General features: G+C 67.2%; 96 protein-coding genes, 3 tRNA genes and 2 pseudogenes (1 of these 101 running past the window's edge). 69 read left to right on the plus strand and 32 right to left on the minus strand.

What is annotated here, in order from left to right; translation table 11 throughout:
- The 4 genes and pseudogenes from J8I35_RS11445 to J8I35_RS11460 all read left to right on the plus strand — a co-directional run.
- Positions 1-1,125 (plus strand): annotated as a pseudogene (locus J8I35_RS11445) (hypothetical protein); the annotation flags it as partial.
- A gap of 75 nt (positions 1,126-1,200) precedes the next feature.
- A complete protein-coding gene (locus J8I35_RS11450; protein ID WP_209925469.1) occupies positions 1,201-1,371 on the plus strand; it encodes a hypothetical protein in 171 nt (56 codons plus the stop codon).
- Positions 1,372-1,652: 281 nt separating this feature from the next.
- A complete protein-coding gene (gene bamC / locus J8I35_RS11455) occupies positions 1,653-2,861 on the plus strand; it encodes an outer membrane protein assembly factor BamC (RefSeq protein ID WP_050012474.1) in 1,209 nt (402 codons plus the stop codon).
- A 533-nt stretch (positions 2,862-3,394) separates the two neighbouring features.
- Positions 3,395-3,685: a putative quinol monooxygenase gene (locus J8I35_RS11460; RefSeq protein WP_050012475.1), complete on the plus strand. Its 291-nt coding sequence runs from the start codon at positions 3,395-3,397 to the stop codon at positions 3,683-3,685.
- A gap of 48 nt (positions 3,686-3,733) precedes the next feature.
- On the opposite strand, the gene J8I35_RS11465 is transcribed toward J8I35_RS11460, so the two are convergent.
- The 3 genes from J8I35_RS11465 to J8I35_RS11475 all read right to left on the minus strand — a co-directional run bounded on the left by J8I35_RS11465 (position 3,734) and on the right by J8I35_RS11475 (position 5,328).
- Complete coding sequence (locus tag J8I35_RS11465; RefSeq protein WP_034184019.1) at positions 3,734-3,991, minus strand: hypothetical protein; 258 nt, start codon at positions 3,989-3,991, stop codon at positions 3,734-3,736.
- 136 nt (positions 3,992-4,127) lie between these two features.
- Positions 4,128-4,391 (minus strand): hypothetical protein, encoded by a 264-nt coding sequence (locus J8I35_RS11470; RefSeq protein ID WP_050012476.1) that lies wholly within the window; start codon positions 4,389-4,391, stop codon positions 4,128-4,130.
- Between the two features lie 220 nt (positions 4,392-4,611).
- Positions 4,612-5,328, minus strand: a complete 717-nt coding sequence (locus J8I35_RS11475) for a YdcF family protein (protein ID WP_050012477.1) — start codon at positions 5,326-5,328, stop codon at positions 4,612-4,614.
- Between the two features lie 160 nt (positions 5,329-5,488).
- Between J8I35_RS11475 and J8I35_RS11480 the strand changes: the two genes are divergently transcribed.
- Positions 5,489-5,806, plus strand: coding sequence for a hypothetical protein (locus J8I35_RS11480; RefSeq protein ID WP_050012478.1), 318 nt, complete (start codon positions 5,489-5,491; stop codon positions 5,804-5,806).
- A gap of 192 nt (positions 5,807-5,998) precedes the next feature.
- Here the strand turns inward: J8I35_RS11480 and J8I35_RS11485 are convergent, their stop codons facing one another.
- Positions 5,999-6,250 (minus strand): hypothetical protein, encoded by a 252-nt coding sequence (locus tag J8I35_RS11485; protein WP_050012479.1) that lies wholly within the window; start codon positions 6,248-6,250, stop codon positions 5,999-6,001.
- Positions 6,251-6,461: 211 nt separating this feature from the next.
- Positions 6,462-6,848: pseudogene (locus J8I35_RS11490) on the minus strand (transposase); the annotation flags it as partial.
- Positions 6,849-7,278: 430 nt separating this feature from the next.
- On the opposite strand from J8I35_RS11490, the gene J8I35_RS11495 reads away from it, so the two are divergent.
- The 9 genes from J8I35_RS11495 (at position 7,279) to truB (ending at position 19,425) form a co-directional block, all read left to right on the plus strand.
- On the plus strand, positions 7,279-8,181 hold the full coding sequence (locus tag J8I35_RS11495; RefSeq protein WP_089488385.1) for a LysR family transcriptional regulator: 903 nt from the start codon (positions 7,279-7,281) through the stop codon (positions 8,179-8,181).
- Between the two features lie 74 nt (positions 8,182-8,255).
- Positions 8,256-9,458, plus strand: a complete 1,203-nt coding sequence (locus J8I35_RS11500; protein ID WP_209925471.1) for a pyridoxal phosphate-dependent aminotransferase — start codon at positions 8,256-8,258, stop codon at positions 9,456-9,458.
- A 272-nt stretch (positions 9,459-9,730) separates the two neighbouring features.
- Positions 9,731-10,762 carry an SMC-Scp complex subunit ScpB gene (scpB, locus tag J8I35_RS11505; protein WP_209925474.1) on the plus strand — a complete coding sequence of 344 codons (1,032 nt, stop codon included), beginning with the start codon at positions 9,731-9,733 and terminating at the stop codon, positions 10,760-10,762.
- A gap of 60 nt (positions 10,763-10,822) precedes the next feature.
- Complete coding sequence (gene rluB, locus J8I35_RS11510) at positions 10,823-12,577, plus strand: 23S rRNA pseudouridine(2605) synthase RluB (RefSeq protein ID WP_124556361.1); 1,755 nt, start codon at positions 10,823-10,825, stop codon at positions 12,575-12,577.
- A 445-nt stretch (positions 12,578-13,022) separates the two neighbouring features.
- On the plus strand, positions 13,023-13,481 hold the full coding sequence (gene rimP, locus J8I35_RS11515; RefSeq protein WP_006476167.1) for a ribosome maturation factor RimP: 459 nt from the start codon (positions 13,023-13,025) through the stop codon (positions 13,479-13,481).
- Positions 13,481-14,956: a transcription termination factor NusA gene (gene nusA, locus J8I35_RS11520; RefSeq protein ID WP_006476166.1), complete on the plus strand. Its 1,476-nt coding sequence runs from the start codon at positions 13,481-13,483 to the stop codon at positions 14,954-14,956. The genes rimP and nusA overlap by 1 nt, the downstream gene beginning before the upstream one ends.
- A 91-nt stretch (positions 14,957-15,047) precedes the next feature.
- Complete coding sequence (infB, locus tag J8I35_RS11525; RefSeq protein ID WP_050012483.1) at positions 15,048-17,966, plus strand: translation initiation factor IF-2; 2,919 nt, start codon at positions 15,048-15,050, stop codon at positions 17,964-17,966.
- 114 nt (positions 17,967-18,080) lie between these two features.
- Positions 18,081-18,479, plus strand: a complete 399-nt coding sequence (gene rbfA / locus J8I35_RS11530) for a 30S ribosome-binding factor RbfA (RefSeq protein ID WP_050012484.1) — start codon at positions 18,081-18,083, stop codon at positions 18,477-18,479.
- 13 nt (positions 18,480-18,492) lie between these two features.
- Positions 18,493-19,425 (plus strand): tRNA pseudouridine(55) synthase TruB, encoded by a 933-nt coding sequence (truB, locus tag J8I35_RS11535; RefSeq protein ID WP_124593174.1) that lies wholly within the window; start codon positions 18,493-18,495, stop codon positions 19,423-19,425.
- 90 nt (positions 19,426-19,515) lie between these two features.
- Here truB and J8I35_RS11540 read toward each other — a convergent pair whose 3' ends face one another.
- The 4 genes from J8I35_RS11540 to J8I35_RS11555 all read right to left on the minus strand — a co-directional run bounded on the left by J8I35_RS11540 (position 19,516) and on the right by J8I35_RS11555 (position 24,446).
- On the minus strand, positions 19,516-21,075 hold the full coding sequence (locus J8I35_RS11540; protein ID WP_050012486.1) for a DHA2 family efflux MFS transporter permease subunit: 1,560 nt from the start codon (positions 21,073-21,075) through the stop codon (positions 19,516-19,518).
- A gap of 28 nt (positions 21,076-21,103) precedes the next feature.
- Positions 21,104-22,318 (minus strand): HlyD family secretion protein, encoded by a 1,215-nt coding sequence (locus J8I35_RS11545; RefSeq protein ID WP_204494516.1) that lies wholly within the window; start codon positions 22,316-22,318, stop codon positions 21,104-21,106.
- A gap of 52 nt (positions 22,319-22,370) precedes the next feature.
- A complete protein-coding gene (locus J8I35_RS11550; protein ID WP_050012488.1) occupies positions 22,371-23,867 on the minus strand; it encodes an efflux transporter outer membrane subunit in 1,497 nt (498 codons plus the stop codon).
- Between the two features lie 87 nt (positions 23,868-23,954).
- The gene (locus tag J8I35_RS11555) at positions 23,955-24,446 is read right to left on the minus strand and encodes a MarR family transcriptional regulator (RefSeq protein ID WP_050012489.1); all 492 of its coding nucleotides are present in this window, start codon (positions 24,444-24,446) and stop codon (positions 23,955-23,957) included.
- A gap of 305 nt (positions 24,447-24,751) precedes the next feature.
- Here J8I35_RS11555 and typA point away from each other — a divergent pair, with 305 nt between their 5' ends.
- The 6 genes from typA to J8I35_RS11585 all read left to right on the plus strand — a co-directional run bounded on the left by typA (position 24,752) and on the right by J8I35_RS11585 (position 34,443).
- The gene (typA, locus tag J8I35_RS11560) at positions 24,752-26,578 is read left to right on the plus strand and encodes a translational GTPase TypA (RefSeq protein WP_006476159.1); all 1,827 of its coding nucleotides are present in this window, start codon (positions 24,752-24,754) and stop codon (positions 26,576-26,578) included.
- 317 nt (positions 26,579-26,895) lie between these two features.
- Positions 26,896-29,760: a 2-oxoglutarate dehydrogenase E1 component gene (locus J8I35_RS11565; RefSeq protein ID WP_050012490.1), complete on the plus strand. Its 2,865-nt coding sequence runs from the start codon at positions 26,896-26,898 to the stop codon at positions 29,758-29,760.
- Positions 29,761-29,895: 135 nt separating this feature from the next.
- A complete protein-coding gene (gene odhB, locus J8I35_RS11570) occupies positions 29,896-31,173 on the plus strand; it encodes a 2-oxoglutarate dehydrogenase complex dihydrolipoyllysine-residue succinyltransferase (RefSeq protein ID WP_050012491.1) in 1,278 nt (425 codons plus the stop codon).
- Positions 31,174-31,254: 81 nt separating this feature from the next.
- Positions 31,255-32,685, plus strand: coding sequence for a dihydrolipoyl dehydrogenase (lpdA, locus tag J8I35_RS11575; protein ID WP_050012492.1), 1,431 nt, complete (start codon positions 31,255-31,257; stop codon positions 32,683-32,685).
- A 100-nt stretch (positions 32,686-32,785) separates the two neighbouring features.
- Positions 32,786-33,883, plus strand: a complete 1,098-nt coding sequence (gene zapE / locus J8I35_RS11580) for a cell division protein ZapE (protein ID WP_209925476.1) — start codon at positions 32,786-32,788, stop codon at positions 33,881-33,883.
- 149 nt (positions 33,884-34,032) lie between these two features.
- Positions 34,033-34,443 carry a transposase gene (locus J8I35_RS11585; RefSeq protein WP_050012493.1) on the plus strand — a complete coding sequence of 137 codons (411 nt, stop codon included), beginning with the start codon at positions 34,033-34,035 and terminating at the stop codon, positions 34,441-34,443.
- A gap of 102 nt (positions 34,444-34,545) precedes the next feature.
- On the opposite strand, the gene J8I35_RS11590 is transcribed toward J8I35_RS11585, so the two are convergent.
- From J8I35_RS11590 to J8I35_RS11605, 4 genes are all read right to left on the minus strand, one after another.
- On the minus strand, positions 34,546-35,007 hold the full coding sequence (locus J8I35_RS11590; RefSeq protein WP_050012494.1) for a DUF2147 domain-containing protein: 462 nt from the start codon (positions 35,005-35,007) through the stop codon (positions 34,546-34,548).
- A gap of 173 nt (positions 35,008-35,180) precedes the next feature.
- Positions 35,181-36,866: a ShlB/FhaC/HecB family hemolysin secretion/activation protein gene (locus J8I35_RS11595; protein ID WP_050012495.1), complete on the minus strand. Its 1,686-nt coding sequence runs from the start codon at positions 36,864-36,866 to the stop codon at positions 35,181-35,183.
- A gap of 144 nt (positions 36,867-37,010) precedes the next feature.
- Positions 37,011-38,354: a collagen-like triple helix repeat-containing protein gene (locus tag J8I35_RS11600; RefSeq protein ID WP_124556364.1), complete on the minus strand. Its 1,344-nt coding sequence runs from the start codon at positions 38,352-38,354 to the stop codon at positions 37,011-37,013.
- Between the two features lie 37 nt (positions 38,355-38,391).
- Complete coding sequence (locus J8I35_RS11605) at positions 38,392-40,071, minus strand: collagen-like triple helix repeat-containing protein (RefSeq protein ID WP_209925478.1); 1,680 nt, start codon at positions 40,069-40,071, stop codon at positions 38,392-38,394.
- 674 nt (positions 40,072-40,745) lie between these two features.
- On the opposite strand from J8I35_RS11605, the gene J8I35_RS11610 reads away from it, so the two are divergent.
- The 14 genes from J8I35_RS11610 to J8I35_RS11675 all read left to right on the plus strand — a co-directional run bounded on the left by J8I35_RS11610 (position 40,746) and on the right by J8I35_RS11675 (position 54,175).
- Positions 40,746-40,916 (plus strand): Flp family type IVb pilin, encoded by a 171-nt coding sequence (locus J8I35_RS11610; protein WP_209925480.1) that lies wholly within the window; start codon positions 40,746-40,748, stop codon positions 40,914-40,916.
- Between the two features lie 87 nt (positions 40,917-41,003).
- Entirely contained in the window at positions 41,004-41,498 is a 495-nt protein-coding gene (locus J8I35_RS11615; protein WP_050012684.1) for an A24 family peptidase, read from the plus strand.
- Positions 41,495-41,989 carry a TadE family protein gene (locus J8I35_RS11620; protein WP_209925482.1) on the plus strand — a complete coding sequence of 165 codons (495 nt, stop codon included), beginning with the start codon at positions 41,495-41,497 and terminating at the stop codon, positions 41,987-41,989. The genes J8I35_RS11615 and J8I35_RS11620 overlap by 4 nt, the downstream gene beginning before the upstream one ends.
- Positions 41,990-42,083: 94 nt before the next feature.
- Positions 42,084-42,986, plus strand: coding sequence for a Flp pilus assembly protein CpaB (gene cpaB, locus J8I35_RS11625; protein WP_209925484.1), 903 nt, complete (start codon positions 42,084-42,086; stop codon positions 42,984-42,986).
- A 22-nt stretch (positions 42,987-43,008) separates the two neighbouring features.
- Entirely contained in the window at positions 43,009-44,340 is a 1,332-nt protein-coding gene (locus J8I35_RS11630) for a type II and III secretion system protein family protein (protein WP_124593170.1), read from the plus strand.
- Between the two features lie 75 nt (positions 44,341-44,415).
- A complete protein-coding gene (locus J8I35_RS11635; RefSeq protein ID WP_209925486.1) occupies positions 44,416-45,654 on the plus strand; it encodes a fimbrial protein in 1,239 nt (412 codons plus the stop codon).
- 3 nt (positions 45,655-45,657) lie between these two features.
- A complete protein-coding gene (locus J8I35_RS11640; protein ID WP_050012503.1) occupies positions 45,658-47,004 on the plus strand; it encodes a CpaF family protein in 1,347 nt (448 codons plus the stop codon).
- Positions 46,997-47,977, plus strand: a complete 981-nt coding sequence (locus J8I35_RS11645; protein ID WP_209925488.1) for a type II secretion system F family protein — start codon at positions 46,997-46,999, stop codon at positions 47,975-47,977. The genes J8I35_RS11640 and J8I35_RS11645 overlap by 8 nt, the downstream gene beginning before the upstream one ends.
- Positions 47,978-47,981: 4 nt before the next feature.
- Complete coding sequence (locus tag J8I35_RS11650) at positions 47,982-48,980, plus strand: type II secretion system F family protein (protein WP_050012505.1); 999 nt, start codon at positions 47,982-47,984, stop codon at positions 48,978-48,980.
- A gap of 29 nt (positions 48,981-49,009) precedes the next feature.
- On the plus strand, positions 49,010-49,837 hold the full coding sequence (locus tag J8I35_RS11655; RefSeq protein WP_209925490.1) for a pilus assembly protein: 828 nt from the start codon (positions 49,010-49,012) through the stop codon (positions 49,835-49,837).
- A 23-nt stretch (positions 49,838-49,860) separates the two neighbouring features.
- Entirely contained in the window at positions 49,861-50,184 is a 324-nt protein-coding gene (locus J8I35_RS11660) for a DUF3613 domain-containing protein (RefSeq protein WP_209925492.1), read from the plus strand.
- 12 nt (positions 50,185-50,196) lie between these two features.
- Positions 50,197-52,008 (plus strand): TadG family pilus assembly protein, encoded by a 1,812-nt coding sequence (locus J8I35_RS11665; RefSeq protein WP_209925493.1) that lies wholly within the window; start codon positions 50,197-50,199, stop codon positions 52,006-52,008.
- A gap of 13 nt (positions 52,009-52,021) precedes the next feature.
- Entirely contained in the window at positions 52,022-53,413 is a 1,392-nt protein-coding gene (locus tag J8I35_RS11670) for a sigma-54 dependent transcriptional regulator (RefSeq protein WP_050012509.1), read from the plus strand.
- A gap of 54 nt (positions 53,414-53,467) precedes the next feature.
- Positions 53,468-54,175, plus strand: coding sequence for a DUF2968 domain-containing protein (locus J8I35_RS11675; RefSeq protein WP_124556376.1), 708 nt, complete (start codon positions 53,468-53,470; stop codon positions 54,173-54,175).
- A gap of 83 nt (positions 54,176-54,258) precedes the next feature.
- Here J8I35_RS11675 and hfq read toward each other — a convergent pair whose 3' ends face one another.
- The gene (gene hfq, locus J8I35_RS11680) at positions 54,259-54,828 is read right to left on the minus strand and encodes an RNA chaperone Hfq (protein WP_124556418.1); all 570 of its coding nucleotides are present in this window, start codon (positions 54,826-54,828) and stop codon (positions 54,259-54,261) included.
- Positions 54,829-55,123: 295 nt separating this feature from the next.
- Here hfq and J8I35_RS11685 point away from each other — a divergent pair, with 295 nt between their 5' ends.
- On the plus strand, positions 55,124-55,414 hold the full coding sequence (locus J8I35_RS11685; RefSeq protein ID WP_089488641.1) for a hypothetical protein: 291 nt from the start codon (positions 55,124-55,126) through the stop codon (positions 55,412-55,414).
- A gap of 27 nt (positions 55,415-55,441) precedes the next feature.
- Here the strand turns inward: J8I35_RS11685 and J8I35_RS11690 are convergent, their stop codons facing one another.
- From J8I35_RS11690 to J8I35_RS11705, 4 genes are all read right to left on the minus strand, one after another.
- Positions 55,442-56,359, minus strand: coding sequence for a DUF1571 domain-containing protein (locus J8I35_RS11690; RefSeq protein WP_089488393.1), 918 nt, complete (start codon positions 56,357-56,359; stop codon positions 55,442-55,444).
- 29 nt (positions 56,360-56,388) lie between these two features.
- Positions 56,389-58,143 (minus strand): AMP-binding protein, encoded by a 1,755-nt coding sequence (locus J8I35_RS11695; protein ID WP_209925494.1) that lies wholly within the window; start codon positions 58,141-58,143, stop codon positions 56,389-56,391.
- 157 nt (positions 58,144-58,300) lie between these two features.
- Entirely contained in the window at positions 58,301-59,140 is an 840-nt protein-coding gene (locus J8I35_RS11700) for a TetR/AcrR family transcriptional regulator (protein ID WP_209925495.1), read from the minus strand.
- Positions 59,141-59,355: 215 nt separating this feature from the next.
- Positions 59,356-60,576 carry an MFS transporter gene (locus J8I35_RS11705; protein ID WP_089488394.1) on the minus strand — a complete coding sequence of 407 codons (1,221 nt, stop codon included), beginning with the start codon at positions 60,574-60,576 and terminating at the stop codon, positions 59,356-59,358.
- Between the two features lie 280 nt (positions 60,577-60,856).
- Between J8I35_RS11705 and J8I35_RS11710 the strand changes: the two genes are divergently transcribed.
- The 3 genes from J8I35_RS11710 to J8I35_RS11720 all read left to right on the plus strand — a co-directional run bounded on the left by J8I35_RS11710 (position 60,857) and on the right by J8I35_RS11720 (position 63,915).
- Positions 60,857-61,399, plus strand: coding sequence for a GNAT family N-acetyltransferase (locus J8I35_RS11710; RefSeq protein ID WP_124556381.1), 543 nt, complete (start codon positions 60,857-60,859; stop codon positions 61,397-61,399).
- Between the two features lie 125 nt (positions 61,400-61,524).
- Positions 61,525-62,151 (plus strand): ParB-like protein, encoded by a 627-nt coding sequence (locus J8I35_RS11715; protein ID WP_050012516.1) that lies wholly within the window; start codon positions 61,525-61,527, stop codon positions 62,149-62,151.
- Positions 62,152-62,175: 24 nt separating this feature from the next.
- Positions 62,176-63,915, plus strand: a complete 1,740-nt coding sequence (locus J8I35_RS11720) for a SulP family inorganic anion transporter (RefSeq protein WP_209925496.1) — start codon at positions 62,176-62,178, stop codon at positions 63,913-63,915.
- A 22-nt stretch (positions 63,916-63,937) separates the two neighbouring features.
- Here the strand turns inward: J8I35_RS11720 and J8I35_RS11725 are convergent, their stop codons facing one another.
- The 5 genes from J8I35_RS11725 to J8I35_RS11745 all read right to left on the minus strand — a co-directional run bounded on the left by J8I35_RS11725 (position 63,938) and on the right by J8I35_RS11745 (position 69,911).
- Positions 63,938-64,876, minus strand: a complete 939-nt coding sequence (locus J8I35_RS11725; RefSeq protein WP_175974508.1) for a carbohydrate kinase — start codon at positions 64,874-64,876, stop codon at positions 63,938-63,940.
- A gap of 142 nt (positions 64,877-65,018) precedes the next feature.
- Positions 65,019-65,960, minus strand: a complete 942-nt coding sequence (locus tag J8I35_RS11730) for an ABC transporter substrate-binding protein (RefSeq protein ID WP_209925497.1) — start codon at positions 65,958-65,960, stop codon at positions 65,019-65,021.
- 86 nt (positions 65,961-66,046) lie between these two features.
- Positions 66,047-67,084, minus strand: coding sequence for a ribose ABC transporter permease (locus J8I35_RS11735; protein ID WP_209925498.1), 1,038 nt, complete (start codon positions 67,082-67,084; stop codon positions 66,047-66,049).
- 39 nt (positions 67,085-67,123) lie between these two features.
- Positions 67,124-68,677: a sugar ABC transporter ATP-binding protein gene (locus J8I35_RS11740; protein ID WP_209925499.1), complete on the minus strand. Its 1,554-nt coding sequence runs from the start codon at positions 68,675-68,677 to the stop codon at positions 67,124-67,126.
- On the minus strand, positions 68,664-69,911 hold the full coding sequence (locus tag J8I35_RS11745; RefSeq protein ID WP_209925501.1) for an ROK family protein: 1,248 nt from the start codon (positions 69,909-69,911) through the stop codon (positions 68,664-68,666). Before J8I35_RS11745 ends, J8I35_RS11740 begins: the two co-directional genes overlap by 14 nt.
- 354 nt (positions 69,912-70,265) lie before the next feature.
- On the opposite strand from J8I35_RS11745, the gene J8I35_RS11750 reads away from it, so the two are divergent.
- Positions 70,266-70,769 (plus strand): Ohr family peroxiredoxin, encoded by a 504-nt coding sequence (locus J8I35_RS11750; RefSeq protein WP_209925503.1) that lies wholly within the window; start codon positions 70,266-70,268, stop codon positions 70,767-70,769.
- Between the two features lie 281 nt (positions 70,770-71,050).
- Here J8I35_RS11750 and J8I35_RS11755 read toward each other — a convergent pair.
- From J8I35_RS11755 to J8I35_RS11775, 5 genes are all read right to left on the minus strand, one after another.
- Positions 71,051-71,137: transfer RNA gene (locus J8I35_RS11755), tRNA-Leu, on the minus strand.
- Positions 71,138-71,219: 82 nt separating this feature from the next.
- Entirely contained in the window at positions 71,220-72,032 is an 813-nt protein-coding gene (locus tag J8I35_RS11760; protein ID WP_209925504.1) for an ABC transporter ATP-binding protein, read from the minus strand.
- On the minus strand, positions 72,025-73,089 hold the full coding sequence (locus J8I35_RS11765; RefSeq protein ID WP_209925505.1) for an iron ABC transporter permease: 1,065 nt from the start codon (positions 73,087-73,089) through the stop codon (positions 72,025-72,027). The genes J8I35_RS11760 and J8I35_RS11765 overlap by 8 nt, the downstream gene beginning before the upstream one ends.
- Positions 73,086-74,033 (minus strand): alpha/beta hydrolase-fold protein, encoded by a 948-nt coding sequence (locus J8I35_RS11770; RefSeq protein WP_209925506.1) that lies wholly within the window; start codon positions 74,031-74,033, stop codon positions 73,086-73,088. The genes J8I35_RS11765 and J8I35_RS11770 overlap by 4 nt, the downstream gene beginning before the upstream one ends.
- 1 nt (position 74,034) lies before the next feature.
- Positions 74,035-75,156: an ABC transporter substrate-binding protein gene (locus J8I35_RS11775; RefSeq protein WP_209925508.1), complete on the minus strand. Its 1,122-nt coding sequence runs from the start codon at positions 75,154-75,156 to the stop codon at positions 74,035-74,037.
- Positions 75,157-75,312: 156 nt separating this feature from the next.
- Between J8I35_RS11775 and J8I35_RS11780 the strand changes: the two genes are divergently transcribed.
- The 10 genes from J8I35_RS11780 (at position 75,313) to J8I35_RS11825 (ending at position 88,950) form a co-directional block, all read left to right on the plus strand.
- Positions 75,313-76,308 carry a helix-turn-helix transcriptional regulator gene (locus tag J8I35_RS11780; RefSeq protein WP_245170215.1) on the plus strand — a complete coding sequence of 332 codons (996 nt, stop codon included), beginning with the start codon at positions 75,313-75,315 and terminating at the stop codon, positions 76,306-76,308.
- Between the two features lie 136 nt (positions 76,309-76,444).
- Positions 76,445-78,580 (plus strand): TonB-dependent receptor, encoded by a 2,136-nt coding sequence (locus J8I35_RS11785; protein ID WP_209925510.1) that lies wholly within the window; start codon positions 76,445-76,447, stop codon positions 78,578-78,580.
- A 65-nt stretch (positions 78,581-78,645) separates the two neighbouring features.
- A complete protein-coding gene (locus J8I35_RS11790; protein WP_209925512.1) occupies positions 78,646-79,818 on the plus strand; it encodes an isochorismate synthase in 1,173 nt (390 codons plus the stop codon).
- Positions 79,815-81,431 (plus strand): (2,3-dihydroxybenzoyl)adenylate synthase, encoded by a 1,617-nt coding sequence (locus J8I35_RS11795; protein ID WP_209925514.1) that lies wholly within the window; start codon positions 79,815-79,817, stop codon positions 81,429-81,431. The genes J8I35_RS11790 and J8I35_RS11795 overlap by 4 nt, the downstream gene beginning before the upstream one ends.
- 65 nt (positions 81,432-81,496) lie before the next feature.
- Positions 81,497-82,360 (plus strand): isochorismatase family protein, encoded by an 864-nt coding sequence (locus J8I35_RS11800; RefSeq protein WP_209925517.1) that lies wholly within the window; start codon positions 81,497-81,499, stop codon positions 82,358-82,360.
- Positions 82,357-82,677 (plus strand): DUF2218 domain-containing protein, encoded by a 321-nt coding sequence (locus J8I35_RS11805; protein ID WP_209925520.1) that lies wholly within the window; start codon positions 82,357-82,359, stop codon positions 82,675-82,677. Before J8I35_RS11800 ends, J8I35_RS11805 begins: the two co-directional genes overlap by 4 nt.
- A gap of 34 nt (positions 82,678-82,711) precedes the next feature.
- The gene (locus J8I35_RS11810; RefSeq protein WP_348522258.1) at positions 82,712-86,626 is read left to right on the plus strand and encodes an amino acid adenylation domain-containing protein; all 3,915 of its coding nucleotides are present in this window, start codon (positions 82,712-82,714) and stop codon (positions 86,624-86,626) included.
- Positions 86,627-86,777: 151 nt separating this feature from the next.
- Positions 86,778-87,431, plus strand: a complete 654-nt coding sequence (locus J8I35_RS11815) for a 2,3-dihydro-2,3-dihydroxybenzoate dehydrogenase (RefSeq protein WP_245170223.1) — start codon at positions 86,778-86,780, stop codon at positions 87,429-87,431.
- Between the two features lie 34 nt (positions 87,432-87,465).
- On the plus strand, positions 87,466-87,651 hold the full coding sequence (locus J8I35_RS11820) for a hypothetical protein (RefSeq protein ID WP_209925522.1): 186 nt from the start codon (positions 87,466-87,468) through the stop codon (positions 87,649-87,651).
- Positions 87,652-87,714: 63 nt separating this feature from the next.
- The gene (locus J8I35_RS11825; RefSeq protein WP_209925524.1) at positions 87,715-88,950 is read left to right on the plus strand and encodes an MFS transporter; all 1,236 of its coding nucleotides are present in this window, start codon (positions 87,715-87,717) and stop codon (positions 88,948-88,950) included.
- A gap of 105 nt (positions 88,951-89,055) precedes the next feature.
- Here the strand turns inward: J8I35_RS11825 and J8I35_RS11830 are convergent.
- The 3 genes from J8I35_RS11830 to J8I35_RS11840 form a co-directional block, all read right to left on the minus strand.
- Positions 89,056-89,142 (minus strand) — tRNA-Leu (locus J8I35_RS11830).
- A gap of 104 nt (positions 89,143-89,246) precedes the next feature.
- A complete protein-coding gene (locus tag J8I35_RS11835; RefSeq protein ID WP_209925526.1) occupies positions 89,247-90,236 on the minus strand; it encodes an aliphatic sulfonate ABC transporter substrate-binding protein in 990 nt (329 codons plus the stop codon).
- Positions 90,237-90,422: 186 nt separating this feature from the next.
- A tRNA-Leu gene (locus J8I35_RS11840) sits at positions 90,423-90,509 on the minus strand.
- A gap of 532 nt (positions 90,510-91,041) precedes the next feature.
- Here J8I35_RS11840 and J8I35_RS11845 point away from each other — a divergent pair.
- The gene (locus J8I35_RS11845) at positions 91,042-93,357 is read left to right on the plus strand and encodes an ATP-binding protein (RefSeq protein WP_209925528.1); all 2,316 of its coding nucleotides are present in this window, start codon (positions 91,042-91,044) and stop codon (positions 93,355-93,357) included.
- 577 nt (positions 93,358-93,934) lie between these two features.
- Here J8I35_RS11845 and J8I35_RS11850 read toward each other — a convergent pair.
- Positions 93,935-96,826, minus strand: a complete 2,892-nt coding sequence (locus J8I35_RS11850; RefSeq protein ID WP_245170216.1) for a glycosyl hydrolase family 18 protein — start codon at positions 96,824-96,826, stop codon at positions 93,935-93,937.
- 285 nt (positions 96,827-97,111) lie between these two features.
- On the opposite strand from J8I35_RS11850, the gene gbpA reads away from it, so the two are divergent.
- From gbpA to J8I35_RS11945, 19 genes are all read left to right on the plus strand, one after another.
- Positions 97,112-98,569 carry an N-acetylglucosamine-binding protein GbpA gene (gene gbpA, locus J8I35_RS11855; RefSeq protein WP_176015701.1) on the plus strand — a complete coding sequence of 486 codons (1,458 nt, stop codon included), beginning with the start codon at positions 97,112-97,114 and terminating at the stop codon, positions 98,567-98,569.
- A 272-nt stretch (positions 98,570-98,841) separates the two neighbouring features.
- Entirely contained in the window at positions 98,842-99,282 is a 441-nt protein-coding gene (gspG, locus tag J8I35_RS11860; RefSeq protein ID WP_124637886.1) for a type II secretion system major pseudopilin GspG, read from the plus strand.
- Complete coding sequence (locus tag J8I35_RS11865) at positions 99,257-99,769, plus strand: lytic transglycosylase domain-containing protein (RefSeq protein WP_124637887.1); 513 nt, start codon at positions 99,257-99,259, stop codon at positions 99,767-99,769. The genes gspG and J8I35_RS11865 overlap by 26 nt, the downstream gene beginning before the upstream one ends.
- 2 nt (positions 99,770-99,771) lie before the next feature.
- Entirely contained in the window at positions 99,772-100,956 is a 1,185-nt protein-coding gene (locus J8I35_RS11870) for a type II secretion system F family protein (RefSeq protein WP_050012528.1), read from the plus strand.
- 50 nt (positions 100,957-101,006) lie between these two features.
- Positions 101,007-102,638 (plus strand): GspE/PulE family protein, encoded by a 1,632-nt coding sequence (locus J8I35_RS11875; protein ID WP_209925531.1) that lies wholly within the window; start codon positions 101,007-101,009, stop codon positions 102,636-102,638.
- Positions 102,619-103,386 (plus strand): hypothetical protein, encoded by a 768-nt coding sequence (locus J8I35_RS11880; RefSeq protein WP_235356171.1) that lies wholly within the window; start codon positions 102,619-102,621, stop codon positions 103,384-103,386. The genes J8I35_RS11875 and J8I35_RS11880 overlap by 20 nt, the downstream gene beginning before the upstream one ends.
- Positions 103,383-103,913: a hypothetical protein gene (locus tag J8I35_RS11885; RefSeq protein WP_209925534.1), complete on the plus strand. Its 531-nt coding sequence runs from the start codon at positions 103,383-103,385 to the stop codon at positions 103,911-103,913. Before J8I35_RS11880 ends, J8I35_RS11885 begins: the two co-directional genes overlap by 4 nt.
- Entirely contained in the window at positions 103,910-104,464 is a 555-nt protein-coding gene (locus J8I35_RS11890; protein WP_209925536.1) for a hypothetical protein, read from the plus strand. The genes J8I35_RS11885 and J8I35_RS11890 overlap by 4 nt, the downstream gene beginning before the upstream one ends.
- Positions 104,461-104,943, plus strand: a complete 483-nt coding sequence (locus tag J8I35_RS11895) for a hypothetical protein (RefSeq protein WP_050012532.1) — start codon at positions 104,461-104,463, stop codon at positions 104,941-104,943. The genes J8I35_RS11890 and J8I35_RS11895 overlap by 4 nt, the downstream gene beginning before the upstream one ends.
- A 31-nt stretch (positions 104,944-104,974) precedes the next feature.
- Positions 104,975-107,389, plus strand: coding sequence for a secretin N-terminal domain-containing protein (locus J8I35_RS11900; RefSeq protein WP_209925538.1), 2,415 nt, complete (start codon positions 104,975-104,977; stop codon positions 107,387-107,389).
- Positions 107,386-107,874 carry a type II secretion system protein gene (locus J8I35_RS11905; RefSeq protein WP_050012534.1) on the plus strand — a complete coding sequence of 163 codons (489 nt, stop codon included), beginning with the start codon at positions 107,386-107,388 and terminating at the stop codon, positions 107,872-107,874. The genes J8I35_RS11900 and J8I35_RS11905 overlap by 4 nt, the downstream gene beginning before the upstream one ends.
- On the plus strand, positions 107,849-108,244 hold the full coding sequence (locus J8I35_RS11910; protein WP_050012535.1) for a prepilin-type N-terminal cleavage/methylation domain-containing protein: 396 nt from the start codon (positions 107,849-107,851) through the stop codon (positions 108,242-108,244). Before J8I35_RS11905 ends, J8I35_RS11910 begins: the two co-directional genes overlap by 26 nt.
- A 13-nt stretch (positions 108,245-108,257) precedes the next feature.
- Positions 108,258-108,755: a type II secretion system protein gene (locus J8I35_RS11915; RefSeq protein WP_235356172.1), complete on the plus strand. Its 498-nt coding sequence runs from the start codon at positions 108,258-108,260 to the stop codon at positions 108,753-108,755.
- Positions 108,756-108,768: 13 nt separating this feature from the next.
- Entirely contained in the window at positions 108,769-109,452 is a 684-nt protein-coding gene (locus J8I35_RS11920) for a response regulator transcription factor (protein WP_050012537.1), read from the plus strand.
- Between the two features lie 395 nt (positions 109,453-109,847).
- Positions 109,848-110,369, plus strand: a complete 522-nt coding sequence (locus J8I35_RS11925; RefSeq protein WP_209925540.1) for a fimbrial protein — start codon at positions 109,848-109,850, stop codon at positions 110,367-110,369.
- 17 nt (positions 110,370-110,386) lie between these two features.
- On the plus strand, positions 110,387-111,115 hold the full coding sequence (locus J8I35_RS11930) for a molecular chaperone (protein ID WP_124637893.1): 729 nt from the start codon (positions 110,387-110,389) through the stop codon (positions 111,113-111,115).
- A gap of 118 nt (positions 111,116-111,233) precedes the next feature.
- Positions 111,234-113,792, plus strand: coding sequence for a fimbria/pilus outer membrane usher protein (locus tag J8I35_RS11935; RefSeq protein WP_209925542.1), 2,559 nt, complete (start codon positions 111,234-111,236; stop codon positions 113,790-113,792).
- The gene (locus tag J8I35_RS11940) at positions 113,789-114,757 is read left to right on the plus strand and encodes a fimbrial protein (RefSeq protein ID WP_050012541.1); all 969 of its coding nucleotides are present in this window, start codon (positions 113,789-113,791) and stop codon (positions 114,755-114,757) included. Before J8I35_RS11935 ends, J8I35_RS11940 begins: the two co-directional genes overlap by 4 nt.
- Before the next feature lie 149 nt (positions 114,758-114,906).
- Positions 114,907-115,343, plus strand: the 5' portion of a protein-coding gene (locus J8I35_RS11945; protein WP_050012542.1) for a cytochrome b/b6 domain-containing protein. It continues 115 nt past the right edge of the window; 437 of the gene's 552 nt are visible here — the first part of the coding sequence; the start codon lies at positions 114,907-114,909; its stop codon lies beyond the right edge, outside the window.

Below are 115,343 nucleotides of genomic sequence, written 5' to 3' on the forward strand. Positions count from 1 at the left end.
AGCTTCACCGTCGTGAACAGCGGTTCTTGCATCTCGTCCATTCCACGCATCGGCTTATCCGCTCAAGGTCATGAACACGATATCTCTAACGCACCGCCCGCAAAGCCCGTTTACACCGTTCCCAAATTCAACAGCCTGCTAGGGCGCGGTGAGTCTACTGATTTGCTTGGGTTTGGTTCGGGCATGACTCGGAATGTATCCCGAGCCGTCGAACAAGCAATGGGCACCACGGCAGATTACGCCAACAAGCTGTCCGGCCTCAAGGCGTTCTCAGACAACATCCGCCGCACTGCGGGCATCGTGCAACTCGGAAATATCCGCAAGTGGGTCGCAGACTATGGCCGCATCGGTAAGGGGAAGCAGGTTCAACTTGCCGCGCTCGGGATCGGAGAGCCCGAAGCCCGCCGCCTCAATGAATTGTTCCAGAAGTACGGGGCCGAGCAGAGGCGGGGCCTGTTTTCTCCTGGCGTGTCGAGGTGGTTGTCTGAGCCGGACGGCGATGAGATGAAGTACGTACTGGAGTCCGCCCTGGTGAAGACCCAGAAGCGAGCCTCGTACACATCCGGGTTTGGCAATCAGCCGTTACTCCTGGATAAATGGTACGGCAAGATGTTCCTGCAATTCCAAACGATGGCTTTGCAATTCTCGAATAACTTCATCCGTGCCGGCGTCCAATACGGCTTCGTCACCGGGGACCACATGCGGTTCGCGTATGCGCTTGGGACAGCGCTGGCCGCTGGCGTCCTGATGAACACGATTGCGACGTTCCGCAAGGGGCAGGACGTGGGCGACCAGGAGCCGCAGCAGTTCGCGTACAACGTGATCCAGCGCTCGGGCCTGCTTGGTATGGCGGGGTCCTACACGGACGCCGCAGTGAAGCTAATGGACCCTGTGTTGAATCAGCATCTTGGATGGACCTTGGGCGGCGGGGCCTCGAAGTTTTCCCAGAATTCGTGGCTCGCAAACCTGATTGGGCCGTGGGGCGGTAACGTCGAGACGCTCCAGCAACTCGGCGCAAACGCAGTTAATGGCGACCTAGACAAGACGGGGCGTAAGGCGCTGCTACTCGCTCCGCTCAATCAGCAAGCGCAGATTATCGCGCGGATGCTTTCCGCCACCCCCTGAGCAGTCCCCGCAATCAATACCAACCCTATACGAGCCCGCCACGGCGCGGGCCGTTCTTCATTTACGAAACTGAACATGGAAGTTACAAAGCAACGCAGCGAATATGAGCGCCTTGCCGATTCACGGGCGGCCGTCCTGGAAGCGGAGGTAAACGTGTGCGGCCCCGAGGGCCTCGGGAGGCTGCTGGACGCCTACGACGCCCACGCCCGCATGCTCCAGGAATTGGCACTAGCTGACCCCGATTGAAAGGCGCGTCCAGTGTGCGGGAGCCCGTGCTATGCTATCCGCTACTGTGTCAATTCACACGGCAAAACACGCCGACACACTGCCCGGAGAGCCTTATTCCACCGTGGGTTCGAAGAGGTTCAAATCCTCTCGCCCCGACCAGACAAGAACCCGCGTCAGTTCAAGCTGACGCGGGTTTTTTCTTGGCCGTCGCTTTTTTGCACATCGCGGCGCGGCCCCGGTAAAATGCACGGTTGATCCACGGAAAGCGCCGTGATTTAGCGGAAGAGGATTCCCCGAACATGACTGATCTTCGTCTTACCATGCGGTTCGCTGCAGTGCTCGCCACCGGCGCGCTCGTCGCCGGTTGCGGTACGTCGTCGCCCACGAAAGTGGACTACAAGAGCGATTCGAAATCGAAGGAAGCGTCGCTCGCAGTGCCGCCCAACATGCTCGACGAGACGGCCGATCAGCGTTCGCTGCCGCCCCAGGGCGGCGCGACTTCCCTGTCCGCGCTCAAGCAGGTCCAGCAAGCCGCGCCCGCGCTGGACACCGTCGCGCCGGCCGTGGCCGGCATGCATATCCAGCGCGACGGCACCGAAAGCTGGCTTGTGATCGACGGCAAGCAACCGGCCGCGATCTGGCCGCAGGTTCGCCGTTTCTGGCAGGAGCAGGGCTTCCTGCTCGTCGTCGACCAGCGCGACAAGGGCGTGATGGAAACCGACTGGAACGAAACCCATCCGCAGATCAACGACGGCCTGATCCGCAGCGTGATCTCGAAGGCGATGGGCAATTCGTACGTGACGGCCGAGCGCAACAAGTACCGTACGCGTCTCGATTCGGCGCCGAACGGCGGCACCTACGTGTTCATCAGTCAGAAGGGGATGCGCGAGGCGATCACCGGCGCGAACAACGATTCGAGCAAGTGGGAGCCGAAGCCGAACGATCCGGCGCTCGAGACGGAATACCTGAAGCGGCTGATGGCCGTGCTCGCGCAGAACGAGCAGCGCGCGAAGAACGGCGAACCGCCGATCGCGAACATCAAGGACGACGCAGTACCGAAAGACAAGAAGGCCGATGCCGACGCGTCGTCGAAGGCCGCTGCGGCAATCGCCGCGCAGAACGTGTCGCGCACGTCGGCGCAAGGCAGCGACGCGGCTGATGCGGCCGTGCCGTCCGAAGTCACGCTCGGCGAGCCGTACGACCGGTCGTGGCTGCACGTCGGTCTCGCGCTCGATCGAGCGAACTTCACGGTCGACGATCGCGATCGCTCGAAGGGGCTGTATTTCGTGCGCTATGTCGATCCGAAGGATCTGAGCTCGGCCGAGCAGGGCTTCTGGAGCCAGCTGTTCCACGGCAAGAAGGAAAAGCAGGCGAAGCAGTATCGCGTCAACGTGAAGGCGCTCACTGCCGATCAGACGCGTGTCGCGGTCGTCGACGATGCGGGCGCGATCGACACGTCGTCGCCGGCTCGGCAAATCATGGGATTGCTCGTGAATCAGCTCCGCTGATCCCGGCGTTTCCCGCACTCCTGAAAAGCCCGCCATCCGGCGGGCTTTTTTCATGGCTGCTCGCTGGCGCGTGCGATTGTTCTAGTGGTTCGGCCCGCCTCGTGACGTTACGTAACATCCGGGCGTTACGACGACAGAACACGTGTCACATTGTCGCCGATCCAAAAAATTGTCCTTACGAATCAAAGGAGTGTCGTGCATGTCGAGCTTGGCACGTAACCTGCTTTATAGGTTGGAATCGTTAGAACGGGGAGGCTGGCGTCAGCGTCCGGAGCGTGCGCCGCGTGCGCCGAACAACGGTCTCGATGCCTTCACATGCCGACGCGACAAGCGTCCGCACAACAGATGATGATCCGCACCCGCGTGCGGATCTCGATGGCCCCGTCGCCTATCCTCGTAGGGCGACGGTTTCGCCCGCGCTTCTCTGAAGCGCGGGCTATTTTTTTTGTGCCATCGTCATGCCGTATCGGCGTAGCCGATGCGCGCTGCGGGATTCGCGTATTCTCGGACTTTTTCGGACGAAGGAGGCGGGAATGGCGGAAATTGCAGTCGTGGCGCTGATCGTGGCGAAGCCGGGCGCGGAGGAAAAACTGCGCACCGTGCTCGAGGGTATCGTCGAGCCGACCCGCAACGAAGCCGGCGCATTGCAGTACGACTTGCACCGGGATCTGAAGGAGCCCGCGCGGTTCGTATTCGTCGAGCGTTGGGAGAGCGAGGAGGCGTTGGCTGCTCATGCGCGTTCCGCGCATATTCTCGCTTATCGCGAGGCGGCCGCGGACTGGATCGAGCGTTCCGAAATCCGCGTGCTGTCGAAGCTCCTCTGAACGCGAGCAGGCCAGGGCGACCGGACGTGTCCGGTCGCGGGCGGCGCGTCAGTGCGACGTGCCGGGTACGTCCAGGATCAGGATGATCGTCCAGTCGGCGTCGCCGTCATGGTGATACTGGCGCTCGGCAACGATGAACGGTTGCTGCTTGCCTTGCGGGCCGAGGAACAGCACGTCGCCCTCCATCGGCAGGCACTCGATCGGCGGCAGCGCGAGGAACGCGTCGGCCGAGCCGCGGGGCATCAGTTGCTTGATCTGGCGAGTGGCGGCTTCGGTCCACTCGATGTCGAGTTGAATGTTGCTCATGCTGTCCTCCGCACCGGGGTGCGCACGGGTGGAAAATTTCGGTGCGCGACTTTAGCACAGCGCGCAGGCGCCGCAACCAAAAAAGCCGAACCCGGCTGCCCGGGTTCGGCTTTTCGCTGAAGCGGTGCCGCCGAACTTACTGGCTGGCAGCGTCTGCAGCCTTCGCCTTCTTGGCGGCCTTCTTGTGATGCGCAGCCTTCTTGCCGTGGTGATGCTCTTCCTGCGCCGCCGGCTGAGCCGCTTCGGCCGCTTGTTGCTGTTGCAGCGCTTGTGCACGCTGCTCGATCTCGGCGATCTTGGCCGGGTCGGTGATGGTTTGAATCTGCGTGCTCTCTTGCGCGTACGCTGCGCCAGTCAGCGCCGACATCGCTACCAGGATAGCCAGGGACGTCTTCTTCATTGCTTTACCTCCGCTAAGTGGTGATGAACCCGAGTGTTGCCGTTTTGTCTGGCGACTGCCGTCGAGTGCGTGTCGAGTGTAACAAAAGTGACGGATCAATGTGCACCGGATCGTCGCACGACGCAAGACCTCGTTGAAGTCGCGCAACACTTCGCGCACTTCGTCACGCGTCTGCCATCCGGGTGGCACCGCGATTTTCGCGCCGGGTTTCCCGGTGTCGTCAAAACCAGCCGAGCCAGCGATACACGTGGAATTGCGCGATTCCCACCAGCTCGTGCAGCGCCTGCGCGGCGTTGGCCACATTGCGCCAGCGCGGCAGCCAGCCCGTCTGCGCGCGGCGGAGATTCGCATACACGGGCTGCGGATCGATGCCGAAACGGCGGAAATCGAGCAGGGCGCGGCGCATCTGATACGACGACGTGACGAGAATGCGCGCGTCGTCATACTGTGAGCGTAGTATAGACGCAGTGAATTTCGCGTTTTCGTAGGTCGTGCGGCTGTTCGGTTCGAGCACGAGGTCGGCGGGCGCCACGCCCTGCGCGACGAGCTGGCGTCCGTAGACGGCCGCCTCCGTGTCGCCGTGATGTTGCGGGTCGCCGCCCGACATCACGACGGTGCAGCGCTGGGCCTGCTGCCGGCACGTGCGATAGAGCGCCGCCACCTTGCGGATGCGCGCGACGCCGTCCGGCGGCGGCTGCAATCCGGTGTCGGTGCGGTGCGTGCCGGCGCCGATGAGGATCAGCGTGGTGCGCCCATGCATGTCGGGGCGCTCGACCGGCGTGACGCCGGCCTCGGTCCACGCGATCAGCGGCGCCGCGAGCCAGCCCGTCGCGAGCAGCCAGAACAGCGCGGCGGCGGCGATCGAAATGGTTCGACGCTGCTTGCGGCAGAGCATGAAACCGATGAAGAGAAGTACAAATGAATCGAACAGAATCAATTTGATTGGGGTATGGTGTCTTTTTATGGACGGCTGACGATACGGCCCTGACGCGACGCCGAACAACGTTGGCCTCCAGAATCGGTGGCGGTTTCGGCGGGCGGAGACCCCGCCCGGTGCGCCGCTTCGCATTGTCGCTGCACTTTAAGAAAGAATCGAGATGGCCACGTATTCCAACGAAGCGGTGCTCGACGCATTGAGACGAGTGCAGTACCGCCAGGTACCGTGGGCACGCCGCCCGGGCGTGTTCGAGTATCTCCGTTCGCTCGGGCTGATGGACACGGTCAGGCAGAAGACCGTTGCCCCCGCACCGGGCTTTCATGCACCGGTCGACATTGCCGTACTGACCGACAGCGGTCGAGCCGAATTCTCGCGCCTCGAGCGCGCCGAGAAATTACTTTCCTGGACTGATCGCCGCATGGACGACTACGCATTGAGCGAAGCGGGCGCCGTGGCGATTCTCGAAAGCCGCCTGTAGCGGGCTTCATCCCGGCCCGTGCGTCGCCGCGCAGGCCGGCGATGCAAAAAAAGCCCGTATCGCGAGGATACGGGCGTACCGGATACTTTTGCTGCTGCCACGCTGTGCTCATGGCAACGATGTGACTCGTCGCATGCGGCGCAGTTCCCGGATCCGGGCATTTTCTTTGGCGAAATCTCGAAATCGACAGGACTACGGATGACGCGACATGCCGGGCGGCTGTGAGCCGATCCGCGCCCGAGCGTTGCTGGCGATATCGCCGCGCAAGTCGCCGCGCGGCACGGTTTGCCGGCTCGACGAGTTGGCGGCCGGCGGCTGGCGGAGGCTGTTGCGGTGGTCCTGCTGGCGATGGGGCGGCTTCGCGCGATCGTCGGCATGGGCCGGAGCGGCCAGCGCCACGGAAACGACAATGCCGCATGCAACGAGCAGTGACATTGTTTTCATGGCGGGGCTCCCTCTCAAGCCGTCCGTGCGGCCTGTTGATATGACGCTAAGGTAAGCGTGGGAGTGCAGGCTTGCTGTAAATATTGGTAAATAGATGTTTCGCGGCACGACAACGGTAATCGACGGCAAAGCGTGCGACGCAACGAAGTCGCGTCGCAGAAAGACACCGGGCGGCCGCAGCCGCCCGATCGAGCATTCGTTACGCCATCTTGACGGGCGCGCGCCAGGATTCCGGATTGGTCCAGAAGGCGCCGCGCAGCCGGTCGCGGCTCGGCGGAGCGGGCGGCTTCGCCGCGCTTGCGCCGATGCGTCCGCGCAGCGAGATTTGCCGACCGCTCGTGCCGAGTCGTTTCACGATTTCGGCGAGCGTACCGTCCGCCTGCCATTCGTCGAAGCGGCGGCGGCAGGTCGGCGGGGACGGGTAGCGGCCCGGCAGTTTCGACCAGCCTTCACCCGTCGACAGCACCCACAGCACGGCGTTGACCACCGACCGGGCTTCCACGCGGGGACGGCCGCGCCGCTCGCTCCGCGCGGGCTCCGAGCAAAACAGACCCTCGACCAGCGCCCACTCGTTATCTCTCAAATCGTCGAACAGCATCATGTCCTCACCTCAGCGAAGCTAACTCCGGTGCGCTGCCCTGCGCCGCGCACTCTTCAAGCACTCGAGCGTCGAGTGCCGGGTGGGGGCGTCCGGTTGGCCGGCAGCGGCGTTTCTGCTCTTCCGTCCGACGAACCTGCACCCTGTGCGCAAGGTAATGCACGAAGCGTGCCATGTCGGAGGTGAATCCCTCGAGAGCCGCTTGGCAGCGAGCTAACGGCTAAGTCAGCTAGGGGCGTATAAGACGCCAAAATAACCCGTCAGCAAATCGGGACAATCACCAATCTTGTGCAATTCGCCCATGTCACGTGCGTTTGCGAATCTATTGCACCGCAGCGAAACATGGACGGCGGGGGCCAGATTCGCTCACCGCGGACGGCTTCGCACATTAGAATCACGCATCGATATCGGCGATTGATGAGGTCGGGACATGAACGTTACGCTGCGCCAGCTTCGCGTGTTCATCGAGGTCGCGCGGCTCAAGAGCTTCAGTCGGGCGGGTGACGAGATCGGGCTCACGCAGTCCGCGGTCAGCCGTTGCGTGCGTGAGCTCGAGGCCGAACTCGGGTTGAAGCTGATCGACCGGACGACGCGCGACGTGCAGCTGACCGACGTCGGCGGAAACCTGATCGCGAGCGTGTCGCGCCTGCTCGACGATCTCGACGACACGCTGCGCGAGATTCGCGAAATCGGCGAGCAGCGTCGCGGGCGCGTGATCGTCGCGGCAAGCCCGACGATCGCCTGCAGGCTGATGCCGCGCGTGGTGGCGTCGTGCGAGCGCCAGTTCCCGTTCGTGACGCTCGGCCTGCGCGACGACGTGCAGAGCGACGTGCTGCGCAAGGTGAAGTCGAGCGAAGTCGACTTCGGCGTCGTGATCGGGCCGCTGACGGTCGCCGATATCGTCTGCGAGCCGCTGATGACCGATTCGTTCTGCCTCGTCGCGCGCGCCGACCATCCGCTTGCGGCGCGGGCCGAGGTGCCGTGGACGGCGCTCGACGGCGAGCGCCTCGTGCTGCTCGATCATGCGTCGGGCAGTCGGCCGCTGATCGACGCGGCGCTGGCCACGCATCGCGTCAACGCGACGGTCATGCAGGAACTCGGGCATTCGGCGACCGTGTTCGGGCTGGTCGAGGCCGGTGTCGGCGTGAGCGTGCAGCCGTGGCTGTCGTTGCCGCTGCCTGCCGGCTCGACGCTGGTCGCGCGGCCGCTCACGCCGCGCACCGAACGCACCGTCGAGCTGGTGCGCCGCCGCGACCGGTCGTTGTCGCCCGCCGCGCAGGCGATCTGGGAGCTCGTGCGGCAGATGCCGGCAAGGGCCGAGGATCTCGACTGACGTGCGCCGCCGTGCGCCGGTCCGGCTTGCCGGCCGGTACACTACGCGGATCGTGTTCCTCCGCGGTGTTCTCGATGACGCATTCCGCAGGTTTTTTCCCGCCGCACAATGAGCCGGCGGCGCGCACCGCGGTGCATGCGCTGCGGCCGTCGCTGATCCGCGAGGTCGCGAACGCCGGTTTCGGCGTGCCGGACATGCTGCCGTTCTGGTTCGGCGAATCCGATCGCGTGACGCCGGACTTCATCCGCGACGCCGCGGCGGCGGCGCTGCGCGACGGCGCGACCTTCTACACGCACAATCTCGGCACGGCGCCGCTGCGCGACGCGATCGCGGCCTACGTCAGCGCGCGTCACGGTGCGACGGCGGCCGACACGGTCGCCGTGACGAGTTCGGGCGTGAGTGCGCTGATGCTGGCCGTCCAGATGCTGGTCGGGCCGGGCGAGCGTGTCGTCGCCGTCACGCCGCTGTGGCCGAATCTCGTCGAGATTCCGAAGATTCTGGGAGCGCAGGTCGATTGCGTGCCGCTCGGCTACGGCGACGCGGGCTGGCAGCTCGACGTCGGCCGGCTGCTCGCGGCGCTGACGCCCGATACGCGGATGCTGCTGATCAACTCGCCGAACAACCCGACCGGCTGGACGATGTCGCGCGACGATCAGCTGGCCGTGCTCGCCCATTGTCGTCGTCACGGCATCTGGCTGGTCGCCGACGAGGTGTACGAGCGGCTTGCCTTCGACGAGGGCGGCGCGCCGTCGTTTCTCGACATCGCGTCTCGCGACGAGCGCGTCGTGGTCGTGAATTCGTTCTCGAAGGCATGGGCGATGACGGGCTGGCGGCTCGGATGGCTGATTGCGCCGGCCTCGGTGATGGGCGACCTGTCGAAGCTCGTCGAATACAACACGTCGTGCGCGCCGGGCTTCGTGCAGGCCGCGGCCGAGGTCGCGTTGCGCGACGGCGAGCCGTTCGTGCGGTCGTTCGTCACGGCGCTGCGCGACGCGCGCGATCACCTGGTCGCCGCGCTGCGGACGCTGCCGGGCGTCGAGGTGCCGCCTCCGCCGGGCGCGATGTACCTGTTCCTGCGGCTGCCGGGGGCGGCCGACAGCCTGGCGTTCTGCAAGACGCTGGTGCGCGACGCGGGGCTCGGCCTGGCGCCCGGGCGTGCGTTCGGCCCGGAGGGGGAGGGGTTCGTGCGCTGGTGTTATGCGTGCGATCCGGCGCGGCTCGACGCGGGCGTCGAGCGGCTGCGCCGGTTCCTTGCGCATGGCGCGGGCGCCCGCTGAAGCGGGGACGGAGCGGGTGCGCCGCCCGGGCGGCGGCCTGTTCCACTCATCTTTACGCACCGGGCAATTTTGCGTAATATGGCGCTCAGTCACGCGGTTCCGTCGTTGAGCCGTGCTGTTCCGTCCGGTTTGGGCCTGGCCTGAAGTTGGTTCGCCGCCCCCGGTTCGTGCTCCCATCAATATGACCGATCAGAATCGGGCGAGCGCGTCTTCCGTTCCTTTCGTCTGTTTGTTGATCCGGTTCGTTTGACCACAGGGTCTGGCCTAGCTGCATGAATACCCAAGAGGCGAAGATCGTCCTCGAGACTGCTTTGATCTGTGCGCAGGAACCGCTGAAGCTTGGCGATTTGCGCAAGCTCTTTGCCGACGGCGTGTCGGCTGACACGGTCCGCACGTTGCTCGAAGACCTGAAACAGGATTGGTCCGGTCGCGGTGTCGAACTGGTGGCGCTGGCGACCGGGTGGCGCTTTCAGAGCAAGCCGGCGATGCGTCATTATCTGGATCGCCTGCATCCCGAGAAGCCGCCGAAATATTCGCGTGCGGTGCTCGAAACGCTCGCGATCATCGCGTACCGGCAGCCCGTCACGCGCGGCGACATTGAAGAGATTCGCGGCGTCACGGTCAATACGCAGGTGGTCAAGCAACTCGAGGACCGCGGCTGGATCGAGGTGATCGGTCATCGCGACGTGCCGGGGCGTCCGGCGCTGTATGCGACGACCAAGCAGTTCCTCGACGATCTCGGCCTGAAGGCGCTCGACGACCTGCCCGCGCTCGAAGAGCCGGCCGCGAACATCGAGGCCGCGCTGCTCGCGCAGCAGGCGATGGATTTCGACGGTGACATGCCGGCGGCCGACGCGCCGCAGGCGCTGGCGGATGAAGCAGTCGCCGGCGAGTCGACCGACGGGGCCGGCGATGCCGCGGCCGACGTCGCGTCGACGCAGGAAATTCCGGGTCGCGATACGCTCGATGCTGATCGCGGGCAAGCGGAACAGATTGAACAGACGGAACAGGTTGGCGCCGAAGCAGTGCCGACCGATGTGCAGCCCGAGCCGCAGCGTGCGGATTGGAGCGAGGAAGATCGCAAGCCGGCCGCCGAAGCGGCTGCCGGAGACGGAGCGGAAGCGGCCGGCGGCATGCCCGGCGAGGCCGATCAGGCCGACGCATCCCGCCCCCGTCCTGTGGACGACGAGACGCTGGACGACACGTCCGACAGTCTCGCGGATGCCGTGCGAAGCGCCAGTGCGCCCATCGGCGCCGACGCGCTGCCGGACGACGAAGCAGAACCCGAACAGCGTCGCGCCTGATCGCGGCCAACTTCTTGCCGCGCCCGCGCCGGGCGCGAGACCTGACATTTTGAGGTTGTTTTGACAGATATCCACGATATTGAATCGTCCGCGCCTGCCGTGCAGGCAGCGCGTGCCGACGATGCGCCGGAGCAGGATGCTTCGGCCGCGGGTGGCGACGAGCGTCCCCGCCGCGGTCTGCGGCGCGGCCCGCGCAGCCTGATCGCGCGGCGTCGCGCGGCGGCCAAGTCGAAGGGCGCCGAAGGCGAGCAGCCGGGTGCCGAGGGCGCGGATGCGCAGCCGGCCGACGCTGTCGACGCGCAGCCGGCGCGTGCGCCGCGCAAGGAAGGCGCGGCCAAGGGCGGTCGCAAGCCGGCCGCCAAGCGCGAAGGCGCACCGAAGGGTGGCCAGGGCGGCCAGGGCCGTCGTGGTGCGGCGAAGGCTGAAGGCGGCCCGGCGAAGGCGGCGGAAGGCGATGCGTCCCAGGACGAGCTGTTCGCATACGTGACGTCGCCCGCCTTCGATGCGGACAACTCCGCGGGCGGCAGCGGCGTGCGTGCGCCGATGCTGCGCCGCGGCCGCAGCCAGCCGGCGAACAAGCGCGTGCTGTCGCCGGACGACGACGCGCCGAAGCTCCACAAGGTGCTGGCGGAAGCAGGCATGGGTTCGCGCCGCGAAATGGAAGAGCTGATCGTCGCCGGCCGCGTGTCGGTGAACGGCGAGCCCGCGCACATCGGCCAGCGGATCATGCCGACCGACCAGGTGCGGATCAACGGCAAGCCGGTCAAGCGCAAGCTGCCGAACAAGCCGCCGCGCGTGCTGCTGTATCACAAGCCGACCGGCGAGATCGTCAGCCACGCGGATCCGGAAGGCCGTCCGTCGGTGTTCGACCGTCTGCCGCCGATGAAGACGGCGAAATGGCTCGCGGTGGGCCGCCTCGACTTCAATACCGAAGGTCTGCTGATGCTGACGACCTCCGGTGATCTCGCGAACCGCTTCATGCATCCGCGTTACAGCGTCGAGCGCGAGTATGCGGTACGCGTCGTCGGCGAGCTGGCCGAAGGGATGCGGCAGAAGCTGCTGCACGGCGTCGAGCTCGACGACGGTCCGGCGAATTTCCTGCGCATCCGCGATGGCGGCGGCGAAGGCACGAACCACTGGTATCACGTCGCGCTGGCCGAAGGCCGCAACCGCGAAGTGCGCCGGATGTTCGAGGCGGTCGGCCTGATGGTGAGTCGGTTGATCCGGACGCGTCACGGCCCGATTCCGCTGCCGCGCGGCCTGAAGCGCGGTCGTTGGGAAGAGCTCGACGACGCGCAGGTGCGCAAGCTGATGGCGACCGTCGGCCTGAAGGCGCCGGCCGAAGAGAAGGGCAAGCGCGGCAGTGCCGGTCCGGCCGAGCGTCGCCAGCCCGACCCGATGGAGACGTCGATGGGCTTCATCAGTCGCGAGCCGGTGCTGACGACGCACGGGCAACTCGACCAGCCGCGTCGCGGCGGTGGCCGACGCGGCGGCCCGGGTCTGCCGGGCCTGAGCGGCTACGGCAGCCTGCCGGTTGCGCCGTCGGGTTATGGCAACCGCGCGGGCGGCGGCCGTGATGGCAACCGCGCAGGCGGCGGCCGCGACGGCAATCGCACCGGCGGTGGCCGCGATGTCGACGGCAATCGCGCGTCGTATGGCGCGGGCCCGAAGCGCGATGGCGCCGGCCCGAAGCGCGGCGGCAGCAAGGGTGGCGGCAATCGCAATCCGAACGGCAATCGTGCGGACGGCGCCGGCAACGGCGGCGGCGCGCGCGGTGGCCAGCGTCCGCAGCGCAGCCGCACGCGCGGCCGCTAAGCGTCTATTGGCGCACGGCGGCGTAGAGCCGCCGGCGTGCCGGTTCGATCGGCGTCCGGCCGATTTTTCCGGCACGACGCATCGCGTCGATGATCTTCGGCTGTATCCATGCCGCGTGCCGCGGCAATGCCGATCATCGGCGCGGCGGGATGCGCCGGTCGACCGGACAAGCCCGATTTCGCATTTTTGGTCCGTAAAGGCGGCCGACGCGCTGCTTTTACCGGCTGGCTTGGCGTTTGCGCCAAAAATCGCTATAATCGCGGAGTCGCTGGGCGTACGGATTCAATGTGCGGCTCAGGTGCGACCACCAGTAAGAAGATGGGCGTTCCGCCCATTTTTTTTTGCTGAAACGGTTAGGCATCTCGGGTAGCGCTTCCTGCGCCGGCTAAGGCGCGCGCCCGCGGGTGAATCGCGAGCGGCGGGCGCGAACACCTGAGAGGACACTGTGCAACTGACGGAACTGATAGAAACCACGGTCACCGGGCTCGGCTACGAGCTGGTGGAACTCGAGCGCACCGGGCGCGGCATGCTTTGCATCTATATCGATCAGCCTGCCGGCATCTCGCTCGAAGATTGCGAAAAGGTTACGCGTCAGCTCCAGCACGTCTTGACGGTCGAAAATATCGATTACGAACGGCTCGAAGTCTCGTCCCCGGGGCTCGACCGCCCGTTGAAGAAGCTGGCCGACTTCGAGCGCTTCGCCGGCAGCGAAGTTTCCGTGACCTTGAAAAAGCCGCTGGACGGGCGCAAGACGTACCGGGGCATTCTGCACGCGCCGAATGGCGAAACGATCGGTTTGGAATTTGAGGGGAAGAAGGGCGAGGCAGCCATGCTGGATTTCACGCTGGCCGATATCGATAAAGCCCGCCTGATTCCGCAAGTTGACTTTAGGAGCCGCAAATAATGAGTCGCGAAGTGTTGATGCTGGTGGATGCGCTGGCGCGCGAGAAAAACGTCGACAAGGATGTGGTGCTGGGCGCCCTCGAGGCTGCGCTCGCGTCCGCTTCCAAGAAGCTGTTCGACGAAGGCGCCGAAATCCGCGTCCATATCGATCGCGAAAGCGGCGAGCACGAAACCTTCCGTCGCTGGCTCGTCGTGCCCGACGAGGCAGGCTTGCAGGAGCCGGATCGCGAGATCCTGCTGTTCGAAGCACGTGAGCAGAAGCCCGACGTCGAAGTCGGCGAGTATGTCGAGGAACCCGTTCCGTCGATCGAATTCGGTCGGATCGGCGCGCAGGCCGCGAAGCAGGTGATCCTGCAGAAGGTGCGCGACGCGGAGCGCGAGCAGATCCTGAACGACTACCTCGAGCGTGGCGAAAAGATCATGACGGGTACGGTGAAGCGGCTCGACAAGGGCAACTTCATCGTCGAATCGGGCCGTGTCGAGGCGCTGCTGCGCCGCGATCAGCTGATCCCGAAGGAAAACCTGCGCGTGGGCGACCGCGTGCGGGCATACATCGCGAAGGTCGACCGCACCGCGCGCGGCCCGCAGATCGAGCTGTCGCGCACGGCGCCCGAATTCCTGATGAAGCTGTTCGAGATGGAAGTGCCGGAAATCGAGCAGGGCCTGCTCGAGATCAAGGCGGCCGCCCGCGACCCGGGCGTGCGCGCGAAGATCGGCGTGATCGCGTACGACAAGCGGATCGATCCGATCGGCACCTGCGTCGGCATCCGCGGTTCGCGCGTGCAGGCCGTGCGCAACGAGCTCGGTGGCGAAAACATCGACATCGTGCTATGGTCGGAAGATCCCGCCCAGTTCGTTATCGGCGCGCTCGCGCCGGCAGCCGTCCAGTCGATCGTCGTCGATGAAGAAAAGCATTCGATGGACGTCGTCGTCGATGAGAACGAACTGGCTGTCGCGATCGGCCGCAGCGGTCAGAACGTGCGCCTTGCCGGCGAACTGACCGGCTGGCAGATCAACATCATGACGCCGGACGAATCCGCGCTGAAGCAGGGCGAAGAGCGCGACCGGCTGCGTGCGCTGTTCATGGCGCGTCTCGACGTCGACGAAGAAGTTGCCGACATCCTGATCGACGAAGGCTTCACGAGCCTCGAGGAAATCGCGTACGTGCCGCTCAACGAAATGCTCGAAATCGAGGCGTTCGACGAGGACACCGTGCACGAACTGCGCAACCGCGCACGCGACGCGCTGTTGACGATGGCCATCGCGAACGAAGAAAAGGTCGAGAACGCAGCGCTGGATCTCAAGAGCCTCGACGGCATCACGCCGGAGCTGCTCGCGAAGCTGGCCGAACACGGCGTGCAGACGCGCGACGATCTCGCCGAACTGGCTGTAGATGAACTGGTCGACATGACCGGAATGGAAGAGGATGCCGCTAAGGCGTTGATCATGAAAGCACGTGAACATTGGTTCCAGTGAGAAATGACCATGGCGCACTGATTTGATGGCGGCCGTATGGCCTGACCCGATGCTAACCGCAAGGAATCGGTCCTTGCACTAAGAGGAATGAATGGCGAGTAACAACGTAGCCCAATTTGCCGCGGAACTGAAAATGCCTGCTGGTGTGCTGCTCGAACAGCTGCAGGCAGCGGGCGTCCAGAAAGCGAGTGAAGACGATGCGCTGTCCGAAGCGGACAAGGCGCGTCTGCTCGATCATTTGCGCAAGTCGCACGGCGCAACCGACGGCGACAAGCGCAAGATCACGCTGACCCGCAAGCATACGTCGGAGATCAAGCAATCTGACGCGACGGGCAAGGCTCGCACCATTCAGGTCGAGGTCCGCAAGAAGCGTACGTTCGTCAAGCGCGACGACGTGGCCGACGGCGCGGAACAGGGTCAGGCGCAGGTCGCCGAAGCGGACGACGATGCAGAACTGAAGCGTCGCGAGGAAGAGGCGCGCCGCGAGGCCGAGCTGCTCGAGAAGCAGGCGCAGGAGCTGCGCGAGCGTCAGGAGCGCCTCGAGCGCGAGGAAGCCGAACGTCGCGCCCGCGAGGAAGCGGCCGAGGCCGAGCGCCGTCGCGCCGAGGAAGAAGCGGCGACGAAGCGTGCCGCGGCGGAAGCCGCCGCAGCCCAGCAGCAGGCGGCAGCGCAGCAGGCTGCTGCTGCCGAGCAGGAAGCGACGCCGACGCAGTCCGCGCAGGACGAAGCACGCGCAGCCGCCGAACGCGCGGCGCAGCGCGAAGCGGCGAAGAAGGCCGAGGACGCTGCCCGCGAGGCAGCCGACAAGGCGCGCGCCGAGCAGGAAGAGATCAGCAAGCGTCGCGCGGCGGCAGAAGCCGAAGCACGCGCGATCCGCGAAATGATGAACACGCCGCGCAAGGCCGTGGTCAAGGCAGTCGAGCCGCCGAAGCCGGTCGAGCCGCCGAAGCCGGCTGAAGCGAAGGGCACGCTGCACAAGCCGGCGAAGCCGGAAGGCGCACAGGCGCGTCCGGCCGTGAAGAAGCCGGCGGGTGCGGCGGCTCCGGCCACCACGCAGGCGCCGGCAGGCGCGGGCGACCGCAACAAGAAGCCGGGCGCAGGCAAGGGCGGCTGGCAGGACGACGCATCGAAGCGTCGCGGCATCAAGACGCGCGGCGACTCGAGCGGCGGCGTCGACCGCGGCTGGCGCGGCGGCCCGAAGGGTCGCGGCCGTCACCAGGACAGTTCGACGTTCCAGGCGCCGACCGAACCGATCGTTCGCGAAGTGCATGTGCCGGAAACCGTGTCGGTTGCCGATCTCGCGCACAAGATGTCGATCAAGGCCTCCGAAGTCATCAAGGTGATGATGAAGATGGGCCAGATGGTCACGATCAACCAGGTGCTGGACCAGGAAACGGCGATGATCATCGTCGAGGAACTGGGCCACCGCGCGGTTGCCGCGAAGCTGGACGATCCGGAAGCGCTGCTCGTCGAAGGCGAAACCGGTACCGATGCGGAGCAACTGCCGCGTCCGCCGGTCGTCACGGTGATGGGTCACGTCGACCACGGCAAGACGTCGCTGCTCGACCACATCCGCCGCGCGAAGGTTGCAGCGGGCGAAGCGGGCGGCATTACGCAGCACATCGGCGCTTACCACGTCGAAACGCCGCGTGGCGTCATCACGTTCCTCGATACGCCGGGTCACGAAGCGTTCACGGCAATGCGTGCACGCGGCGCGAAGGCGACCGACATCGTGGTGCTGGTGGTGGCGGCCGACGACGGCGTGATGCCGCAGACGAAGGAAGCCATCGCCCACGCGAAGGCGGGCGGCGTGCCGATCGTCGTCGCGATCAACAAGATCGACAAGCCGGATGCGAACCCCGATCGCGTCAAGCAGGAGCTGGTCGCGGAAGGCGTCGTGCCGGAAGAATACGGTGGCGATTCGCCGTTCGTGCCGGTATCGGCGAAGACCGGCGCGGGTATCGACGATCTGCTCGAGAACGTGCTGCTGCAGGCCGAAGTGCTGGAACTGAAGGCACCGGTCGAAGCGCCGGCCAAGGGCATCGTGATCGAAGCGAAGCTCGACAAGGGTAAAGGCCCGGTCGCGACGATCCTCGTGCAGTCCGGTACGCTGAACCGCGGCGACATCGTGCTGGCGGGTACGGCCTACGGCCGCGTCCGTGCGATGCTCGACGAGAACGGCAAGCCGACGAAGGAAGCCGGCCCGTCGATCCCGGTCGAAATCCAGGGTCTGTCGGAAGTGCCGGGTGCGGGCGAGGAAGTGATCGTGCTGCCGGACGAGCGCAAGGCACGTGAAATCGCGCTGTTCCGTCAGGGCAAGTTCCGCGACGTGAAGCTCGCGAAGCAGCAGGCCGCGAAGCTGGAAAGCATGCTCGAGCAGATGGGCGAGGGCGAAGTGCAGAACCTGCCGCTCATCATCAAGGCCGACGTGCAGGGTTCGCAGGAAGCGCTCGTGCAGTCGCTGCTCAAGCTGTCGACCGACGAAGTGCGCGTGCAGATCGTGCACAGCGCGGTGGGCGGCATCAGCGAAAACGACGTCAACCTCGCGACGGCATCGAAGGCGGTCATCATCGGCTTCAACACGCGTGCGGATGCTCAGGCACGCAAGCTGGCCGAGGCGAACGGCATCGATATCCGCTACTACAACATCATCTACGACGCAGTGGATGAGGTGAAGGCGGCGATGTCGGGCATGCTGGCGCCGGAGAAGCGCGAAGTCATCACCGGCATGGTCGAGGTGCGCCAGGTCTTCAAGGTACCGAAGATCGGCACGGTCGCCGGCTGTATGGTCACGGACGGTATCGTCAAGCGCTCGTCGTCGGTGCGCGTGCTGCGCAACAACGTCGTGATCTTCACGGGCGAACTCGAATCGCTGAAGCGCTTCAAGGACGACGTGAAGGAAGTGAAGCAAGGCTTCGAGTGCGGTATGTCGGTGAAGAACTTCAACGATATCGTCGAAGGCGACCAGTTCGAAGTCTTCGAAGTGACCGAAGTCGCGCGTACGCTGTAATCGTCGCGCATCGGCTCATGGGCGGGGCAGGCTTGGGCCTGTCCCGCCCATTTTCATGGTGGCGTGCCGAAAACGGCTGCCGCTTCATCCTGATAAACGGATCACGGATCGATCATGTCCAGGAAACGTACTTCCCCCAATCGCAACGTTCAGATCGCCGACCAGATTCAGCGCGATCTGTCCGAACTCATCATGCGCGAGGTCAAGGATCCGCGCGTCGGCATCGTGACCATCCAGAGCGTGGAACTCACGCCGGACTATGCGCACGCGAAGGTCTATTTCACGGCGCTCACCGGCGATCCGGACAAGACGCAGGAGGCGCTGAACCATGCGTCGGGTCACCTGCACAACCTGCTGTTCAAGCGCCTGCACATTCATACGGTGCCGACGCTGCATTTCCATTACGACCAGACGATCGAGAAGGCCGTCGAAATGTCGCGCCTGATCAAGGAAGCGAACTCGACCCGCGCGAAGGACGACGACGAGGCCGACGCGCCTGCCAAGGACGACTGAGCTCGACGGGCCTATGACGAATGCGGCACCCCAACGTCCGCGCGTGCCCCGGCGCGTGCTGGACGGCGTTCTCCTGCTGGACAAGCCGGTCGGCCTGTCCAGCAACGATGCGCTGATTCGCGCGAAGCGCCTGCTTCTCGCGAAGAAGGCCGGTCACACCGGCACGCTCGATCCGCTGGCTTCGGGCCTGCTGCCGTTGTGTTTCGGCGAAGCGACCAAGTTTTCGCAGGATTTGCTCGACGCCGACAAGACCTATGAAGCGACGATGCGTCTCGGCCAGCGCACGGCCACCGGCGACGCGGAAGGCGACGTGATCGACACGCGGCCGGTCGAATGCGATCGGGCGGCGGTGGAAGCCGCGCTCGTGCGCTTCACCGGCGACATCGTGCAGGTGCCGCCGATGTATTCGGCGCTCAAGCGCGACGGCAAGCCGCTGTATGAATATGCGCGCGCAGGTCAGACCGTCGAGCGGGAAGGCCGCAACGTGACGATCCACTTGCTCGAACTACTCGCGTGCGAGCTGCCCGACGTGACGTTTCGCGTGACCTGCAGCAAGGGCACGTATGTGCGCACGCTGGCGGAGGATATCGGCGAAGCGCTGGGTTGCGGCGCGCATTTGACGATGCTGCGTCGCACGGGCGTCGGTGCGCTGACGCTCGAGCATGCGGTGACGCTCGACGCGCTGTCGGACGCGGCCGAATCGGCGCGCGATGCATGGCTGCAGCCGGTTGATGCGCTGCTGTCGACGTTTCCGCTGGTGCGTCTCGACGAAGCTAGCGCGAAGCGGTTTCTGCACGGGCAGCGGCTACCGCTGTCGGCGCTCGAACCGATCGACGCGGGCGAGGGCGAGCGCGTGCGCGTGTACGACGCAACGCGGTTGCTCGGCGTGGCGCGCAAGGCGAATGGCGTGCTCGCGCCGGAGCGGCTGGTCGTGACGGCTGAGTGATGCGAGGCGCGCAAGCGCCATCGCCGGCACAAAAAACCCGGTCGAAATCGACCGGGGTTTTTGTTGGGTGCATTGCGTTGAACGTGGTGCTCAGTGCGCGGCCGACGCCGCCGCACCCGCATCGCCGCCGCCCGCGCGTTCGGGCTTCGTGATCCAGATCAGTCCGATCAGCAGCACGAAGATCGCCGCCGAAATGTAGAACAGATCGTTCACGCCCAGCTGCGCAGCCTGCTGCGTGGCCATGTTGTTGATCAGGCCGTGTGCCTGCTGCTGCGTAAGCCCGAGATTGCCCATCTGAGTGACGGCCTGATTGAACGTCGGGTTGTACGGATTCGTCTGCTCGACCAACTGAGCGTGGTGGAAGTTGTTGCGGTGGTCCCACGCGGTCTGGAAGATCGACGTGCCGATGCCGCCGCACATGATCCGCACGAAGTTCGACAGGCCGGACGCCGCCGGAATGCGGTGGCCGGGCAGGCCCGACAGCGTGATCGACACCAGCGGGATGAAGAAGCCCGCCATCGCGATGCCCTGCACGAGCGTCGGCAGCGTCAGCGACCATTCGTCGACGCCGGTCGTGTAGCGCGAACGCATCCAGAAGCACAGCGCGAACGTGAGGAACGCGGCGGTCGCGATGTAGCGCGGATCGGTGCGCGGCAGGAACTTGCCGGTCAGCGGCGACAGCAGGATCGCGAACAACCCCACGGGCGCCATCACGAGCCCCGCATCGGTGGCCGTATAGCCGATCTGGGTCTGCAGCCACAGCGGCAGCAGCACGAGATTGCCGAAGTAGAGCCCGTAGCCGACCGCGAGCGCGATCGTGCCGCCCGTGAAGTTGCGCATGCGGAACAGCGACAGGTCGACGACCGGATGTTCCGCGGTCAGCTCCCAGATCACGAAGAACGCGAACGAGATGACCGCGATCAACGCGAGCGCGACGATCGTGGTCGACGCGAACCAGTCGAGATCCTTGCCCTTGTCGAGCATGATCTGCAGCGAGCCGACCCACAGCACGAGCAGCGCGAGGCCGACGCCGTCGATCGGCGCGCGGCGCACCGTCGATTCGCGCGTACGGTAGATCGACCACGTGGCAAGCGCGGCGGCGATGCCGACGGGGATGTTCACGTAGAAGATCCAGGGCCACGAATAATTGTCCGAGATCCAGCCGCCGAGGATCGGCCCCGCGACCGGCGCGATCAGCGTCGTCATCGACCACAGGGCGAGCGCCATCGGCGCCTTCGCGCGTGGATAGCTCGACAGCAGCAGCGATTGCGACAGCGGAATCATCGGGCCCGCGACGGCACCCTGGAGCACGCGTGACGCGAGCAGGAATGGCAGGCTCGGCGCCAGCCCGCACATCCACGACGAGATGACGAACAGGATGATCGACGCGAGGAACAGGCGAACTTGCCCGAAACGGTCGGTCAGCCAGCCGGTCAGCGGCACCGAGATTGCGTTGGCGACCGCGAACGACGTGATGACCCACGTGCCCTGGTCGGACGACACGCCGAGGTCGCCCGAGATGGTCGGGATCGCGACGTTCGCGATGGACGTGTCGAGCACGTTCATGAACACCGCGAGCGACACCGCGATCGTGCCGAGCACGAGTTGCCCGCCCTGCAGGGGCGGGTAGGAGACAGGAGCCTGTGCCATGTCGGTTGTCTTTCCGGAGTCGGAACGGTTACATCATTTTCGCGGCGGTGTTCTGCTTCGCCGCGACCGGCGCCGACGCGTTGCCGCCTGCGTTCTCGGCGATGATGCGCGCGATTTCGGCGTCGGCTTCGTCGCCGTATTTCGCGAACACGTTGGTCTCGTAGACGGTGTTCGGCGCGTTGACGAGCTGGTCGCCGCGTTCGTCCTTGATGTCCACGTCGACCTGCATCGACAGGCCGATGCGCAGCGGATGCTTGTCGAGATCCTTCGGGTCGAGCTCGATACGCACCGGCAGGCGCTGCACGACCTTGATCCAGTTGCCGGTCGCGTTCTGCGCCGGCAGCAGCGAGAACGCCGAGCCCGTGCCGGCCGAGAAGCCGACGACCTTGCCGTGGTACGTGACCGACGAACCGTAGATGTCGGCCGTCATCTCGACCGGCTGGCCGATGCGCATGTGCTTCAACTGGACTTCCTTGAAGTTCGCGTCGACCCACACGGCATTGAGCGGCACCACCGACATCAGCGGGTTGCCGGGCGATACGCGCTGGCCGACCTGCACCGAGCGCTTTGCGACGTAGCCGGTGACCGGCGCCGGCAGCACGTTACGCGCGTTCGCGAGGTATGCGTCGCGCACCTTCGCGGCGGCGGCCATCACGTTCGGGTGCGATGCGATCGTCGTGTTCGCGGTCAATGCGCGATTCGATGCGAGCTGCTGCTGGGCGGCGTCGACCGATGCCTGCGCGGCCTTCACCGCGTCGCGGGCGTGCGAGATTTCTTCCTGCGACACGGCGCCCGTCTGCGCGACGGCGAGGCGACGACGCAGGTCGTCCTGTGCCTTCGACAGGTCGGACTGGCGCAGCGCGACTTGTGCGCGGTACTGGTCGTCGTTGACGAACAGGCCGCGCACCTGGCGCACCGTCTGCGCGAGGTTGGCTTCCGCCTGCTGCAGCGCGACCTGCGAATCGGCCGGGTCGAGCACGACGAGCGGGTCGCCGGCCTTGACCGTTTGCGTGTCGTCCGCCTTCACGGCGATCACGGTGCCGGTGACCTGCGGCGTGATCTGCACGACGTTGCCGTTCACGTACGCATCGTCGGTGTCTTCATGGAAGCGGGCGACGAGGAAGTAGTACAGGCCGTATGCGATGGCCGCGATCACGATGACCGCGACGAGCAGCGTCATCATTCGTTTGCGCTTGCCGTTGTTCTGCGGCTGCGCGCTGGCGGCGTTTTGTTGGTCGCTCATGGCGATTTTCTCCGTCCGTTATTTCGAGTGTCTGCGTAGTGGTGGCGCCGGCTCAGTTGGCGGCTTGTTTGGTCGGCGTGGCCGCATCGGGCGCGGCGAGCGGCGTGCCCGTCGCGTCGAACCCGCCGCCGAGCGCCTTGATCAGCGCGAGCTGCATGTCGCGGCGACGCATCTTCAGGTTGGTCACCGTCTGCTCCGATGCGAGGCGGTTGCTGTCCGCCGTCAGCACCTGCAGTTGCGGCGACAGGCCGGCCTTGTAGCGGATGACCGCGAGATCGTACGCGCGCGTCGATGCGTCGAGCGCACGTTGGGCGTCGCCCATCTGGCGATCGACCGCGCGGATCGACGCGACCTGCGTCGCGACGTCGTTCAGCGCGCTGATCAGCGTCTGGTTGTAGTTCGCGACCGACAGGTCGAAATCGGCGTAGCGGCCCTTGAGCTGGGCGCGCAGCGCGCCGGCATCGAAGATCGGCAGGTGGATCGCCGGGCCGAACTGCGCCTGGCGGCTCGCGAAATTCAGGAATTTGCCCCAGCCGAATGCATCGAAGCCGAAGCCGGCCGCGAGGTTCACGTCGGGGTAGAACTCGGCCTTCGCTTCCTTCACGTCGTGCATCGCGGCTTCGACCTGCCAGCGCGCGGCGACGATGTCGGGGCGGCGCGACACGAGATCGGCCGGCAGGTTGCCGGGCAGCGTGACGTCGCCGCTCGGGTTCATCACGGGCGCCGCGATCTGCAGCCCGCGATCCGGGCCCTTGCCGAGCAGCGCGGCGAGCTGGTAGCGCACCGTCGTGATCTGGCCGTCGAGGTCCGACAGCGAAGCCTGCGTCGTCGCGATGTTGCCGCGGGCCGTCTGGCGTTCGACGTTGGTGTCGAGGCCGGCCGATACGCGGCCGTCGGTGATCTTGCCGACCGTCTCGCGGTTGCTGATCTCGCGCTGCGCGATGTCGCGCAGCGCATAGAGCTGCGCGAGCGAGTTGTAGGTGCGCGCGACCGACGACGCGAGCGTGATGCGCGCCTGCTGCATGTCGGCTTCGGCGGCCTTTTCCTGCGACACGGCCGTGTGCAGGCGTTCGCGGTTCTTGCCCCACAGGTCGAGTTCCCACGACGCGCTCGCGAGCGCGTTGTTCTCGCTGTACCACTGGCCGCCGTACGGAGGCGGGAACAGTGCGTTCGACGAATACAGCTCGCGCGTCCACGAATAGCTGGCTTCGGCCTTCGGCATCAGGTTCGAGCGGGACGATTCGATGTACGACGACGCCTTCGCGATGCGTGCCTGCGCCTGCGCGATCGACGGGTTGCCCTGCAGCGCTTCGTCGATCAGCTTCGGCAGTTGCGGATCGCCGAACTGGCTCGCCCAGTCGAGCGCCGGCCACTGGCCGCCCTGGGCCGGCAGGCTCTGGGCGGATTCGAATTGCGACGCGGGGGCGATCTGCTTGTCGCTCTTGATGCCGATGTAATTCGCGCAGCCCGCCAGCGCCAGCGCGGCGACCGCGGCGGCGACGGCGGCGCGGCACGACCCGGCGCGCACGGACAACGGGGAGGTTTTCATCGCGCTAACCCCTGACTCGGAATGAATGATGGACACTGCAAGGATTTCCTTACATTAATCTGTCAAAAGTAATTGTTATGGCAACTATTACGTGACGCTGCCGCCGGCCGTCTCGCAATAGTTGCTGAGAATGCGGCGCAGCATGCTCTTCAGGAATCCGACTTCTTCCGGCGTAAACCCGTCCAGCACCTGGTCGAGCACGCTGCGAAAAATGGGCGGCAGCCGTTCGGCTAGCGCACGGCCTTCGTCGGTGAGTTCGAGGCGCACGACGCGCCGGTCCTCGATGCTGCGCACGCGCGACAGCAGGCCGCGTTTCTCGACCCGGTCGAGCAGGCGCGTGACCGCGCTCGCGTCGATCCCGTATTCGCGCGCCAGTTCGGCGGCCGTCGAGCACTTGCCGACCGCGATCATGAACAGCATGCTCGCCTGCGTGCCGGTGATGCCGAGTTCTTCCTGCGTGCGCTGCGTGACGAGGTTGGTCATCACGGACTTCACGCGCGACATCAGATAGCCGACGCTGTCGTTCATCTGATACGTGGACAACGGCGAAACGGGCGGTGGGGTAGGAGAATCCGACATAAAACCCTGAAGCTGCAATAGTTGACTAGGCAGCAGTATAGGCACAATTGCTTGCCGCGGCAAATGTTAATCGAACGGCTAAGCGCGTGCTCGGCACGGCGAGAATCCCTTGTCTCGATAAGGTTTTTCGTCCGGGCGCGGTGGGGCGAGGCGGATTGGCGCAGCCTGTTTTGCTGCGTTGCAACGCGCGGGACAGCTGTCGACACGCACACGTGCTATAATTTGAGGCTCTCCAAGCTGCAACGCGCGCGCCCCGTGAAAAACGAGCGCGCGCGTTTGCGCGTTCAAACGATTTCCAGGTTTCTATGACCCGCGCCCTTCGCAATATCGCCATCATCGCCCACGTCGACCACGGCAAGACCACGCTCGTCGACCAGCTGCTCCGCCAGTCCGGCACCTTCCGCGACAACCAGCAGATTGCGGAGCGGGTGATGGACTCGAACGACATCGAAAAAGAGCGCGGGATCACGATTCTCGCGAAGAACTGCGCGGTCGAATACGAAGGCACGCACGTCAACATCGTCGACACCCCGGGGCACGCGGACTTCGGCGGCGAAGTCGAGCGCGTGCTGTCGATGGTCGACTCGGTGCTGCTGCTCGTCGACGCGGTCGAGGGCCCGATGCCGCAGACGCGCTTCGTCACGAAGAAGGCGCTCGCGCTCGGCCTGAAGCCGATCGTCGTCGTCAACAAGATCGACCGTCCGGGCGCGCGGATCGACTGGGTGATCAACCAGACCTTCGACCTGTTCGACAAGCTCGGCGCGACCGAAGAGCAGCTCGATTTCCCGATCGTCTACGCGTCGGGCCTGAACGGCTATGCGTCGCTCGACCCGGCCGCGCGCGAAGGCGACATGCGCCCGCTGTTCGAGGCGATCCTCGAGCACGTGCCGGTTCGCCCGGCCGATCCGGAAGCGCCGCTGCAGCTCCAGATCACGTCGCTCGACTATTCGACGTACGTCGGCCGGATCGGCGTCGGCCGCATCACGCGCGGCCGGATCAAGCCGGGCCAGCCGGTCGTGATGCGCTTCGGCCCGGAAGGCGACGTGCTGAACCGCAAGATCAATCAGGTGCTGTCGTTCAAGGGCCTGGAGCGCGTGCAGGTCGAATCGGCCGAAGCGGGCGACATCGTGCTGATCAACGGGATTGAAGACGTCGGCATCGGCGCGACGATCTGCGCGGTCGACACGCCGGAAGCGCTGCCGATGATCACCGTCGACGAACCGACGCTGACGATGAACTTCCTCGTCAACTCGTCGCCGCTCGCCGGCCGCGAAGGCAAGTTCGTGACGAGCCGCCAGATCCGCGACCGTCTGATGAAGGAACTGAACCACAACGTCGCGCTGCGCGTGAAGGATACCGGCGACGAAACGGTGTTCGAAGTGTCGGGCCGCGGCGAGCTGCACCTGACGATTCTCGTCGAGAACATGCGCCGCGAAGGCTACGAGCTGGCCGTGTCGCGTCCGCGCGTCGTGATGCAGGAAATCGACGGCGTGCGTCACGAGCCGTACGAGCTGCTGACGGTCGACGTCGAGGACGAGCACCAGGGCGGCGTGATGGAAGAGCTCGGCCGCCGCAAGGGCGAAATGCTCGACATGGCGTCGGACGGCCGCGGCCGTACGCGCCTGGAATACAAGATCTCGGCACGCGGCCTGATCGGCTTCCAGAGCGAATTCCTGACGCTCACGCGCGGCACGGGCCTGATGAGCCACATCTTCGACTCGTACGCACCGGTCAAGGACGGCTCGGTGTTCGAGCGCCGCAACGGCGTGCTGATCTCGCAGGACGACGGCGCGGCCGTGGCCTACGCACTGTGGAAGCTGCAGGATCGCGGCCGCATGTTCGTGAAGCCGGGCGACGCGCTGTATGAGGGCATGATCATCGGCATCCACAGCCGCGACAACGACCTCGTCGTGAACCCGATCAAGGGCAAGCAGCTGACCAACGTGCGCGCGTCGGGTACCGACGAAGCCGTGCGTCTGGTACCGCCGGTCCAGATGTCGCTGGAATACGCGGTCGAATTCATCGACGACGACGAGCTCGTCGAAGTGACGCCGCAGTCGATCCGCCTGCGCAAGCGCTTCCTGAAGGAGCACGAGCGTCGCCGCGCGAGCCGCGAAGGCGCGGTCGACTAAGCATCGACTGTTCCCGCGCACGACGAAAGAGGCTGCCTTCGGGCAGCCTTTTTTGCATTCGCGCATCGCGCAACCGGAGTGCCTGCAAAACACTGTTCCGGCGGGTCGCGGCAATCCGGCAAAACCCCGCCACGCGGTGCTTTCGGGCACATTTCACCGTGAACTCCGGTATCGGTTCTGTGATATGCTGCGCGCACGCAAGTTTTAGGTCCTTCCAAGCAAGACTTGATTCGCAATCCGCTAAACGGTCAGGCCGTGTCGCGGAAGGTTGAGTAACCCGCTATTTCTCGAGAAGCTCGAAGAAAGGTGAGCGTAAAATGTCAGATGTAATGAAGCAGTTTCAGCTGAACTCCTATCTGTTCGGCGGCAATGCTTCGTACGTTGAAGAACTGTACGATGCATACCTCAACAATCCGGCGTCGGTGCCGGAGAACTGGCGAGAGTATTTCGACGCGCTGCAGAACGTGCCCGCGACGGACGGCTCCAACGCCAATGACGTCGCTCACTTCCCGATCGTCGAATCGTTCGCCGAGCGCGCGAAGGCCAATGCCTTCATCCCGCGCGAAAGCACCAGCAATCTGGCAACCGCGCGCAAGCAGGTGCACGTCCAGTCGCTGATCAGCGCCTACCGCTTCCTTGGCTCGCAATGGGCCAACCTCGATCCGCTGAAGCGTCGCGAACGTCCGGCCATTCCGGAACTCGAACCCGCGTTCTACGACTTCTCCGAAGGCGACCTCGACCAGACGTACAGCGCAAGCAACCTGTACTTCGGTTTCGACCAGGCTTCGCTGCGCGACATCGTCAAGGGCCTGCGCGACACGTACTGCGGCACGATCGGCGCCGAGTACATGTACATCAGCGACCCGGAACAGAAGCGCTGGTGGCAGGAGCGCCTGGAATCGACCCGCGCGACGCCGGCTTTCTCGGTCGACAAGAAGAAGCACATCCTGAATCGCCTGACGGCCGCCGAAGGCCTCGAGCGCTACCTGCACACCAAGTACGTCGGCCAGAAGCGCTTCTCGCTCGAAGGCGGCGAAAGCTTCATCGCGGCGATGGACGAAGTCGTCCAGCACGCGGGCAAGAGCGGCGTGCAGGAAATCATCATCGGCATGGCTCACCGCGGCCGTCTGAACGTGCTGGTCAACACGCTGGGCAAGATGCCGGCCGACCTGTTCGCCGAATTCGAAGGCAAGCACGTCGACGACCTGCCGGCCGGTGACGTGAAATACCACAAGGGCTTCTCGTCGGACGTGTCGACGGAAGGCGGCCCGGTCCACCTGTCGCTCGCGTTCAACCCGTCGCACCTCGAAATCGTGAACCCGGTGGTCGAAGGTTCCGCGAAGGCGCGGATGGACCGTCGCGGCGACGAAGACGGCCTGCAGGTGCTGCCGGTGCAGATCCACGGCGACGCGGCCTTCGCCGGCCAGGGCGTCGTGATGGAAACGCTGAACCTCGCGCAGACGCGCGGTTACGGCACGCACGGCACGCTGCACATCGTCATCAACAACCAGATCGGCTTCACGACGTCCGACCCGCGCGACGCGCGCTCGACGCTGTACTGCACCGACGTCGTCAAGATGATCGAAGCGCCGGTGCTGCACGTGAACGGCGACGATCCGGAAGCCGTCGTGCTCGCGATCCAGATCGCGATCGACTACCGGATGCAGTTCCACAAGGATGTCGTGATCGACATCGTCTGCTTCCGCAAGCTGGGTCACAACGAGCAGGACACGCCGGCGGTCACGCAGCCGCTGATGTACAAGAAGATCGCGCAGCACCCGGGCACCCGTGCGCTGTACGCCGAGAAGCTCGTGCAGCAGGGCGTGATCACCGCGGAAGACGCCGACAACTACGTGAAGGCGTACCGCAAGGCGATGGACGACGGTCACCACACCGTCGATCCGGTCCTGTCGAACTACAAGAGCAAGTACGCGGTCGACTGGGTTCCGTTCCTGAACCGCAAGTGGACGGATGCAGCCGACACGGCCGTGCCGCTCGCCGAACTGAAGCGCCTGGGCGAACGCATCACCACGGTCCCGGAAAACTTCAAGGTTCACCCGCTCGTCGAGCGCGTGATCAACGACCGCCGCAACATGGCGCGCGGCGACCAGCCGCTCGACTGGGGCATGGGCGAACACCTCGCGTTCGCGTCGCTCGTCGCATCGGGCTACTCGGTGCGCCTGACGGGCCAGGACTCGGGCCGCGGCACGTTCACGCACCGTCACGCGGTGCTGCACGACCAGAACCGCGAGCGCTGGAACGACGGCACGTACGTGCCGCTGCAGAACATCGCCGACGGTCAGGCGAAGTTCACGGTGATCGACTCGGTGCTGTCGGAAGAAGCGGTGCTGGGCTTCGAATACGGTTACTCGACCGCCGAGCCGAACACGCTCGTGCTGTGGGAAGCGCAGTTCGGCGACTTCGTCAACGGCGCGCAGGTCGTGATCGACCAGTTCATCTCGTCGGGCGAAGTGAAGTGGGGCCGCGTGTCGGGTCTCACGATGCTGCTGCCGCACGGCTACGAAGGCCAGGGTCCGGAACACTCGTCCACGCGTATCGAGCGTTTCCTGCAACTGTGTGCCGACCACAACATGCAGGTCGTCCAGCCGACGACGCCGGCGCAGATCTTCCACCTGCTGCGTCGTCAGATGATCCGTCTGTTCCGCAAGCCGCTGATCGTCGCCACGCCGAAGTCGCTGCTGCGCCACAAGGAAGCGGTGTCGGATCTGTCGGAACTGGCGAAGGGTTCGTTCCAGCCGGTGCTGGGCGAAACCGACGGCGGCATCGACGCGAAGAAGGTCAAGCGCGTGCTGGCATGCTCGGGCCGCGTGTACTACGACCTCGTCGCGCATCGCCGTGAAGCGAAGGCGAACGACGTCGCGATCATCCGTATCGAGCAGCTGTATCCGTTCGCGCACAAGCAGTTCGAAGCCGAAATGAAGAAGTACGAGAACGCGACTGAAGTGGTCTGGGTGCAGGACGAGCCGCAGAACCAGGGCCCCTGGTTCTACGTCGAGCACCACCTGAAGGAAGGCATGAAGGAAGGGCAGAAGCTGGCATACAGCGGCCGTCCGGCTTCGGCCTCGCCGGCGGTTGGCTACTACGCGAAGCACTACGAGCAGCAGAAGGCCCTGATCGAAGGGGCATTCGGCCGCCTGAAGAGCGCATCGATCGCGAAATAACCGACGTCAAGCGACACGGGAAGGCGCGCGGCGCTTTCCCGTCCCTTTTGGCCCCCGCGCGCGTCGCGCGCCGCACCGGCCGAAGGAATCGCACGAACCTCGTCACACCCCAGATTAAGCATCCAGGAAAATCACATGGCTATCGTAGAAGTCAAAGTCCCCCAGCTGTCGGAGTCGGTGTCGGAAGCCACCATGCTGCAGTGGAAGAAGAAGCCGGGCGAAGCAGTCGCGCAGGACGAAATCCTGATCGAACTCGAGACCGACAAGGTCGTCCTCGAAGTGCCGGCGCCGGCAGCGGGCGTGCTCGCGCAAGTGCTGCAGAACGACGGTGACACGGTGGTCGCCGACCAGATCATCGCGACGATCGACACCGAAGCGAAGGCAGGTGCTGCCGAAGCAGCGGCAGGCGCCGCCGAAGTCAAGCCGGCCGCCGCGCCTGCAGCAGCCGCGCCGGCCGCCCAGCCGGCTGCCGCGACCGCATCGAGCTCGGCCGCCGCATCGCCGGCCGCCGCGAAGCTGCTGGCCGAAAAGGGCCTGTCGACGGGCGACGTCGCAGGGTCGGGCCGCGACGGCCGCGTCACGAAGGGCGACGCGCTGGCAGCAGGCAGCGCACCGAAGGCGGCTCCGGCCGCCGCACCGGCGAAGACCGCCGCCGCGAAGCCGGCGCTGCCGGAAGTGAAGGTGCCGGCGTCGGCAGCGACCTGGCTGAACGACCGTCCGGAACAGCGCGTGCCGATGTCGCGCCTGCGTGCGCGTATCGCCGAGCGTCTGCTCGAATCGCAGCAGACCAACGCGATCCTGACGACGTTCAACGAAGTGAACATGGCGCCGGTCATGGAGCTGCGTAACAAGTACAAGGACAAGTTCGAGAAGGAACACGGCGTGAAGCTCGGCTTCATGTCGTTCTTCGTGAAGGCGGCCGTGCATGCGCTGAAGAAGTTCCCGCTCGTGAACGCGTCGATCGACGGTAACGACATCGTCTATCACGGCTACTTCGACATCGGTATCGCGGTCGGTTCGCCGCGCGGCCTGGTCGTGCCGATCCTGCGCAACGCGGATCAGCTGAGCCTCGCCGAGATCGAGAAGAAGATCGCCGAATTCGGCCAGAAGGCGAAGGACGGCAAGCTGTCGATCGAGGAAATGACGGGCGGTACGTTCTCGATCTCGAACGGCGGCGTGTTCGGCTCGATGCTGTCGACCCCGATCATCAACCCGCCGCAGTCGGCCATCCTCGGCGTGCACGCGACGAAGGAGCGTCCGGTCGTCGAAAACGGCCAGATCGTGATCCGCCCGATCAACTACCTCGCGCTGTCGTACGACCACCGCATCATCGACGGCCGCGAAGCCGTGCTGTCGCTCGTCGCGATGAAGGATGCGCTGGAAGATCCGGCACGCCTGCTGCTCGACCTGTAAGCCGAGTCTCACCGCATCGATCCGTTCCGTGGGTTCGCGCCCAAGCGCGAACCCACGGGCGTACAAGTAGAAAGGATTGTCATGTCCAAGGAATTTGACGTCGTCGTGATCGGCGCCGGCCCCGGCGGCTACATCGCCGCGATTCGCGCCGCGCAGCTCGGCAAGACCGTTGCCTGTATCGAGAAGTGGAAGAACCCGGCCGGCGCGCTGAAGCTCGGCGGCACTTGCCTGAACGTCGGCTGCATCCCGTCGAAGGCGCTGCTCGCGTCGTCGGAAGAGTTCGAGAACACGTCGCATCACCTGGCCGACCACGGCATCACGGTCGACGGCGTGAAGATCGACGTCGCGAAGATGCTCGGCCGCAAGGACGCGATCGTCGAGAAGATGACGAGCGGGATCGAGTTCCTGTTCAAGAAGAACAAGATCACCTGGCTGAAGGGCCATGGCAAGTTCACCGGCAAGACCGACGCCGGCGTGCAGATCGAAGTGAGCGGCGAGGGTGAAACCGAAGTCGTCACCGCGAAGAACGTGATCATCGCGACGGGCTCGAAGGCGCGTCACCTGCCGAACATCCCGGTCGACAACAAGATCGTGTCGGACAACGAAGGTGCGCTGACGTTCGACGCGGTGCCGAAGAAGCTCGCCGTGATCGGCGCGGGCGTGATCGGCCTCGAGCTCGGCTCGGTGTGGCGTCGCCTGGGTGCCGAAGTGACGGTGCTCGAAGCGCTGCCGGCGTTCCTCGGCGCAGCCGACGAAGCGCTCGCGAAGGAAGCGGCGAAGCTGTTCAAGAAGCAGGGCCTCGACATCCATCTCGGCGTGAAGATCGGCGACGTGAAGACGAGCGCCGACGGCGTGTCGATCGCGTACACGGACAAGGACGGTAACGCGCAGACGCTCGACGCCGACCGCCTGATCGTGTCGGTCGGCCGCGTGCCGAACACCGACAACCTCGGCCTCGAGGCCATCGGCCTGAAGGCCAACGAGCGCGGCTTCATCGACGTGGACGACCACTGCCGCACGGCGGTGCCGAACGTGTACGCGATCGGTGACGTGGTGCGCGGCCCGATGCTCGCGCACAAGGCGGAAGACGAAGGCGTGCTGGTCGCGGAAGTGATCGACGGCCAGAAGCCGCACATCGACTACAACTGCATTCCTTGGGTGATCTACACGTACCCGGAAATCGCATGGGTCGGCAAGACGGAGCAGCAGCTGAAGGCCGAAGGCCGCGAGATCAAGTCGGGCAAGTTCCCGTTCTCGATCAACGGCCGCGCGCTCGGCATGAACGCGCCGGACGGTTTCGTGAAGATGATCGCGGACGCGAAGACCGACGAACTGCTCGGCGTGCATGTGATCGCGGCGAACGCGTCGGACCTGATCGCGGAAGCCGTGGTGGCGATGGAGTTCAAGGCGGCGTCGGAAGACATCGCCCGCATCTGCCATCCGCACCCGTCGATGTCGGAAGTGATGCGCGAAGCGGCGCTCGCGGTCGACAAGCGCTCGCTGAACAGCTGAGCGCGGTATAGCGCCGGCCGGCCACCGGCTGGCGCAACCGTCTCATGACGAGGGCGGGCGGGTTTTTCCCGCTCGCCTTTGTTTTTTCCGGTTTGCCCTGATGAACGTCACCGAATACTACACGCGCGAACTGACCACGCGCGGCTATCAGTCCGATCCCGCTCAGCGCGCGGCCGTCGATCGCCTGCAGCGCTGTTTCGACGAATGGGTCGACTACAAGGCGCGCCGCTCGAACGCGTTCAAGAAGCTCATCAATCACCCGGATCTCCCGCGCGGCGTCTACATGTGGGGCGGTGTCGGCCGTGGCAAGAGCTTCCTGATGGACAGCTTCTACGCGGTGGTGCCCGTGCAGCGCAAGACGCGCCTGCATTTCCACGAATTCATGCGCGAAGTGCACCGCGAGCTCGAGGAACTGAAAGGGCAGGCCGATCCGCTCGACGAACTCGCACGACGCATCGCGAAGCGTTACCGGCTGATCTGCTTCGACGAGTTCCACGTGTCGGACATCGCCGACGCGATGATCCTGTACCGCCTGCTCGACCGCCTGTTCAACAACGGCGTGCAGTTCGTGATGACGTCCAATTACGATCCCGACGACCTGTATCCGGATGGCCTGCATCGCGACCGCATGCTGCCGGCGATCGCGCTGATCAAGGAAAAGCTCGACGTGCTCAACGTCGACGCGGGGGTCGACTATCGCCAGCGCACGCTCGCGCAGGTGAAGATGTATCACACGCCGCTCGGCGCGGAGGTCGATCGCGAACTACGCCATGCATTCGGCAAGCTCGCGGCCGTGCCCGACGAGAGCCCGATCCTGCATATCGAGAAGCGCGAGCTGAAGGCGCTGCGCAAGGCGGACGGCGTCGTGTGGTTCGATTTCGCGACGCTGTGCGGCGGCCCGCGTTCGCAGAACGATTACCTCGAGCTGGCAAGCCGCTTCCATGCGATCGTGCTGTCCGAGGTGCCGCAGATGTCGCCGCGGATGGCGTCCGAAGCGCGCCGCTTCACGTGGCTCATCGACGTGCTGTACGACCACAAGGTCAAGCTGCTGATGTCCGCGGCGGTGCCGGCCGAGGCGTTGTACGTCGAAGGGCCGATGGCCAACGAATTCGCGCGTACGGTCTCGCGCATCGTCGAGATGCAGTCGAAGGAATATATCGAGACGCCGCGCCGCATCGTCGATACGTCGTTGACCTGAGCCGATTGCCGGCTCGGGTAATTGGCGACATTTAAACGTCAATTTCGGTTAAATTCAGCGAATCTCAGGGTATTTTCGGATTTGTCTTATATTCATCGTTGAGGTGAGCCGATATTGTGGTGTCATGGTTATTAAGGCTGGAGATGTCCATGACCCCGTATCGCGATTTGACCGACCACCAATGGCGCTGCGTCGCGCCGCTTCTGCCCGAAATGCAGCCGCGCACCGAATTGCGCGGCCGGCCGTTAGCCAATACGCGCGCCGTGCTGAACGGCGTGCTCTGGGTGATCTACAGTGGCGCGACATGGTCGGCCATGCCGCGCCGTTACCCGTCGTATCAAACATGCCATCGACGCTTCAAGGCGTGGCACGAAACGGGCACGCTGATGAACGTGATGCGTGAGCTCTATGGCGACGTCGGCATGAATCTCTGCAATGAGCTGTCCGCGCGGATGCGCAAGCACACGCAATCGAAGGCGGCGGAGGCGCGTAGCCACGCGGCACCCGCATATCGTGCGCCGGGCAGCTATCCATCGGATGCGATGAAGCACGCGGCGTGAAGCCCATCGGTTTTTCGTTGTGCGTGCACCAAAAGAAATCGGCCTGGCGACGTCGTCGCAGGCCGATTTTTCATTGAGCCGCGGGTATTCGCGCGTACGGCGTTATTGCTGGCGCACCCAGGTCTGCGACCGGCCCAGCAGCGACACGCCGATGTAGCCGCGCACCACGAGCTTCTGGCCGCCGTCTTCAAGCGTCATCTTGCACTTGTAGACCTTGCCGTTCTCCGGGTCGAGAATGTTGCCGCCGTCCCAGTGGTCGCCGTCCTTCTTCATCGCCTTGATGATCGTCATGCCCTTGATGAGCTGATCCTTGCGCTCGTCCGTGCATGCGGTGCAGCGGCGATCGGGCGTATCATTCGCGCCGAGGCCCTTGACGACCTTGCCCGTCAGCGCTCCGTCGCCGTCCTCGGCGATCTGCACGAGCGCCTTCGGTTGATGGGTGTTGTCGTCGATCGTTTGCCACATGCCGATGGGGCTGTCGGCTTGTGCGAACGTGGGGGCTGCGCACGCGAGCAGGGCGCCGGCGATGGCGAGTGCACGCAACGGGCGAGTCAGTTGAATCATTGTCATCCTCCTTGTTTTGCATGTCTGTTCGATTCGCTCGCACGACCGTCTGCATGGGGCGGGCATGTTGCGAGCTTCGCCAGAATACGTGAAACCGCACGCCGCGTTTGATAGAGGGGACTCTAATCGAAACGGCCAGCATGACGCTGGCCGTTCGTGACTTTGGTGACCGATCAGTTGAGCTGATAAGAGAACGCCGCGTTGATGCGCGGGCTGCGTGACGCGCTTTCGACCGGCGCATCGCCGACCGGTTTGGCGACGTTCAGGTCGAGGCTGTAGTAGCGGCTGTCCGTGAGTCGCACGCCGATGCCGACCGACGACATGCGATTCGGCGATGGCGTGCCCGCGTGCAGATACACGCGCGCCATGTCGTATGCGATGTACGGCGTGATCGATTTCAGATACGTCCAGCCCGGCGTGAAGCCGCGGTTGACTTCGAGCGACATCCCCCAGCCCGAGTCGCCCGACGTTTCACCCGGCTGATAGCCGAGCGCATAGCGGGTCGAGCCGAACGAGATCTGCTCGGACGTCGGCAGCGAATCGGGACTGTATTGCCCGGTCAGCGACACCGACGTGCCGATGCGGAACGGCCATTCGTTCGTCTGCGTGAAGGTCGCGCCGGTTCGAACGAAGGTCAGCGAGATCGGGCTGTCCGCCGAGATCGTCGTCGTACCGATAGTCGTGTCCTGCGCTTTCGACGCGCCGAGGATGTTGAAGCCCTTCGCGACGTTGACGCTCAGCTTCTGCACCTGTTTCGGCTGGACGCTCGTGTAGTCGAGCTGCATCTGCAGCACGCGGACTTGCGAGCGCGTATCGATGCTGTTGCCGTTGATTTTGCTCTGGTAACGGTCTTCGTTGTGCGACGCATAGCCAGACACGGTACCGAGCAGGCTACGCTGATTGTTCAGCAAGATCGGATAGGAGGCCGAAAGACCGAGCTTCTCGTTCTTGACCGTGCGCTCGACCGACGACGGCAGGCCGGGGTTGTCGGTCGGCTTGCCGCGATACGTGCTGGCATCGAGGCGCGTGATGAGGCCGTTGCTGCCGATCGGCACCGCGCCGCTGAACGCGAAGTAGGTCTGCTTGTCGCGTCCCGGCGGCGCGAGCGCCGAGATGCTCAACTGCTCGCCGAACCGCGTGAGGCCGTTTTCGGTCGCGGTGATGAGGCCCTGGACGCCCGGGTGGTTGAAGTCGATCCCCGTGCTGACGTTGAACGGCTTGCGATCGACCGCGAGTTCGAGCGTCGTCGCGCCGTCGGTGGTTTGCGGCGGCGGCACGTTCGCCTTCACCGTGAGGCCCGGCAACAGCCCGAACGTGTTCACGTAACGCTCGAACGTCGCGCGGCGCAGCGGGCGATCGTCCGTGATGTGGGCAGCAATCGCGCGAATCTTCGGTTCCATCGCGCCGGGTTTGCCGGTGACCTTGACGTCCGACACATAGCCTTCCACCACCGTGATGCGCACGACGCCGTTCTCGAACGTCTGCGCGGGAACGAACGCGAACGACAGCGCGTAGCCGCGTTCCTGGTACAGCTTCGTCACGCCGTTGGCGGTTTCGATCAGCTCGCCGATCGTGATGTCCTTGCCGACGAGCGGTGTGAAGCGGCGCGTGATTTCCTCGAACGGTATCGACTTCACGCCTTCGACCTGGAACGTCTTCGGCGTCAGGTGCCGCGACAGCAGCTCCTGCAATTGCGGCGCCTGCGGCGCGACCTGAACGGTGACGTTCGGGCCCGTCTTCGGTGCGTTGATCTGGGGAAGGGAGTCGAGCGGGTTGCCGCCGACGCGCGTTTGCGCCTGTGCCGTGCCTGCTGCCGCGATGGCGAGCAGCATCATCCATCTGTCGAGTCTGGATTTCATTGTTCTTCCTCGTAGGCCTTGCTTTTCGTCTTCTTTGTAATGCCGGCGCGCGACACCCAGGTGTCGCGCGCCGCGTGCCGCCATGCCGGTTGTGTTCGTACGGCCGCGTCATTCGCTCCGGCTGCGATGACGCGACCGTCCTCCTTACTTGCCGACGCTACCCAGCGTACCCAGCAACCCCGTGACCGGTGCCAGCAGGCCCGTCGAACCGCTGCCCGACGATGCCGTACCCGACACGCTGCCGACCAGCGACGTGACCGGCGCGAGCGGGCTCGAGCCCCCGGACCCTGCTGCACCGCCCACTGCTCCGGTGACAGTATTCAGCAAACCGGTGACGGGCGCGAGAGGGTTTGCACTGCCTGCGCCGCCCGTCGCGCCGCCGAGCGCGCCGGTGACCGTCGAGACGAGGCCCGTGACCGGTGCGAGCGGGCCGCTGCCCGAGCCGCCCGTTGCGCCGGTGAGCGAGCCGAGCGGTGTCGAACCGAGACCCGACAGCAGGCCGCCGAGCGGATTCGTCGAAGCGGAACCCGACGACGAGCCGTTCTGGACGGTTGCCGTCGAGCCGCCGACGAGGCTTGTGATCAGGCCGGGGATCGGTGCTGCGCCGTTCGGGCCGTTCGGATTGACGAGGCCGCCCGCGTTGGTCACGGTATTGCCGACCGCGGTCACGAGCTGACCGACGTCGCCGACGAGCGGCTGGCTCGACGTCCCGCCGACCTGCTTGCCGGCCGAGCTGATCGCGCCGCCGATCTGGCCGAGCAGGCCCGACACGGGTTGGCCGAGACCGGTCGTCGTGCCGACCTGCTGCGTGACCTGGCCGGCCGTGATCACGAGCGGCGTGATCGCCGAGCTGATCGGTTGCGTGACCTGCTGCACGGCGCCCGACGACAGCGTCGAGCCGATCGTCGTGCCGGCGGCCGTCAGGCCGTTGGCGACCGTGTCGAGCACGGTGCCGACCGGCGTCGTGACCGGTGCGAGCGGCGCCAGCGGGCCCGCGCCCAGCGCCTTGACCGTCGAGCTCAGGCCGGACACCGTGTTGCTCGTCGCGCCGACGACGTTGCCGAGACCGGCGACCGTCGTGCCGACCGGATCTTTGATCGAGCCGGTCTGGCCGAGCCCGTTGCTCAACGCATCGGCGGCCGCGTCGATGATCGTGCCGGTGCTCGACACGGTGCTGCCGACGCCCTTCGTCACGCCGTCGCCGAGGCCCGGCAGGCTGACGTTCCCGATGGTGCTGCCAAGGTCGGTGGCGGTTTGGCCGAGCGTGCTGACGGCGCCCTTGGTACCGGTCGTCGTGCCGCTGGTGCCGCTCGTCCCGCTGGTACCGCTCGTGCCACTGGTGCCGCTCGTCCCGCTGGTGCTGCCGCTCGGCGGCGCGCTGACGCTGTTGCCGCCGCACGCGGCGAGCAGGCAGGCCGTCGCGAAAACGGTAAGGGGTACGCGCCATTGGCGCAGGGTGGTCGTCGTGTTGGAACGCTGGGACATGATGGACTCCTCGCTGTCTTGTCGATGAATGGATGTCGGATTACTTGTGCGTGCCGCCGAGCAAGCCGCCGATCAGCGACGTGACGGGTGCGAGCAGGTTCGTGCCGGAGCCGGAGCTCGTGACGGCACCCGTGCCGCCGCTCAGCGCCGGCGCGCCGACGGTGCTGGTGGCTGCGGGGACCGGCGCTGCAATCGGATTGCCGCCGCCCGTTACGCCGCCGAGCGCGCCGGTGACCGCGGAGACGAGGCCCGTCACCGGGGCGAGCGGGCTGCCGCTGCCGCCTGCCGCACCGCCGAGCGCGCCCGTCACGGTGGAGACCAAGCCGGTGACGGGTGCGAGCGGGCTGCCGCCCGCGCCGCCCGCCACACCGCCGAGCGCGCCGGTGACAGTGGAGACCAGGCCGGTGACCGGAGCCAGCGGGCCGCCACCTGCGCCGCCTGCGGCGCCGCCAAGCGCGCCGGTGACGGTGGAGACGAGGCCGGTGACCGGAGCCAGCGGGCCGCCGCCTGCGCCGCCTGCGGCGCCGCCGAGCGCGCCGGTGACGGTGGAGACGAGGCCGGTAACCGGAGCCAGCGGGCCGCCGCTCGTGCCGCCTGCTGCACCGCCCAGACCGCCGACGGTGCCGAGGAGGCCGGCGAGCGGCGCGAGCGGATTCGTCACGCCGCCCGTGCCACCCGTGAGCAGGCCGCCGACGGCCTTCACGGTGTTGCCCGTCGACGAGACGGTGCCGCCGAGGCCCGTGGTGACCGGGTTGCCGCCCGTCGATGCGATCAGCGCGCCGGCCTGGTTCAGCCCGTTGCCGATCGTGCCGAGCAGCGTGTTGACCGGTGCGCCGAGGCCGGTTGCCGCGCCGATCGTCTGCGTCGTCTGGCCGACCATCGTCGTGATCGGCGTGATGGCCGAGCTGACCGTTTGCGTGACTTGCTGGATCGGGCCGGTCGACAGCGCGTTGGTGAGCGTGGTGCCGCCGTTCGACACGGCGCCGCCGAGCGTCGATACGAGGCCGCCGACGGCGCCCGTGACCGGCGCGAGCGGCGACAGCGGGCCGCTGCCAAGGCTCGTGACCAGATTGCCGGTTTGCGTGACTGCGCCGCCGAGCTGATTGACCACGCCGCCGGTGCTGGCGACCGTGGTGCCGACCGGATCCTTCGTCGCGCCGAGCTGGCCGAGGCCGCTGCCGAGGCCATTGCCCAGCGCGGTGACCGCGCCGCCTACGCTTTGCACGATGCCGCCCGCGGCTTGCGTGGTGCCCGGATTGACGCCCGGCAGCGACTGGCCGGCGATGACGGTGCCGAGACCCGAGACGGCGCCGCCGGCATTCGTGATGATATTGCCGCTTTGTGCGAGGACAGTTCCCACTGCGTTCGACGAGACACCCGAGGTGCCTGACGTACCGCTCGTACCCGACGTACCGCTGGTGCCCGAGGTGCCGCTCGTACCCGAGGTGCCGCTCGTACCCGAGGAGCCGCTGGTGCCGGACGTGCCGCTCGTGCCCGAGCTTCCGCTGGTGCCGGAGCTGCCGCTCGTACCCGAGGTGCCGCTCGAGCCGTTGCCGCCCGACGTGGAGATCGTATCGCCGCCGCCCGAGCTGGAGCCGCCGCTGATGCCCTTGCTGATCGAACCGGAGCCGCCGCACGCGGAGAGGGAGAGCATGGCTGCAACGGTGGCCGCGATCAGAGTCGTCCGGAACACGCCATGAGGGATAACCTTAATGTCCATTTCTTCCTCGCATTAAAAATGTGTTGTGAACTGCGTTGTGTTGAGTGATGCGAGGACTACTCTGCAACTGTCGTGCCATTTCGATGGCCGATGGTTCGACAACAGGTTTTAAACGTGGCAATTCCTTGTCGGAAAAGGAAGTCGCGGGAATTGAAAGATTGTTGAATCTGTTTAAAAGCAGATGAATGAGAACGGTTTCGGCCGTTTCGTAACGTAACGTCACAACATTGGCGTTACGCGTGCGGCGTAACGTGGGCCCCACGCAGGCTTGGTGGACACGGCAATGGTTTTACTGATGGATTAGGTGTGCACATCTAACCTATCGTAAATCCTATGTGTAAGTCGTACCGAAACGCCGTACAAATACGTCGTGCTCCTGGTCTTTTTTTCCGTCAGAGCGGTTAAAAGAGGTTGGAATTTAAATAGGAACGGATATAGAATCGGGAGCAGATGTAAGGAAATGTACGGTTCGGTACACTACGTTCGAGGAGGAGCGCTATCGCGAATGTTAACTTGCATCAAATCGTGAGCAATGCCCTTCGGGGCGACCTATAAAGAAAGCGCACCCGGTTGACGTTACAGCAGATGTGACGAACGGTTGGGGCAAACGGCCAGAATGCGGGGATGTATACGTATAAAGGCCAGAAAACGTAAATACAGGCACGAGGAATAAAATGAAAGCAATCATCAAGCGTTTCCTTAAGGAAGAAGACGGGGTTACCGCAGTCGAGTATGGCCTCATCGCAGGGCTGATCGCCGTTGCTCTCGTCACTGCCGTTGGCACGTTGACGGGCGGCATTTCCGGGGCGTTCAGCTACATCGCGAGCCAGCTACCGAAGGCATAACGAACGAGCTTTTGCTCATTTCCCTGTTGTCAGGGGCGCGGATTGCTTCGGCAATCCGCGCGGTAAGTTTTGCCGTTCGGGGCGTAAATGATCCTGCTAACTGGCGTCGGGGTTTTCCTCGCGTGGGCGACGCTCGTCGCGCTTGAGGACATCCGGCATAGGCGCATACCGAATTCACTGGTGATCGGTGGGTTCGTATCCGCATTTGTGCTCGCCGGACATAATCCATTAGGCATATCCGTGAATCAGGCGCTCATTGGCGTACTGGTCGGCTTTCTCGGTCTTTTCCCGTTTTTCGTGCTGCGCGTCATGGGCGCAGCAGACGTCAAGGTATTCGCGGTGCTGGGCGCGTGGTGCGGCCCGCAAGCATTGCTGTGGCTCTGGATCGTCGCAAGCCTGCTGGCATTCGCGCATGCGGGCATGCTGGTCTTCTCCACCCGTACGCCGGTGTCGGCCCTGTGGCAGCGGCGTTCCCCGACGATGCAGATCGCCGGTTTCCGGGCCTCGCCGTATGCCGCGTTTCTCGTGATCCCCGCGGCCCTGTGGTGCCTGTACCGGATCGCGACCGGGGGAGTGCAATGACGGCGGTTCGTCCGGCATCCGGGACGCGGCGTCGCGAGCGTGGCGCGACGGCGATCGAATTTGCGCTGATGCTCCCGGTGTTTTTCCTGATCCTGTACGCGATCATCACGTACGGGATGATCTTCGCGGCCCAGCAAAATCTGACGCTTGCCGCAACGGAAGGCGCGCGCGCCGCGTTGAACTATCAGCAGGTCGGTGCGGCCGCATCGGTGCAGGCAGCGCAGCAAGCCGCGCTGGCGGCGCGGGCCCAGGCCGCATGCACGGCCGCGACGAACCTGACCACCTGGCTGAAAGGGTCGACATGCTCGCCCACGCAGCAAGGTAACTGTTCGTACGACGCGACGATGCTGTGCGTCCAGATCACGCTGACCTACCCGTACGCGCAGAGCCCGCTGATTCCGTCGTTCCCGCTGCTCGGTTCGCTGTTGCCGGTGCCGTCGACACTCACCGGAACCGCGATGGTGCAGATCAGCCCGGTCAACATCATGTAGACGGCGGCGACCGCGCCGTGCCGGTCGAGGGCGCCCGGTCGGCGACGTCGCGCGGAGAATTCAATCGTGAGTAGCGGGGAAGCATAACAACACCATGGCCAACAACCTGACGAAGATCATCGCGGGCTTGCTGATCGCGATCGCGATCCTGCTCGGCATCTATGCGTGGATGCTCGGTCGCAAGCCGGCCGACGTCGCGCCGGTTGCGTCGACGGTCGCGACGCAGAGCGTGCCGGTCGTCGTGACGACGCGGCAACTGCAAGCCGGCCAGCCGATTCCGGCCGATGCGCTGAAGGTCCAGCAGTCGAGCGCCGCTCCGCAGGGGGCGTTCGCCGATCCGCTGCAACTGGTCGGCCGCATTCCGGCAGCGGACATTCCCGCGCAGGCGGCCGTCGTCGGGAGCGCATTGTCGTCCGGCCTCGCCGAGCAGATTGCACCGGGAGAGCGCGCCGTGGCGATCAAGGTCGACGAGACCAACGCGGTTGGCAACCGCGTGCGGCCGGGCAACTATGTCGACGTGTTCGTGAATCTGAAGCGCGACGGGAGCGGCGTGGCGATCGGCGGGACGTCGACGGCCGAGATCGTGAATACTCAGGCGCGGCTGCTGATGTCGAAGGTCCGCGTGCTGTCGTTCGGCGATGCGACGACCGAGCGGGACAGCTCGAACGGCTCGGTGATCGGCACGCGGACCGCGGTGCTGGCCGTGCCCACGGCGCAGGTCGACGCGCTGACGCTCGCCGAGCAGAGCGGCCGGCTCGTGCTCGCGCTGCGTAGTCCGCGCGACAACGACGTCGCGGCGCAAACCGTCGCCGTTCGTGTCGGCGACGACAAGAGTCCGTCGGCGCTTGCCGCGGCCGGCATGGTGCTGGGCGAGTTGTCGAAGAGCGCGACGACGGCGCCGGCCCCGCGTGCGGCGCCACGGGTGGTCGCGCGGCATCCGAGCGGCGGCAGCATCGAAGTCATTCGGGGTGGGCGGACCGAAACGGTCGCTTATTGAGCGGGACGAAGACGGCAAAACAATGAAAAAGAAACTGGTTGGTTTGGCGATTGCATTGAGCGCACTGGCGATGCCGCCGCTGTCGGACGCGGCCGACACGAGTGGCACGATCAGCCTTGCGGTCGGCGCGCAGCGGCAGCTTGCGACGGGGCGCGCACTGCAGCGGGTCGCGGTCGGCGATCCGTCGGTGGCCGACGTGCTCGTCGTGAAGGGCGGGCGCGGCGGCGTGCTGCTGGTGGCGAAGAATGCCGGTGCGACGAACGTGATGATCTGGGAGCGCGGCCGCGACGAGCCGACCGTCTATAACGTGAACGTTACGAGCGGTGCGGCGCGGGCGCTGCTGGACGGCGCGTCGCCGAGCGTGAACACGTACGGCGGCGCGACGGTGATCGGCGGTGCGGCCGCAACGCTCGACGGACATCAGCGGGCAGTCCACGCAGCGAAGACGGTCGGCGGCAAGGACGGAACGACGCTCGATGCGTCGACGATCTCCGGCAAGAATGTCGTGCAGGTCGACGTACGTGTCGTCGAATTCAGCCGTTCGGTGCTGAAGCAGGCGGGCCTGAACTTCTTCAAGCAGAGCAACGGCTTTGCGTTCGGCGCCTTCGCGCCGACGGGGCTCACATCGATTACCGGTACGCCGGGCGGTTCGCTCACCTACAACACGAACGTGCCGATTTCGTCGGCGTTCAACCTCGTCGTCAATTCGGTGACGCACGGGTTGTTCGCCGACCTGTCGATTCTCGAGGCGAACAACCTGGCCCGCGTGCTCGCGCAGCCGACGCTCGTCGCGTTGTCCGGCCAGAGCGCGAACTTCCTCGCGGGCGGCGAGATTCCGGTGCCGGTGCCGCAATCGCTCGGCACGATTTCGATCGAATGGAAACCCTATGGCGTCGGGCTCACGGTCACGCCGACCGTGCTGAACCCGCGGCGGATCGCGCTGAAGGTCGCGCCCGAGTCGAGCCAGCTCGACTTCGTGCATTCGATCACGATCAACGGCGTGCAGGTACCCGCGCTGACGACGCGGCGCGCGGACACGACGGTCGAGCTCGGCGACGGCGAGAGCTTCGTGATCGGCGGCCTGATCGACCGCGAGACCACGTCCAACGTCAACAAGGTGCCGTTCCTGGGCGATCTGCCCATCATCGGTGCGTTTTTCAAGAATTTGAGCTACCAGCAGAACGACAAGGAACTCGTGATCATCGTGACGCCGCATCTCGTTGCCCCGATCGCGCAGGGTGCACCGCTGCCGGCGACGCCGGGCGAGCTGTCCGAGCAGCGCGACGGTCCGGTGTGGCGTTCGTATCTGGGCGGCATGGCATCGCCGGACGCGGGGCCGGGGTTCTCGAAATGAGCGCGCCGAATCGTTACCGGACCGCGCAGGCCGTCGCGTACGACGCGATGCCTTGCTTCATTGGGAGTATCCAAGATGAATGCGAGAACCTACTCTTTGGCTGAGCCCGCCGTCACCGACTACTTCGTCTGTGCATCCGCGCTCGCGGAGCATGTGCACTGGCTGTCGCAATCGCTCGTGTCCGCCGGCGCGGTCGAAGGGGTGCCGCTCGACGGCGCCGCGCTGTCGCAGCGTATCGGCGTGCTGAATCCGGCACTGGTGTTCATCGATTTTTCCGGTGACTGCGCGGCGGCAAGCACGGTGGTCGCCGCGGTACGCGCGGCGCATCCGGGCGTGCCGGTCGTCGCACTGGGCTCGCTCGCGCAACCGGAAGGGGCACTCGCCGCGCTGCGCGCGGGCGTGCGCGATTTCGTCGATTTTTCCGCGCCGGCCGATGAGGCGCTGCGGATCACGCGCGTATTGCTCGACAACGTCAGCGAGCCGGCCAACCGTCACGGGAAGGTCACCGCGTTGCTCGGCGCACGCGCCGGGATGGGCGTGAGCACGCTCGCCGCGAACCTGTCGGTGCTGATGCAGCGGCGGCCGGCCGACCCTGCGCGCACGGCGGCGCTGCTCGATCTCGGGCTGCCGGCCGGCGACGGCGCGTTGTTCCTGAACACGCGGTGCGAATTCCATTTCGTCGAGGCCGTGCGCAACCTGCGCCGGATCGACCGCACGTTCGTCACGACCGCGCTCGCACGTCATTCGAGCGGCGTCGCGTTGACGACGCTGCCACCGAATCTCGCGGAGTTGCGCGACGTGGCGACGGCGTCGTGCGCGGCGTTGCTGAACCGGCTGCGCGCGTTCTTCGATCACCAGATCGTCGATCTCGGCGGCTTCCCGAATCGCGAATTCATCGCGCAGGTCGTGAACCTGGCGGACGAAGCATGGCTGGTCTGCGACCAGGGCGTGGCATCGGTCGTGTCGGCGGTAGAGATGCTGGACGGGTTGCGCGAGGCAGGCGCGGCGACCGGCCGGATCCGGCTCGTCGTCAACCAGTTCGACGCCGAGCTTGGGCTGATGCCCGCGCAGATCGCCGAACGGCTCGACCTGTCGCTGGTCGCGACGCTGCCGTCGCGGCGCGTGTCGATCGGGCATGCGGCGAACCAGGGCAAGCTGATCGCCGAGGTCGCGGAACGCGATCCGTACGTCCGCGCGCTCGGGCCGCTGGTCGAGCGCCTCGCGGGCGCGCCGGCGCCCGGAGCGACACAGCGTGCGGCCGGCGGCCTCTCGGCGCTCAGGCGAATCATTCAATCCTCAACGAAGCGGTCGTAAGCGATGGCACACGACATTCAATTTGCCGACGGCGCAGCGCCGTTCTCGCAAACGCAACAGTTCCACGACATCAAGAATGCCGCGCACGAGCATCTGCTCACGCGGATCGAGGAACTGGGTGCCGAATTCGGCCGTTGGTCGCGACAGGCGATCAACCAGTTCGTCGATCTCGAAATCGACAGCTTCGTGCGGCTGCGGCGCATCCCGCTCAACGAGAGCGAGGTGCGCGCGGTGGCCGAGGCGCTGACGAAGGAGCTCGCCGGCTTCGGGCCGATCGAAGACCTGTTGGCGGACCCGCATGTCGAGGACATCCTGATCAACGGCTACAACGACATCTACGTGTCGCGCCACGGGATCCTGTCGAAGCTGCCGATCCGCTTCACCGACAACGCGCATCTGCTGCGGATCGTGCGGCGGATTCTCGCGCCGGTCGGCCGGCGGCTCGACGAATCGAACCCGATGGTCGATGCGCGGCTGCCCGACGGCGGGCGGGTCAACGTCGTGATCGAACCGCTGTCGATCGACGGCCCGGTCGTGTCGATCCGGAAGTTCCGCAAGGATCCGCTGAAGCCCGAGGACCTGCTGGGCAACGGCACCTACAACGAGGAAATCGGCCGGCTGCTCGAGGCTGCGGTCGATGCGCGCTGCAACGTCCTCGTGTCGGGCGGCACCAGCTCGGGCAAGACGTCGCTGCTGAACGCGCTGGCGTTCCACATCCCGATGGCGGAACGCGTCGTGACGATCGAGGATACGGCCGAACTGTCGTTGAATCACCCGCACGTCGTGCGGCTCGAGAGCCGTCCCGGCGGGTTCGACGGCAGCGGCATCGTGACGATTCGCGACCTGCTGCGGAACACGCTGCGGATGCGGCCGGACCGGATCATCGTCGGCGAAGTGCGCGGCGGCGAAGTGCTCGAAATGCTGCAGGCGATGAATACCGGCCACGACGGATCGATGGGCACCGTGCACGCCAGCTCGCCGCGCGAATGCCTGTACCGGCTCGAGATGCTGGCCGGTTTCGCCGGTTTTCAGGGCACCGAAGCAAGCCTGCGGCGGCAGATCGCCAACGCGATCGACTTCATCGTGCAGATCGGGCGGCTGTCCAACGGTCGCCGCCGCATCCTGTCGATCACCGAAGTCACCGGCATGTCGGACAACATCGTGTCGACGCAGGAGCTGTATCGTTACGAGGCGCGCGTCACCCCGGAGGGCGAAGAGATCGATCATTGGGAGTCGCTCGGCATTCATCCGCATTCGCCGAAGCTGGCACGTTTCCGCAGCACGCTGGTGTCGTCCGGCGGCGGCGGGTTCGGTGGCCACTTCGGGCGAGGCGGAGGCTTCAATGTCTAGCGCCACCTTGCTCGCGCTGATGTTCGCGCTGATCTGCGCGGCGGCCGGGTTGCTGCTGTGGCGTGCAAGCCAGGTGCGGGAAGGGCGTGCGCATGCGCAGCGGTTCTTCGACAGCCGGGTGGGACAGGGCGCGCGCGCCGCGGCCCCGGCCGGCGAGACGCGCACCGCACGCGCCCCGGCGGCCGGTACGGCCAACGCGCAGGAGCCCGAACAGGGGTTCGCGCGATGGCGCGCGTCGGCGTTCGGTGCATGGGCCGTGCTGTCCGACCGTGCGGGCCTCGACGAAGTGCGCACCGGCCTCGTGCTGGCGCTCGGGGTCCTTGTGATGCTCGCGCTGTGGGCCGGCATGGCTGGCGGCGTGCTCGCCGCGGCAGCGGCGGTCGTTGCCGGCAGTGTGCTCGTCGTGCTGTGGATCACGTCGCGCATCAGCCGGCGCCGCCTGAAGATCGTCCGTCAGTTGCCGTCGTTTCTCGACGGGATCGTGCGGCTCGTGACGCTCGGGAACAGCGTGCCGGCGGCGTTCCAGTCGGCGCTTCAGACGACCGAAATGCCGCTGCGCCGCTGCCTCGACGACGTGTCGCGGATGCTGCGCTCCGGTGTCGAGATCGATCGCGCGATGCTGCACATCGCGCACACCTATCGTATCCGCGAATTCGAACTGGTCGGTGCGGTGCTGCGTCTGTCGGTCCGCTACGGCGGGCGGGCGGACGTGATGCTCGACCGGATGTCGACGTTCATGCGCGATCTCGAGCAGGCGGAGCGCGAACTGTCCGCGATGTCGGCCGAAACGCGGCTGTCCGCATGGGTGCTGGCGCTGTTGCCGATCGCGGTCGGCAGCTTCGTCATCGCCACGAGCCCGCGCTATTTCACGACGATGTGGAGCGACGATAGCGGGCGTCAGATGATTTATCTGGCGTTCGTGCTGCAGGCGGTCGGCGGTTTCTGGCTGTACCGGCTCGCGCGGCTGAGGTGAATCGATGGATGCAAACCGTTTAGGCGCCCTTGCGCTGGTGCTCGGATCGGTCGGCGTGCTGCTGCTCGCCGCGCTCGCGATCGTTCGCATCGTGCTCGTGCAGCGTGCCGAGCGCGCGCTGGTGGATGCGCTCGATCGCCGGACAGCGGCGATCGAAGCGGCCGCCGCGCGCGCCGGTGCCACCGAGCCCGCGCGCGACGCGGCGGCGCCTGCCGCGCCGCGCGTCCGTTTCGCGGGGCTGCGCGAACGCTTCGAAGACGTCGGGATGCGGTGGCTCGAGACCGGCTTCAGCCGGTATCTGATCGCCGACGAAGACCGCCAGTTGCTCGAGCAGTGCGGTTTCGTCGACGTGCGCGCCAGAGCGCTGTTCGTCGGCGCGCGCATCGTCTGCGCGATCCTGCTGCCTGCGCTCGCCGTGCTGGTCCTGATCGGCCGCGGGCAGCAGACGCGCTGGCCGTTGTGGATCTCCGTCGCGCTCGTGACCGGCTACATGCTGCCGAAAATCTACGTGCGGCGGCGCGCGACCGCGCGCCGGCAGAGCATCGGGGCCGAACTGCCGCTGCTCGTCGACATGTTGCGGCTGCTGCAGGGCGTCGGCCTGTCGCTCGACCAGAGCATCCAGGTCGTCACGCACGATTTTCAGACGATGCTGCCGGTGCTGTCGTGGGAGCTCGGCGTCGCGCAGCGGCAGTTCGCGGCCGGGCGCACGCGCGAGCAATCGCTGCAACGCCTGACGAACAGTTTCGACAACGAGGATCTGCGCGCGATCGTGCGTTTGCTGATTCAGGTCGACAAGCATGGCGGCGCGGTGCAAGAGCCGCTGAAGCAATTCGGCGATCGTCTGCGCGAAGGGCGTCGCGCGACGCTGCGCGAGCAGATCGGCCGCCTGACGGTGAAGATGACCGGCGTGATGATCGTCACGCTGTTGCCGGCACTGCTGATCGTGACCGCGGGGCCCGGGATCATGACCGTGCTGTCCGCGCTCGCTGCGTTTCAGCGCTGATGCGGCATGAGGGGAAGGAGCGACACAAGATGAATCGATTGGGGTGGGTTCGCACGATTGCAGGCGCGACGGCGTGCGCGTTGCTGGCCAGCGGGTGCGCGATGTTCAAGGAGTCCGGATACGGAATCGGTGCGCAGGCCGAACGTGGCGCGCTGATGCAGGCCGCCGCCGACAAGAATGCGACGCCCGATACGCCGGGCATGTATCTGGGCCTGATCGAGCGGATGCAGGCGCAGGGGCTGTATTTTGCGTCGCTCGCGCACATCGATCAGTACGAGAAGCAATATGGCGCATCGCCGGATACGATCCTGCTGCGCGCCGACGCATTGCGCGCGACCGGCCAATACGACGCCGGCGTGGCCGCCTATACCCAATTGCTGACGACGCCGCTCGCCGCGCGCGGCTATCGCGGGCTGGGCCTGACCGCCGGCGCCCGCGGCGATTTCGCGCTGGCCGCGCAGAAGCTCGAACAGGCGACGACGCTTGCGCCGACCGATGCGGCGACGTTGTCCGACCTCGCGTATTCGAAGATGCGCGAAGGCGATCTGGCGGGCGCGCGCGTGCCGCTGCTGAAGGCGGCCGAACTCGAGCAGAAGAATCCGAAGATTCTCAGCAACTTCGTGCTTTACCTGTTCGCGACCGGTCATGCGAAGGACGCGCGGCGGCTGATGGATCAGCAGAAGCTGTCGCCCGCGGTGCGCGGCCAGATTCGAGACGACGAGACGAAGGTCGCGGCCGCGATGCGCGCGAAGCAACGCGCCACCGCCTATGCGCCGGCCAATGTGCCCGTGCCGTCGGTGGCGAGCAGCGACAATCTGGATCTTGCCGTGCCGCTGCTGCAGCGTTTCGCGCGATAACGACGATATTCACGGAGGCCATCATGTTTCACCTTTCCTCAATCCGCGTGTGGGCCGTGGGCATCGCGTTCGCCTGCTCGCTGGGGGCGGGCGTCGCGCATGCGCAAGGCGACACGCCGGCGGCCGAAATCGGTCATGCGACGAGTGCGCTGTTCGACCTGCAGCGCTCGAACCGCGCGGCCGCCACGCCGCAACCGATCGATGGCGCCGCCGGTACGTTTGCCTATCAGCGCTATATCGACTCGTTCAAGACGCCGATTCCGCAGTGGTTCGGCACGATGTCGGCGTCGGGCGGCGGTAGCGGCGGCGGCAGCGGCGGACTGTCCGGTGGCGATCTCGCGCGCTGACGGAGCACCACGGTGACTATCCGGCACAGTGGCGGCACGATCCGTCGCGCGTCACGACAGCGCGGCGCGTTCTCGGTGATGGCGATCATCGCGACGCTGATCGCCATTACGACGCTTGGCGCCATTGGCGTCGGTAATCTCTTTTACCAGCGTCGGGACGTGCAGCGGATTGCCGACATGGCCGCGCTCGCGGCCGTGCAGAGGATGGACGACGCCTGTTCGCAGCCGACTGCCACCGCGACCAGCAACGCGCAGTCGAACGGGCTCAACGCGTCGAACGGCGACACGATCAACATCGAGTGCGGCCGTTGGGATACGTCGGTCAACCCGTCACCGAGCTACTACGCTGCCGCGACATCCGGGGCCACGCAGTTGAACGCGGCCAAGGTGATCGTCAGGCGTCAGGTGCCGTTCTTCTTCGTCGGACCCCCGCAGACGATATCCGCGGTATCGACCGCGCGTTCGACGAACATCGATACCTTCTCGGTTGGTGCAACCCTGGCCGCGCTCGGCGGGGTCGGTTGCGCGGGCGGATCCGCGCCGGCGTCCGGCAATCCGGGGCTCGTCAACGGGCTGATCGGCGCGCTGCTGGGCGCCAACCTGAACCTGAACATCGCATCGTATCAAGCGCTGGCGTGCACGAACGTGACGATCGGCGATCTCGTTGTGGCGGCGGGCGTCGGCACGGTCGATCAACTGCTCGCGCTGAAGCTCACGTTGCCGCAACTGATCCAGTTGATGGTGAACGCGGCCACGAAGACGGCCGTCGCGAACGCAAGCCTGCAGGCGAGCATTGCGACGCTGCAAGCGATTCTGAACGCGAACGTTCCGGGCACGTCGATCGGTCTCGGCGGCGCGGGCGGGTTGCTGAACGTCGCGCTCGCGGATACGCAGGCGGCGCTCAACGCGCAGGTGGATCTGCTTGATCTGCTGATGGTCGGTGCGGAGATCGCGGCAACGGGCAAGCCGGCGGTCGCGGTTAACGTGCCGTCGGTGAATCTCGGCGGGCTGACGGGGACGCAGTTGCAGGTGCAGATCATCAGCCCGCCGTCGATCGGTGTCGGCGAGGGTGGGAAGGATCCGGCGACGGGAACGTGGCGGACGAAGGCGTCGACGGCGGCGGTGGGTGTGTATCTGAATGTCTATCTTGGGACGGCGCAGTTGCCGCTGCTGGGCGCTTTGCTGGCGTTGCTGAACGTGAAGGTCGATGTCAATTTGCCGATTTATCTTCAGGCCGGTACCGGCACCGCCACATTGAACTCGACGCAATGCGCTTCCACGCAGGCGGCAAGCACGGCCGTCATTACCGCCCAACCGGGCGTGGCCAATCTGTGCATCGGCAAGCCGCCGCTCGATTCATCCGGCAAGATCAGCCTGTCGTCGAATTACAGCTGTACGTCGCCTGCACAGATCATCAACTCCAATGTTCTCGGGCTGGCCCAGTTGACAGTTTCCATGTCCAACATATCGGTTCAGGTCCAAGGCGCGTCCCAATCGCATACGTTCAGTGGCGTACCGGGGATCGATGCGAATTACTGGACGGTGAACTCGAATGCGCTCGGTTCGGCGCTTAGCTCGGCTTTGACGCAACTCGCGGCTGCGAATATCACCGTCAACCTCGGCCTGTTCGGCGCCAACGTCCTGACGGTCCCGGGGAACTTCGTCTCCACATTGCTCACGTTTTTGACCGGCCTGCTCGGCCCGCTCCTGTCGAGTCTCGACGCAGTCCTCGTTCCGCTGCTGAATCTCCTCGGCGTCCAGGTCGGTGCGGCGACGGTCCATCAGATCTCGCTCAATTGCGGGGTCGCCCAAACGGTTTACTGAAGAAGCAGATCAGATGAGAAATACGCCCGCAATCGAAGAGCTCGACCTGTACGTCTGGGAAGGCAAGGCGGACATCGTCGACCGCGTCGCCCGGTGCATGGCGAGCTTCGACGTCGAAGTGATCCGCGCCGACAACGCGACGGTCTCGCCCGAGCGCGCCGCGATGCGGCGGTCGCTCGCGATCATCAGCGTGACGATGATCGAAGGCGGCGCGGCATTCCTGCGCGACTGGCAGGCCAATATCGGCATGCCGGTCGTCTGGGTCGGCGCGGCGCGCGACCACGACGCGTCGCAGTATCCGCCCGAGTACTCGCACATCCTGCCGCTCGACTTCACGTGCGCGGAACTGCGCGGCATGATCGGCAAGCTCGTCACGCAACTGCGCGCGCACGCCGCCGAAACGTTGCAGCCGTCGGAACTCGTCGCGCACTCCGAATCGATGCAGGCGCTGCTGCACGAAGTCGATACGTTCGCCGACTGCGACACCAACGTGCTGCTGCACGGCGAAACCGGCGTCGGCAAGGAGCGCATCGCGCAACTGCTGCACGAAAAGCATTCCCGCTATCGGCACGGCGAGTTCGTGCCGGTGAACTGCGGCGCGATTCCGGATGGCCTGTTCGAATCGCTGTTCTTCGGCCATGCGAAAGGGTCGTTCACGGGCGCGGTTGTTGCGCATAAAGGCTATTTCGAGCAGGCGGCCGGCGGCACGCTGTTCCTCGACGAAGTCGGCGATCTGCCGCTGTACCAGCAGGTCAAGCTGCTGCGCGTGCTCGAGGATGGCGCGGTGCTGCGCGTCGGCGCGACGGCGCCGGTCAAGGTCGATTTCCGTCTGGTCGCGGCGAGCAACAAGAAGCTGCCGCAGCTCGTGAAGGAAGGGCTGTTCCGCGCGGACCTCTATTACCGGCTCGCGGTGATCGAGCTGAGCATTCCGTCGCTGGAAGAGCGCGGTGCGGTGGACAAGATCGCGCTGTTCAAGTCGTTCGTCGCCCAGGTGGTCGGCGAGGAGCGGCTCGCCGAGTTGTCGGACCTGCCGTACTGGCTCACGGATTCGGTGGCGGACAGCTATTTCCCCGGCAACGTGCGCGAACTGCGCAACCTCGCCGAGCGCGTCGGCGTGACGGTGCGGCAGACGGGCGGCTGGGATGCCGCGCGGCTGCAGCGGCTGATCGCGCACGCACGCAGCTCGGCCCAGCCGGTGCCGGCGGAGAGTGCGGCCGAGGTGTTCGTCGATCGCAGCAAGTGGGACATGAACGAGCGTAACCGTGTGATCGCGGCGCTCGACGCCAACGGTTGGCGGCGTCAGGACACGGCCCAGCAGCTCGGCATCAGCCGCAAGGTGTTGTGGGAAAAAATGCGCAAGTACCAGATCTTCGACGAAGAGCCCGAGACCCGCGAAAGCGAGTAATTAATGAGATAAAATCGCGTGGAATGACAACGATCCGCGCGGGAATAAAACTTCATGAGCCATATGACGGGGTTGGGGCGGGTGAGCGTATTGCTCGCCCTGGTAGGAGGCATGCAAGGCGCGTTCGCGCAGGGGCTGGCAGGCAGCGATCCGTCGGCGGTGCAGCCGGCGTCGGCGCCGGTGGCCGCGATTCCGGTGATCGATTCGCAGGCACCGACGTCGGCGCAGCCGCAGGCCGGCGAGTCGACGGGGCCGAGCACGGTCGACGATTTGCAGCGCCAGATCCAGGCGCATTCGCTGACGGAAATGCGCACGAGCTACAACGGCAGCTACGGCGCGAGCCTGCTGTTCAACGTCAAGGACGGTGCGTATTTCGTCGCGCTGTTTCAGCAAAAGGCGTTCTGGCGCGTGATCAAGACTTACAACGAAGCGCGGGCGGAAGCGATCTATCGCGATTTCTCGCACCAGGCCGAGCGGCTGGCCGTCGACGAACTGCGCGCGGCGAAGCTGGAATCGCAGAAGGCGCAGATGGACAAGCAGATCGAAGTCGTGCAGGACCGCGCGCGGCGTCTGCAGGCGGACATCTCGATCGCCCGCCAGCAGCAGGCGGCGGTGGCGGATCGCCAGAAGAGCGTGCGGAGCGAAACGGCGACGCTGCAGGCGCAACAGGCTCAACTTCAGTCGCAACTGCGGGCATTGCAGCAGCAGGTGCGTTCGTTGCAGCGAGAGGCCAACGCGGGCCTGCCGACGACGGCACGCTGAACCCGGTCGCGGCGGCGGTGCGGCGACGTGCCGCGCTGGCCGTACCAGTGAAAAGGGCAAGCCGGTTGGCTTGCCCTTTTGTTTTACTGGCCGTCCGGCACGATTCGCCGGCGCCGCGTCACGATGACCGGCCCGTTGCCGCCGCGGGAATCCGACGGCGCGGCGTTGCCGGATGCGTCGCCGGTGTCGCGCGGCGCGCCGTAGCTTTCGCGGGGTTCACGCGGAGCGCCGTAGCCTTCGCGCGGCTCACGCGAGCCGTAACCCTCACGCGGTTCGCGCGAACCGTAGCCTTCACGCGGCTCGCGAGAGCTGTAGCCGCCGTCGCCGCGCGATTCGCGCGGGCCGCCGTGCGAGCCGTACGGGCTGTGACCGCCGCCTTCACGGCCGCCGGGGCGACCGCCGGTGCGCGGGCCGCGGGGGCCGCCGCCGCCGGGCCGCGAGCCGCCCGTATCGAGCTGGATCGTGGAAATCGCGCGCTTGTAGATGCCTTGCAGACCCACGGGGGTGCGCAGCATCACCAGATACTGGTCGAACGACTCGATACATCCCGTCAGACGAATGCCGTTGACGAGATAGATTTCAACACGCTTACGTTCCTTGCGCGCCGAATTGATGAAGTCGTTTTGCGGATGGGATTCTGCGGGATTGGCCATTGAGGTGCGGCAGGAGCCTGCGTCAGAGAATATGTTGTGCGTGTGTGTGGCGTGTTCGTCCACAAGGCGTTTGGCGGAATTCTACCCTGTTCGATAGGGGAGCGCGCAGTCGCGATTGTGTCGAACCGTAACCCACTATAGACGTTCCGGCGCATTTTCGCGATTAGGCCGAACGGCCGAAGCCGTTTCGTTACGCTGCGTTACGACTCTCGCAGCCCCGTATCACCTCGGTGCGCGCGCCGCGCTTACATTGGTCGCGCGAGCCGGGCGGGCCGGCTTATCAGGGATGCGGAGCATGAACAAGAGGCAAGTCGCAGTGGTGATCGGGAGCATGGCGTTGCTCGTTTCCGGCAGTGCAATGGCGGGGCGTGTGGATCTGTCGGTCGGCATCGGCGTACCGGTCGCGCCGGTAGCACCGGTCTATGTCGAGCCGGCGCCGGTCTATGTAGCGCCGCAGCCCGCCGTCGTCGCCTATCCGGGCTACGGGTATGGCTATTACGGCGATGACGACGACGACCGCTACCGCAAGTGGCGCAAGCACTATTACAAGCACTGGCATCGTCACCACGACGACGATGACGATTGAACCCGCGGTGAGCCGCGCCGACGCGCGTCAGAACGCGTAATCCGGATTTTTCGGGTCGAATGCGGTGTCGTCGAGGGGCGTCGGCGCGATTTTCTCGATGACGATCCGCTCGAAGATCCTGCCGTCGTTGTCATAGGATTCGACGGTTCGGAAATAGGGGGCGTGCAGGTCGAGCCCCAGCACTTCCTTTTTCGCATAGAACTGCGGCCGGCCGGTCGGCGTTTCGTAGGTGAGTGCGACGACGCGCACGCCGTCGATCGTCCGGGCCTCCACGTCGGTCGGCCGCTGCACGCCGGCTTCCACGTATTTCTTCCCTTCGGTCAGGTACAGGTTCGCGATGAACTCGGTGCCGAGATCCTTCACCTGATGATTCGACTGGGCGCGCGCGAGCGCGCCGTCGATCGCCGTCCACAGCGGAATCTTGCCGAGCAGGCCGCCGAGGTGGCCGTACATCTCGTCCTTGCGCTGCGTCGTGTCGTAGATCGTCTCCTGTCCGGCGTGCGCGCCGCCCGGCAGCCATTTCGCATACAGGCGCAGCGGCTCGCGGGTCGTCTTCACGAGCATGCGATCGGGCGTGTCGGGCCATTTTCCGCTGATGCGCTCCTGGCGCACCATCGTGAACTGGTAGGACGGATAGCCGTTCGGGCCGTGACGGATATAGAGCGGCACGGCGAGCGGATCGAGCGCCTTGAAGAGCGCGGTGAGCGTCGTGTCGTCGAGCTGCGCGAGCGTGCCGCGCTGGGCCGCCGTGCGCAGCCAGCGCGCCTGTTGCGCAACCGGCTCGTGCGTGACCTTCGCGAGCTCCGCCGGCAGCGCGGCCGCCTGCGCCGCGCTCGCGGCGCCGGCCGTTTCCTGCGCATGCAGCGCGGCTTGCGCGAGCGCCAGCGCGCACGCGACGGTCGCCACGGCGGCATGCCGCGCGCGGCGTTTCATTCGTTCGTTCATCGACGGCGTCTCCCGGAGCGATGGATCGTTCAGCCTTGCTTCGCGGCCTTGAGTTTGGCGAGTTCCTCGTCGCGCAGCGCGCGGCGCAGGATCTTGCCGACATTTGTCTGCGGCAGCGCGTCGCGGAACTCGACGAATTTCGGCATCTTGTAGCCGGTCAGGTTCTTGCGGCAGTGCGCGAGCACGTCCTCGGCCGTCAGCGACGGGTCGCGCCGCACGACGAACACCTTGATCCGTTCGCCCTGGACCTCGTCGGGAATGCCGATCGCCGCGGCTTCGCTGATGCCGGGATGCATCACGAGCACTTCCTCGATCTCGTTCGGATACACGTTGAAGCCCGACACGAGGATCATGTCCTTCTTGCGGTCGATCAGGCGGATGAAGCCGCGCTCGTCCATCACGCCGATGTCGCCGGTGGCGAGCCAGCCGTCGGCGTCGATCACCTTCGCCGTCTCGTCGGGGCGCTGCCAGTAGCCGCGCATCACCTGCGGGCCGTGCACGCACAGCTCGCCCGGCTCGCCGATCGCGGCCCAGGTGCCGTCCTCGCGGCGAAAGCGCACGAAGGTCGACGGCGCGGGCAGCCCGATCGAACCGCTGAACGCGGCCATGTCGTTCAGGTCCACGGGATTCATCGTGACGATCGGCGAGCACTCGGTGAGGCCGTAGCCTTCGACCACCGGCCGGCCCGTCACCTGCTGGAAGCGCTCGGCGACCGCGCGCTGCATCGCCATCCCGCCCGCCATCGCGAGCTTGAGCTTCGAGAAGTCGCGCTTGCGGAATTCCTCGTTGTCGAGGAACGCGTTGTACAGCGTGTTGATGCCGGTGATGCCCGTGAACGTCTCGTGGCGGATGATCTTCATCACCATCTTCATGTCGCGCGGGTTCGCGATCAGGATGTTGCGCCCGCCGAGCCCCATGAAGATGAACGCGTTCACCGTCAGCGAATAGATGTGATAGAGCGGCAGCGGCGTGAGCACGGTCTCGACGTCGCCCGACACCTGGTCGGCGATCCAGGCCTTCGCCTGCAGCAGGTTCGCGATCAGGTTGCCGTGCGTGAGCATCGCGCCTTTCGCGACGCCGGTCGTGCCGCCCGTGTACTGCAGGAACGCGAGATCGTCGCGCGTGATCTGCACCGGTTGCGGCTTGCCGCGCGCGCCGAGCGCGAGCGCGGAACGCAGCCGGATCGCCTGCGGCAGGTGGTAGTCCGGCACGAGCTTCTTCACGTGCTTCAGCACGAAATTGATCAGGCGGCCTTTCGCGTTGAGGCCGTCGGCGAGCAGGTCGCCGAGCGCGGTGACGACGATGTGCTTCACCTGCGTTTCCGGCAGCGCGTCCTGCAGCGTGCGCGCGAAATTCTCGAACACGACGATCGTCTGCGCGCCGCTGTCCTTCAACTGATGCGCCAGTTCGCGCGCGGTGTAGAGCGGGTTCACGTTGACGACGATCGCGCCGGCCTTCAGCGTGCCGAACAGCGCGACCGGATACTGGAACGTGTTCGGCAGCATGATCGCGACACGGTCGCCGGGCTTCACGCCGACGCTTTGCAGATACGACGCGAAGGCGTCGACCTTCCGCGCGAGCGTGCGGTAGGTCATCGACGCGCCGGCGCTCACGTAGGCGACGCGCTCGGCGAAGCGGGTCGTGCATTCGTCGAAGAACTGCACGAGCGACGCGTATTGCGTGACGTCGATCTCGTGCGGAACGCCGGGCGGGTACGACGCGTACCAGATGCCGTCGGTGTTCGGCGGAAGTTGGGCCGAGGTGGGTGCTGCGGAAGATGACATGACGTGTCTCCGGTCTTGGCTCTCGGCGAGGGCCCGCGCGTCAGCGCCTGCCCATGCCCCGTGCTTCGCGGCGGGTCGACGCGGGCGTCTCGACGCCGCGCCCGACCGCGCGTATCAATCAAATCGTGAACAGGAAGCCGCGCGTGGCCTCGCGCGCTCAGTTCGTGGAATGCAGTGTCGTAGCCTCGGCGGTCGTCGTCGGGCACGACTGCGGCAGCCCGAACGCTTCGCTTGCACCCGCGTCGTCGAGTACGGCCGCGAAGATCGACAGTTGAGCGCTGTCGGGCATCGGCGCCTTCAGCGCGGCGACGATCAGCGACGACAGCCGCGCGATCATCTGCACGTCGTTCATCGTGCGGCCTTGCGAGAATTCGTCGATCAGGCTTTCCGTTTCGGCGCCCGCGAGCGCGCCGGACAGCGCGCCGATCGCGAAGTGCAGCCGCCAGCCGAGTTCGGTGCGCGGCAGGTGCGGCAGCGCGCGCTGGAACGCGTCGAAGAAGCGGCCCGCGACGCTCGCGTAGTGCGCGGTCAGGAAGTTGCGCACGAACGGCGAAGGATCGGTGTACGCGCGGCCGATCAGCCGCAGGAACCCGGGCCCGCCGCGTTCGGGATTGCGCGATGCCTTCAGCGCCGGAATGAACATCGCGCCGAGCACGTGCTCGCAGGTGATGTGCGTGCCGAGCTGCGCATCGAAGCGGTCGAGGATGCCGAGGCGTTCCTGGTTCAGCTGGTCGAGCCGGCGCGACAGCATCGCATGGATCAGCGCTTCCTTGCTGCCGAAGTGGTAGTTGACCGCGGCGAGATTGACCGTCGCGCGCGACGTGATCTGCCGCATCGACATCGCTTCGAAGCCATGTTCGATGAACAGGTCCTCGGCCGCATCGAGAATGCGCGCCTTCGTCCCGCCGGTCTGCCGCGTGCCGGATGACCGTGCCCCCGACGGCCGTCCCGCGGATGGCCGCCCCGCGGATGGCCGCCCCTCCTGACTTACTGCCATGTTCCGCCTCCCATGCCGGTTTCCCGGCCGCGAACTGGTGATTTGATTATCTGATTCAAACAGTCGTTTTTATTAAGATAAAAAATCGCGGGTGGACCGGGCAAGCGCGGAATCTGGATCAATTCCTCTAGTTCGATGTGCGGGTGCGGAAAGCGCGGCGCCCGCGCCCGGCGGGGCGCGGCGCGCGCGATGACGCGGTGCCGCAACGTGCGGGGTCACCCGGTAGTGGTACGCGTATTGACCGATTGCGTCATGTCGATGCCGCGCCGCTCGCGGCTGAACAGGATCAGCACGGCGATCGCGACGGCGACGATGCCGGCCACGAGCGCGAGCGCGAAGCCGTAATTGTCGTGGTTCGACACGGCGAGCGACGCCTGCATCGTCGCGTTGCCCGACGCGAGCAGGTTGCCGAGCTGGTAGACGACGCCGGGGAAGGTCGCGCGGATCTCGTCGGGCGAGATCTCGTTCAGGTGAACCGGTATCACGCCCCATGCGCCCTGTACCGAGATCTGCATCAGGAACGCGCCGGCGGCGAGCGCGATCGCTCCGCTGGAGAACGCCCACAGCGGCAGCACGGGCAGCGCGATCAGCGCGGCGATGAAGATCGCGCGGCGCCGGCCGATCCGCTCCGAGATCGCGCCGAACGACAGCCCGCCGACGATCGCGCCGATGTTCAGCACGATCGTGATCCACGACACGGTATGCGGATCGAAGTGATGCTGTTCGCGCAGGAAGGTCGGATAGAGATCCTGCGTGCCGTGCGAGAAGAAGTTGAACGCGGTCATCAGCACGATCGCGTAGATCGTGAGCTTCCAGTTCTGTTTCAGCGTGGCGCCGAGGCTCGGGCGCGCGCGCTTCTCCATCTGTTTCCAGGCCGGCGATTCGGGCACGTGTGCGCGGACGTACAGCACGAGCAGCGCGGGCAGCACGCCGACCATGAACATCCCGCGCCAGCCGATGTATTGGTAGAACAGGCCGAACACGACCGACGCGAGCAGATAGCCGCTCGGGTAGCCGGCCTGCAGCAGCCCGGACACGAGGCCGCGCGCGTGGGTCGGCACGGTTTCCATCGTCAGCGCGGAGCCGACGCCCCATTCGCCGCCCATCGCGATGCCGAACAGCGCGCGCAGTACGAGCAGCGCGGTCAGGCTCGGCGCGAAACCCGACGCGAGTTCGAGTAGCGAATAGCATGCGATGTTGACCATCAGCGTCGGGCGGCGACCGAAGCGGTCGGCGAGCCGGCCGAAGATCAGCGCGCCGAGCGGGCGCATCGCGAGCGTCAGCGTGAGCGCGAACGCGACGGCGGGGATCGTCGACGCGAATTCCGCGGCGATGTCCTTCAGCACGAAAACCATCAGGAAAAAGTCGAACGCATCGAGCGTCCAGCCCAGATAGGCGGCGATCGTGACGTTGCGTTGCTCGCGGGTCCAGCTCATGTGCGGGTCTCCTCGTTGGCTTGCGCGCTCGCGATTCTGCATGCGGATGCCGGCCCGGCTCGCGCGCGGCGCGGGGCACTGATCGAGTGTAGGCTTGCGCGCCGCGCGAGGTGGGGCGCGATAGCCGCGAATCGGGAATAATCCCTACGAAATGCACTGTTTCGGAAATGGAAACGGAGCCGCGCGAGGCGCGCGACCGGACTCTGTATCATTCCGGAAGGCTTTTTGTATCAGTTCTGTAATGCGCGCGCTGCGCATCGCCACCGAATCAGGAGTCCCGATGAACGACCGTTCCGCCGACCCATTGCCCGTGCTCGAAACCGCGCGGCTGTGGCTGCGTCCGCGCGTGCTGGCGGATCTCGATGCGTGCATCGAGATGGATCGCGATCCCGAGGTCACTCGCCACATCGCGGGCCCGTGGCACGACCCCGTCGAGCATCGCCGCTTCGTCACGCATCGGATCACCCGCGACTATCCGCCCGGTCTCGGCTACTGGTCGATCTTCGAGAAGGCCGCGCCCGGGGTGTTCATCGGCTGGATCCTGCTGATCCCCGACTACAAGGACGGGTCGCGCGACGTCGAGATCGGCTGGCGGCTCGTGCGTGCGACGTGGGGGCGCGGCATCGCGAGCGAAGCCGCGGCGGCCGTCGTGCGGCACGCGTTCGACACCGTGCGCCTGCCGCGCGTGATCGCCGATATCGCGGAGGCCAACAGCGGCTCGCTGAACGTGGCGCGCAAGCTCGGAATGCGGCGCGTGAGCATCGTGCACGACGGCATTCCCTACATTCGGCATCGTCTCGAACGCAACGATTTGCGCGCGTAGCGCGGCGTCGTGCAGGCAGCGGGCGTCGCGGATCGTCGACCGAACACGGATCAAGACGATGACGGATTAACGGCGCGCGCGATCAGGAGTATCGTTGCCGGAATTTCGCTACATGGGGTACGACCATGGCACTCGGCAACGACGTTCATCTCATTCCCGTCAGGCTCGACGCGCTGCGTCCGACCCAGATGACGGTCGGCTATCGCGAAGTGAAGGCGAAGCGCAAGCACTGGAAGGCGCTGAACCGGCGCGCCCGCAAGGCCGCGATCGAATCGCACTGGTTCCCGGCCGTGCTCGGCCCGGGCGGGCTGCACTACATCACCGATCATCATCATCTCGGCCTCGCGCTGATCGAGGAGGGCGAGGCGCGCGTGAACGCGATGCTGCTGAAGGATCTGTCGTGGCTCGACGACACGATCTTCTGGCGGATGATGGAACACAACCAGTGGGTGCATCCGTTCGGCCCAGACGGCTCGCGGCGCGACTATGCGCATTTGCCGAAGGCGCTGACGGGCCTCGAGGACGATCCGTACCGCAGCCTCGCCGGCGAGCTGCGCACGGCGGGCGGCTATGCGAAGGACGCGACGCCGTTCAGCGAATTCCTGTGGGCCGACTATCTGCGCCAGCACGTGACGCTCGACCAGATCCGCAAGAACTTCGCGAAGGCGCTCGACGTCGCGCTGCATCGCGCGCACGAGCAGGATGCGCGCTATCTGCCCGGCTGGTCGGGCGTGATTGCCGTCAAACCCTGACCGGCGCACGACGCGCACCGCCTCATGACGATCGCCCCGATCCGCCCCGACGCCGGCCCGCAACATCCGGACCATTTCGCGACGCTCGACGCGCCGCCCGCGCCGCGCACGCGGCGCATCGGCCTCGATGCGCTCGCCGGCCTGTCGATTGCCGGCCTGCTGATTCCCGAGGCGGTCGCGTATGCGGGGCTCGCCAACCTGCCGCCGCAGGCCGGCCTGATCGCGCTGCTGTCGGGGCTCGTCGTCTATGCGCTGACGGGCAGCAGCCGCTTCGCGATCGTGTCGTCGACGTCGTCGTCGGCCGCGGTGCTCGCCGCGACCGTGCTCGCCGAATCGGGGATGGCGCTGGCCGCGCAGCTCGCGCTGGCGGCGGCGCTCGTCGCGATGACGGGCGTGCTGTTCATCCTGGCCGGCGTCGCGCGGCTCGGCGGCATGTCGGATTTCGTCGCGCGGCCTGTGCTGCGCGGCTTCACGTTCGGTCTCGCGCTGACGATCGTCATCAAGCAGCTGCCGAAGATTCTCGCGATTGCCGTGCAGCACAGCGACGCGCCGCACGTCGCGCTCGACCTGCTCGCCGGCGCGCCGCACGCGAATCTCGCGAGCGTCGTGCTCGGCGCGACCGCGCTCGCGCTACTGTTCGTGCTCGGGCGCCGCTCGCGCGTGCCCGCGACGCTCGTCGTGATCGTGCTGTCGATCGCGGCGAGTTATGCGGTCGACTGGCAACGGTACGGCATCGCGATCGTCGGCCATATCGACTTCCGGCACCTCGAATTCGGCTTGCCGCATCTCGATCGCAATGCGTGGATGCGGACGGTCGAGCTCGCATTCGCGCTGATGCTGATCCTGTACGCGGAATCGTACGGATCGATCCGCAATTTCGCGCTGAAGCACGGCGATACCGTATCGCCGAACCGCGACCTCGTCGCGCTCGGCTGCGCGAACCTCGTGTCGGGCCTGCTGCACGGGATGCCGGTCGGCGCCGGCTATTCGGCGACGTCGGCGAACGAGGCGGCCGGTGCGCAATCGCGCGTGGCCGGCCTGTGGGCGGCGGGCGTGGTCGCGCTGATCGTCTGGCTGCTGCTGCCGCAGCTCGCGCGCACGCCCGAGCCGGTGCTCGCGGCGATCGTGATCTTCGCCGTCAGCCATTCGCTGCATCCGTCCGTGTTCCGGCCGTACTGGGCGTGGCATCGCGACCGGCTCGTCGTGATCGCGGCGCTGCTCGCGGTGCTCGTGCTCGGCGTGCTGCACGGGCTGCTCGCGGCCATCGGCGTGAGCCTGCTGCTGACGCTGCGCAAGCTGTCCGAGCCGAACGTCAGCGTGCTCGGCCGGCTGCGCGACAGCCACGATTTCGTCGACGTCGCGAGCCATGCCGAGGCGAAGCCGGTACCGGGCGTGCTGATCGTGCGCCCCGAGGCGCAGCTGTTCTTCGCGAACGCGGACCGGATGCTCAATCGCGTGCGGGCGCTGATGAAGACCGCGCCGGACACGCATACCGTGATGGTGAGTCTCGAGGAAACGCCGGATGTCGACGGCACGACGATCGAATCGTTGCGCACGTTCGCGGCCGAATGCGCGGCGCGCGGGCTGCGGCTCGCGCTCGTGCGACTCAAGGTGCACGCACTGCATGCGCTGCGCCGCGCGGCGGACGGTACGCTGCACGCCGACGTGATGTCGGAGCTGAGCGTCGACGAGAGCCTGCAACTGTTGCAGGCGGGCAGGCCGCCGAACGGCAGCGGCGGCAGCGAAGGCACGAGCGCCGCGTGACGGCGCGGCGCGTCGGCGCCGTCTATGGCGAAAGCGCGGCGCCGGCGGCGGTGCGCTCGATCATGTCGGCCACTTCCGCGGCCGTCGGCGCATAGGCGCCCGCATGTTCACACGCCACGGCCGCGCACGCGGCCGCGTGGCGCAGATGCTCGGCGGCCGACGCATCGGGCCGCGCAAGCTGGCTTGCGAGCCAGCCGCCGATGCTCGCATCGCCGCAGCCGACCGTATCGGCGACTTCAGTCGGGAACGCAGGCTGGAACAGCACGGTATCGCGATGCAGCAGTTGCATGCCGGCCGCGCCGCGCGTGACGAGCATCGTCGCGTCGGGCGCCCACGCGCGCAGTTGCGCGAGCGCGGCTGCTTCGTCGAGTTCCGGAAACAGCCCACGCAAATCCTCGTCGGATACCTTGATCCAGTCGGCGAGCGCGGTCAGCCGGCGCAGCGTGTCGCGATACGACGGCGCGGCCATCGGCGCGCGGAAGTTCGGATCGAACGAGATGCGCTTGCCGGCCGCGCGCGCGGCCTGCGCGAGCGCGATCAGGCGCGACGCGAGCGGTTCGCGCACGACGCCGAGCGAGCCGACGTGCACGATGTCGGCCGCGTCGAACGCGCCGGCCGGCAAGTCGGCCGGATCGAACGCGAGATCGGCGCTGTTTTCGCCGATGAAGAAATAGTCGGGCGGCTGCTTCGATACGACCATCGCGAGCAGCGGCGCGCGGTCGACCTGCCGGATGAAGCGCATGTCGAGCCCCGCGTCGGCGCTCTTGCGCATCAGCTCGTCGCCGAAGGTGTCGCGGCTGACCGTGCCGGCGAAGGCCGTCGGCACGCCGAGTCGCGCGCCGACGCGCGCGACGTTCCAGCACGAGCCGCCGGCGATGCTGTGCCAGTGGTTTGCATCGTCGCGGATGAAATCGGTCAGCGCTTCGCCGAACACGATCAGGCGGGGAAACGTCGTCGTCATGTTGAAACCTTGTGCCGCGGCGTCGCGCGCGGCCGTACGGCGGTTGATCTGAATCTGAACGGTCGGGCAGTACGGGCCGTCGCGCGCGGCGACGCGGCCCGCCACCGCCCGGCGTCGCGGGCGGGCGGCGCGCTCGCCGCGATCAGCGTGGGGCGCTCCAGCCCTTGTAGGCCTTCACGTTGTCGCGCGTGACGAGCGTCGGCTCGATCAGGATCATCGGGTTGGCCGGCTTCTGGCCGTTCATGATCCCGTAGCCGACGTTGACGGCCTGCTGCGCCATCGCCCACGGATCCTGGCTCGACGACGCCTGCACGAGCGTATTCGACTTGAGTGCGACCTCGATGTCGGGCGCGCCGTCGACCGACGTGATCACGATGTTCGGACGGTTCAGCTGTTTCGCCGCGAGATCGGTGCCGATCGCCTGCGGGTCGTTGATCGTGAACACGCCGTCGAGCTTCGGAAAGCGCGTCAGGTAGCCCTGCATCGCGTTCATCCCGCCTTCGCGCGAGCCCTTGCCGTCCTGGTCGCTCGACAGCAGCTTGATGCCGGTGTTTTTCGCGAGCACGGCCTTGCAGCCGTTCACGCGATCGATCACGGCCGACACCTGCGGGCCGTTCTCGATGATCACGTTGCCCTTGCCGTTCAGCTTCTTCGCGAGGTAGTCGCACGCGAGTTCGCCGGCCTTCACGTTGTTGGTCTGCACGGTCGCATTCGCGCCGGCCGCCGCGACGTCCACCGCGACGACCGTGATGCCGGCTGCCTGCGCCTTCTTCACCGCCGGCTCGATCGCCTTCGGATCGGTCGCGTTGAGCAGGATCATGTCGACGTGCGCGGAGATGAAGTTGTCGATCTGCGTGAACTGCTTGTTCAGGTCGTAGTCGGCCGAGACGGCCGTGACCTTCGCATTCGGGTTGAGCTGCTTCGCGCGCGCTTCGGCGCCTTTCACGATCGTGACGAAGTACGGGTTGCCGAGCGAGCCGACCGTGACGCCGATCGATTTCAGCGGCTTGTCGGCTGCATGGGCGGCGGCGCTGAAGGCAAGTGCGCAGGCGACGGCGGTCAGGGCGGCGGTGTGCTTGAACATGTCGTTGTGTCTCCGTGAGGTCTGTTGGCGAACGGGCGCAGGAGGACCTGCCTGCGCCGCGATGGTGGAACGATAGGGAAGAAGTATCAGGTACGGGCCGAGTCGCGCTGGCGATAGCGGTCGAGCGCGACCGCGCCGATGATCACGAGCCCCTTGATGATGTACTGCCAGATGTCGGACACGCCGAGCAGCACGAGGCCGTTGGTCAGCACCGCGATGATCAGCGCGCCGATCAGCGTGCCGACGATCGAACCGACGCCGCCGACGAAGCTCGTGCCGCCGAGGATCACCGCGGCGATCGCATCGAGCTCGTACGACTGGCCGAGCTGCAGGCCGTTGGCCGCATACAGGCGCGCGGCCGACATCACCGCGCCGAGGCCGGCGAGCAGGCCCGACGCCGCATACACGAACATCTGGATCGCCCGCACGTTGATGCCCGACAGGCGCGCGGCTTCCGGATTGCCGCCGACCGAGTAGATCCGCATCCCGAGCACCGTGCGGCGCAGGATGAACCACGAGATCGCAATTACCGCGCAGGCGATCACGACGAGCCACGGCACGCCGAGGATCGAGCCGTTGCCGATGAACGCGAACGGCAGTTGCGGGTTGAACACGGTCGTGTCGTTGCCGATCAGCCGCGCGACGCCGCGCACGGCCGTCATCGCGCCGAGCGTGACGATGAACGGCGGCAGGCGCAGGAACGAGATCAGTCCGCCGTTGATTGCGCCGAACACGAGGCCGACGACGAGCGCGAACGGCACGCCGAGCCAGCCCCAGCCGGGAATGGTCGACGCGATCAGCGCCGCGACGGCCGCGGCGGCGAGCACCGAGCCGACCGACAGGTCGATGCCGCCCGTCAGGATCACGAAGGTCATGCCGGCGGCGAGCACGATGTTGATCGACGCCTGCTGCGTGACGATCGACAGGTTCTGCAGCGTGAAGAAACCGTCGGTCAGGAAGCCGAAGCCGACGCACAGGACCAGCAGCACCGGCAGCATGCCGGCCGTACGGATCAGCGATTGCATGCGGGCGCGATGATCGGCGCCGCGCATCAGGGGCGTGCGGTTGGTGACCGGATGGGCGGTCGCGGAAGCGAGGTTCCGCTGCTTGGTCGGGTTGATCATTTCGGTACCTTGAATGAAGAGGGAAATGAAGGGGCCGTGTCAGTGCGCGTCGGCCAGTTCGGCCTGCGAGCCGGTGGCGAGCGCGATGATCGCTTCCTGCGTGATCGGCGTATGCGTGTGCCCGCCGAGTTCGCCCGCGATCTCGCCTTCGCGCATCACGAGCACGCGGTCGGCGACGCCGATGATTTCCGGCAGTTCGCTCGAGATCACGATCACACCCACGCCGGCACGGGCCAGTTCGTTGATGATCCGGTAGATCTCGGATTTCGCGCCGATGTCGACGCCGCGCGTCGGTTCGTCGAGGATCAGCACGCGCGGCTTCGTCTCGAGCAGGCGCGACAGCAGCACCTTCTGCTGGTTGCCGCCCGACAGCGCGCCGACGTTGACGTTCGCGTGCGGGACGCGGATCGACAGCGATGCAATCGCGTCGCGCGCGCGTTCGGCGCCGCGCGCGAGGTCGAGCGCGCCGAGCCGCGCATCGCGGTTGCATACCGAGATGTTGATGTTGTCGCGCACGCTCATGTCGAGGAACAGGCCCTGGCGCTTGCGGTCCTCGGTCAGGTAGACGAGGCCCGCGTCGATCGCGTCGCGCGGCGCGTGCGCGCCGAACGTGCGCTCGCCCAGCTTCACGTCGCCGCGCACGCGCGGCTCAGCGCCGAAGATCAGCCGCGCGAGCTCGGTGCGGCCCGCGCCGACGAGGCCCGCGATGCCGAGCACTTCGCCCGCGTGCAGGTCGAGGCTGCAGCCGCGCACGCGCGCGCCGTCGGCGATGTCGCGGACCGACAGCAACAGGTGACCGGGGTCGTACGGCGCGTGTTCCTTCTTGTAGAAGCCGGAGATGTCGCGGCCGACCATCATCGCGACGAGCCGCTCGGCCGACAGCGCCTCGCGTTCGAGCGTGCCGACGTACGTGCCGTCGCGCAGCACCGACACGCGATCGGACAGCTCGTAGATCTCCGCCATCCGGTGGCTGATGTAGATGATCGCGAGGCCTTCCTCGCGCAACTGGCGGATCAGGCGGAACAGGTGTTCGGTTTCGCGCGACGACAGCGGCGTGGTCGGCTCGTCCATCACGAGGATGCGGGCGCGGGTATGCACGGCGCGCGCGATTTCGACGAGCTGCTGTTCGGCGATCGACAGCGTGTCGACGAGCGTGTCGGGCCCGAACGGCGCGCCCAGGCGCGCGAGCACGTCCTGGCAGCCGCGCGCCATCGCCGCGCGGTCGATCGTGCCCCAGCGCCGGTTGCCGCGGCGCAGTTCGCGGCCGACGTAGATGTTCTCCGCGACGGTCAGGTTCGGCGACAGGCACAGCTCCTGGTAGATCACCGCGACGCCGGCATCGCGCGCGGCGAGCGGGCCGTCGATGTCGATGCGTGCGCCGTCGATCAGGATTTCGCCGCCGGCGTCGGCGCGGTACGCGCCCGACAGGATCTTCATCAGCGTCGATTTGCCCGCGCCGTTCTCGCCCATCAGCGAATGGATCTCGCCCGGATAGACGGTGAGGCTGACGTTGTCGAGCGCGCGCACGGCCGGGAACGTCTTACTGATCCCGCGCATCTCGAGCAGCGGGCGGGGCGACTCAGAACGCGACATGGTGGACCTCCTGCGAATCGGTGCGGGCGCCCTTGAGGATGCCGGCCCGCGGGGAGAAGTTGAAAAACATCGGCAGCGTGGCGGCGCCGATCGCGCCGGCATCGGCGCCGAACGTGCCGCGCACGAGGACCGGCGTGCCGCGCGCCTCGGGCGCGGTGGCCACGAGCGCCGCGCGCAGGCGGGACGTAAGCGCGTCGAGCAGGCCCGCGTCGGTGTCGGCGTCGATCACGACCACCGGCGCGTCGATCACGCACAGCACCGCGCGCAACGCCGGCGCAAGCGCGTCGACGCAGTCGTCGATCCATTCGTCGACGGCCGGCAGGCCGCGGGCGATGCAGGCTTCGAGATCGGCGCGGTTCTCGACCGTCTCGCCGTGATGGCGCAGGTGGCGCACGAGCGCATGCAGCGAGGCGCGTGCGAGCAGGATGTCCCACGGGCCGCGCGGCGGCGGCGCGGAGGCCAGCCGGCTCGGCGGCACCGGAATCACCGCGATGTCGCCGGCATTGCCGGTCACGCCGCGCAGGCAGTCGCCGTCGATCGCGATGCCGCCGCCGATCGCCGGCCCGATGAACAGGTAGACGAAGTCGTCGCACTGCCGGCCGTACCCGTAGAACAGTTCGGCGATCGCGGCCGCGTTGCCGTCGTTTTCGCCGAATACGGGCAGCGACAGCGTGCGGCCGAGGTCGGCCGCGAAATCGACGTCTTCCCACGCGCGGAACGTGTCGGGCGCGAGGCCGAGCTCGCGCATCCACGCGCAGAGGTTGTACGGCTGCGCGACGCCGACGCCGGTCAGGCGCGCGCGTTCATGGTCGGGGAGCAGGGCCTGCATCGCGTCGATGTCGTGACGCACGATCTCGAGCACGTCGGCGGGCGGCGGAAGCAGCGTGTCGTGCGAGCGGCGGCCGAGCACGTCGCCCGCGAAATTGACGAGCGCCGTCTCGATGCGCATCCGGTCGAGATGGACGCCGATGCCGAACGCGCCGCGCGGATCGAGGCGGATCAGCGACGCCGGCTGGCCGCGCTGGCCTTCGGTGCGGCCCGCGAATTCGATCAGCTTCGCGTCGGCGAGCGACGCGATGATGCTGCCGACCGCCGTCCCCGTCATGCTCGCGAGACGGGCGAGGTCGGCCTTCGATGCGCTGCCCGCACGGCGCAGCGTCTTCAGCAGCAGGCGCTCGTTGTAACGGCGCACGTTGGCCGAATTGCTTCCCTGGCCGAAGTGCCGGCTTCTCATGGCGTCTCCTTCCATGGCGCGCCGTTCGATGGCGCATTAAATAAATCACGTTGATTTATTTAACCGCGCGAACGGCGGTCTGTCAGCCTAGGGAAATCCCGGTCGTATCCGGGAACGGCAGCGTGGCTCGGGCGTCCGCGGCTCGTTTCGGGGCCGGGAATTTCGAATTCGTCTGATGGATTTGCTGCCGGCCGCGCGTCACGATTGCCGGCTCGGCTGCATGCGAAAGCACAGCCGGAAGAGGGCGATGTCTGCGGGCGCCGCGTGATGCGGGGCCGGCAGCGTCGGTCGTTCATCGTTTACTGGACGCAGGGCGGCGGGAGCCGTCCGGCGTCTGCACTCGGGAGAAACGCCATGCATCGTACGACGCGGCCTTCGGTATCGCTGCTCGATCCTTATACCGGCAGCGAACCGCTGCCGCTTTACACGACGACGGTGACCGTCACCGGCGGCGAAGCGGCTCACGGCCGATCGTCCGGACGCGCGCGTTCGACAACCGGTGAACTCGATGTGTCGTTGCGTCTGCCGGTCGAATTGGGCGGAGTGGGTGGCGGTACGAATCCGGAGCAGTTGTTCGCGGCCGGCTTCGCGGCGTGCTTTCACGGCGCGTTGACGCTGGTTGCGATGCGGCGCCGGGTGCGCTTGCCGCCCGATCTCGCGATCACGGCCAGCGCAACGTTTCAGCGCGATCCGGTGGATGGCCTGTTTGCGATCGCGCTCGATCTCGAGGTCGGCATGCCGGGCGTCGGCGCAACTGCCGCGCGCGAGCTGGTCGCGGAGACGGAGGCGATTTGTCCGTACGCGAAGATGGCGAGGGACGGGATTCAGCATGTCGTGCGCGTCACCGGGACGGTGTAATCACGACGCCAGCCGGCTGCGCTTGCAAGCGCAGCCTTTCGAGCCCTCGCGCAAGGCGCACAGGCGCTTTGTTTCCTGGGCTTGAAATGAAAAAAGGCCGGCTAGAAGCCGACCTTTTTAGAAAACAGATGGTGCCCAGGAGAGGACTCGGTCACCCGAGCGCGACCCCGGCTGCGCTTGCAAGCGCAGCCTTTCGAGTCCTCACGCAAAGCGCGCAGGCGCTTTGCTTCCTGGGCTGGAAATGAAAAAAGGCCGGCAGAAGCCGACCTTTTAAAAACAGATGGTGCCCAGGAGAGGACTCGAACCTCCACGATGTTGCCACCGCTAGGACCTGAACCTAGTGCGTCTACCAATTCCGCCACCTGGGCACGTTTCGCTCGATACCGCATCCGCGAAAGGCCGCAATTATAGAACAGTCGCGACGGGCGTCAACAAGTTTTCCCCTTCCGGTCAAAAAACCTCGGCGCGCGCATCGAGCGACGCCGCGCGTTCGGCGAGCGTCACGTAATCGCCCGATGCGGTGCGCTCGACGCGCGCGTCGACGCGATACGCGCGCCGCAGGTGCGCGGGCGTCAGCACGTCGGCGACGCCGCCGTCGGCCACCACGCCTTCATGGCCGAGCAGCGCGAGACGATCGCAGAAGCGGGCGGCGAGATTCAGGTCGTGCATCGCGACGAGCGCAATCGCGCCGCGCCGCGTAACCGCATCCCGCATCGCCTCCAGCGCCAGCAACTGCCAGCGCAGGTCGAGCGCGCTCGTCGGCTCGTCCAGCAGCAGCAACGGCGTGTCGCGCACCAGCACCTGCGCGAGCCCGACCATCTGGCGCTGCCCGCCCGACAGCCGGTCGAGCGGCGTCGTCGCGAGCGCATGCAGGCCCAGCTGCGCAAACACGCGCTCGAGGCGGGCGTCCTGTGCGTCGGCCGACAAGCCGCCGCAGGTCGCGCGCAGCGCGCCGCGCACCGCCTCGTAGACCAGCAGCGAGGTCGGCTGCGGCAGCGTTTGCGGCAGGTACCCGACGCGGCGCATATGGTCGCGGCGCGCGCCGCGCAGCAGGTCGTGCCGGTCGAGCGTCGCATCGCCGCGCGCGGCGACGAGCCGGGCAAGCGCGCGCAGCAGCGTCGACTTGCCGACGCCGTTCGGGCCGAGCAGCGCGACGGCGCTGCCGGGCGGTACCGGCCGCAGCGACAGCCGCGCGAGGATCGTGCGCGCGCCGTACGCGACGTCGAGCCCGGCGATGCGCAATGCGTGTTGAGCGTTATCCATCGAGCCTCCTGCGACGGCTGATCAGCGTCATGAAGAGCGGCACGCCGACGAGCGCGGTGATGATGCCGATCGGCAGCACGACGCCCTCGACGAGCGTCTTGCTGAGCACCGATGCGGCCGACAGCATGATCGCGCCGGCGAGCGCCGCGCCGGGCAGGTAGTGGCGATGGTCGTCGCCGACCAGCAGCCGCGCGACGTGCGGGCCGACCAGGCCGACGAAGCCGATCGTGCCGACGAACGACAGCGCGGTCGCCGACAGCAGGCTGATGCGCATGAGCGTGACGAGCCGCAGCCGCTCGACCGCGATGCCCATGCTGCGCGCCTGTTCCTCGCCGGCGCGCAGCGCGGTCATCGACGCGACGCCCGGCGCGCTCCACAGCACGCTGGCGGCGAGCACGCACGCGAGGATCGCGATCTTGCTCCAGGTCGCCCGCGCAAGGCTGCCCATGCTCCAGAACACGATCTGCTGAAGCGCGTTCGCATCGGCGACGAACTGCAGCAGCCACAGCAGCGCCTCGAAGCTGAACATCAAGCCGATGCCGAACAGCACGACGGTTTCGGTCGTCGCGCCGTGCCGCCACGCGAGCCAGACGATCAGGAGTGTCGCGGACAGCGCGCAGCCGAACGCACCGAGCGACAGCGCGAGGTTCTCGTTCCACAGCACGAGGTGCCAGCCGGAGATCACGACCAGCGACGCGCCGACGCTCCCCGCGGCGGCGATGCCCAGCGTGAACGGGCTCGCGAGCGGGTTGTTCAGCACGGTCTGCATCTCGGCGCCGGCGAGCCCGAGTGCCGCGCCGACCAGCACCGCCATCAGCGCGTAGGGCAGGCGCACGTTCCACAGGATCACGCGCTGCTCGAGCGGCAGCGCGTCCGGACGGAACAGCCCGGTCACGATATCCGCGACCGGAAACGATGACGGGCCGGTCGCGATATCGACGACCAGCAGCGCGACGAGCACGCAGGCCAGCAACGCGAGTGCGCCGATGCGCCGCGCGGCGACCGCGCGGTAGCGGACCCGCAGAGAAGGGGACGGGACGGGCGTCGTCGCGTTCATGCGGCATCCCCTTCCGTATCCGGCGCGCGCGCGATGCGCACCGCGAGCGCGGCGCTCGGCATCACGACGCCGCCGTGGTCCTCGCCGTCGATCAGCCGGAACGTGGCGTCGAGGCCCGCGCGTCGGCCCACGCGCTGCACGAAGTCTCGGGCCGAGCTGACCTGCCGGCGCGCCTGTTGCCGGCGCATGCGTTCGGGGTCCGGGTTCGGTGCGCCTTCCTCGAGGCTGCCCGCGGTCACGACGAGGCGAAGCGACGGATCGAGCGGTGCCGTTTGCGCGGCGAACCGGTCGGCATACGGCAGCAGCGCGCGCTCGCCCCACCAGACCGACGGGCTCGCCGCGACGTAGCGCCGGAACAGGTGCGCTCGCGTCAGCAGCGCATAGAGCGTCAGCAGGCCGCCGTACGAATGGCCGAACAGCGTCTGCCGGCTGGCGTCGATCGGCCACTGGCGCGCGAGCCACGGCTGCACGTCGTGCTCGATGAAGTCGAGGAAGCGGTCCGCCGCGAGCCCTTGTCCGTGCGGCAGCGGCGCGAGCGTGTAGTCGTCGGCGCGCGCCTGCATGTCGTACGGCGCGTCGGTCGGATAGCCGATGCCGATCACGATCGGCGCGGGTTCGCGCGCGGCGTCGGGCCGCGCCGCGCGATTGCGCGCGAGCGGCGCGGCGAGCGGGAACAGCGCATTGCCGTCGAGCACGACCAGCACCGGATGCGGCTCGCTCGCCGAGCGCGCGGCCGGCAGCGCGACGAACAGGCGCCGGGTGCGGCCGGCGACCGTCACGTCGAACTGGTGACTGGCGGGGAGCCGCACGGGCGGGGTATCGGCGGCAGCGGGCCAGGCCGACGGGTGCGGTGCGGCGCCGGCGAATGCGCCGCGGGTCGCGAGCGCGCCCGCGAGGCCGGCGCACAGCAGGCCGCGGCGCACGGGGGAAGGATGTCCGTTCATGTCACGATCCTTCCTGAATCCAGTATTCGCCGTTCAGCGCGACTGGCTGGAAGCGGCGCACCATCGTGTCGAAGGTACGGTGCGGATCGAGATCCGCGAACAGGTCCGGATGCAGCCATTTCGCCATTGCCTGTACCGCGACGACATTGAACGGCGAATTGTAGAAGTGATGCCAGATTGCATAGGCGCGCCGCTCGCGCACCGCGCGCAGCGGTGCGATCGTCGGGCGCTGCAGCACGCGGTCGAACGAGCGGACAGCCGCATCGCGCGTCACGCCGGCGCCGAGCGCGATGCGCTGCGGCGCGCTCTGCAGCGTGCGGGCCGAGCCGATTCCGGTGCCGATGTAGAAATCCGGCTGGCGGCTCAGCAGGTATTCCGGGTTCAGCGTGCCGTGCTCGCCCGGCACGCTGCCCTTCGCGACGTTGTCGCCGCCGGCCGCGTCGAGGAGTTTGCCGAGCATGCCCGTCATCGTCTCGCAGCAGTCGCTCGACAGGCCGACGCGGCTTTCGAGGAACACCGTGGGTGCCGCGGGGCGGGCCGTCTTCAGGCGGGTGCGAACGAGATCGAGCTGTTCCTGCCAGAGCGCGTTGAAGTCGGCTGCGCGCCGCGGCGCGCCGAACACCTGGCCGAGCACAGCGATGCTGCGCGGCGTGTTGGCGAGCGGATCGTGGCGAAAATCGACGAACACGATCGCGACGCCCGCGGCTTCGAGCCGCGCCAGCGTTTCGCGGTCGCGCTCGCCGGGCCCGTGGCCGCCGCCGAGCCCGAAGATCGCGACCTGCGGGCGCAGCGCGAGCGCGCGTTCGTCGCTGAAGCTGCCGGCCTGCGAGCGACCGATACGCGGCACGTCCTGCAGCCGCGGAAAGCGCTCGACCCACTGCGCATAGCTCGCCGGATCGAGTTGCTCGAAGTCGCCCATCATGCCGACGAGGCGGCGCGACGGGTCGCCGGCGTCGACGATCGCGAGCGCCGGCAGCAGCCGTCCTTCGCCGAGCAGCACGCGCTCGACGCGCGCGGGAATCCGGACCTGCCGGCCGGCGAGGTCGGTGACGGTCGTCGTGTCCGCATAGGCGGCGTGCATCAAGAGCCAGCCGCACAGCCAGATGCCGAGCGTGGCCCACATTCCACTTGTCTTTCTCACGCTACTCCCGATACGATATAAATGAGAAGCATTCGCATTTAATTGTAGCCGAGAGGCGGGGACGGAGCAGCCGCTGTCCGTTTGATTGACCGACTAAATAGTTTGCGCGCGCACCGACCGCGCACGGGGGTATCCGAGATGACTGCATGGGCGCCAGGCGCTTCTCCTTCCGATCGCCATCGACACGACGCGCACGTCGCGCGGATTCGCGAAGTGCGGCCCGGCCTGCGCGTGCACGCGGACGACGCGACCGACGAATTCGACGCGGTGATGTCGGGCCAGTGCACGCCGGGCCTGCATCTGGTGCTGCTGCTGGAAGGCGCGCTCGACGTGTCCTACGGCGACCGGCGCGTGCTGCTGGCGACGGACGGCTGCGGCGCGTGCCGTTCCGGCGCGGCCCGGCCTGACGCGGCCCGGCCCGACGCGGCCCGACCGCGCGTGCGGATGCAGTCGTTTCTGCTCAACGCGCTGCAGCCCGACACGTTTCGTCGCCGGCTGAGCAAGGGCGGCTACGCGCGGCGGTTGAGCCTCGCGATGTCCGGCGAATGGCTCGCGCACCTGCGGGCCGCGAGCCGCGCGGCGTTGCCGGAGAGGCTCGATTCGATGCTGTCCGCGCATCTCGCGATCCGTTTCTGGCAGCCGACGCCGCGCGCCACCGCGCTCGCCGAGCAGATCGTGCGGCCGCCGTCCTACCAGCCGATGCTGCAGGCGATCTACCTGGAAAGCCGCGTGCTCGAACTGCTCGCCGAGGCGTTCGCGCCGCTCGAGGCCCAGGCGCCCCGGGCGTCGGACGCGGCGCTCGGTTCGCGCGATTACCGGCGGATGGCGGAACTGCGCGCGTTCCTCGCGAGCGACGCCGCGCAGGAGCTGTCGCTCGACGACATCGCGCGCCACGTCGGGATGAGTGCGAACGCGATGCAGCGTCAGTTCCGCGCCGCCTACGGCACCACGGTGTTCGACTTCATTCGCGAGCATCACCTGCAGCGTGCGCGGCTCGCGCTCGAGCGCGATGCGGTGAGCGTCAAGCAGGCCGCGGCGCTCGCCGGCTACACGAGCGCCGCGAATTTCGCGACCGCGTACAAGCGCCGCTTCGGCGTGACGCCGACGCTCGCGCGGCGCAGCGATCGGCGCTGATCGCTGCGGATCGACGCCGACGCGCATCGCGGCGGCGCTCAAACAAGATCGAAGCTTTCGCAAATATTTCGACGCATGACAGGTTCCATAATGCAAATGAGAATCAATCACATTGTGGAGCAGCGAAAGCGTCATCATGTCGAGTCACGTAGCGAAGTTTGCGTTGAAGCCGGCCGTCGTCGCCGGCCTGTATCTGATGGGGACATCCTGCGCGTGGGCGCAGGCGCCTGACAAGCAGCGCGAAACCGCTGCATCGGCCGCGTCCGCCGAGCCGGCGGCGATGAAGGAAATCGTCGTCACCGCGAGCCGCCGCGAGCAGGCGATCAAGGAGGCGCCGGCCAGCATCTCGGTGATCACCCGCGACGAGATCGAGGCGAAGCCTTACACGTCGGTCGCCGAGATCGTCGGCAAGGTCGAGGGCGTGAGCGTCGTCGGCGGGTCCCCGAACGACCAGGACATCTCGATTCGCGGGATGCCGGGCGAATACACGCTGTTCCTCGTCGACGGCCGCCGGCAGAACACCCGCGAAACGATGAACCGCGGCACCGCGGGCGTGCAGTCCAACCTGATGCCGCCGCTCTCCGCGATCGAGCGGATCGAGGTCGTGCGCGGGCCGATGTCGTCGCTGTACGGCGCCGATGCGATGGGCGGCGTCGTCAACGTGATCACACGCAAGGTGCCGAAGCGCTGGGGCGGCACGCTTACCGCGAGCAGCGTGTGGCAACTCGAGTCGGACCAGGGCGATACGCAGAGCGTCGATTTCTGGCTCGGCGGCCCGCTGAAGTCCGACGTGCTCGGGCTGCAGGCGTCCGGGCGGCTGCTGCACCGGGGCGAGGACGATATCTACTACCCGGCGAGCGGCGCAAGCGGCGCGAACGGGCAGCGCATCGGCAGCTTCGACGTCAAGCTGTCCGCCAAGCCGACCCGCGATCAGGACATCAGCGTGAACGTCGGGCGCGAACAACTCACCTATCTCAGCACGCCGGGCAAGAGCGAAGCGCCGCTCACGCCGCGCACCGCGACCTCCGCCGTCACCGAGACGCGCCACGTGCGCGACTACTGGGGCATCACGCACGACGGTCGCTGGGGCTTCGGCAACACGACGCTGTCGCTGTACGGCGAGCGCGGCACGCAGGAGCAGTGGACGCCGGTGGGGCGCTCGCCGTTGAAGCCCGCGCTGACGGATACGATCCTCGAAGGCAAGGTCGAGGTGCCGTGGTGGGGCGAGCGCAACATCCTGACCGTCGGCGGCCAGCACATCTGGTCGCGCTTGTCGGGCGTCGGCAGCCAGGACGCGGTGCCGAAGGGCCATGCGACCAACTCGGACCGCATTTCGCGCGACGCGTGGGCGCTGTTCGGCGAGAACGAGTACTTCTTCAACGACCGCTTCACGCTGACGACCGGCGTGCGGCTCGATCACGACGAGCGCTACGGCAGCCACGCAAGCCCGCGCGTCTACGGCGTGTACAAGCTCACGCACGCGTGGACGGTGCGCGGCGGCGTGTCGACCGGCTTCCGGCCGCCGTCGCTGCGCCAGAGCGCGGGCGGCTACTGCATGACGTCGGGCGGCGCGGCGGGCGCGGTGCCCGGCACGCTGTGCGGCAACCCGGACCTGAAGCCCGAGACCAGCGTGACCGAGGAACTCGGCGTGCGCTACGACAGGGGCGACACCTACGCGGGCCTGACGCTGTTCAACAACCTGTTCAGGAACAAGGTCACGAGCTTCGACACGGGCGTTGCCGATCCGCGTTCGCCGGGCCGCAACCTCTACAAGTACGACAACATCGACCGGGTCAAGCTGTACGGGCTCGAACTCGGCGCGGGCACGCGCGTGTCGCGCACGGTGACGGTGTCGGGCGCGTACACGCTGACGCAGTCGCGCCGCGAAGGCAACGGCGAGAAGGCATTCAACGGCGGCTCGCTCGACGGCCAGCCGCTCGACAAGACGCCGAAGCACAAATTCAACGTGCAGGTCGACTGGACGCCGACGCCGAAGCTCGACCTCTATGCGACGGCCAACTATATCGGCAACGAATACTGGGCGGCGTTCCGCAACGGCGCGCAGGGCGTGCGCGAGCGGCCGTCGACGACGACGTTCGATCTCGGCGGCCGCTACCGGATCGACAAGCGCTTCTCCGTCAATTTCGCGTTGCTGAACCTGACCAACAGGATGGTTCCGGTCGACGACCGCACGCGCGCGAACGGCCTGAGCGGCAACTGGCTCGTCGATCAGGGCCGCCGCATCGCGGTGAGCGTCACGGCCGAAATGTGACGGCGCGGCCGGCGCCCCATGTGCAGCCCCATTGTGCCGGCCTATTCAATCTCGAGGTCAATCTCATGAACATGGTTTCTCGTCCCGCGACACTATTGGCACCCCGAAACATCTGGGAAGTCTATCGCCCCGATACGCCGCTGTTCCTTGCGACGCCGGCTCATGCGCTGCTCGCGACCGATGCGGAAAACACCGTCCCGCACGCCGATACGCCGCTCGCGGCGCGCGTCGCGGCGGCGCTGCGCGAGGCCCGCGCGAACGGGCATGACGGCGCGGCGGTCGTCGGCGCGGTGCCGTTCGACGTCGACGCGCCTGCCGCGCTGAGGGTCGCGCGCACGCTGCTGCGCGCCGGCCCGCTCGGCTCGCTGCGCAGCCCGGCGCTCGCGGCAATGCGCCATGCGACGCGCGCGGTGCCGCCGGCGAACGTATATGCGAGCGCGGTCGCGCAGGCCGTCGCCCGCATCCGCGCGGGCGAGCTCGACAAGGTCGTGCTGGCGCGCACGCTCGAGATCAGCGGCGAACGGCCGGTCGACGTCGCGCCGCTCGTCGCGCGGCTCGCGGCGCGCAATCCGCACGGCTATACGTTCTCCGTCGACCTGGGCGCCGGCCGCACGCTGCTTGGCGCGAGCCCGGAACTGCTCGTGAACCGCTTCGGCGGCATCGTGCGTGCGAATCCGCTTGCGGGCTCGGCGCCGCGCAGCCCCGACCCGGTCGAGGATCGTCGCCGCGCGGACGCGCTGCTCGCGTCCGCGAAGGATCTCGACGAGCATCGGGTGGTCGTCGACGCGGTACGCGACGCGCTCGCGCCGTTGTGCCGGCGCCTCGACGTGCCCGCGCATCCGTCGCTGATCCATACCGAGACGATGTGGCACCTGTCGACCGAAGTGCGCGGAGAAACCGGTGTCGACGCGCTGACGCTCGCGCTCGCGCTGCATCCGACGCCGGCCGTCTGCGGCGCGCCGCGCGCGGCCGCCCGCGCATGCATTCGCGACGCGGAACCGTTCGATCGCGGCTTCTACGCGGGGATGCTCGGCTGGGTCGATACGCAAGGCGACGGCGAATGGGTCGTGACGATCCGCTGCGCGGAAGCGCACGATCGCACGCTGCGGCTCTATGCGGGCGCGGGCGTCGTCGGCGAATCGACGCCCGACGGCGAGTGCGCGGAGACCGCCGCGAAATTCCGGACGATGCTCGACGCGCTCGGCGTGAGCCACGACGTCGCGCCGGAGGCCGCATGACGCGCGCGCACGGCACGCCGTGGCCGGACGCATTCGCCGACGCGTACCGCCAGAAAGGCTACTGGCGCGGCCAATCGCTCGCGCAGTGGCTCGACGAGCGCGTCGCGCGGCATCGCGAGCGCATCGCGCTCGTGCAGGACGAGATCCGCTGGTCGTATCGCACGCTCGCCGACGAAGCGGCGCGGGTGGCCCGTGCGCTGATCGCGCGCGGCATCGCGCCGGGCGACCGCGTGGTCGTGCAGTTGCCGAACTGCGTCGCGTTCTTCGCGCTCACGTTCGCGCTGTTCCGGATCGGCGCGCTGCCGGTGTTCGCGCTGCCCGCGCATCGGCGGCGCGAGATCGGCTTCTTCTGCCGGCATGCGCGGGCGGTCGCCTACGTCGCGGCCGAGCGGCACGACGGTTTCGATTACCGGGCGCTCGCGCGCGACGTGCAGGCCGACGCGCCGACGCTGCGGCACCTGCTGTTTACGGCGCCGGGCAACGCGAACCTCGCGCTGGCCGACGCGCCGTTGGACGTCGCGCTCCCGCCGGGGCCGTGCGCGGGCGAGGTCGCGTTCCTGCAACTGTCGGGCGGCAGCACCGGCACGCCGAAGCTGATCCCGCGCACGCACGACGACTACCTGTACAGCGTGCGCGAAAGCGCGCGCATCTGCGGGCTGAGCGAGCGCAGCGCGTATCTCGCCGCGCTGCCGGCCGCGCACAACTACGCGCTCAGTTCGCCGGGCTCGTTCGGCGTGCTGCACGCCGGCGGCACGGTCGTGCTGTGCGACGGCGCGAGCCCGGACGTCGCGTTTCCGCTGATCGAGCGCGAGCGCGTGACGGTGGTCGCGCTCGTGCCGCCGCTCGTGCCGGTGTGGCTGGCGGCCGTGGCGCGGCGTCAGGCGGCGCTCGCGAGCGTCGAACTCGTGCAGGTCGGCGGCGCGCGCTTCGACCCGGCGCTGGCTGCGCGCGCGGAGGACGGCTTCGGCGCGCAGCTCCAGCAGGTGTTCGGAATGGCCGAAGGGCTCGTCAACTACACGCGGCTCGACGATCCGCGCGACCTCGTGATCGGCACGCAGGGGCGGCCGATCTCGCCGGACGACGAGATCCGCGTCGTCGACGACGACGACCGCCCGGTCGCGCCGGGCGAGGTCGGCCACTTGCTGACACGCGGCCCGTACACGATCCGCGGCTACTACGAGGCGGATGCGCACAACGCGCGCGCATTTACGTCGGACGGTTTCTATCGCACCGGCGATCGCGTGCGTGTCACGGCCACCGGCCATCTGATCGTCGAAGGGCGCGCGAAGGACCAGATCAACCGTGGCGGCGAGAAGATTCCCGCCGAGGAGATCGAGCATCTGCTGCTCGCGCATCCGGGCGTGGTCGACGCGGCGCTCGTGCCGATGCCCGATCCGTATCTCGGCGAGCGCAGTTGCGCGTACGTGATTCGCGGCACGCCGGCGCCGGGCGCGGCGGAGCTGATCCGGTTCGTGCGCGAGCAGGGCGTCGCCGCGTTCAAGGTGCCGGACCGGATCGAATTCGTCGACGGATTCCCGAAGACGCCAGTCGGCAAGATCGACAAGCGCGCGCTGCGCGAGCGCATCGCGGCGCAGTTGACCGCAGCAGCATGACCCGACCACCAACACGCGGGCGGCACGCATCGCCCGCGCATCGAAACATTCAACAGCACACCATCATGGCCATTCCGAAGATTCCTTCCTACCCGATTCCGGCCGAATTGCCGGCGAACCGCGTGACCTGGGGCTTCGCGCCGACACGCGCCGCGTTGCTCGTGCACGACATGCAGGACTACTTTCTCGATTTCTACGATCGCGACGCGGCGCCCGTCCCGGCGCTGCTGGCGAACGTGCGGCGCCTGATCGATTTCGCGCACGCGAGCGGGATGCCGGTCTGCTACACCGCGCAATCGGCGGCGCAGACGCCCGAGCAGCGCGCGCTGCTGACCGACATGTGGGGGCCCGGGCTCACCGCGCATCCGTCGCGCGAGGCGATCTGCGACGCGCTCGCGCCTGCGCCGGGCGACACGGTGCTCGACAAGTGGCGCTACAGCGCATTTCAGCGCTCGGACCTCGACAACCTGTTGAACGAGCACGGACGCGACCAACTCGTGATCTGCGGGATCTACGCGCACATCGGCTGCATGATGACCGCGTGCGATGCGTTCATGCGGGATGTCCGGCCGTTCTTCGTCGCCGATGCGCTCGCGGACTTCTCCGAGCGCGAGCATCGGATGGCGCTCGACTACGTGGCGGGGCGGTGCGGCAAGGTCGCGACCACCGCCGAGCTGATCGGCGACGCCGCGTCGCCGACGCTCGCGGAAATCGCCGCGCAGGTCGCGCACATCCTGCGGGTGCCGGCCGCCGACCTGCGCGCGGACGACAACCTGCTCGACAGCGGGCTCGATTCGGTGCGCCTGATGATGCTCGTGGAAACCTGGCGATCCGCCGGACACGATGTGACCTTCGTGCAGCTTGCCGAAGCGCCGACGCTCGGCGCGTGGGCGCGGCTGCTGCAACGCACGGCGCAGGTGAGCGCATGACGGCGCACTCGATTCCGGACGCGCGGCCGGCGCCGTTCGTCAGCATCGCGCAACTTTCATTGCCGAAGGCCGACCGTGTGCTGTTCAAGCTCTGCAAGCATTACGCGATCAAGGTGCCGGTCGTGTTCGACGCCCATCGCGCGACGGTCGATTTCCCGTACGGCGTGTGCCGGATGGTGCGCGCCGACGACGTGCTGAGCCTGCGTTGCGAGGCCGACGCCGCGGACAAGCTCGAACAGCTCCAGTACGTGATGGACGAGCACCTCGCGCTGATGTCGCGCAATCCGCAGCTCGTCGTCGCATGGCGCCGCGCGTGACGCGCGACGCGCGTTTCCCGATCAACGATTTCTCGTGACAGATCCCTTCATGCAACTCGAAGACCGACCGATGCGCGCAACGTCCGCGCAATACGGAATCTGGGTCGCGCAGCAGGTCGATCCGGACGATCCGGGCTACTTGACCGCCGAGTCGATCGAGCTCGACGGCCCGCTCGACGTCGCCGCGCTGACCGGCAGCGTCGAGACGGTGCTCGATCATGCGGACGCGCTGCACATGCGCTTCGCATGGACCGACGATGCGCTCTGGCAGCGCCGCCTGCCGCCGTGCGCACGTCTGCCGCTCGTCGATTTCTCGGCGCAGCCCGATCCCGCGCAGGCCGCGCGCGCGTGGATGCGCGCGTCGCTGTCGATCCGCTGCGACGTGACGTCCGATCCGCTTTACCGCACGGCGCTGTTGCGGCTGTCGCCGACGCGGCACTGGTGGTATCTGCAGGTTCACCACATCGCGCTCGACGGATTCGGCTACAGCCTGCTCCAGCAGGCCGTCGCCGCCCGCTACAACGCACGTGTCGCGGGCGTGGCGCCGCCCGTGCTGCCGGACTGGCGGATCGATCGCGTGATCGACGCGGAGGCGCGCTATCGCGCGACCGGCGGCTTCGACGCCGATTCCGCGTTCTGGCGCGCGCACTTGCGCGACGTGCCGGCGTCGCTCGTCCTCGCGCCGCAGCAGGCGGTCGGCGCGGATACACTGCGCGAGACACTCGTGCTCGACGGCGCGCGCGTGCAGACGCTGCGCGAAGCCGCCGAGCGGCTCGACGTCGACTGGAACGCGTGGCTGCTGGGCGCAATCGGCATCTGGCTCGCGAAGCAGGGCGGCCAGCGCGATCTGACGCTGGGCCTGCCGGTGATGAACCGTCTCGGCACGCCGGCGCTCGGCGTGCCGTGCATGGCGATGAACATCGTGCCGTTGCGTGTGCACGTCGACGCCGGGCGCTCGCCGCGCGAACTCGCGGCCGAGACTGCCGGGCGGCTGCGCGCGATTCGTCCGCACCTCTACTACCGGTACGGCTGGATTCGCGGCGATCTCGGCCTGCTGGAGCGCAATGCGTTCCTGTTCAACCAGGCCGTGAACGTGATGCCGTTCGAGCGGCAGGTCGCGTTCGACGGGCTCGCGAGCGACACGCGCGCGGTCAGCGGCGGCCCCGTGAAGGATTTGAACGTAACGGTCGCGGTGCGCGGCGGCGCGTGGCACATCACGCTCGAGGGCAATCCGAACGCGTACGATGCGACACGGCTCGCCGCGTATGCGCGCAGCCTCGCGGGCTGGCTGGACGCGTTTGCCGGGCACGCACCGGACGCACAGCTGGCGCCGCTGCTCGGCGACCTGCCGCCGCCGTCGATCCTGCGCGGCGCACCGCTCGCCGGGCCGTACCGCGACGTGCTCGCCCTCGTCGCCCGCATCGCGCGGGAAGCGCCGACGCGCACCGCGATCGAGGCAGGCGCGCAGCGCATCGACTACCGTACGCTGCTGGCCGACGTGGATGCGCTCGCGACGGCGCTCGCCGGGCGCGGCGTGACACGCGGCTGCCGGGTGGCGCTCGCCGCGCCGCGCGCGCCGGACGTGATCGCGGCAATGCTCGCGGTGCTGCAGGCCGGCGCGGTGCTCGTGCCGATCGATCCGGACGGTCCGCCGCAGCGGATCGCGGCGATGCTCGCCGACGCCGCGCCCGCGCTCGTGATCACGCGCGGCGCGTATCGCGTGTGCGCAGGGGGCCTGCCGACGCTGGATCTCGATGCGCGTCGCATGCCCGGCGCGCACGGCGTCGACGTGGCGCCATACGCCGATGCCGACCAGCCCGCGTACCTGCTCTACACGTCCGGCTCGACCGGCCGTCCGAACGGCGTGCTGATCGGGCGCGGCGCCCTTGCGCAGTTCGTCGCGAGCACGCGCGCGTGCTATCGCGTCGGGCCCGACGACAAGGTGCTGCAGTTCGCGCCGCTGCACTTCGATGCGAGCTTCGAGGAGATTTTCGTGACGCTGTGCAACGGCGCGACGCTCGTGCTGCGCGACGACGCGATGCTCGACTCGGTCGGCACGTTCGCGGCCGAGGTCGAGCGGCGCGGCATCACGGTGCTCGATCTGCCCACCGCATACTGGCACGTGCTCGCGCATGCGCTCGACGCGCATCACGCGGAGCAGCTTCGTCGCGTGCGCCTGACCATCATCGGCGGCGAGGCCGCGCTGCCCGAGCGGCTCCGGCGCTGGCGCGCGCGATTGCCGAACCAGACGCTGCTGAACACCTACGGGCCGACCGAGGCGACGATCATCGCGACCGCCGCGTGCGTCGGCGGCCCGGGCGCGGTCTGGCAGGACGGCGAGCCGGTGCCGATCGGCACGCCGCGCGCGGGCGTCGACGCGCGGATCGTCGACGCCCGCGGGTATCCGGTCGCGGCAGGCTCGACGGGCGAACTCGTGCTGAGCGGCGATGCGCTCGCGCTCGCGTACCTCGACAATCCGGCGCTGACGGCGGAGCGTTTCGTGACGCTGCCCGGCAGCGGCATGCGCGCGTACCGGACCGGCGATCTCGCGACGCTGCGCGACGGCCGGCTCCGTTTCGACGGCCGCATCGACCATCAGGTGAAGATCAGCGGCGTGCGCATCGATCCGCGCGAAATCGAGGACTGGCTGCTGCGCGCGCCGGACGTGCGGGAGGCGGCGGTCGTCGCTGTGCGCAGCGACGCGGGCGCGACGACGCTGGCGGCGTTCGTCGCCGGGACCGACGACGTCGCCGCGCTGCGCGCGCGGCTGGCCGATGCGCTGCCGGCCGCAGCGATCCCCGGCGTATGGCGCGTGCTCGACGGCCTGCCGCGCAACGCGAACGGCAAGACCGACCGCAACGCGCTCGTGCAGCTCGCCGCGCAGCGGGACGCGGAGCCGGGCGATGCGCAGCAGACCGGCGAACTGGCGCGCCGCGTGATGCGTATCTGGCGCGACGTGCTGGGCGAGGTCGCGCTCACGCCGGCGTCCAATTTCTTCGACGTCGGCGGGAAGTCGCTGCAGGCGATCCAGGCGAGCGCACGGCTCGCGGCCGAACTGGGCCGCGACGTGCCGGTGTCGATGCTGTTCCGGCATGCGACGGTCGACGCGCTGGCCGCCGCGCTGCAAACGCCGCTTGCGTACCGGCCGCGCGCCGCACACGACGCGTTCGCGCCGCATCTGGCGATCCAGGCGGGGCGCGACGGCGGCGCGCGGCTCATCTGCATCCATCCGGCCGACGGCCTCGCGTGGAGCTATCTGCGGCTCGCCGCGCAGTTGCCGGAGGTCGCGCTCGACGGCCTGCAGTTGTCGGTCGACGACACCCGGCGCGCCGCGGATTTCGACGCGCTCGTCGCCACCTATGTGGAGCGCGTGCGCGCGCTGCAGCCGCGCGGGCCGTACCACCTGCTCGGCTGGTCGCTCGGGGGCGCGCTCGCGCATGCGGTTGCCGCGACGCTCGCGCGTGACGGTCAGACGGTCGGCCTGCTCGCGCTGATGGACAGCTACCCGGCGTCCGCATGGGCGGCGCAGCCGCAGCCGGCGCCGGGCGACGCGCTGCGCATCCTGCTCACGGTGAATGGCGACTTCGATACGGCCGATCTGTCGGACGACGCGCTGCGCCAGCGGCTCCTGCGGGCGAACAGCCCGTTCGCGGCGCTCGGCCCGGCGGGGCTCGATGCGTTCGCCGACGCGACGCTGCGGCAGATGCGTCTGTTCCGCGCGGCAAGCACGCCGCGCTACGACGGCGCGCTGCTGCTGTTCAACGCGGCGCGCAAGCGGCCGGGCCTGCCGACGCCCGACAGCTGGCAAGCCCATCTGGCGACCGGCGCACTGAATTGCGTCGCGCTCGACTGTTCGCACGACGGGATGTCCGATCCCGAACCGATGGCGGCGATCGGCGCCGCGCTGGCGGAACGGCTTGCCGCGACCACCGTCGCCGGCGCTTTATGAGGAATCGAATCGATGAATGCACAGGCAGGCATGATTTTTCCGGGTGCGGTCGCCGTCGTGAGCGGCGCGGCCCAGGGTATCGGCGCGGCCGTCGCGCGCGCTGGCCGCGCGCGGAATCGAGGTCGCCGCGTTCGACGTCGACGGCGACGCGCTGGCGCGCCGCGCGGCCGACAGCGTGACGCGCGGCGCGCGGATTCATCCGTTCACGGTCGATGTCGCGGATGCGGCTGCCGTCAACGACGCGGTCGCACGCGTCGAAGCGACGATCGGCCCGATCGGGATGCTCGCGAACGTAGCGGGCGTATTGCGGCTGGCGGCGACGACGTCGCTGAGCGACGCCGACTGGGCGCACTGTTTCGCGGTGAATACGCACGGGGTATTTCACCTGTCGCGCGCGGTCGCGCAGCGGATGGTCGCGCGCCGCGCCGGCAGCATCGTGACGGTTGGCTCGAATGCGGCGCTGGTGCCGCGCGTGCAGATGGCCGCGTATGCGGCGTCGAAGGCCGCCGCGCACCAGTTCACCCGCTGCCTCGGGCTCGAGCTGGCCGGTCACGGCATCCGCTGCAACATCGTCGCGCCGGGCTCGACCGACACGCCGATGCAGCGCCAGCTCTGGGACGGCCCGGCCGGCCCGGCGGGGGTGATCGCCGGTTCGCTCGACACGTATCGCACGGGCATTCCGCTCGGTCGCATCGCCGCGCCGGACGACGTCGCCGAAACGGTGCTGTTCCTGCTGTCCGACGCGTCGCGTCACGTCGCGCTGCACAGCCTGTGCGTCGACGGCGGCGCGACGCTCGGCGTCTGACGGTGTGCGACTTCCCTTCGAGAGCGCTTCAGCGATGAAACATGTCCCCGCCGAAGCCGGCACCGTGGCCGAACCGTACGGCGACGAACGACCGTGCGTCGGCATGCGGCTGCCGACGCCGGACGCACCGCGCCGCGATCTGCCGGCGACTGTCGCGACCGGGGACGCGCTGCTGCGCGCGCGTCGCCGCTGGTTCGCGCGAGGCGGCCGTGCCGGCTGACGGCGGCATCGGCGTCTTTGCGTGCTGCGCACGCGTTCTTCTTCAACCCACAACGGAATGGACATGTCGACGACTTCCGCCGAACCCCTGCAAGCTCCGGCCGACGCCGGCTCCCGCTACCTCCCGCTATTGCTCGCGAATCTCGCGATGGTGGCCGGCACCTACGCCTTCGTCGCGATCGCCGGCCCGCTGGCGCGCCGGATGAACCTCGAACCCCTGCATATCGGCGCGGTCATCGCGAGCGTCGGGCTCATCTGGATCGCCGCCGCGCCGCGCTGGGGGCGGGTGGCGGACGCGCGTGGCCGGCTGCCGGCGATGCGCGCGTCGATCGTCGGCTTCGTCGCCGGCTTTCTGTTGCTGGCTGGCTATGTCGGCTGGGCGCTGCGCGACGGGGCGGTTTTGCCGCCGGTCTGGGCGAGCTTCGTCGCACTGCTGGCGACGCGCGCGGCGATGGGCGGCTGCTATGCGGGCCTGCCGGTTGCGGCGACTGCGTGGCTCGCGGACCGGACCGCGACCACCGGGCGCGCGGCGGCGCTCGCACGCTTCGGCGCCGCGGGGGCGGTCGGGATGGTGATCGCGCCGCCAGTTGCCGGCTGGCTCGCCGGTTACGACATGACGCTCGCGCTCGTGGTGTTCGCGCTGTTGCCGCTCGTCGGTCTGCCGGGGCTGCGCCGCCTGCGCGACGACGGGCCGCGGCTCGCGGGGCACGCGCAGGCGCGGCTGAAGCCGACCGATCCGCGCCTGCGCCTGCCGTGGTGGAGCGCGTTTGCGCTGTACAGCGTCGTGATGATCGCGAACAGCGCGCTCGGCTTCTACGTGATCGACCGGCTGCAGGTCGGCGCGCGCGACGCGTCGGCGGTGGTCGGCTACGCGCTCGGTAGCGCGGGCGTCGGCCTGATCGCGATGCAGGCGCTCGTCGGGCGGCTGCGGCGGGTCGCGCCGCGGCAGTGGCTGCGATGGGGCGCGCTCGTCGGCGGCGTCGGCTTCGTGTCGGTGCTGGCGGTCGAGCCGGCGCAGCCGTTGCTGATGTGCGCGAGCTATCTGGTCGCGGCGTGCGGAATGGGCGCGGCGTTCCCGGCAGCCGCGGCGCTCGCGAGCACGCGGGTCGAGCCGCACGAGCAGGGCGCGTGCGCGGGCGCGATGTCGGTTGCGCAGGGGCTCAGCATGGTGGTGGCGCCGCTCGTCGGCAATGGGCTCTACGAACTGCATCCGGCCGCGCCGTTCGTGGCGATCGGGGTGGTGCTGGCCGGGGTGTTTGTCGGGACGTGGCGGGAGCGGCGGGGGGCGTCGGGGCTATAGCACCGCGCGTTGGCGGGAAGCGAACCCGCCTGCTTGCGCAGGCGCTTTGCTTCCTGGGCTGGAAATGAAAAAGGCCGGCAGAAGCCGACCTTTTTTGAAAACAGATGGTGCCCAGGAGAGGACTCGAACCTCCACGATGTTGCCACCGCTAGGACCTGAACCTAGTGCGTCTACCAATTCCGCCACCTGGGCACGTTTCGCTTGCTGCGATGCGAAAGACCGCGATTATAGCGTGCTGACGAAGCCTGTCAATACAATTTCATTCGGGACGATAAAAATATGGTGCGGCGAGATCGTTACGCGCCGACCGGTTCCGCGCGCTTCGCCGTGAAGTTCCAGCGCCGTGCCTGGGTCGTATCGATGCGGGCGGGCAGCAGTCCGGCCGCCAGGAACGTATCGGCGATCTTCTGCTGTTCGCCGAAGTTTTGCGGCGTCACCGTGCGAACGAGGTAGCTGCGTCGCGCATTCGCCCGTGCGATCGTCGCGGCATCGAGCCCCCAGATCGGTGCAAGCGTGTTCGCGGCCTCCTGCGGACGGTCGCGCAGCCACGCGCCGGCCAGCGACAACTGGTCGAACAGAATCTGGACGACGTCGGGGCGCGCGGCCGCAAAGCTGCTCGATGCGAGGTAATAGCGCTGGTACGACGCGAGTCCGTTGCCGTCGGCCAGGATCCGCACGTCGGGATTCCGGTCGACCGACGCGACATAGGGATCCCACGTGATCCATGCGTCCACGCTGCCGCGCTCGAATGCGGCGCGGCCGTCCGCGGGCGTCAGGTAATGGATCGCCACATCGGCGGGCGCGAGCTTCGCGCGTGCGAGCGCGGCAAGCAGCAGGTAGTGGCTGCCGGCCGCCTTGGTGACCGCGATACGCCGGCCCTTGAGATCGGCGAGCGTGCGCAGCGCGCTGTCCTGCTTGACGACGATCGCCTGCGCCTTCGGCGAGGGCGCCTCCTGCGCGACGTACACGAAACGCGCATGCGCGGCCTGCGCGAAGACGGGGACCGTATCGGCCACATCGGCACTGACGTCGACGGCGCCGACGTTCAGCGCTTCGGTCAGCGGCAATCCGCTCGCGAATTCGTGCCATGACACGCGCAGGCCGAGCGGCGTCAGCGCCTGCTCGAGCGTGCCGCGCGTCTTGAGCAGCGTGATCAGCGTCGACGATTTCTGGTAACCGATGCGCAGCGTGGCCGGCGCGTTCTCGGCGTGCGCGCCGACACCGGCGGCAGCGAGGCCCGCGGCCAGCATCGCGCGTGCGAATGCGCGGCGGTTCATCGACGTCATGATGGGGGCTCCTCGTTGGATGCGTTGAAAGCGAGGCGGCTAACGTAACAACGGGGAGGGTGTTTGATAACCGATAAATTCTGCTATCGATCGGAGCGGCCGACATAAGGGCGCGAAGACAGGCGCTTTGCTTCCTGGGCTGGAAATGAAAAAAGGCCGGCATAAAGCCGACCTTTTAAAAACAGATGGTGCCCAGGAGAGGACTCGAACCTCCACGATGTTGCCACCGCTAGGACCTGAACCTAGTGCGTCTACCAATTCCGCCACCTGGGCACGTTTCGCTTGCTGCGACGCGAAAGACCGCAATTATAGCCGGTCCCGAGTAGCTGTCAACCCAATTTCATTGGGCCCCCGCAAAAAATATGCGTTCACGCTCGATCGCCCGTTCTCGCCTCGGCGAATCCGAAGTATCCCCGTTGCGCGGCGAGGTTCCGGCGCCGTGGTCCCGTCTCGCCGAGAGCCAGGCCCGCGATCCGTGGTCCGGCCGCGCAGGCAACGGCGACAGGATGCCGTCCATCTTTGTCATCGACCTGACGTTCAATTTCAAGCGATAAGACAAGTACTAAAGTTTGTATAAATCCTATGGGACAAGAGATAATTGACTCTGGCACTTGAAAAAAATCAAAGCGATTCGAGCACCATGTCGGCCTGGTAACCGGCAGCCCAACGTGGCGCGGTTGTGTGTTGATGAACCCGAGGGGATCGCCGGTGCGAAGAAGAATGCGGCCGATCCGCCGCAAGACAATTCAGGAAATGCGCACCATCGAACTCGGGTAAATAAAACAATAACGAGGAATGCCATCCGATGCCTGACTGGCTCAATCGAGTCTGGAAGATCGCGACATCCGCGCGGCCCGCCGTGTGGCCGCTGTCGGCCGGTGTGGCCTTGCTGGCCGTGCTCAGTTGTACGCCGGCGGCCGAGACGCTGCTGTCTCCGCTCGACCGTCTCTACTGGAATCTGGTGACGACCGGTATCGATTACGGCGCGCGAGACGATGTCGTCGTCGTCTCGATCGACAGGAAGACGGTCGCCGAACTGGGCGGTGATGCAAGCTATACGCGAGCGGCTCATGCGCAAGTGCTCGATCGTCTGGGCGGTGCATCGAGCGTCGTGCTCGACATGACGATGTTCAGCCCGGCGCGCGGCGACGACGCGCTCGTGGCTGCGCTCGCGCGGCACGGGCGGGTCGTGCTGCCCGCCCACGTGTCGCCGGAGGGCACGCGCGCCCACACCGTGCTGCTGCCCGCGCCGCGGTTGCGCGGCGCGGCGGCGGCCGTCGGCCAGCGCAGCGTCGTGCTCGGCAGCGACCATCTGGTGCAGGGCATTGTGCCGTACGTGCGGGCCGGCGATTCGGATCACGAACTGTCGCACGTCGCGCTGCAGGCGATTCGTGTCGCGGGAAGGTCGCTGCCGGCCGGCGACGTGCGCCTTCACGTACAGGATCACGTGTCCCGGATGGGGCATGTCGAAGCGCGCTCGCTTGCGCTGCTCCTGCCGGCGCGCTTCGATCTCGAGCGCTATTCGTACGTCGACGTGCTGAAGGGGCGAATCCCCGAGTCGGCGTGGCGCGGCCGCATCGTCTTCGTCGGCGACACGATGTCCGATCTTTCCGGCGTCTACGACCTGTCGACGTCGGCGGGCGGACAGCTGCGCCGCGTCGAGGTGGACGCGCTGGTGACGCAGGCGCTGATCGACGGCCACATCCTGTGGCGCGAGCCGATGGCGATCCGGGTCGCCGTCAGCATCGCGGTCGCGACGGGAATGCTGCTGATCTGCCTGCTGGTGCCGGGCTGGCGCATGTATGCATTCGCGATCGGGTGGCTGGCCGCGTTCGTCGCCGCCGAAATGCTGCTGCTCGTACATGGGTCGTACTGGACGCCGATCGGACCGTTGCTTGCCGTGTGCGTATTGATTTTCGCGATATGCGGCTGGCGGCGCGCCGGCAGCCTGCGGGCGTTCCTGCTGAGCGAATACGGGATGCTGCGCGGGCTGGCCGGCCAGCACGCGTTCGTCGGCTTGCCGCCCGCGGCCGGCGCGGACAGCGGGCTGCCGACGACGGATGAAGTCGACCTCGCGATGCAGCGCATTCGCGAATGGCGGACGGCGTATGTCGACATGATCGAGACGCTGCCGTATCCGATCTTCGTCGAACAGCGTGGCGAGATGCTGATGTGCAACGCACGCGGCCGCGCGATGCTGGCGGCGCTCGACGCCGACGGCGACGCGGCGGTACGGCGCGTGCTGTCGATCGTGCGCGACGAAGTGCTGACCGCGAAGGCGAGCGGCAAGATCCATTCGGCCGAGCTGGCGCTGAACGGACGCACGCAGATGGTGATGGTGACGCCGTTCGGCGATGGCGACCAGCACAGTTCGACCGCGAGCATGATCTGCCTCGTCGATATCCACAACATCAAGGCCGCGGTCGAAAGCGACCGGCGCACGCTGCGGCACATGGCGCACGATCTGCGCAACCCGCTGTCGACGGTGCTGTCGCTGCTCGAGGAGCGCAACCGGGCCGACGGCGCGAGCGACGAGGATTTCCTGGCCGACCTGCACAAGCTCGTCGACTACAGCCTGCGCGTCGCGCAGGATTTCACGCAGTTGTCGCGCGCCGAGCACCTCGACACGCACGCGTACGTGCCGATGTCCGCGAACGATCTCGCGACGGAAGCGACCGATCATGTCTGGCACAGCGCGAACGCGAAGCGCATCCGCGTCGAGGGCCCGCATTACGATGGCGACGACGTGTTCGTCCTCGGCAATCGCGACATGCTGTTGCGCGCGTTGACCAATCTGCTCGACAACGCGATCAAGTACTCGGCCGAGGAGACGGAGATCGACGTCTGGATCGACGCCGACGACCGGCACGTGTCGGTGGCGGTGCAGGATCAGGGGATCGGCATTCCGGCCGACGCGATGCCGAGGCTGTTCGAGCCGTTCTTTCAGGTGGCCGGCATGTATCGCGACGCAAGCCGCGGTGTCGGCCTCGGGCTGCCGTTCGTGAAGGCGGTGATCGAGCGCCACGGCGGAGCGGTCGAGGTGACGTCGGCGCCGGGGCAGGGCAGCCGCTTTACCGTACGCTTGCCGAGAGCCGCCGCGCAAATGCTCGAAGACGCGTAACCGCCGGGTACCGGAACGGCAGCGCGGGCGTGCGCTTTGCCGAAGCCGGGCGAGGATTGAAACTCGATCGATGAAAGGCCGGACCCCGTGCTGCGCGGGTCCGGCCTTTTTGCGTTTCGGCGCGGCATTCGTCACGACGACGAATACCGAGGCCCGGACAGCGTGTCGAATGACGTCACGTGTGCCCGGCTCGGGCGGAAGGAAGCGTGAAAGGGTTGCGTGCGTCTTGCTGTCGTACCGCCTACCGCTTACCGCACGACGGCGAGGCCGCGGATGCCGCCAGGCGATGACGATCCGGCGGCCCGGCCCTGTCGGCCGTCGCGCGCACCATCCGGCGCGTTTGCAGGCTGATCCTGCGGCGTACGGATGCACGCGCGGCGGCACGGCAAGCGCCGGAAGCCGACACGGGAGACCGACGCCTGAAACGGCCGCGCATCGCCCGGTCCCGAAACGAAAACGCCCCCGCACGAGGCGGGGGCGATTCAGGCATTTGCCGTTGTGCGTCGTTGGACGCGGGTTTCACATCGGCCGGGGCGCCGCGATGGCGCGGCCGGCCGGACCTGGCACGTCGTCGGTCTTACTCCTTGTGTTCCTCCCACGCCTGGTCCCATGCGGTGCCCTTGCCCGGCTCGTAAGCCCAGGCCGCCATCGAGCACCAGTTGGTGTACGGGAACGGCTTGCAGCGGTACAGCTTGCCGTTGTTGGAGACGACGTCGCCGGCGTTGTACTTCGTCCCTTCCTTGTACTGCGGGTGGTCGCCGCCGCCGTTGCCGCCGCCTTCACCGCCGCCTTCGCCGCCACCGTTGCCGCCACCGTTGCCGCCGCCTTCGCCGCCACCGTTGCCGCCGTCACCATGGAGCGTCCACGCGTCGTTCCACGCGAAGCCCTTGCCCGGTTCGTATGCCGCCGGCGCGCCGGAGCACCAGCCGCTGTACGGGAACGGCTTGCACTGGTACAGCTTGCCGAGGTTCGACACGATGTCGCCAGCGTTGTATTGCGTACCGGCCTTGTATGCCGGGTACTCGCCGCCGCCATTGCCGCCGCCTTCGCCACCGCCGTTACCGCCACCCGCATCCTTCGCCTTCACGAGGACCGTATGTTTGGCGCTGCTCGACAGCTTGCCGTCGCTGACGGTGACCGAGAACGTGAACGACTGGTCCTTCGCGAGTTCGGGCGCGGAGAAGTTCAACGTCGCGCCGCTCGGCGTTGCGTTGATGCCGGTCGGGACGTTCCACTTGAAGCTCAGCTTGTCGCCGTCCGGGTCGGTCGACTTCGCGGCCGACAGCGTCACGGCCTGGCCGGCTTCAGCCGTTGCCGGGCCGCCGAGGTGCGCGACCGGCGGACGGTTCTCGGCGGGCGGCGGCTCGACCGTCGCGTCCGCCTGCGCGGTCACGACCACCTGCGCCGTATCCTTCAGCCCGGCCGGATCGGTGACCGTCACGCGGAACGTGTACTTCGTGTCCTGTTTGACCGACGGCACGTCGACGCTCGCGGTCGCGCTCGTCGCATTGACGAGCTTCAGCGGATCGCCGCCGACCTGTTCCCACTTGAAGCTCAGCTTGTCGCCGTCGGGGTCGCGCGACTTCGACGCATCGAGCGTCACCGTCTGCGGCCCGGTCACCGTCAGATCGGCGCCCGCGTTTGCGACCGGCGGATGGTTTTCGGCACCGCCGCCGCCTTCGTCGCCGTGACCGAGGCCCTTGTGCATCGCGTTCAGGATGTCGCCGTTGTCCGCGTCGATTTCCCACGAGAACAGGCCGCCCAGCTGATGCGCCCGCACGTAGTCGCCCTTGGCGAGGACCGAGCGCTCGTCGTCGAACGTGAGAAGTTCGCCGGTGCCCTTGTTGAACACGTACGGCGCTTCGGCCGTCTGGTCGTAGTGGTATTCGTAGCCGTTGATGCCGGCGTTGTTCGGCCCGATCATCTCCGCCTTGAGCTTCTTGTAGTCGAGGATGCCCGGCTCCCACTGGCCCTTGTGCGGGCCCGTCGCCGTGCCGGTGAACGGATTGCCGTCGGCATAGCCGTGCACGCCGTTCCAGCCGCGCGCATACGCTGCCGCGCCGACCACGAGCTTCTTCGGATCGACGCCCTGCGCGAGCAGCGCCTTGATCGAGTTGTGCGTCGTGTACGCGGTGTCGGGCTTCCAGTTCGGTGCGTACAGCGCGGTTTGATGGCCCAGCTCCGTCAGACTGAACGCACCGTAGAAGTCGTACGTCATGTCGAAGATGTAGTCCATGTACTTCGTGGCTTCCTTGTAGTTCACCACGTCGATCTTGTCCTTGCCCGCGCCGATCGCCGACGTCAGCTCGTAGGTCTTGCCGGTTTCCTGCGACAGCTTGTCGAGCATCTGCCGCAGTTCCTTCATCAGCGTCACGTACAGCGGGCCGTCCTTCACCGGATCGCCGAGCGACGGATTCACGCCCTTGCCGCCGGGGAATTCCCAGTCGATGTCGACGCCGTCGAAGAATTTCCACGTGCGCAGCAGTTGTTCGGTCGAATCGACGAACACCTTGCGCTTCGCCGGATCGTGCATCCCGAAGAACGGGTCGGACAGCGTCCAGCCGCCGATCGACGGCAGGATCTTCAGGTTCGGGTTGCGCTTCTTCGCGGCCATCATCTGGCCGAGCACGCCCTTGAGCTTCGAATTCGCGGTCTGGCCCGGCAAGGTCTTGGCCATCTCGCCGTACGTGTCGTGGATCGCGACGCTGTAGTCGGGCAGGCCCTTGCAGCTTTGCATCAGTGTATTGAACGAGCCCGGCAGGTCCTTCGCGAGCGACGCGTTCACGTCCGCGCCGCCGCAGATCGGGATGAAGCCGTACAGCATGTGCGTGAGGTTCTCGACCGGCACGTTGTCGACGTTGAACTTGCGATCGTAGATCGACCAGGTCGCGAAGTAGGTGCCGACCACCGAGTCGGTCGTGTTCGCATACGGCTTGTGGTTCTTGCTCGCATTGTTCGGCAGGTCGTCCGCCAGTTCGGGAATCGTGTCGAACACGACCACGTCGAGCGGCGCGCTGTCGGTCGAGGCGCCGTTGGCGTCGATCACGCGGACCTGCATTTTCTTCACGCCGGGCGTCTTCACGTTCGCGACGACCTGGCCGCTTTGCGTGCCGCCGGGCGTCATCCGGACCTCGGACGCCGGATCGACGACGCCGTTGACCACCGCGACCGCCTTCACCGCGGTGCCGTTGCTCCAGATGTCGAACGGCAGCGGCACGTCGACCTTCTTGTTCAGCTTGACGATGTCCTTGTACGGCGCGACGCCGGCCTTCTGCATGTCGATCTCGACGAAGCCGTGCGGCTGCGACGTGATTTCGTACTGCTTCAGGCTGGGCTTGCCGGGCGCGGCCAGCGCGGCGTTCGCGAAGCTCAGTGCGCTGGCCGCGGCGAGCGCGGCATAGGCAACGTGCGCACGACGCAGGGAGCGGCGGCGGATCACGATGTCGGGAGTGCGTTTATGCGATTTCAATTTGATAACCATCCATCCGGGTGTTGAAAAAAAGTGCGGGAAAGCGAGCACATTCTTTTTCGAGGGCGGCATGGCGGCAACGATTCTCAACGCAATCTAAAAGCGGGCGGGCTGGGGGCGACGATTCTTTGAGAGATCGTTCAGGAAGGTACGCCGAAGCGTGGCGCCTGACGATACTGCACCCAGCGTTTCGTCAGCAGGACATACGTCACGCACATTCCGGCGGATCGTTCGCGATTCGCTTAACGAGGCAACTCCATTCAACGCTCAACCCAACGGAATCAGATGAGAACCCGATCAGCCAAAAAGACCCTCTTTACCCTGTCGCCGCTCGTAGCCTGCGCGTCGATGTTCTTCGCGCAAGCCGCGTTTGCCCACGGCTACCTGTCGGAGCCGCCGTCGCGCGGCCTGCTGTGCAGTTCGAAGGCGGGCAAGGTCGAAAACTTCAACTGCGGTTCGGTCACCTACGAACCGCAAAGCATCGAAGGCAAGCAGGGTTTCCCGGCAGCCGGCGCGCCGGACGGCGAGATCGCGAGCGGCGGCGTGACGCAGTTCAGCGAGCTCAACGAGCAGTCGGTCGATCGCTGGAAGATCACCGACATCAAGCCGGGCGCGCAGAAGTTCAAGTGGACGTTCACCGCGCCGCACGTGACGAAGGAATTCAAGTACTACCTGACGAAGCAGGGCTGGAATCCGAACGCGAAGCTCACGCGCGAGCAGTTCGACCTGGCGCCGTTCTGCACGATCGACGGCGGGATGAAAAAAGCCGACGAGATCGGCCCGCACGGCTGCACGATCCCGTCGGACAAGAAGGGCCATCACGTGATGCTGACGACGTGGCACGTCGGCGATACGGCCGGCATGTTCTATAACGTGGCCGACCTGAACATCACCGACGCCGGCGGCCCGACCGATCCGGGCAAGCCGAACTGGTCGAACGTCGGCAGCATCGCGCCGACGATGGACCTGAAGACTGGCGACAAGGTCACGAACCGCGTGTTCAAGTCGGGCGGCGAAGTGCCGTCGATGAAGACCACGGTGACGATCGGCTCCGCGCAGCAGGGCGAACGCAACATGTGGCCGATGCTGCTCGCGAAGGAAATCAACCGCACGCAGGCGGCGAACCTGATCGCCGGCGTCGAGCGCGACGGCCGCATCGAGCCCGCGCTTGGCAAGAACGACGTGTTCTCGAAGAGCACCAGCGGCATCGTGCGCACCGAGACGACGATCGATCACCAGCCGGAAGGCGGCCTCGACGAAGGCTTCAGCATTTCGAACAACGGCGAGTTCAAGATCCAGAACGGCAAGGCGACCGCGAAGTTCTTCCTGAAGTTCAATCACACGAAGGACACGAACGTCACGGTGAAGGTCTACGACGCGGCGAACTCGCTGGTCGGCTCGAAGTCGTCGACGATGCGCATGCAGGGCGACGTGAACGTCGATATCGCGAACGCGAAGGCGGGCGACCACACGGCCGTGGCGACGTCGCAGATCGAGGGCGGCACGCTGAAGCAGGAAACCACCACGTTCAAGCTGACCGGCGAATCGGGCGGCGAAGGCGCTCAGTGCCAGGCTGCATGGAAGCAGGGGACGGCCTACACGGGCGGTGCGAAGGTGCAGCACAACGGCCGCACGTACGAGGCGCGCTGGTGGACCCAGAACGAGGTCCCGGGCGATCCGGCATCGACGGGCGCCGACCATACCGGCAAGGTGTGGAAGGACCTGGGCGCCTGCAGCAAGTAACGACCTGACAAGGAGATGACTTGAGCCGCGCGCAGCCATGCGCGCGGCTTTTTTGCTGACGCGCGGTCGCGAGTCGGCCGATTCAAAACCGTTTTTGATATTTCGTTGATGAAGGTGGTGACGCTTCCCTTCCCCCGGGAAAATGACCTCATCGATCGGCGCTTTCCTTCAATCGAACCACCTCTCCGAAAGCGCCTCACTCACCTGCCGTCTGCAACACGACGGCCCCCGGCCGCGACGCCGTGCCGGGATCTCTACAGAGGGCAAACGACGTGAAACAGAACTACCGGAAATGGGCAACGCGCCGCGGCCAGCAGGGCTTTACGCTGCTGGAGCTGCTGGTCGTGCTGCTGATCATCGCGCTGCTGGCCGGCTATGTCGGTCCGAAGCTGTTCTCGCAGGTCGACAAGGCCAAGGTCAAGTCGACCGAAGCGCAGATGAAGACGCTGGGCGACGCGGTCACGCAATTCCGGCTCGACACGGGCCGCTATCCGACGGCCGACGAAGGGCTCGACTCGCTGGTCGCGCAGCCGCAAGGCAGCGACGGCTGGAACGGTCCGTACCTCGCGAAGGCGGTGCCGAAGGACGGCTGGGGCCGCGCCTACCAATGGAACGTGCCGGGCCGCGAAGGCGAGGCGGAGATCGTGTCGCTCGGACGGGACGGTCGTGTCGGCGGGAGTGGTCTCGATGCGGACCTCGTCTATGGCATGTAAGGGTCCGCGCCGCTGGATCGCGGGGGTGGCGCTGTTCGCCGCCTGCGCGTCCGGCGCCGCGGCCAAGGATTGCTGGACCCGGGCGGGCGATCGTCACGGCATCGATCCGTTGCTGCTGGTCGCGATCGCGAAAGTGGAATCCGCGCTGAACCCGCGCGCGATGAACTGGAACCGGAACGGCACCTACGACATCGGGCTGATGCAGATCAACAGTTCGCATTTGCCGCGTCTCGTCAAGGTCGGCGTGACGCACAAGCGATTGATCGACGAGCCGTGCACGTCGATCGACACCGGCGCGTCGATTCTCGCCGGATTCATCGACCGGCACGGCTACACGTGGAACGCAGTCGGCGCGTACAACGCCGGGTCGTCGACGAAACGGGAGCCCGCGCGCAAGGCTTATGCGACCAAGGTCTGGCGCGTGTACCACGCGCTGACGAGCGATCGCGACGCGAGCCTCGCGCTGCTCGACGACTGGCGGAGGTAGCGATGGACGCGTTTCGGGTACGCGTGCTTGCCGCCGGCAAGGTCACGCAGCAGGCGGTCGAAGCGGCAAGCGAGACGGACGTGCGGGCGCGCTTCGCGGCGCAGGGCGCGGTCGTGCTCGAGGTGCGGCGCGATGCCCGTTTCGGGCGTCGCAGACGGGCGCCGAAGTTCGCGCTCGCGCTATTCCTGCAGGAATTGTCGACGCTGCTCGACGCGGGCCTCGTGCTGATCGAGGCGCTCGAGGCGCTGCGCGACAAGGCGGATTCGGGCCGGGATGCGAAGCACGTGATCGACCGGATCCTGGCGGTGATGGTCGAGGGGCAGCCGTTGTCGAAGGCGCTCGCGCAGCAGCCCGCCATTTTTCCGCCGCTGCTCGTCGCGACGATCGAATCGTCGGAGGGCAGCGGTCAGTTGCCGCTCGTCCTCAAGCGCTATCAGCAATACGAAGTGCGAATCGAACAGGTTCGCAAGCGCGTGATCGGCGCGCTGATCTATCCGGCGGTCGTGATCGGCGTGGGCATCGCGATCCTGCTGTTCATGGCGTTCTTCGTGATCCCGCGTTTCGCGGTGGTGTTCGAATCGCTCGCCACATTGCCTGCGACCGCCCGCGCGATGCTCTGGTGGGCGAACCTGCTGCGCGAGAACGGGATGGCGGTCGGGCTCGCGGTCGCTGCGTCGTTCGTCGGCGCGGCGCTGGCGCTCCGCTCGGCCGCGTTCAAGCGTGCGGTGCAGCGCCTGATGTGGCGCGCGCCGAAAGTGCGCGACATCTGCGCGCTGTTCGCGCTCACGCGGTTCTACCGGACCGTCGGCCTGCTGATCGCGGGCGGCACGCCGGCGATCGTGGCGCTGGAGCTGTCCGGCAAGGTGTTGCCCGAGCACTTTCGCGCGCGGCTCGCCGTCGCGCTGACCGAGATGCGCGCAGGGCGGCCGGTCGCGGCCGTGCTCGCCGCGCATGGATTGACGACGTCGGTCGCCGAGCGGCTGTTGCGCGTGGGCGAACAGAGCGGCGACCTCGGCGGGATGTGCGAGCACATCGCGCAGTTTCACGACGGCGCGCTCGACCGCGCGATCGAGATGCTCAGCAAGGTGTTCGAACCGGTCCTGATGCTCGCGGTGGGCGCGACGGTCGGCGCGGTGGTCCTGCTGCTCTACATGCCGATCTTCGAATTGGCCGGCAGCGTCGGATAGCCCGGGCGCCAACGCGTTCGCGATTCCACTGTCCAACTGGAGAAAATTCAATGAAAACGGAACACATCGTTCAACGCTGGCAGTCGGAATCCGACGCATCGGGCGTCGATTTCGCGCAGTACGTCGGCGGGTTGCTGGCCGCCGATGCGGCGCTGCTCGCGCAAGCGGCCGCCTGCCTCGGCATCGGCGCGGTCGATGCCGAGGCGCTGCGCGCGGCGCGCACGCGCTTCGACCTGCTGCCGCTGCACGACGCGCTGACCTGGCGCGTGCTGCCGGTCGAACTCGACGGCGCGCCGTGCGTGGTCGTCGCCGATCCGTTCGCCCGCCACGTGCGCGACGAACTGCTTGCGCGCTTCGGCACGCGGCCGATCGAACTGGCGATGAGCGCGCCGGGCGAGGTCGAGCGGCTGCTCGGCGACATCGAGTCGAGCGAGCGGCTGATGGATGACGTGACGATCGATACGCAGGGCGATTCGCTCGCGCAGGCGATCGAGTCGATCTCGCTCGCGAGCATCGCGAAGGACGAAAGCCCGATCATCCGGCTCGTCAACACGACGCTCTACGACGCGCTGCAGAGCCGCGCCAGCGACATTCATCTCGAAGCGGTGCCGGACGGCCTGTCGATCCGCTACCGGATCGACGGCGTGCTGCAGTCGATCCGCCATATTCCGGGGCTCGAGGCGGCCGCGCAGACGCTGTCGCGTCTCAAGGTGCTCGCCGCGCTCGACATCGCGGAGAAGCGCGTGCCGCAGGACGGCCGCTTCAAGGTCGTGATGCAGGGCCGCGAAATCGATTTCCGCGTGTCGATCATTCCCGGCACCCATGGCGAAAACGCGGTGATGCGCGTGCTCGACAAGTCGCAGCGCGGCGACAGCGTGAGCCTCGACGTGCTTGGCTTCGATGCGCCGACGGCGCGGCGCGTGCGCGCGCTCGCGCATCGTCCGTACGGGCTGATGCTCGTGACGGGGCCGACCGGCAGCGGCAAGTCGACGACGCTGTACGCGGTGCTGTCGGAGGTCAACACCGGCGACGACAAGATCATCACGATCGAGGACCCGGTCGAATACGAACTGCAGGGCGTGCTGCAGATTCCGGTCAACGAGCGCAAGGGGCTCACGTTCGCGCGCGGCCTGCGCTCGATCCTGCGTCACGATCCGGACACGGTCATGGTCGGCGAGATCCGCGACGAGGAGACCGCGTCGATCGCCGTGCAATCCGCGCTGACCGGCCACCGCGTGCTGTCGACCGTGCATGCGAACGACGGGTTCAGCGTGATCGACCGGTTCATCTACATGGGCGTGGAGCCGTCGACGTTCCTCGAGGCGCTGAACGGCGTCGTGTCGCAGCGCCTCGTGCGCCGGATCTGCGCGAGCTGCGGCGACGCGGCGCACGGCGCCGACCTGCGCGACGCGCCGCTCGACGAGCTCAAGCGTGCGGTCGTGCCCGGCGCGGGTTGCGACACGTGCCGCGGCACCGGCTATCACGGCCGGATCGGGCTCGCGGAAGTGCTGACGCTCGACGCCGCGATGAAGGTCGCGTTGCTCGAACGCTCGATCGAGAAGCGGACGCGCGCGCTTGCGGACAACGCCGACTACCAGTCGATGCGCGACGCGGGGCTGGCGGCGATTCGCGCGAGGCTCACGACGTTCCAGGAGGTGCAGCGTGCGATCGCCGTGGAATAACGCCGTCGCGGTGCTCGACGCCGACACGCTGCGCGTGTGGACGAGCGACGGCTGGCGCGTGCGTCGCGCCGGCCCGCCGCAGATCGTCGTCGCGCACGACGGACTGCCGGCCGACGCGCTGGCGCGGGTGCTGGGCGACCTGCCGAAGCAGCGCCTGCCGATGTGCAACCGCCTGCGGATCGTCGTCGGCCATCCGTGGACGCATGGCGTCGTGCTGCCGTGGCAGGACGGGCTGGTGTCGGACGCCGCCTGGGACGGCTATGCGCGCGCGCTGTTCGCCGCCCGCGCGCAGCGCGGTGCGCTGCGCATCCGTATCGAAGCCGCGCGGCACGGCCGCGCACGTCTGGCGGTGGCGGCCTGCGACACGTTGCTCGCGTCGCTCGCGACCGTGAGCCGCGCCACCGGCTGGCGGCTCGTCAGCGTGCGCGATGCGCTGTCGGCGTCGCTCACGCTGCATGCGGGCCGCCTGAGCGCGGAAGACTGCCGCTACGCACTATTGCAGCCGCGCGTCGTCACCTGCGTGTTTCGTCGCGCGGGCGAGTGGGCCGACGTGGTCACGCTGCCGCGTGCGGGCGGCCGGCGGCTCGACGACTGGTTCGCCGCCGCCGCGCTGATGGCCGGGCAACCGCTGGCCGGCGCGGCGTTCGCGAGTGCGCTCGACGGCGCGCCGCCGGCCGCGGACGACGTCACGCTGCTCGACGACGGGTGGGGCGACGTACCCGTGTGCGCATCCGGAGAACCGGCATGACGCGCGTCGACGAACTGGATTTCGCGGCGCCTCGCACGCGCGTCACGCCGTGGGCGGCCGTCGCGCTGTGCTGCGCGTTGCTCACCGGTGCATTCGCCGCGAGCGAGTGGTCGCGCGTCGACCAGTTGCGCGACGACGTCGACCGCCTCGAAAGCCGTATCGACCAGCGCAAGCGCGCGATCGAGCGCGAGCAGCGCCGGCAGAAGAGCATGACGCCGGAGCAGCGCCGCATCGAGCGCGTGCTCGCCGAGCAGAAGACGAGCGCCGCGGGCTCCGGGCTGTCGGTGGTTGACTGGATCGAGCACGCATGGACGCCGCAAATCGCGCTGAAGTCGCTGACGGTCGACAAGGCCGGCCGCGAGGCGCGCATCGAAGGCGGCGCGGCGGAGTTGTCGCACATCTACATCTTCGTCGATCGTCTGAACGACCGTCACCCGGACCGCAAGATCGGCCTGCTGCAGCACCGCACGAAAGCGGAGGACGGCAAGGACATCTTTCATTTCAGCCTGAGTATCGAACACCCATGACGAACCTGAAAGCAATCGACACGACGGCGCTCGCCGCGCGGCTGCGCTGGGGCGCCTATGCGGCGACCGCCAAGCTCGGCGTGCCGGGGCTGCTGGCGGGCGGACTCGTCGTCGCGCTGATCGGCGCTCACGCGTTCCACCTGCAGCCGGACGGCGATCGGCTCGAGACCGAGCGTTCGGCGCGCGCGGCGGAACTGGCCGCGCTGCCGAAGCCGGGCAAGCAGGCCGGCGACGGCGGCATGACGCTGCAGCAGGTACAGCAACTGCGCAGCAGCGAGCAGGCGTATTCGATTTTCCAGATCCTGTCGCAGCGCGGCATGGATCGCAAGCACGCGACGTATCGCCGCGAAGTCGAGATGAAGGGCAAGCTGCGCCGGCTCACGATCAGCATCGCGCTGAGCGGCAGCTATGTCGGGCTGCGCGAAGCGATGCGCGAGATCGCGGACCAGCCGATGGTGCGCATCGAGGGCGTGTCGATCGAGCGCGACCGGATCGACAGCGCCACCGTCACCGCCGACCTGCGGGTCAGCCTGCTGGGGCCCGATACATGATGCGCACCGTCCTGATCCCGCTGGCGCTCGCAGTCGCCACCGCTTGCCTCTCCGGCGGCAGCGCCGCGCACGAGAGCGGCAGCCCGGCGCCGATCGTCGACGTCTTCCCGGCGCAGAGCTGGGCGTCGCTCGGCGCGGAGCCGGCGCGCGACGACCCGCCGCCGGTCGCGGCGCCCGAACCCGCACCCGAACCGGAACCGCCGTCGCTCGACACGCCGATCGACGCGCCGCCGGCCGCCGCCGTCCCGTTCGAGATCGCCGGGGAGTGGCGCGAGAGCGGCCAGCGCATCGTCGTGCTGGAAGGCATCGGCAAGACGTTCCTGCTGTGCGGATCGCGCTGCGACGTGCGCGACGCGGTACGGCCGGGCGACGAGATCGCCGAAGGCTACCGGCTGAAGAAACTGGGCGAACAGGGCACGGTGATCGTGACCCGCGGCAGTGCCGATGTCGAGCTGTCGCTGCCCGTCCCGATCCAATGAACCCCGAATCCAACCTCTGCCGAACACCATCATGAAACGTAAAGTCAGTCTGTTGCTCCTGATTTCGGCGCTTGCGCTGACAGGATGCGCAAGTACCCCGTTCAATGCCGCGCCCGATGCCGCCGCGACGCCCGCCGAACGACTCGGCACGCTGCAGCAACAGCAGGCCGCCGCGCCCGACGACATCGCCGTCACGACCGCCGTCGAATTCAGCCGGCAAGCGTATGTGCGCGCGGAACTGAAGGAAGCCGACCGCCAAGTCGCGCAGGGCAACCATGCGGCCGCGATCGATCACCTGGAGAACGTGCTGGGCGAAGATCCGGGCAACCTGAAAGCCGCCCAGACGCTCGAGCAGGTCAAGCGCCGCCAGCAGATGGCGGTCGACCTCGCGCGCGCGCAGCGCATCGGCGGCGAGAAACCGCAGGAGGCGCTCGAGATCGCGCGGCGCATCCTCGCCGAGCAACCGAACCACGCGGGCGCCAAACGCCTGCGCGACACGATGCTGCGCCAGTCGCAGGCCAGCCGCGCGGTGCGCCCGCAACTGTCCGACGCGCTGCGCAAGCCGGTGTCGCTCAATTTCAAGCAGCAGCCGCTGGCCAACATCTTCGACGTGATTTCGCGCGTGTCCGGCGTGAATTTCGTGTTCGACCGCGACGTGGACACCAGTCAGGCCGCGACGCTGCTCGCGGAGCGCACGACCGCCGAAGACGCGATCAACCTGCTGCTGCGTACCAACCAGCTCGAGAAGAAGGTGCTCGACAAGCACACGCTGCTCGTCTACCCGTCGCAGCCTGAGAAGGCCCGCAATTACACGGAGTTCGCGATTCGCACGTTCTTCCTGTCGCATGCGGACGCCAAATCGGTGATGGCCGCGCTGCGCCAGATGGTCAAGCCGAAGGACGTGTACGTGGACGAGCGGGTGAACGCGGTCGTCATGCGCGACACGCCGGAGACGATCCAGGTCGCGGAGCGCGTGGTGATGGGGCTCGACATCCCGCAATCGGAAGTGACGCTCGACGTGCAGGTGCTCGAGGTGAACATGAACGACAGCCTCGATCTCGGCGTCCAGTATCCGGGCAAGATCCAGTTCAACGCGCTCGGCGGCGTGGAAGGCGGTGCGCTGACGCTCGGCGACCTGCTGCGGCTGAATCGCGACCGCGTCGGCGTGTCGAGCGAATCGGGCGGCCTCGCGCTCGCGATCGATCTGCTGCAGAAGCAGGGCAAGACGAAGACGCTCGCCAATCCGAAGATCCGCGTGCGCAACATGGAGAAGGCGAACATCAAGATCGGCGAACGCGTGCCGATCGTCACGACCACCAACGCGAACGGCGTCGTGACCGAATCGGTCAGCTACCAGGACGTGGGCCTGATGCTCAAGGTCGAACCGCGCATCAGCCTGAACGAGGAGGTGAGCGTCAAGGTGAACATGGAGGTCAGCAGCATCCTGTCGAAGGAAACCACGAAGACCGGCCTGGTCGCGTATTCGCTCGGCACGCGCAACGCCGAGACGCTGATGACCGCGAAGAACGGCGAAACGCAGATCCTCGCGGGCCTCGTCAAGCGCAACGAAAGCGACAGCATCGCCGGGCTGCCGGGCGTATCGGGCCTGCCCGTGCTCGGCCGGCTGTTCGGCTCGAACGGTCGCAGCAACGAGCGCTCGGAGATCGTGCTGCTGATCACGCCGCATATCGAGCGCAATCTCGACCTGCCGATGTCGGCGGTGACGACCTTCCTGTCGGGCACCGAGTCGCGCGTGACCACCGAAGCGCTGACGCTCGAGTCCGCGCAGGCCGTGCCGGCGCGCCTGCCGTCGCCGAACGGCCCGGATCTGGACGCGCCGATCGAGCCGTCGCCGCCCGCGGGCAACCGTGCAGCCGCGGAGCGCGACACCGCCGACTCGGCAGAGTCGGCCGACGCGCAACCGCAGGCGCCCGCGGAGGCCCGGCAGGACGACGCGACGAGCCCTGCAGTCGAGCCCGGCGTGCGCGGCGCGGGAATGATGCGTACGCGTGCCGCGGCCGGGCAGCAGCCGGTTGCCGCCGTCAAGGTGGCCGCGCTCGCCCCGGCCGGCACGGCGGCGCACCGCCGGACGGTAGCGCCGCGAGAGGATGCGCCGCACGCGGCCGCCACGCCGGCGAAGCCTGCCGACCTGCGCGCGGAAGTCGCGATGGCGCGAATCGAGCTGGATCGCGCGAGCGAGGTCGGCGGCGCGTCGCGGCGCGCGCGACCGGCCGCGCTCGAGCATGCCGGCGCAGCGGTGCCGGACGCGCAGGCGAGCGCCGCCGCTGCGCCTGCGCGCGGCGAGCACCGGGTCGCTACCGCGGTGCGCTCGCTGATCGCCACGCTGCAGGCGTTCGTCGATCGCTTCGTGGGCGGGCCCGAACCGGCCGCGCCGCTGTACGCCGACGCGCCGATGCTGCTGTCCCGCACGCGGGGCTTCGCATGAGCGTCCGTCGACGTGCCCGTGCGCGCGGCTTTACGCTGATCGAGCTGATGGTGGCGATGTCGCTGCTGGCGTTGCTCGCGACCGTCGCGCTGCCGTTGACGGATCTCGTCAAGCGGCGCGCGGACGAGGCCGAGCTGCGCCGTACGCTGGTCGTGATCCGCTCGGCACTCGATGCATACAAGGAGGCGGCGAGCGACGGGCGGATCGAGCGCAGCGTCGACGCGAGCGGCTACCCGGCCGACCTGCGCGCGCTCGTCGACGGCGTCGTCGACAAGAAGTCGACGGACGGTGCGCGACTGTATTTCCTGCGCAAGATTCCCGCCGATCCGATGTGCGAATGCGACGGCAAGGCGCCCGAAGACACGTGGGAAACGCGCAGCTACGCGAGCGATCCCGATTCGTTTTCTTCCGGTGAGGACGTGTTCGACATCCGCTCGACCAACCGCAAGGAGGGCCTCAATGGCGTCCCGTACAACCAGTGGTAGTCGTGTGCGCCGCGCCGCCGGCTTTACGCTGATCGAGTTGCTCGTCGTGATGGCGATCATCGCGGCGCTCACCGCGTTCGTCGCGCCCGGCTACCTGAAGCAGAGTGACCGCGCGAAGGAAACGGTGCTGCGTCACAACCTGAACACGCTGCGCCAGTCGATCGACGACTATCGGGCGGATCACGGCCGCGATCCCGCCACGCTCGATGCGCTGGTCGAGCAGCGCTACCTGCGCGAGCTGCCGCTCGATCCGGTCACCGGCAAGCGCGGCTCGTGGCGGCCGCAGGCCGGCGAGACGGGTGGCATCGCGGACGTGAAGAGCGGGGCGAAAGGGCGCGCGCTCGACGGGAGCGACTATGCGACGTGGTGATCGGCGGTGCGGCTTGCGCAGACAGCGCGGCATCGCGTATCTCGGCGTGCTGATGCTGGTCGCGGCGCTCGGGCTCGGCATGACGCAGGCGGCGCGGATCTGGACGACGGTGCAGCAGCGCGACCGCGAGGCGCAGCTCCTGTTCGTCGGCGACCAGTTTCGCGCGGCGATCGCAAGCTACTACAATGCGGCGGGAGGCGGCCGCTATCCGGCGTCGCTCGACGCGCTGCTCGAGGATCGTCGCGGGCTGCCGACGGTGCGTCACCTGCGGCGCCTGTACGCCGATCCGCTGACCGGGTCGACGCAGTGGGGGCTCGTGAAGGCGCCGGACGGCGGCATCATGGGCGTTTTCAGCGAGGCGCCCGGGCAACCGCTGAAGCGCCAGGGTTTCCCGGCGCGATACGACGCGTTCGGCGACAGCGGCGCGTACAGCGAATGGACTTTTGTTTATCTGCCGCCCGCTCCGGTCGACGCTGCGGCGAACGGGCCGGGAGACGGGGCGGCATACTGAGATCAGGACGAACATGATTGTCGCAATACTTGAAGACATCGTGACCCAGGCAGGCGTCGTGGCCGGCTGGCTCAACAAGGCCGGCTACGACACGGAGGTGCGGCACGACGGCGACGGCTTCATCGAACTGGTGCGCACCCAGCGCGTCGACGTGCTGCTGCTCGACTGGGACGTGCCGGGCAAGTCGGGGATCGAGGTGATGCGCTGGGCGCGCGAATCGTTCGCCGACGCGCTGCCGATCATCATGATGACGCAGCACGACGGCGAGAACGACATCGTGTTCGGTCTGAACAGCGGCGCCGACGATTACCTGATCAAGCCGCTGCGCGAGCGCGAGCTGGTTGCACGCGTGAACGCGCAGGCGCGCAAGTACTATCCCGAGACGCAGCGGGCGAAGGTCGTCGAGGTCGGCAAGTTCGCGCTCGACGTGAGCGCGCACGCCGCGACCGTGGACGGTGCGCCGGTCGAACTGTCTCTGCGCGAGTTCGAGGTCGCGCTGATGCTGTTCGAGAGCGTCGGGCGGATCGTGTCGAAGGACATGATGATCAAGCGCATCTGGGGCGTGGTCGACCGGAAGTACGACGCGACGCTTGCCACCTACGTGAGCAAGCTGCGCTCGAGTCTCGGGCTGCGCGCGAAAAATGGCCTCGTGATCACGACGGTCTACAACTACGGATACCGGCTCGAGCGGGCCTGAGCACCCGGCCGGATAGCGGCCGCTTCGTCTCCCGATCCGGCGACGCGGGGTGGCGCACCGCCTCGGCTCGCTGGCCTTCCGTCGCCGTTCGGCATGGCAACGATGCACGTCGCGACGCTGTCGTGATGCGCGGCGGCGCGCGTCGCGATCCATTCATCCACCTGTTCTTTCTCTGTCATTTTCCACCGGTTCGAACGGCACGTTCGGTCACGCCGGTGCGAGATCGCGCTCGCGCTCGGCGCGCGTGCGGCGCCTGTCGGGCAATCGTTGAGGATCTCTTCACATTTGTTGGGTGGCGGCGACCGGGCCGGAATAATGCCTGTGAACTCGACGGGTTCACGGTTCCGCTGTCCGGGACCGGCAGTGAAGCTCCTTACTTTTCCCCAAGACATTCGATGAAACAGTTCCAGAAACCTTTCGTGCTGCTCGCCCTGATGGCGGCATTCGGTTCGACGTCCGCGTTCGCGGCCGACGGCACGGTGAACTTCCACGGCAAGATCGTCGCGACGACCTGCAAGATCGACAACAGCAATATTCAGGTGCCGCTCGGCGCAATCGGTATCGACCAGCTCGCCGAAGCGGGTCGGGAAAGCCGTCGCGTGCCGTTCCAGATCGCGCTGAGCGAGTGCAATGAGCAGTTGAGCGGCGTGCGTGCGCAGTTCGAAGGGCTGTCGCACGGCGAAGATGCGACGCTGCTCGCGGTCGGCACCGGCGGCAAGGACGACGCGAAAGGCGTCGGTATCCAGTTGATGCACGAAGACGGCAAGCAGATCGGCATCAATACGGAGTCCGACACACTCCAGTTGACGCCGGGCAGCAACGTGCTGAACTTCGCCGCGAACTACGTTTCGACGTCGGACCAGACCGAGGCGGGCGAGGCGAACGGTACGGCGTCGTTCACGCTGAACTACCGTTGAGCCGAGGGGGCCAGCCGATGACGCATCGCTTCGTACCCCGCGTGCTTGCCTGCATGCTCGGGCTGTGCATGACTCACGGCGCGCTCGCGGGCATCGTGGTGGGCGCGACCCGCGTGATCCTGCAGGAAGACCGGCGCGAGGCCGTCGTGCCCGTGAAGAACACGGACGGCCAGCCGTATGTCGTGCAGGCGTGGATCGACGGCGGCCCCGCGCAGGCCGGCGCGAAAGCGCCGTTCTTCGTTACGCCGCCGCTGTCGCGGCTCGATCCCGGCAAGGAAAACCTGCTGCGCGTGATGCGCGTCAAGCACGCACTGCCGGCCGATCGCGAGTCGATGCTGTGGCTGAACGTGAAGGAAATACCGGTCGCGGCGAAGCAGGAGAACGTGTTGCAGATCGCGATCCAGACGCGGCTCAAGGCGTTCTACCGCCCGCAGGGCCTGACCGGCTCGGCGGCCGATGCACCGGCGGCGCTGACCTGGCGCATCGTGCCGTCGCGCGCCGGCGCGATGCTGGCGGTATTCAATCCGACGCCTTATCACGTCACGTTCGCGAAGATCGACGTCGATGCGGGGGCGACCGAGGATGTCGATCTCGAGACAGCGCCGCCGTTGCAGGCGACGACCTACCCGCTGCGCAACCTCCGTGCGCTGCCGGCGCAGCCGGTCGCGCTGCGGTTCAGCACGATCAACGACTACGGCGCCGTGACGCCGACCGTCACGGTGACGGTGCCGGCCGACGCCACCTGATGCGACGCGGTCGCGCAGCCGCGGCCGACGGGCGCTTCACGATCCGCTTTTACGACCTTTTCATCCTTCAGACCTCACGCGGCGCGCGTTCATCCGGCGCGCGCCGCGCCTTTCGTTCATGACACGACGCCTTCACCTGCTGCGCCGATGCGTGCTCGCGCTCGCCTCGACCCTCGCGATCGGATTGCCGATCGCGGGCGGCGGGTCCGCGCACGCACAGACGGCATTCAATCCCGCGTTCCTCGCGTTCGGCAACACGCAGGCGGACGTGGACCTCGACGCGTTCGCCGAGGCGAACGTGCTGCTGCCCGGCATCCATCCGGTCGAGGTGGCGGTGAATGGCGAATCGTACGGCCTGAACGACATCCGCTTCGAGCGCGGCGCCCCCGACGAATCGGTACGGCCGTGCCTGAGCGCCGCGCAACTCGATGCGTTCGGCGTGAATCTCGCGGCGTTTCCGCGACTCGCGGATGCACAGGACAATGCGTCCGCTTGCATGAACCTGCGCGACGCGATGCCGGACGCGACCGTCACGGTAGACCCGGATCGCCAGGCGCTGTCGCTGACGGTGCCGCAGGCGAAGATGAAGCGGGTCCCGCGCGGCTCGGTCGATCCGTCGCGCTGGGACAACGGCATCGATGCGATGCGCATCGACTACCGTGTCAACGCCGCGCAGCGGCGCTACGGCGACCTGCCGTCGGGCCACACGACGGAAGCCTACGGCAGCGTGCGCGCGGGCCTGAACCTCGGCGCGTGGCGCCTGCGCGGCAGCGCGATGGCGAACCGCAACGCGTCCGGTTTGCAGACGCAGTTCTCGAACGCCTATCTCGAACGCGACATCCCCGCGTGGCGCAGCCGCGTGACGCTCGGCGACAGCTTCACGTCCGGCAGCGTGTTCGACAGCGTGGCCTTCCAGGGCGTGCAGCTCGCGTCCGACGACACCATGCAGCCGGACAGCCAGCGCGGCTACGCGCCCGTCGTGCGCGGCATCGCGCAAAGCCACGCGAAGGTCGAGATCCGTCAGAACGGCTATCTGATCTACAACAGCTACGTACCGCCCGGCCCGTTCGAGATCGACGATCTGTATGCGGTCGCGTCGAACGCGGATCTCGAGGTGACGATCATCGAGGCCGACGGGCAGGCGCGCAGCTTCATTCAGTCGTCGGCGAGTATTCCGACCCTGCTGCGCCAGAACGCGTGGTCGTATCGCGCGGCCGCGGGCCGCCTGCGCGCCGATTCCGGCCGGCCGCAGTGGTTCGCGTCGGCGAGCGCCGCCTATGGCTTGCCGGGCGAGACGACGATCTACGGCGGCGCGACCTTCGCGAGCGGCTATGCGGCGCTGGCGGCCGGGGTCGCGCGCAACATGGCGCGCCTGGGCGCGGTGTCGGTCGACGTCACGCATGCGCGCCACCGGAACCACGCGGGGCAGGCGGGGGCCGGCAGCGCCGCGCGCCTGATGTTCGCGAAGGCGTTCGCGGCCACCGGCACCGAGCTGCGCGCCGCGCACCATCATTATTCAGACGGCTATCGCAGCCTGTCCGACGTCGCGGTGCGCTATGCGGCGTCGGTCGACCGGTGGGCGTATCGCGCCGGCAAGCGCAGCCGCAGCGAGTTGAGCGTGTCGCAGAACCTCGGACGCGCGGGCTCGCTGTACGTCAACGCGAGCCGGCGCACGTACCGCGACGGCGCGGGGGAAGACCGGCTGGTGCAGCTCGGCTATTCGGGTAGCGTATCGCGCGTGTCGTACAACGTGAGCGTCAGCCACGAGTCGCGCGCCCGCGGCGCGAGCAGCCGGCAGGTGTCGCTGAACCTGTCGCTTCCGATCGGCGGCGGGCGCACGGCGGCGCCTCGCGCGTACGGCAGCGCGACGCTGATCGCCGGCACTGCCGGCACGGAGCAGCGCGCGGGCGTGTTCGGCACGCTGCTCGCCGACGATAGCCTCAGCTATGGCGTCGACGCCGATCGATCGGCGAACGGCCTCGGCGGCGCCCTGAACCTGAACTATCGGGCGACGGCCGGCCAGTTCTCGGCCACCCACAACCAGGCGCGCGGCGGTTCGCAGACTTCGGTCAGCGCCGCGGGCGGCGTGCTCGTGCACGGCGGCGGCGTGACATTGTCGCAGCCGCTCGGCGAAACCGTCGCGCTCGTGCGCAGCGAGCGCGCGGCCGGCGTCGGCGTGGTGGCGCATGCCGGCGTGCGTACCGACCGCGCGGGTTATGCGGTCGTGCCGCATGTCACGCCGTACCGGCAGAACCGCATCGCATTGCGGACCGCGGAGCTCGATCGCCGGCTCGAGATCCGCAACGCGATCGTGCACGTCGTGCCGACGCGCGGGGCGGTCGTGCTGGCGCCGTTCGAGGTCGAGGCCGGGCGCCTGATGCTCGATCTGGTCGACGACGCGGGCAAGCCGGTGCCGTTCGGCGCGGCCGTGCTGACGGCGAACGGCAAGGCGGTCGGCATGGTCGGCCCGAACGGTCAGGGCTTCGTCACGGGGATCGACCGCGCCGGCGACCTGCTCGTGCGCTGGGGCATGCGTGCGGACGAACGCTGCGCGCTGTCGTACGACATCGGCGAATCGACCGCGCATCGCAATTTTCCCGAACTCGCGGCCGTCTGCTCGCGCGCGCATCCGGCGCTGCGGGCCGACGCCGCGTCAACCTCGTCATCCCGATCATGAAACCCTCGACTTTCCGATTTGCCGCGCGTCTGCGCCGCTGGGCGGCACTCGTCGCGCTGACGCTCGGTACGGCGCCCGCGTTCGCCACGTGCCTGAGCGCGCCCGAAGACTTCAATCCGCTCGAGTTCGGCCCGATCGCGGCCGACAGTGTCGACGCCGGCGGCATCGTCGCGTCGGCGCGTTTCACGCTGACCGTCACCTGCTCGCGCAACGGCCAGAACGTGCCCGAGCCACGCACGTTGCGGTATGCGAGCGAGTTCGGTCCGCTGCCGGGCATGAACCTCTGGGCGAGCAACCTGCCCGGGCTCGCGCTTCGCGTGGCGCGCGATGGCGAGGATCTCGGCGGCCAGACCGACGGGTTGCTCGGCGTGCATCCGGGCGATGGCACGGCGCGCGAGTACGTGATCGACGTGGAACTCGTCAAGACCGGGCCGGTGACGCCCGGCTTCCTGCAGGGGCAGGTGCTGAGCGTCGATGCATCGGCCGCGATTGGCGACCCCGACCACAACGTGGTGCACAAGCACATCACGAGCAGCTATGTGCGCGGTGTCGCCTGCACGGTCAATACCGATTCCAAGCATCTTGTCGTGCCGCTCGGCGCGGTGCCCGCGAACGCTTTCGATGGTCCGGGCTCGACCCGTGCGTCGCGGGAATTCGCGATCAACCTGACCTGCAGCCCGTATGGAGAAGCGCGGCCGACGCCGCTGTCGATCCAGTTGCTCGGCGAGACGGTGCCGGGCACGGCGGACGTGCTGAAGCTGCATGGCGACGCTGCCGCGCAAGGGGTGGGGATCCGCGTGCTGAAGGACGAAGCGCCGGTGACGTTGAATGCGTGGCACAGCCTCGGCGATGCGACCGTCGGCGCGACCACGTTGCCGTTCACCGCGCAGTACTACCAGTACGGCGAGCGCGTGACGGCGGGTTCGGGCGACGGCGTGATGACATTCCTGATCGAGATGCGTTGACGCTGGCCGGCCACGCGGCGCGCGCCGGCCAGCGCCGGACCGGGCGTTTTGAAATCTTTGAGGATGCTTATCCATACCGGAATCGACGTCGATAATTTCATCCACTGTTCCAACACAACACTGCAATGGCAATCGATAAAGGATGAATCATGCATACGGTTTCTCAGACCAGTTTTCGGCAAGCGTCTTCGGATGACGGCCGCTACGATCGCTTTTCCCGCGCACTGCACTGGATCTTCGCGGTCGTGATCCTGTACACGATGGTGGCCGGATTCTCGCTGCACTTCATTACCCAGCCGGACGTCTGGCGTTTCGTGTCGACGCTCAACATGTCGCTCGCGAGCAGCCTGATCGTGCTGTTTCCGCTGCGCTACGTGTGGTCGTTCTTCCGCCGGACGCCGCCCGACATCGCGTCGATTCCTTCGAAGCAGCGGTCGATCGCGCATCTGGTGCACTCGCTGATTTACGCGCTCGTCGCGTTCGTGCTGTTCAGCGGCTTCGTGATGGTGCCGGACGGCTACTGGCTGTTCTGGGCGGTTTACGTGAATACGCCGTTCAGCGCGGGGCCGGTTACCGAGCACTGGTT

Source organism: Burkholderia sp. CpTa8-5 (assembly GCF_017815045.1).
Classification (GTDB): domain Bacteria; phylum Pseudomonadota; class Gammaproteobacteria; order Burkholderiales; family Burkholderiaceae; genus Burkholderia; species Burkholderia sola.

Bases quoted from the DNA above. Each gene is read 5' to 3' on its own strand.
- J8I35_RS11450 (WP_209925469.1), top strand. From the start codon at position 1,201: ATGGAAGTTACAAAGCAACGCAGCGAATATGAGCGCCTTGCCGATTCA.
- bamC (WP_050012474.1), top strand. From the start codon at position 1,653: ATGACTGATCTTCGTCTTACCATGCGGTTCGCTGCAGTGCTCGCCACC.
- J8I35_RS11460 (WP_050012475.1), top strand. From the start codon at position 3,395: ATGGCGGAAATTGCAGTCGTGGCGCTGATCGTGGCGAAGCCGGGCGCG.
- J8I35_RS11465 (WP_034184019.1), bottom strand. From the start codon at position 3,991: ATGAGCAACATTCAACTCGACATCGAGTGGACCGAAGCCGCCACTCGC.
- J8I35_RS11470 (WP_050012476.1), bottom strand. From the start codon at position 4,391: ATGAAGAAGACGTCCCTGGCTATCCTGGTAGCGATGTCGGCGCTGACT.
- J8I35_RS11480 (WP_050012478.1), top strand. From the start codon at position 5,489: ATGGCCACGTATTCCAACGAAGCGGTGCTCGACGCATTGAGACGAGTG.
- J8I35_RS11485 (WP_050012479.1), bottom strand. From the start codon at position 6,250: ATGAAAACAATGTCACTGCTCGTTGCATGCGGCATTGTCGTTTCCGTG.
- J8I35_RS11495 (WP_089488385.1), top strand. From the start codon at position 7,279: ATGAACGTTACGCTGCGCCAGCTTCGCGTGTTCATCGAGGTCGCGCGG.
- J8I35_RS11500 (WP_209925471.1), top strand. From the start codon at position 8,256: ATGACGCATTCCGCAGGTTTTTTCCCGCCGCACAATGAGCCGGCGGCG.
- scpB (WP_209925474.1), top strand. From the start codon at position 9,731: ATGAATACCCAAGAGGCGAAGATCGTCCTCGAGACTGCTTTGATCTGT.
- nusA (WP_006476166.1), top strand. From the start codon at position 13,481: ATGAGTCGCGAAGTGTTGATGCTGGTGGATGCGCTGGCGCGCGAGAAA.
- infB (WP_050012483.1), top strand. From the start codon at position 15,048: ATGGCGAGTAACAACGTAGCCCAATTTGCCGCGGAACTGAAAATGCCT.
- rbfA (WP_050012484.1), top strand. From the start codon at position 18,081: ATGTCCAGGAAACGTACTTCCCCCAATCGCAACGTTCAGATCGCCGAC.
- truB (WP_124593174.1), top strand. From the start codon at position 18,493: ATGACGAATGCGGCACCCCAACGTCCGCGCGTGCCCCGGCGCGTGCTG.
- J8I35_RS11540 (WP_050012486.1), bottom strand. From the start codon at position 21,075: ATGGCACAGGCTCCTGTCTCCTACCCGCCCCTGCAGGGCGGGCAACTC.
- J8I35_RS11545 (WP_204494516.1), bottom strand. From the start codon at position 22,318: ATGAGCGACCAACAAAACGCCGCCAGCGCGCAGCCGCAGAACAACGGC.
- J8I35_RS11550 (WP_050012488.1), bottom strand. From the start codon at position 23,867: ATGAAAACCTCCCCGTTGTCCGTGCGCGCCGGGTCGTGCCGCGCCGCC.
- J8I35_RS11555 (WP_050012489.1), bottom strand. From the start codon at position 24,446: ATGTCGGATTCTCCTACCCCACCGCCCGTTTCGCCGTTGTCCACGTAT.
- typA (WP_006476159.1), top strand. From the start codon at position 24,752: ATGACCCGCGCCCTTCGCAATATCGCCATCATCGCCCACGTCGACCAC.
- J8I35_RS11565 (WP_050012490.1), top strand. From the start codon at position 26,896: ATGTCAGATGTAATGAAGCAGTTTCAGCTGAACTCCTATCTGTTCGGC.
- odhB (WP_050012491.1), top strand. From the start codon at position 29,896: ATGGCTATCGTAGAAGTCAAAGTCCCCCAGCTGTCGGAGTCGGTGTCG.
- lpdA (WP_050012492.1), top strand. From the start codon at position 31,255: ATGTCCAAGGAATTTGACGTCGTCGTGATCGGCGCCGGCCCCGGCGGC.
- zapE (WP_209925476.1), top strand. From the start codon at position 32,786: ATGAACGTCACCGAATACTACACGCGCGAACTGACCACGCGCGGCTAT.
- J8I35_RS11585 (WP_050012493.1), top strand. From the start codon at position 34,033: ATGACCCCGTATCGCGATTTGACCGACCACCAATGGCGCTGCGTCGCG.
- J8I35_RS11590 (WP_050012494.1), bottom strand. From the start codon at position 35,007: ATGATTCAACTGACTCGCCCGTTGCGTGCACTCGCCATCGCCGGCGCC.
- J8I35_RS11595 (WP_050012495.1), bottom strand. From the start codon at position 36,866: ATGAAATCCAGACTCGACAGATGGATGATGCTGCTCGCCATCGCGGCA.
- J8I35_RS11605 (WP_209925478.1), bottom strand. From the start codon at position 40,071: ATGGACATTAAGGTTATCCCTCATGGCGTGTTCCGGACGACTCTGATC.
- J8I35_RS11610 (WP_209925480.1), top strand. From the start codon at position 40,746: ATGAAAGCAATCATCAAGCGTTTCCTTAAGGAAGAAGACGGGGTTACC.
- J8I35_RS11615 (WP_050012684.1), top strand. From the start codon at position 41,004: ATGATCCTGCTAACTGGCGTCGGGGTTTTCCTCGCGTGGGCGACGCTC.
- J8I35_RS11620 (WP_209925482.1), top strand. From the start codon at position 41,495: ATGACGGCGGTTCGTCCGGCATCCGGGACGCGGCGTCGCGAGCGTGGC.
- cpaB (WP_209925484.1), top strand. From the start codon at position 42,084: ATGGCCAACAACCTGACGAAGATCATCGCGGGCTTGCTGATCGCGATC.
- J8I35_RS11630 (WP_124593170.1), top strand. From the start codon at position 43,009: ATGAAAAAGAAACTGGTTGGTTTGGCGATTGCATTGAGCGCACTGGCG.
- J8I35_RS11635 (WP_209925486.1), top strand. From the start codon at position 44,416: ATGAATGCGAGAACCTACTCTTTGGCTGAGCCCGCCGTCACCGACTAC.
- J8I35_RS11640 (WP_050012503.1), top strand. From the start codon at position 45,658: ATGGCACACGACATTCAATTTGCCGACGGCGCAGCGCCGTTCTCGCAA.
- J8I35_RS11645 (WP_209925488.1), top strand. From the start codon at position 46,997: ATGTCTAGCGCCACCTTGCTCGCGCTGATGTTCGCGCTGATCTGCGCG.
- J8I35_RS11650 (WP_050012505.1), top strand. From the start codon at position 47,982: ATGGATGCAAACCGTTTAGGCGCCCTTGCGCTGGTGCTCGGATCGGTC.
- J8I35_RS11655 (WP_209925490.1), top strand. From the start codon at position 49,010: ATGAATCGATTGGGGTGGGTTCGCACGATTGCAGGCGCGACGGCGTGC.
- J8I35_RS11660 (WP_209925492.1), top strand. From the start codon at position 49,861: ATGTTTCACCTTTCCTCAATCCGCGTGTGGGCCGTGGGCATCGCGTTC.
- J8I35_RS11670 (WP_050012509.1), top strand. From the start codon at position 52,022: ATGAGAAATACGCCCGCAATCGAAGAGCTCGACCTGTACGTCTGGGAA.
- J8I35_RS11675 (WP_124556376.1), top strand. From the start codon at position 53,468: ATGAGCCATATGACGGGGTTGGGGCGGGTGAGCGTATTGCTCGCCCTG.
- hfq (WP_124556418.1), bottom strand. From the start codon at position 54,828: ATGGCCAATCCCGCAGAATCCCATCCGCAAAACGACTTCATCAATTCG.
- J8I35_RS11685 (WP_089488641.1), top strand. From the start codon at position 55,124: ATGAACAAGAGGCAAGTCGCAGTGGTGATCGGGAGCATGGCGTTGCTC.
- J8I35_RS11690 (WP_089488393.1), bottom strand. From the start codon at position 56,359: ATGAACGAACGAATGAAACGCCGCGCGCGGCATGCCGCCGTGGCGACC.
- J8I35_RS11695 (WP_209925494.1), bottom strand. From the start codon at position 58,143: ATGTCATCTTCCGCAGCACCCACCTCGGCCCAACTTCCGCCGAACACC.
- J8I35_RS11700 (WP_209925495.1), bottom strand. From the start codon at position 59,140: ATGGCAGTAAGTCAGGAGGGGCGGCCATCCGCGGGGCGGCCATCCGCG.
- J8I35_RS11705 (WP_089488394.1), bottom strand. From the start codon at position 60,576: ATGAGCTGGACCCGCGAGCAACGCAACGTCACGATCGCCGCCTATCTG.
- J8I35_RS11710 (WP_124556381.1), top strand. From the start codon at position 60,857: ATGAACGACCGTTCCGCCGACCCATTGCCCGTGCTCGAAACCGCGCGG.
- J8I35_RS11715 (WP_050012516.1), top strand. From the start codon at position 61,525: ATGGCACTCGGCAACGACGTTCATCTCATTCCCGTCAGGCTCGACGCG.
- J8I35_RS11720 (WP_209925496.1), top strand. From the start codon at position 62,176: ATGACGATCGCCCCGATCCGCCCCGACGCCGGCCCGCAACATCCGGAC.
- J8I35_RS11725 (WP_175974508.1), bottom strand. From the start codon at position 64,876: ATGACGACGACGTTTCCCCGCCTGATCGTGTTCGGCGAAGCGCTGACC.
- J8I35_RS11730 (WP_209925497.1), bottom strand. From the start codon at position 65,960: ATGTTCAAGCACACCGCCGCCCTGACCGCCGTCGCCTGCGCACTTGCC.
- J8I35_RS11735 (WP_209925498.1), bottom strand. From the start codon at position 67,084: ATGATCAACCCGACCAAGCAGCGGAACCTCGCTTCCGCGACCGCCCAT.
- J8I35_RS11740 (WP_209925499.1), bottom strand. From the start codon at position 68,677: ATGTCGCGTTCTGAGTCGCCCCGCCCGCTGCTCGAGATGCGCGGGATC.
- J8I35_RS11745 (WP_209925501.1), bottom strand. From the start codon at position 69,911: ATGAGAAGCCGGCACTTCGGCCAGGGAAGCAATTCGGCCAACGTGCGC.
- J8I35_RS11750 (WP_209925503.1), top strand. From the start codon at position 70,266: ATGCATCGTACGACGCGGCCTTCGGTATCGCTGCTCGATCCTTATACC.
- J8I35_RS11760 (WP_209925504.1), bottom strand. From the start codon at position 72,032: ATGGATAACGCTCAACACGCATTGCGCATCGCCGGGCTCGACGTCGCG.
- J8I35_RS11765 (WP_209925505.1), bottom strand. From the start codon at position 73,089: ATGAACGCGACGACGCCCGTCCCGTCCCCTTCTCTGCGGGTCCGCTAC.
- J8I35_RS11770 (WP_209925506.1), bottom strand. From the start codon at position 74,033: ATGAACGGACATCCTTCCCCCGTGCGCCGCGGCCTGCTGTGCGCCGGC.
- J8I35_RS11775 (WP_209925508.1), bottom strand. From the start codon at position 75,156: ATGTGGGCCACGCTCGGCATCTGGCTGTGCGGCTGGCTCTTGATGCAC.
- J8I35_RS11780 (WP_245170215.1), top strand. From the start codon at position 75,313: ATGACTGCATGGGCGCCAGGCGCTTCTCCTTCCGATCGCCATCGACAC.
- J8I35_RS11785 (WP_209925510.1), top strand. From the start codon at position 76,445: ATGTCGAGTCACGTAGCGAAGTTTGCGTTGAAGCCGGCCGTCGTCGCC.
- J8I35_RS11790 (WP_209925512.1), top strand. From the start codon at position 78,646: ATGAACATGGTTTCTCGTCCCGCGACACTATTGGCACCCCGAAACATC.
- J8I35_RS11795 (WP_209925514.1), top strand. From the start codon at position 79,815: ATGACGCGCGCGCACGGCACGCCGTGGCCGGACGCATTCGCCGACGCG.
- J8I35_RS11800 (WP_209925517.1), top strand. From the start codon at position 81,497: ATGGCCATTCCGAAGATTCCTTCCTACCCGATTCCGGCCGAATTGCCG.
- J8I35_RS11805 (WP_209925520.1), top strand. From the start codon at position 82,357: ATGACGGCGCACTCGATTCCGGACGCGCGGCCGGCGCCGTTCGTCAGC.
- J8I35_RS11820 (WP_209925522.1), top strand. From the start codon at position 87,466: ATGAAACATGTCCCCGCCGAAGCCGGCACCGTGGCCGAACCGTACGGC.
- J8I35_RS11825 (WP_209925524.1), top strand. From the start codon at position 87,715: ATGTCGACGACTTCCGCCGAACCCCTGCAAGCTCCGGCCGACGCCGGC.
- J8I35_RS11835 (WP_209925526.1), bottom strand. From the start codon at position 90,236: ATGACGTCGATGAACCGCCGCGCATTCGCACGCGCGATGCTGGCCGCG.
- J8I35_RS11845 (WP_209925528.1), top strand. From the start codon at position 91,042: ATGCCTGACTGGCTCAATCGAGTCTGGAAGATCGCGACATCCGCGCGG.
- gbpA (WP_176015701.1), top strand. From the start codon at position 97,112: ATGAGAACCCGATCAGCCAAAAAGACCCTCTTTACCCTGTCGCCGCTC.
- J8I35_RS11865 (WP_124637887.1), top strand. From the start codon at position 99,257: ATGCGGACCTCGTCTATGGCATGTAAGGGTCCGCGCCGCTGGATCGCG.
- J8I35_RS11870 (WP_050012528.1), top strand. From the start codon at position 99,772: ATGGACGCGTTTCGGGTACGCGTGCTTGCCGCCGGCAAGGTCACGCAG.
- J8I35_RS11875 (WP_209925531.1), top strand. From the start codon at position 101,007: ATGAAAACGGAACACATCGTTCAACGCTGGCAGTCGGAATCCGACGCA.
- J8I35_RS11885 (WP_209925534.1), top strand. From the start codon at position 103,383: ATGACGCGCGTCGACGAACTGGATTTCGCGGCGCCTCGCACGCGCGTC.
- J8I35_RS11890 (WP_209925536.1), top strand. From the start codon at position 103,910: ATGACGAACCTGAAAGCAATCGACACGACGGCGCTCGCCGCGCGGCTG.
- J8I35_RS11895 (WP_050012532.1), top strand. From the start codon at position 104,461: ATGATGCGCACCGTCCTGATCCCGCTGGCGCTCGCAGTCGCCACCGCT.
- J8I35_RS11900 (WP_209925538.1), top strand. From the start codon at position 104,975: ATGAAACGTAAAGTCAGTCTGTTGCTCCTGATTTCGGCGCTTGCGCTG.
- J8I35_RS11905 (WP_050012534.1), top strand. From the start codon at position 107,386: ATGAGCGTCCGTCGACGTGCCCGTGCGCGCGGCTTTACGCTGATCGAG.
- J8I35_RS11910 (WP_050012535.1), top strand. From the start codon at position 107,849: ATGGCGTCCCGTACAACCAGTGGTAGTCGTGTGCGCCGCGCCGCCGGC.
- J8I35_RS11920 (WP_050012537.1), top strand. From the start codon at position 108,769: ATGATTGTCGCAATACTTGAAGACATCGTGACCCAGGCAGGCGTCGTG.
- J8I35_RS11925 (WP_209925540.1), top strand. From the start codon at position 109,848: ATGAAACAGTTCCAGAAACCTTTCGTGCTGCTCGCCCTGATGGCGGCA.
- J8I35_RS11930 (WP_124637893.1), top strand. From the start codon at position 110,387: ATGACGCATCGCTTCGTACCCCGCGTGCTTGCCTGCATGCTCGGGCTG.
- J8I35_RS11935 (WP_209925542.1), top strand. From the start codon at position 111,234: ATGACACGACGCCTTCACCTGCTGCGCCGATGCGTGCTCGCGCTCGCC.
- J8I35_RS11940 (WP_050012541.1), top strand. From the start codon at position 113,789: ATGAAACCCTCGACTTTCCGATTTGCCGCGCGTCTGCGCCGCTGGGCG.